The organism is Aquimarina macrocephali, assembly GCF_051627225.1.
GTDB classification, from domain to species: Bacteria; Bacteroidota; Bacteroidia; order Flavobacteriales; family Flavobacteriaceae; genus Aquimarina; species Aquimarina macrocephali.
In genome coordinates this window covers 4,498,814-4,614,156 of record NZ_CP151795.1, presented here as the reverse complement: position 1 = coordinate 4,614,156, position 115,343 = coordinate 4,498,814, and the positions used below count along the sequence as shown (strand labels likewise).

100 protein-coding genes (2 of these 100 running past the window's edge) are annotated in these 115,343 nt (G+C 31.9%); 35 read left to right on the top strand and 65 right to left on the bottom strand.

The features are described 5' to 3' along the window. On the top strand, positions 1–348 hold the 3' portion of the coding sequence (locus AAFU52_RS20490) for a prolyl oligopeptidase family serine peptidase (RefSeq protein ID WP_438423393.1). 2,094 nt of this gene lie to the left of the window's left edge; the window shows 348 of its 2,442 coding nt (coding positions 2,095–2,442); its start codon lies off the left edge, out of view; its stop codon occupies positions 346–348. Between the two features lie 63 nt (positions 349–411). On the opposite strand, the gene AAFU52_RS20485 is transcribed toward AAFU52_RS20490, so the two are convergent. The 4 genes from AAFU52_RS20485 to ychF all read right to left on the bottom strand — a co-directional run bounded on the left by AAFU52_RS20485 (position 412) and on the right by ychF (position 4,183). Beyond that, a complete protein-coding gene (locus tag AAFU52_RS20485) occupies positions 412–684 on the bottom strand; it encodes a response regulator (RefSeq protein ID WP_438426649.1) in 273 nt (90 codons plus the stop codon). A 23-nt stretch (positions 685–707) separates the two neighbouring features. After that, positions 708–1,913 carry a sensor histidine kinase gene (locus AAFU52_RS20480; RefSeq protein WP_438423392.1) on the bottom strand — a complete coding sequence of 402 codons (1,206 nt, stop codon included), beginning with the start codon at positions 1,911–1,913 and terminating at the stop codon, positions 708–710. Between the two features lie 166 nt (positions 1,914–2,079). Continuing rightward, the gene (locus tag AAFU52_RS20475) at positions 2,080–2,970 is read right to left on the bottom strand and encodes a DMT family transporter (protein ID WP_106793757.1); all 891 of its coding nucleotides are present in this window, start codon (positions 2,968–2,970) and stop codon (positions 2,080–2,082) included. A 118-nt stretch (positions 2,971–3,088) separates the two neighbouring features. Then, positions 3,089–4,183: a redox-regulated ATPase YchF gene (ychF, locus tag AAFU52_RS20470; protein WP_438423391.1), complete on the bottom strand. Its 1,095-nt coding sequence runs from the start codon at positions 4,181–4,183 to the stop codon at positions 3,089–3,091. 229 nt (positions 4,184–4,412) lie between these two features. On the opposite strand from ychF, the gene AAFU52_RS20465 reads away from it, so the two are divergent. The 4 genes from AAFU52_RS20465 to AAFU52_RS20450 all read left to right on the top strand — a co-directional run bounded on the left by AAFU52_RS20465 (position 4,413) and on the right by AAFU52_RS20450 (position 11,499). Further along, positions 4,413–4,934 (top strand): hypothetical protein, encoded by a 522-nt coding sequence (locus AAFU52_RS20465; protein WP_438423390.1) that lies wholly within the window; start codon positions 4,413–4,415, stop codon positions 4,932–4,934. A gap of 199 nt (positions 4,935–5,133) precedes the next feature. Next, positions 5,134–5,301, top strand: a complete 168-nt coding sequence (locus AAFU52_RS20460) for a hypothetical protein (protein ID WP_438423389.1) — start codon at positions 5,134–5,136, stop codon at positions 5,299–5,301. A 242-nt stretch (positions 5,302–5,543) separates the two neighbouring features. Further along, a complete protein-coding gene (locus AAFU52_RS20455; protein WP_438423388.1) occupies positions 5,544–8,165 on the top strand; it encodes a TonB-dependent receptor in 2,622 nt (873 codons plus the stop codon). Positions 8,166–8,529: 364 nt separating this feature from the next. Further along, positions 8,530–11,499 carry a TonB-dependent receptor gene (locus AAFU52_RS20450; RefSeq protein ID WP_438423387.1) on the top strand — a complete coding sequence of 990 codons (2,970 nt, stop codon included), beginning with the start codon at positions 8,530–8,532 and terminating at the stop codon, positions 11,497–11,499. 9 nt (positions 11,500–11,508) lie between these two features. Here the strand turns inward: AAFU52_RS20450 and AAFU52_RS20445 are convergent, their stop codons facing one another. Next, positions 11,509–11,727 carry a hypothetical protein gene (locus AAFU52_RS20445; RefSeq protein ID WP_438423386.1) on the bottom strand — a complete coding sequence of 73 codons (219 nt, stop codon included), beginning with the start codon at positions 11,725–11,727 and terminating at the stop codon, positions 11,509–11,511. Positions 11,728–11,758: 31 nt separating this feature from the next. On the opposite strand from AAFU52_RS20445, the gene AAFU52_RS20440 reads away from it, so the two are divergent. Together AAFU52_RS20440 and AAFU52_RS20435 are read left to right on the top strand one after the other, a co-directional pair. Beyond that, entirely contained in the window at positions 11,759–12,997 is a 1,239-nt protein-coding gene (locus AAFU52_RS20440) for a mechanosensitive ion channel family protein (RefSeq protein WP_438423385.1), read from the top strand. Positions 12,998–13,015: 18 nt separating this feature from the next. Further along, entirely contained in the window at positions 13,016–13,297 is a 282-nt protein-coding gene (locus AAFU52_RS20435) for a DUF3817 domain-containing protein (protein ID WP_024769217.1), read from the top strand. 63 nt (positions 13,298–13,360) lie between these two features. On the opposite strand, the gene AAFU52_RS20430 is transcribed toward AAFU52_RS20435, so the two are convergent. Further along, the gene (locus AAFU52_RS20430; protein ID WP_438423384.1) at positions 13,361–15,406 is read right to left on the bottom strand and encodes an HD family phosphohydrolase; all 2,046 of its coding nucleotides are present in this window, start codon (positions 15,404–15,406) and stop codon (positions 13,361–13,363) included. A gap of 289 nt (positions 15,407–15,695) precedes the next feature. Here AAFU52_RS20430 and AAFU52_RS20425 point away from each other — a divergent pair, with 289 nt between their 5' ends. Together AAFU52_RS20425 and AAFU52_RS20420 are read left to right on the top strand one after the other, a co-directional pair. Then, positions 15,696–16,874, top strand: coding sequence for an acetyl-CoA C-acyltransferase (locus tag AAFU52_RS20425; protein WP_024769215.1), 1,179 nt, complete (start codon positions 15,696–15,698; stop codon positions 16,872–16,874). 119 nt (positions 16,875–16,993) lie between these two features. Then, a complete protein-coding gene (locus AAFU52_RS20420) occupies positions 16,994–17,743 on the top strand; it encodes a C40 family peptidase (RefSeq protein WP_024769214.1) in 750 nt (249 codons plus the stop codon). 50 nt (positions 17,744–17,793) lie between these two features. On the opposite strand, the gene AAFU52_RS20415 is transcribed toward AAFU52_RS20420, so the two are convergent. Continuing rightward, positions 17,794–18,273, bottom strand: a complete 480-nt coding sequence (locus AAFU52_RS20415) for a hypothetical protein (protein ID WP_438423383.1) — start codon at positions 18,271–18,273, stop codon at positions 17,794–17,796. Positions 18,274–18,602: 329 nt separating this feature from the next. On the opposite strand from AAFU52_RS20415, the gene AAFU52_RS20410 reads away from it, so the two are divergent. The 4 genes from AAFU52_RS20410 (at position 18,603) to AAFU52_RS20395 (ending at position 21,986) form a co-directional block, all read left to right on the top strand. Beyond that, the gene (locus AAFU52_RS20410) at positions 18,603–19,130 is read left to right on the top strand and encodes a GNAT family N-acetyltransferase (RefSeq protein ID WP_394331054.1); all 528 of its coding nucleotides are present in this window, start codon (positions 18,603–18,605) and stop codon (positions 19,128–19,130) included. Between the two features lie 71 nt (positions 19,131–19,201). After that, positions 19,202–19,783 (top strand): TetR/AcrR family transcriptional regulator, encoded by a 582-nt coding sequence (locus AAFU52_RS20405; RefSeq protein ID WP_024769212.1) that lies wholly within the window; start codon positions 19,202–19,204, stop codon positions 19,781–19,783. A 65-nt stretch (positions 19,784–19,848) separates the two neighbouring features. Continuing rightward, positions 19,849–20,598 (top strand): SDR family NAD(P)-dependent oxidoreductase, encoded by a 750-nt coding sequence (locus tag AAFU52_RS20400; RefSeq protein WP_024769211.1) that lies wholly within the window; start codon positions 19,849–19,851, stop codon positions 20,596–20,598. Between the two features lie 635 nt (positions 20,599–21,233). Then, positions 21,234–21,986 (top strand): SDR family NAD(P)-dependent oxidoreductase, encoded by a 753-nt coding sequence (locus tag AAFU52_RS20395; RefSeq protein ID WP_024769210.1) that lies wholly within the window; start codon positions 21,234–21,236, stop codon positions 21,984–21,986. Between the two features lie 211 nt (positions 21,987–22,197). Here AAFU52_RS20395 and AAFU52_RS20390 read toward each other — a convergent pair whose 3' ends face one another. The 9 genes from AAFU52_RS20390 to AAFU52_RS20350 all read right to left on the bottom strand — a co-directional run bounded on the left by AAFU52_RS20390 (position 22,198) and on the right by AAFU52_RS20350 (position 30,165). After that, positions 22,198–22,875, bottom strand: coding sequence for a DUF2461 domain-containing protein (locus tag AAFU52_RS20390; RefSeq protein WP_024769209.1), 678 nt, complete (start codon positions 22,873–22,875; stop codon positions 22,198–22,200). A 156-nt stretch (positions 22,876–23,031) separates the two neighbouring features. Continuing rightward, positions 23,032–23,451, bottom strand: coding sequence for a CBS domain-containing protein (locus AAFU52_RS20385; RefSeq protein ID WP_024769208.1), 420 nt, complete (start codon positions 23,449–23,451; stop codon positions 23,032–23,034). A 154-nt stretch (positions 23,452–23,605) separates the two neighbouring features. Next, on the bottom strand, positions 23,606–23,839 hold the full coding sequence (locus AAFU52_RS20380) for a cytochrome C oxidase subunit IV family protein (RefSeq protein ID WP_024769207.1): 234 nt from the start codon (positions 23,837–23,839) through the stop codon (positions 23,606–23,608). Between the two features lie 55 nt (positions 23,840–23,894). Then, a complete protein-coding gene (locus AAFU52_RS20375) occupies positions 23,895–24,470 on the bottom strand; it encodes a cytochrome c oxidase subunit 3 (RefSeq protein ID WP_024769206.1) in 576 nt (191 codons plus the stop codon). A gap of 47 nt (positions 24,471–24,517) precedes the next feature. Next, the gene (locus AAFU52_RS20370) at positions 24,518–25,492 is read right to left on the bottom strand and encodes a DUF438 domain-containing protein (RefSeq protein WP_024769205.1); all 975 of its coding nucleotides are present in this window, start codon (positions 25,490–25,492) and stop codon (positions 24,518–24,520) included. Further along, positions 25,493–27,268 carry a nitric oxide reductase activation protein NorD gene (locus AAFU52_RS20365; RefSeq protein ID WP_438423382.1) on the bottom strand — a complete coding sequence of 592 codons (1,776 nt, stop codon included), beginning with the start codon at positions 27,266–27,268 and terminating at the stop codon, positions 25,493–25,495. A 74-nt stretch (positions 27,269–27,342) separates the two neighbouring features. After that, positions 27,343–28,179, bottom strand: a complete 837-nt coding sequence (locus tag AAFU52_RS20360) for a CbbQ/NirQ/NorQ/GpvN family protein (protein ID WP_316929922.1) — start codon at positions 28,177–28,179, stop codon at positions 27,343–27,345. A gap of 189 nt (positions 28,180–28,368) precedes the next feature. After that, a complete protein-coding gene (locus tag AAFU52_RS20355) occupies positions 28,369–29,709 on the bottom strand; it encodes a cbb3-type cytochrome c oxidase subunit I (protein ID WP_024769202.1) in 1,341 nt (446 codons plus the stop codon). A 21-nt stretch (positions 29,710–29,730) separates the two neighbouring features. Further along, a complete protein-coding gene (locus AAFU52_RS20350) occupies positions 29,731–30,165 on the bottom strand; it encodes a c-type cytochrome (protein WP_024769201.1) in 435 nt (144 codons plus the stop codon). Between the two features lie 285 nt (positions 30,166–30,450). Between AAFU52_RS20350 and epsC the strand changes: the two genes are divergently transcribed. The 6 genes from epsC to recQ all read left to right on the top strand — a co-directional run bounded on the left by epsC (position 30,451) and on the right by recQ (position 36,132). After that, the gene (epsC, locus tag AAFU52_RS20345; RefSeq protein ID WP_024769200.1) at positions 30,451–31,242 is read left to right on the top strand and encodes a serine O-acetyltransferase EpsC; all 792 of its coding nucleotides are present in this window, start codon (positions 30,451–30,453) and stop codon (positions 31,240–31,242) included. Then, positions 31,242–32,126, top strand: a complete 885-nt coding sequence (cysM, locus tag AAFU52_RS20340; protein ID WP_024769199.1) for a cysteine synthase CysM — start codon at positions 31,242–31,244, stop codon at positions 32,124–32,126. Before epsC ends, cysM begins: the two co-directional genes overlap by 1 nt. 281 nt (positions 32,127–32,407) lie before the next feature. Beyond that, entirely contained in the window at positions 32,408–32,746 is a 339-nt protein-coding gene (locus tag AAFU52_RS20335; protein WP_024769198.1) for a hypothetical protein, read from the top strand. 147 nt (positions 32,747–32,893) lie between these two features. Further along, positions 32,894–33,532 (top strand): class I SAM-dependent methyltransferase, encoded by a 639-nt coding sequence (locus AAFU52_RS20330; RefSeq protein ID WP_438423381.1) that lies wholly within the window; start codon positions 32,894–32,896, stop codon positions 33,530–33,532. Positions 33,533–33,563: 31 nt separating this feature from the next. Next, positions 33,564–33,971: a GNAT family N-acetyltransferase gene (locus AAFU52_RS20325; RefSeq protein WP_024769196.1), complete on the top strand. Its 408-nt coding sequence runs from the start codon at positions 33,564–33,566 to the stop codon at positions 33,969–33,971. A 40-nt stretch (positions 33,972–34,011) separates the two neighbouring features. Next, positions 34,012–36,132 carry a DNA helicase RecQ gene (gene recQ, locus AAFU52_RS20320; RefSeq protein ID WP_438423380.1) on the top strand — a complete coding sequence of 707 codons (2,121 nt, stop codon included), beginning with the start codon at positions 34,012–34,014 and terminating at the stop codon, positions 36,130–36,132. Positions 36,133–36,134: 2 nt separating this feature from the next. Here recQ and AAFU52_RS20315 read toward each other — a convergent pair whose 3' ends face one another. The 4 genes from AAFU52_RS20315 to AAFU52_RS20300 all read right to left on the bottom strand — a co-directional run bounded on the left by AAFU52_RS20315 (position 36,135) and on the right by AAFU52_RS20300 (position 39,571). Further along, on the bottom strand, positions 36,135–37,079 hold the full coding sequence (locus AAFU52_RS20315; protein WP_152538480.1) for a hypothetical protein: 945 nt from the start codon (positions 37,077–37,079) through the stop codon (positions 36,135–36,137). 248 nt (positions 37,080–37,327) lie between these two features. Further along, positions 37,328–38,128, bottom strand: coding sequence for a hypothetical protein (locus AAFU52_RS20310; protein WP_035090754.1), 801 nt, complete (start codon positions 38,126–38,128; stop codon positions 37,328–37,330). Positions 38,129–38,131: 3 nt separating this feature from the next. Next, a complete protein-coding gene (locus AAFU52_RS20305; RefSeq protein ID WP_438423379.1) occupies positions 38,132–38,779 on the bottom strand; it encodes an MOSC domain-containing protein in 648 nt (215 codons plus the stop codon). Between the two features lie 3 nt (positions 38,780–38,782). Then, complete coding sequence (locus tag AAFU52_RS20300) at positions 38,783–39,571, bottom strand: tRNA pseudouridine(38-40) synthase TruA (protein ID WP_438423378.1); 789 nt, start codon at positions 39,569–39,571, stop codon at positions 38,783–38,785. Positions 39,572–39,721: 150 nt separating this feature from the next. On the opposite strand from AAFU52_RS20300, the gene AAFU52_RS20295 reads away from it, so the two are divergent. The 3 genes from AAFU52_RS20295 to AAFU52_RS20285 all read left to right on the top strand — a co-directional run bounded on the left by AAFU52_RS20295 (position 39,722) and on the right by AAFU52_RS20285 (position 44,282). Next, a complete protein-coding gene (locus AAFU52_RS20295) occupies positions 39,722–40,099 on the top strand; it encodes a LysM peptidoglycan-binding domain-containing protein (RefSeq protein WP_024769190.1) in 378 nt (125 codons plus the stop codon). A gap of 293 nt (positions 40,100–40,392) precedes the next feature. Then, positions 40,393–43,716 carry a reprolysin-like metallopeptidase gene (locus AAFU52_RS20290; protein ID WP_438423377.1) on the top strand — a complete coding sequence of 1,108 codons (3,324 nt, stop codon included), beginning with the start codon at positions 40,393–40,395 and terminating at the stop codon, positions 43,714–43,716. Positions 43,717–43,913: 197 nt separating this feature from the next. Then, positions 43,914–44,282, top strand: a complete 369-nt coding sequence (locus tag AAFU52_RS20285) for a hypothetical protein (protein ID WP_024769188.1) — start codon at positions 43,914–43,916, stop codon at positions 44,280–44,282. Here AAFU52_RS20285 and cmk read toward each other — a convergent pair. Then, a complete protein-coding gene (gene cmk / locus AAFU52_RS20280) occupies positions 44,279–44,980 on the bottom strand; it encodes a (d)CMP kinase (protein WP_024769187.1) in 702 nt (233 codons plus the stop codon). The genes AAFU52_RS20285 and cmk overlap by 4 nt on opposite strands. A 312-nt stretch (positions 44,981–45,292) precedes the next feature. On the opposite strand from cmk, the gene AAFU52_RS20275 reads away from it, so the two are divergent. Next, entirely contained in the window at positions 45,293–46,333 is a 1,041-nt protein-coding gene (locus tag AAFU52_RS20275; protein ID WP_024769186.1) for a rod shape-determining protein, read from the top strand. A 73-nt stretch (positions 46,334–46,406) separates the two neighbouring features. Here the strand turns inward: AAFU52_RS20275 and lon are convergent, their stop codons facing one another. Then, on the bottom strand, positions 46,407–48,857 hold the full coding sequence (lon, locus tag AAFU52_RS20270) for an endopeptidase La (protein ID WP_024769185.1): 2,451 nt from the start codon (positions 48,855–48,857) through the stop codon (positions 46,407–46,409). Between the two features lie 222 nt (positions 48,858–49,079). Here lon and AAFU52_RS20265 point away from each other — a divergent pair, with 222 nt between their 5' ends. The 5 genes from AAFU52_RS20265 (at position 49,080) to AAFU52_RS20245 (ending at position 52,927) form a co-directional block, all read left to right on the top strand. Next, the gene (locus tag AAFU52_RS20265; protein ID WP_024769184.1) at positions 49,080–49,628 is read left to right on the top strand and encodes an RNA polymerase sigma factor; all 549 of its coding nucleotides are present in this window, start codon (positions 49,080–49,082) and stop codon (positions 49,626–49,628) included. After that, complete coding sequence (locus AAFU52_RS20260) at positions 49,625–50,185, top strand: hypothetical protein (RefSeq protein ID WP_438423376.1); 561 nt, start codon at positions 49,625–49,627, stop codon at positions 50,183–50,185. Before AAFU52_RS20265 ends, AAFU52_RS20260 begins: the two co-directional genes overlap by 4 nt. After that, entirely contained in the window at positions 50,166–51,257 is a 1,092-nt protein-coding gene (locus AAFU52_RS20255; RefSeq protein ID WP_438423375.1) for a hypothetical protein, read from the top strand. The genes AAFU52_RS20260 and AAFU52_RS20255 overlap by 20 nt, the downstream gene beginning before the upstream one ends. A 28-nt stretch (positions 51,258–51,285) precedes the next feature. Then, positions 51,286–52,020, top strand: coding sequence for a head GIN domain-containing protein (locus AAFU52_RS20250; RefSeq protein WP_024769181.1), 735 nt, complete (start codon positions 51,286–51,288; stop codon positions 52,018–52,020). Between the two features lie 169 nt (positions 52,021–52,189). Further along, on the top strand, positions 52,190–52,927 hold the full coding sequence (locus AAFU52_RS20245) for a tyrosine-protein phosphatase (RefSeq protein ID WP_024769180.1): 738 nt from the start codon (positions 52,190–52,192) through the stop codon (positions 52,925–52,927). Here AAFU52_RS20245 and AAFU52_RS20240 read toward each other — a convergent pair. The 4 genes from AAFU52_RS20240 to AAFU52_RS20225 all read right to left on the bottom strand — a co-directional run bounded on the left by AAFU52_RS20240 (position 52,924) and on the right by AAFU52_RS20225 (position 59,369). Further along, positions 52,924–55,284, bottom strand: coding sequence for a GumC family protein (locus AAFU52_RS20240; protein ID WP_438423374.1), 2,361 nt, complete (start codon positions 55,282–55,284; stop codon positions 52,924–52,926). The genes AAFU52_RS20245 and AAFU52_RS20240 overlap by 4 nt on opposite strands. Positions 55,285–55,291: 7 nt before the next feature. Continuing rightward, entirely contained in the window at positions 55,292–55,978 is a 687-nt protein-coding gene (locus tag AAFU52_RS20235; protein ID WP_438423373.1) for a polysaccharide biosynthesis/export family protein, read from the bottom strand. Between the two features lie 332 nt (positions 55,979–56,310). Further along, positions 56,311–58,239, bottom strand: a complete 1,929-nt coding sequence (locus AAFU52_RS20230) for a polysaccharide biosynthesis protein (protein WP_438423372.1) — start codon at positions 58,237–58,239, stop codon at positions 56,311–56,313. Further along, complete coding sequence (locus AAFU52_RS20225; protein WP_438423371.1) at positions 58,236–59,369, bottom strand: DegT/DnrJ/EryC1/StrS family aminotransferase; 1,134 nt, start codon at positions 59,367–59,369, stop codon at positions 58,236–58,238. Before AAFU52_RS20225 ends, AAFU52_RS20230 begins: the two co-directional genes overlap by 4 nt. 774 nt (positions 59,370–60,143) lie before the next feature. Here AAFU52_RS20225 and AAFU52_RS20220 point away from each other — a divergent pair. Both AAFU52_RS20220 and AAFU52_RS20215 read left to right on the top strand, forming a co-directional pair. Next, complete coding sequence (locus AAFU52_RS20220) at positions 60,144–61,502, top strand: MBOAT family O-acyltransferase (protein WP_438423370.1); 1,359 nt, start codon at positions 60,144–60,146, stop codon at positions 61,500–61,502. 54 nt (positions 61,503–61,556) lie between these two features. Continuing rightward, positions 61,557–62,528: a hypothetical protein gene (locus AAFU52_RS20215; RefSeq protein WP_438423369.1), complete on the top strand. Its 972-nt coding sequence runs from the start codon at positions 61,557–61,559 to the stop codon at positions 62,526–62,528. Here the strand turns inward: AAFU52_RS20215 and AAFU52_RS20210 are convergent. From AAFU52_RS20210 to AAFU52_RS20150, 13 genes are all read right to left on the bottom strand, one after another. Continuing rightward, complete coding sequence (locus AAFU52_RS20210) at positions 62,525–63,346, bottom strand: helix-turn-helix domain-containing protein (RefSeq protein ID WP_438423368.1); 822 nt, start codon at positions 63,344–63,346, stop codon at positions 62,525–62,527. The two genes, AAFU52_RS20215 and AAFU52_RS20210, sit on opposite strands and share 4 nt — an antisense overlap. Beyond that, a complete protein-coding gene (locus tag AAFU52_RS20205; protein ID WP_438423367.1) occupies positions 63,347–63,625 on the bottom strand; it encodes a putative quinol monooxygenase in 279 nt (92 codons plus the stop codon). Positions 63,626–63,678: 53 nt separating this feature from the next. After that, positions 63,679–64,854 (bottom strand): GNAT family N-acetyltransferase, encoded by a 1,176-nt coding sequence (locus tag AAFU52_RS20200; RefSeq protein WP_438423366.1) that lies wholly within the window; start codon positions 64,852–64,854, stop codon positions 63,679–63,681. Beyond that, complete coding sequence (locus AAFU52_RS20195) at positions 64,851–65,939, bottom strand: GNAT family N-acetyltransferase (protein WP_438423365.1); 1,089 nt, start codon at positions 65,937–65,939, stop codon at positions 64,851–64,853. The genes AAFU52_RS20200 and AAFU52_RS20195 overlap by 4 nt, the downstream gene beginning before the upstream one ends. A gap of 39 nt (positions 65,940–65,978) precedes the next feature. Beyond that, positions 65,979–68,213 (bottom strand): NeuD/PglB/VioB family sugar acetyltransferase, encoded by a 2,235-nt coding sequence (locus AAFU52_RS20190; RefSeq protein ID WP_438423364.1) that lies wholly within the window; start codon positions 68,211–68,213, stop codon positions 65,979–65,981. Positions 68,214–68,297: 84 nt separating this feature from the next. After that, the gene (locus tag AAFU52_RS20185; protein WP_438423363.1) at positions 68,298–68,903 is read right to left on the bottom strand and encodes a sugar transferase; all 606 of its coding nucleotides are present in this window, start codon (positions 68,901–68,903) and stop codon (positions 68,298–68,300) included. Between the two features lie 86 nt (positions 68,904–68,989). After that, positions 68,990–69,658 (bottom strand): acetyltransferase, encoded by a 669-nt coding sequence (locus AAFU52_RS20180; protein WP_438423362.1) that lies wholly within the window; start codon positions 69,656–69,658, stop codon positions 68,990–68,992. Positions 69,659–69,713: 55 nt separating this feature from the next. Further along, a complete protein-coding gene (locus AAFU52_RS20175; protein ID WP_074406514.1) occupies positions 69,714–69,953 on the bottom strand; it encodes an acyl carrier protein in 240 nt (79 codons plus the stop codon). Between the two features lie 10 nt (positions 69,954–69,963). Beyond that, on the bottom strand, positions 69,964–71,460 hold the full coding sequence (locus AAFU52_RS20170; protein WP_438423361.1) for an AMP-binding protein: 1,497 nt from the start codon (positions 71,458–71,460) through the stop codon (positions 69,964–69,966). Between the two features lie 150 nt (positions 71,461–71,610). Next, the gene (locus tag AAFU52_RS20165) at positions 71,611–72,708 is read right to left on the bottom strand and encodes a hypothetical protein (RefSeq protein ID WP_438423360.1); all 1,098 of its coding nucleotides are present in this window, start codon (positions 72,706–72,708) and stop codon (positions 71,611–71,613) included. 21 nt (positions 72,709–72,729) lie between these two features. Further along, on the bottom strand, positions 72,730–73,335 hold the full coding sequence (locus tag AAFU52_RS20160) for a sugar transferase (protein ID WP_438423359.1): 606 nt from the start codon (positions 73,333–73,335) through the stop codon (positions 72,730–72,732). Positions 73,336–73,705: 370 nt separating this feature from the next. Then, a complete protein-coding gene (locus AAFU52_RS20155) occupies positions 73,706–77,107 on the bottom strand; it encodes a CHAT domain-containing protein (protein ID WP_438423358.1) in 3,402 nt (1,133 codons plus the stop codon). Positions 77,108–77,183: 76 nt separating this feature from the next. Then, the gene (locus tag AAFU52_RS20150; protein ID WP_438423357.1) at positions 77,184–78,329 is read right to left on the bottom strand and encodes a glycosyltransferase family 4 protein; all 1,146 of its coding nucleotides are present in this window, start codon (positions 78,327–78,329) and stop codon (positions 77,184–77,186) included. Between the two features lie 413 nt (positions 78,330–78,742). Here AAFU52_RS20150 and AAFU52_RS20145 point away from each other — a divergent pair, with 413 nt between their 5' ends. Continuing rightward, positions 78,743–80,734 (top strand): right-handed parallel beta-helix repeat-containing protein, encoded by a 1,992-nt coding sequence (locus tag AAFU52_RS20145; protein ID WP_438423356.1) that lies wholly within the window; start codon positions 78,743–78,745, stop codon positions 80,732–80,734. Between the two features lie 53 nt (positions 80,735–80,787). Here the strand turns inward: AAFU52_RS20145 and AAFU52_RS20140 are convergent, their stop codons facing one another. The 26 genes from AAFU52_RS20140 to AAFU52_RS20015 all read right to left on the bottom strand — a co-directional run bounded on the left by AAFU52_RS20140 (position 80,788) and on the right by AAFU52_RS20015 (position 111,973). Then, positions 80,788–81,753 carry a hypothetical protein gene (locus AAFU52_RS20140; protein ID WP_438423355.1) on the bottom strand — a complete coding sequence of 322 codons (966 nt, stop codon included), beginning with the start codon at positions 81,751–81,753 and terminating at the stop codon, positions 80,788–80,790. 2 nt (positions 81,754–81,755) lie between these two features. Beyond that, positions 81,756–83,165 (bottom strand): MBOAT family O-acyltransferase, encoded by a 1,410-nt coding sequence (locus tag AAFU52_RS20135; protein WP_438423354.1) that lies wholly within the window; start codon positions 83,163–83,165, stop codon positions 81,756–81,758. 25 nt (positions 83,166–83,190) lie between these two features. Then, positions 83,191–84,120 carry a hypothetical protein gene (locus tag AAFU52_RS20130; RefSeq protein WP_438423353.1) on the bottom strand — a complete coding sequence of 310 codons (930 nt, stop codon included), beginning with the start codon at positions 84,118–84,120 and terminating at the stop codon, positions 83,191–83,193. A gap of 4 nt (positions 84,121–84,124) precedes the next feature. Continuing rightward, positions 84,125–85,471, bottom strand: a complete 1,347-nt coding sequence (locus AAFU52_RS20125) for an MBOAT family O-acyltransferase (protein WP_438423352.1) — start codon at positions 85,469–85,471, stop codon at positions 84,125–84,127. Positions 85,472–85,596: 125 nt separating this feature from the next. Continuing rightward, positions 85,597–86,538 carry a hypothetical protein gene (locus tag AAFU52_RS20120; protein WP_438423351.1) on the bottom strand — a complete coding sequence of 314 codons (942 nt, stop codon included), beginning with the start codon at positions 86,536–86,538 and terminating at the stop codon, positions 85,597–85,599. Positions 86,539–86,541: 3 nt separating this feature from the next. Then, complete coding sequence (locus AAFU52_RS20115; RefSeq protein WP_438423350.1) at positions 86,542–87,954, bottom strand: MBOAT family O-acyltransferase; 1,413 nt, start codon at positions 87,952–87,954, stop codon at positions 86,542–86,544. An 8-nt stretch (positions 87,955–87,962) separates the two neighbouring features. Next, entirely contained in the window at positions 87,963–89,351 is a 1,389-nt protein-coding gene (locus tag AAFU52_RS20110; RefSeq protein ID WP_438423349.1) for a phenylacetate--CoA ligase family protein, read from the bottom strand. 1 nt (position 89,352) lies between these two features. After that, positions 89,353–90,495, bottom strand: coding sequence for a glycosyltransferase family 1 protein (locus AAFU52_RS20105; protein WP_438423348.1), 1,143 nt, complete (start codon positions 90,493–90,495; stop codon positions 89,353–89,355). Beyond that, entirely contained in the window at positions 90,495–91,385 is an 891-nt protein-coding gene (locus tag AAFU52_RS20100) for a glycosyltransferase family 2 protein (protein WP_438423347.1), read from the bottom strand. The genes AAFU52_RS20105 and AAFU52_RS20100 overlap by 1 nt, the downstream gene beginning before the upstream one ends. Before the next feature lie 22 nt (positions 91,386–91,407). Further along, complete coding sequence (locus AAFU52_RS20095; protein WP_438423346.1) at positions 91,408–92,403, bottom strand: EpsG family protein; 996 nt, start codon at positions 92,401–92,403, stop codon at positions 91,408–91,410. 105 nt (positions 92,404–92,508) lie between these two features. Further along, the gene (locus AAFU52_RS20090; protein WP_438423345.1) at positions 92,509–93,429 is read right to left on the bottom strand and encodes a hypothetical protein; all 921 of its coding nucleotides are present in this window, start codon (positions 93,427–93,429) and stop codon (positions 92,509–92,511) included. A gap of 6 nt (positions 93,430–93,435) precedes the next feature. Next, positions 93,436–94,776 (bottom strand): MBOAT family O-acyltransferase, encoded by a 1,341-nt coding sequence (locus tag AAFU52_RS20085; protein ID WP_438423344.1) that lies wholly within the window; start codon positions 94,774–94,776, stop codon positions 93,436–93,438. Between the two features lie 115 nt (positions 94,777–94,891). Then, positions 94,892–95,131 (bottom strand): acyl carrier protein, encoded by a 240-nt coding sequence (locus AAFU52_RS20080; protein WP_106794570.1) that lies wholly within the window; start codon positions 95,129–95,131, stop codon positions 94,892–94,894. A 33-nt stretch (positions 95,132–95,164) separates the two neighbouring features. Then, a complete protein-coding gene (locus AAFU52_RS20075) occupies positions 95,165–96,646 on the bottom strand; it encodes an AMP-binding protein (protein ID WP_438423343.1) in 1,482 nt (493 codons plus the stop codon). A gap of 14 nt (positions 96,647–96,660) precedes the next feature. Further along, positions 96,661–98,148, bottom strand: a complete 1,488-nt coding sequence (locus AAFU52_RS20070; RefSeq protein WP_438423342.1) for an AMP-binding protein — start codon at positions 98,146–98,148, stop codon at positions 96,661–96,663. A gap of 44 nt (positions 98,149–98,192) precedes the next feature. Beyond that, a complete protein-coding gene (locus tag AAFU52_RS20065; RefSeq protein WP_438423341.1) occupies positions 98,193–98,765 on the bottom strand; it encodes a serine O-acetyltransferase in 573 nt (190 codons plus the stop codon). A gap of 29 nt (positions 98,766–98,794) precedes the next feature. Further along, positions 98,795–99,724 carry a hypothetical protein gene (locus tag AAFU52_RS20060; RefSeq protein WP_438423340.1) on the bottom strand — a complete coding sequence of 310 codons (930 nt, stop codon included), beginning with the start codon at positions 99,722–99,724 and terminating at the stop codon, positions 98,795–98,797. Positions 99,725–99,729: 5 nt separating this feature from the next. Next, positions 99,730–101,157 (bottom strand): MBOAT family O-acyltransferase, encoded by a 1,428-nt coding sequence (locus tag AAFU52_RS20055; protein ID WP_438423339.1) that lies wholly within the window; start codon positions 101,155–101,157, stop codon positions 99,730–99,732. 67 nt (positions 101,158–101,224) lie between these two features. Continuing rightward, on the bottom strand, positions 101,225–102,349 hold the full coding sequence (locus tag AAFU52_RS20050; RefSeq protein WP_438423338.1) for a glycosyltransferase family 4 protein: 1,125 nt from the start codon (positions 102,347–102,349) through the stop codon (positions 101,225–101,227). Next, positions 102,346–103,455 (bottom strand): glycosyltransferase family 4 protein, encoded by a 1,110-nt coding sequence (locus tag AAFU52_RS20045; protein ID WP_438423337.1) that lies wholly within the window; start codon positions 103,453–103,455, stop codon positions 102,346–102,348. Before AAFU52_RS20045 ends, AAFU52_RS20050 begins: the two co-directional genes overlap by 4 nt. 18 nt (positions 103,456–103,473) lie before the next feature. Then, positions 103,474–104,442 carry a polysaccharide pyruvyl transferase family protein gene (locus AAFU52_RS20040; RefSeq protein WP_438423336.1) on the bottom strand — a complete coding sequence of 323 codons (969 nt, stop codon included), beginning with the start codon at positions 104,440–104,442 and terminating at the stop codon, positions 103,474–103,476. A gap of 13 nt (positions 104,443–104,455) precedes the next feature. Then, positions 104,456–105,739: a hypothetical protein gene (locus tag AAFU52_RS20035; protein WP_438423335.1), complete on the bottom strand. Its 1,284-nt coding sequence runs from the start codon at positions 105,737–105,739 to the stop codon at positions 104,456–104,458. Between the two features lie 6 nt (positions 105,740–105,745). After that, positions 105,746–107,287, bottom strand: coding sequence for an oligosaccharide flippase family protein (locus AAFU52_RS20030; protein ID WP_438423333.1), 1,542 nt, complete (start codon positions 107,285–107,287; stop codon positions 105,746–105,748). Between the two features lie 52 nt (positions 107,288–107,339). Then, positions 107,340–108,623 (bottom strand): nucleotide sugar dehydrogenase, encoded by a 1,284-nt coding sequence (locus tag AAFU52_RS20025; protein WP_438423330.1) that lies wholly within the window; start codon positions 108,621–108,623, stop codon positions 107,340–107,342. 31 nt (positions 108,624–108,654) lie between these two features. Then, on the bottom strand, positions 108,655–109,653 hold the full coding sequence (locus tag AAFU52_RS20020; protein ID WP_024769143.1) for an SDR family oxidoreductase: 999 nt from the start codon (positions 109,651–109,653) through the stop codon (positions 108,655–108,657). Between the two features lie 313 nt (positions 109,654–109,966). Next, positions 109,967–111,973 carry an alpha-ketoacid dehydrogenase subunit alpha/beta gene (locus AAFU52_RS20015; RefSeq protein ID WP_438423326.1) on the bottom strand — a complete coding sequence of 669 codons (2,007 nt, stop codon included), beginning with the start codon at positions 111,971–111,973 and terminating at the stop codon, positions 109,967–109,969. Between the two features lie 256 nt (positions 111,974–112,229). On the opposite strand from AAFU52_RS20015, the gene AAFU52_RS20010 reads away from it, so the two are divergent. The 4 genes in view from AAFU52_RS20010 to AAFU52_RS19995 are tightly spaced (at most 15 nt apart) and all read left to right on the top strand, a layout consistent with a single transcriptional unit that may run on beyond the window. Beyond that, complete coding sequence (locus AAFU52_RS20010) at positions 112,230–113,180, top strand: isopenicillin N synthase family dioxygenase (RefSeq protein ID WP_024769141.1); 951 nt, start codon at positions 112,230–112,232, stop codon at positions 113,178–113,180. A gap of 8 nt (positions 113,181–113,188) precedes the next feature. Further along, positions 113,189–113,518 carry a translation initiation factor gene (locus tag AAFU52_RS20005; protein WP_024769140.1) on the top strand — a complete coding sequence of 110 codons (330 nt, stop codon included), beginning with the start codon at positions 113,189–113,191 and terminating at the stop codon, positions 113,516–113,518. A 15-nt stretch (positions 113,519–113,533) separates the two neighbouring features. Continuing rightward, complete coding sequence (locus AAFU52_RS20000) at positions 113,534–114,472, top strand: DUF1835 domain-containing protein (RefSeq protein WP_438423324.1); 939 nt, start codon at positions 113,534–113,536, stop codon at positions 114,470–114,472. Between the two features lies 1 nt (position 114,473). After that, a protein-coding gene (locus AAFU52_RS19995) for a nucleoside phosphorylase (RefSeq protein ID WP_438423323.1) crosses the window boundary here: on the top strand, positions 114,474–115,343 show its 5' portion. 9 nt of this gene lie beyond the right edge of the window; only the first 870 of its 879 coding nucleotides appear in the window; its start codon is at positions 114,474–114,476; its stop codon lies off the right edge, out of view.

Sequence of the window (115,343 nt, the reverse complement as noted above, 5' to 3'; positions counted from 1 at the left end):
AGAACACTTACTCCTTTTGGTTTTCAAAGTGAAGAACGAAGTTATTGGGAAGCCCCTGAAATATATTATACGATGTCTCCTTTTATGCATGCAGAGAAAATGAAAACCCCTCTTTTATTAATCCATGGAGAAGCTGATAATAATTCAGGAACTTATCCTCTTCAAAGTGAACGGTATTTTAATGCATTAAAAGGTTTGGGTGCTACAACAAGGTTAGTTATGTTACCTAAAGAAAGTCATGGGTATAGAGCGAAAGAATCCATATTACATTTGCTATGGGAACAAGATCAGTGGTTAGAGAAATATGTTAAAAACAGAAAAAAAGTTAAAACAGAAGGAACAAATTAGGAGTGTATAAAAAAGATAGATCTTTTGTACAAAAGATCTATCTTTTTTATACCATGAATAATCTTATGGCAGCAAATGCTTTGTTATAATATTTTTAAGATCATTCTTATTTAATGGTTTATTAATAATATCATTCATTCCTATTTCCATACATTCTTCTTGCACTTCACTTAACTCAGAAGCTGTAAGAGCAATAATAGGTGTGATCTGATTAAATTCTCGTATACGTCTGGTGGCTTCTGTTCCATTAAGATAGGGCATATTTAGATCCATCAGAATAAGATCAAAATCCTCTTTTTTAACCATTTGCAGTGCATTAAAGCCATTCTCTACAATAGTACAGTCATATCCAATTATATTTAAAAGGTTTTGGTAACGATTTGATTTATTTTGTTGTCCTCTGCGACCAATATTCGTCTATAAATAGTATTCATACTACCACTATTCAAATCTATTTCTTTCTCTTCTTTTTCATCTATGATTTCTAATTGTAAATCGAAATGAAACTTGGTCCCCCTACCTTCTTTACTATCCAGATAAATTTCGCTATCCATCATTTCTAAAAGGTTTTTAACAATAGATAAACCTAATCCCGTTCCTTCAGATTTATTAAACTCTCTACCAACCTGAGAAAACTTCTCGAATACAAACTCTTTTTTATCCTCTGGGATTCCTACACCATTATCTTCTACTTCATATCTAATTGTAATCATTTCATTCTCTAAAGAGAGGATTTTTATTCTAAGCCATATCTTGCCATTTTCGGTAAACTTTGATGAATTTCCGATCAGATTAATTAGAACTTCGGATATCTTAAGAGAATCAACATCTAATACATCGGGTAATTCATTTGGTATTTCTAAAACAAGTTCATTGTTTTTGTTTTTTGCCTGATACTCAAAAGAATATAATAAGTTCTGAGAAAGCTTAAGTAGATTTGTGGGAGTCTTTGTAAGTTTTTCATTATTAGACTCAATCTTGCTTATTTTCAATACCTTATTTATTAAATCCAAAAGGTAGTCTCCAGAAAACTTTAATGAATTAAGCAATTTTTTATGCTTTGGCAAAATATCTTTTTCTTCTAATAATAATGTGGTAATCCCTACCACTCCATAAAGAGGAGTTCTTAATTCATGACTTACAGTAGAAATAAATTGAGACTTTGTATTGGTAAGTTTTTCTGCTTCTGCCTTTGCCTCAATAAGCTGTTCATTTTTTTCTTTTAAGACATCACTACTTTTTTTTCTTACTCTATATTTCCAATAAAAGAAAAACAAAGCTATTAGCAGTAGAACAAGACCAACCAATAGCACATTAATAATAGTATCTTTTCTGGCTATTTCTGCCAAATACGCTTCTTTCTCATTGTATTCAGGATCTCTTTGATATCTATCTTCATCAAAGTTTATCTTTTTAACTTCTAATGATTTCGATTTTTCTTTACCTGATTTCTCTAGTGATGACACCTTGTTGCCATCAGTATTATAGTTTATTTGTCCGTAACCGACAATACCTATATATACAAAACAGTACAGTACTATTATTCTTAAACCCCCTTTACCCATAAATATTACAAATCTAATTTACGTTTCCAATATTTTCTTTGGAAAGTAATCCCCATCAACGTAAGTAAGCACCTACTAATTAGAGTGTTAAATTAATGAAAAAACATTAAAAAACGTTCAAAAATAACATTGAAACTTTTTATAGGTGAATAGATTTTACTTTGTTTCATTTTTTCTTTGAGATTACATATACTCCGAAAATCACTATTGCGGCTCCGATTACCTGGACTGTTGACAAATTTTCTCCTAAAACAAAATAAGCCAAAAGGATAGTAGATACAGGGCCCAGACTTGCTATAATCGAAAAATTAGATGCTCCAAGTTTGGCAATAGCTGCAGATACCAAATAAGAAGGTATAATTGTAGAAAAAACTGCCATGATTATACAAATAAGATATACTTCTAACGGATAGTTCATTATATTTTGTCTATCAAAAATCAAATATTGAATAATTATACATAAAGATGAAACTATCATAGCATATGAGGTAAAAGTTACTACTCCAAACTTAGGAATTAACCACCCACTCCCTACGAGGTAAATTGCATAAGTTAATGCGCTCAAGAAAATCAAAGATCCTCCTAAAACAATATGACTAGTTTCGATTTGAAGTTCTCCCCAAAACGTAACGATCACTCCTATATATGTTAGTAAAATAGCTAATAGTTGTTGCTTTGTAATTATACTCTTCAAAAAAATCCGGGAAATAATAATGACTAGTGTTGGATAAATAAAAAGAATTATTCGTTCTAACCCTGCTTTAATGTATTTCAATCCAAGGAAATCAAAATAACTTGCTAAATAATACCCAACAAACCCAAAAAACAAAATCCACAAGTAATCTATTCTTCTAATTTTATCTTTTTCTACAGGTTTTTTATACAAGGCTAATACAATGTATATAGGTAAAGAAAACAACATTCTAAACAGTAATAGATGTTCTGAGCTTATCTCAAATTTATATGCTAATTTGACTAATACTGCTTTTGCAGAGAATAAAACGATACCAATAATTGCCAGTGCAATTCCGTACGAGGATAACTTACTATTTTGCATCTTTCAAAAATAGCAGTATTGTTATTTTTGAAAAATCTAAAAACTTTCTAATTACGATACCCAACAAAAAACCTTTCTGGGAATACCAGAAAGGTTTTATAAATAAATAAAGTATTTTTTACACATTAAATAAGAAATGCATTACATCTCCATCATTCACGATATATGCCTTTCCTTCTACTCCAAGCTTTCCTGCTTCTCTTGCTTTGGATTCACTCCCATATTTTACAAAATCATCATATTTGATAACTTCTGCTCGTATAAAACCTTTCTCAAAATCGGTATGAATTACTCCTGCTGCTTGTGGTGCAGTAGCCCCCACATTAACCGTCCATGCTCTCACTTCCTTAACACCAGCTGTAAAATAAGTTTGCTGGTTTAACAACTTATATGCTGCGCGAATTAATACCGATGCGCCTGCTTCTTCTAATCCCATATCCTGCAAAAATAATTGACGCTCTTCATAATCATCCAATTCAGTAATATCAGCTTCAGTTCCAACAGCTAACACTATTACTTCTGCTTTTTCTGAAGCTACAGTTTCTTTTACCTTTTTCACATATTCGTTTCCGTCTACTGCAGACCCTTCATCAACATTACAAACATAAAGTACAGGCTTATCTGTTATAAACTGTGATGGTTTCACATATGCCGTATGATCGTCTTCAGAAACATCAATTGCTCTAACCGATACCCCGGCTTCTAATCCTTCTTTAAGTTTTAGTAAAATAGCTTCTTCTTTCTGGGCCTCTTTATTACCAGTTTTTGCAGCTCTTTTTACTTTATCCAGTTTTTTTTCTATGCTCTCCAGATCTTTAAGCTGCAATTCGATATCAATCGTTTCTTTATCTCTAATTGGGTCTATCGATCCATCTACATGAACAATATTATCATTATCAAAACAACGCAATACATGTATTATAGCATCTGTTTCTCTAATATTACCTAAAAACTGATTTCCTAATCCTTCTCCTTTACTCGCTCCTTTTACTAAACCTGCAATATCCACAATTTCCACCGTTGCGGGGATTACCCGTTCGGGCACTACTAATTCCTCTAGCTTCTCCAACCTATGGTCTGGTACATTCACCACACCAATATTTGGTTCTATGGTACAAAAAGGAAAATTAGCACTCTGTGCTTTTGCATTAGATAAACAATTAAACAATGTTGATTTTCCAACATTTGGTAACCCTACGATTCCTGCTTTCATGGTACGTATATTAATAATGGTTGGGATATTTTCTATAGTTCACTCCCAATTTTTAAGAGTGCAAAGATAATGCTATTCATATATAGTAAACAAGTACAGATTCATAAGATTATTTAATAAATAGTTTACAGCAAAAATTACCTGTCTAAACATTTATTCTCTTGATGCTGGTACTTAGATTTTAGCATATTTCTGTTTTTTTGTAAATTTATACCTAACAAACACACAAATGAAAACTTTAAAGACTCTAATTACAGCATTATTTATGTTTTGTACTGCTGTTAACCACGGGCAATCTGACGAAAAAAAAGACAAACAAAATTCTTCACAAGAAACAGTGACCAAAACGATTCGTATCAAAGGGCCTAATGGTGAAGAAAAAGTTATTAAAAAACAGGAAGTTATTACCAAAAAAGGTAAAATAAAGCTTAGTTCTGATGGTGAAAACGAGAATCAATCTGCTATTTATGAAGATGATGAAGTAGTAGTACAACAATTTGAAACTACTTCAGATATGGTGGGTTACACTAAAATTGCTGATGAGAAAGGTTTTATAGTAACTTTTTTAAATAAATCCGGAGATAAAGTTGCTAAAGTAAGGCCACTAAAGAACGGGTACTATATTGTAAACTCAGGAGGTAATGATAATTGTCTTGGGCGTTTTGATACAGATGAAAATTTTATTCTAGAAATGTATGATTCTAAAATAGACAAGGTAACTACAATTGTCTATAAATATCAAGCAAACTAAATATTTACTAATACTAATTAATAGTTAAAGCCGAGTTCTACAGGACTCGGCTTTTTTATGACATGTATCACATAAATTTTTTCTGTGTAAATCTCTATTTACAAATAATTTATGATGAATAATAGACTCCACTTTATTTGAAAAACCTAAATTTAAGTAATTATTCAAAATCATAGTATAAATCTTAAAACCAAAAATCATGTTACAAACTATTTTAAGTTTTAAAGGAGTTCAGAAACTTAACAGAAAACAACTTCAGGTTATTAAGGGTTCTGGATGGCCTAGAAATGAACAAGATTGTCTTGCCTGTGGTGGTGAATGGAGCGCTCCCTTGTGTGCATTACCATGGAATTCTCCGTGTGCATAACTAATGATAGTAACTCAAAATTTCGAGAATTAAGGGTGTAAAGATATTAAAGTAAATCTTTACACCCTTAATTTATGAATAACGACTATGTTTTTTGACTTTATAGGCATTTGACACTTCCTCTTTTTAACTGAAATCATCAATAAAATCAAGGATCTAATTAAAAAACACCTGACAGTTTATGCTAAATACCAACCTTTTAAATATATTTAAGGACACAATCACCTTAATAAACATTTTTTATGAAAAAAATCACACTCATTTTATTTTGCTTATTCACCAGTTGGTGTTTTAGTCAACAAGTAGTAACAGGAACAGTTACTGACTCTTCAGGATCTCCATTACCTTATGTAAATATTATAGAAAAAGGATCTGCAAAAGGTACAACAACAGACAGTCAAGGTAACTACTCAATTGCCATAGATGCAAATGCTATTCTTGTGTATAGCTATATCGGTTTTGAAGCACAAGAAATAGAAGTAGGAACACAAGAAAAAATTGATGTCACCCTTCTCGAAGGAGAAGCATTAAGTACTATTATTGTAGTGGGGTCAAGAAGCCCAAAAAGAACTGCAACCGATACTCCTGTAGCAATTGACATTATCGATATGCAAGATGTTATTACCAAAAGTGGTAAAATAGAAATTAATGAACTCTTGCAGTATGCTGCTCCTTCTTTTAATGCTAATAAACAATCTGGATCAGATGGTGCAGATCATATCGACCCAGCAACTTTACGTGGTCTTGGACCTGATCAAACTTTGGTTTTAATAAACGGGAAAAGAAGGCATTCTTCTTCTTTGATTAATGTTTTTGGAACTCGTGGAAGAGGGAACTCTGGAACAGATCTCAACGCTATTCCTGCATCTGCTATAAAAAGAATTGAAGTTTTAAGAGATGGTGCTGCTGCACAGTATGGGTCTGATGCTATTGCCGGTGTTATTAACATTGTTCTAAAAGATAATGTAAATAAATTAACAGGAAGTATCAGTTATGGTGCTTATAATGCAAATGCAAAAGGAGATTTTCCTGCGGGAACTCCTAATACCGACGGAAATCGCCTCGATACCGAAAATGATGGAAACATCATCGCTGATGATAAAAGTCTTGATGGAGGATCAGTAAAAATAACCGCTAACTATGGAGTAGAAATAGGAGAAGATGGTTATGCAAACTTTACTACAGAATATATTAGTAAAAACAAAACACTACGTCCCGGTTTTGATTTCAGGAGAGGTTTTGGAGAGGCTGCTATAGATGGTTTTAATTTCTTTGCTAATGCCGCAATTCCTATTTCCAAAAAAACTGAAATATATGCTTTTGGAGGAAGAAATTATCGTGATACCGATGCTTTTGCATTTACTCGTAATGATGGAGAACGTGTTGTACCCTCTATTTATTCAAACGGTTTTACACCAAGGATAACATCAAATATTATCGATAACTCTGTTTCTGCTGGTGTTAGAACCGAAACTGAAGGCGGTTGGAAAATTGATATTAATAATACCTGGGGTAAAAATAATTTTCATTATTTCATAAAAGGAACTTTAAATGCCTCGTTACAGGGCTCTTCACCAACCGATTTTGATGCTGGTGGACATAGCCTAAGTCAAAACACAACCAGTCTTGACCTTTCTAAATATTATCCAAACATTCTTAAAGGATTAAACATCGCTTTTGGTACAGAATACAGAATTGAAAATTTCGAAATTTTTGCTGGCGAGGAAGGATCTTATGCAACATATGATGTTAATGGTTTACCTATTACAGATCCAGGAAATCAAACGCAGCCTACAGATCCACTTTCTGGAGAATTGAGACCTGGTGGGTCACAGGGATTCCCTGGATATAGTCCTGCAAACGAAGTAGATCGTTCAAGATCTAACCTTTCTATATATGCAGATGCAGAATTAGATATTTCTGATAGTTTTTTATTAGGCGTTGCAGGAAGATTTGAAGAATATAGTGATTTTGGAAGTACTACTAATGGTAAATTAGCTTTTAGAATTAAAGCTACAGAAGGTGTTAATATTCGTGGATCTGTAAGTACAGGTTTTAGAGCTCCTTCTCTGGCTCAGATATACTACAACCTTAGATTTACTGATTTCCAGGGTGGAGTCGCAACAGAAACCTTATTATCTGCTAATAACAGTCCTGTAACTGCTTCTTTTGGGATTCAACAACTCGACGAAGAGACAGCATTAAACGGAGCCTTAGGAGCAACAGCTACTTTTGGTGGTTTTACAGCTACAGTAGATGGATATTATATTAATGTTAAAGATAGAATTGTATTAACAGGAACATTTGCTGCTCCTCAAATACCAAATGTAGCAGAAGCACAATTCTTTGCCAATGGTGTAGATACAGAAACTATTGGGCTAGATTTAATACTATCCTGGAAAGGAAACTTTGATTTTGGTAATATATCAGCAACACTAGCCGGAAACATTAATAATATGACTATTGAGGATATAAACAATGGAAGTTTAGACCAAGCTACCTTCTTTGGAGAAAGAGAAAAAGCTTTTTTATTGGCTTCTGCTCCAGAAAGCAAATTTTCTTTTAATGCCAATTACAGCAAAAATAAGTTTAATGCCGGGGTTGGTTTAACACATTTTAGTGAAATTGTTCTTATCGATTTCACAGATGCAGAAGATGTATACGGTGCTAAAATTACTGCAGACCTAAATGTAGGATACAAGCTAACCGATAACCTAAAGTTTACTATCGGAGGAAACAATATTTTTAATGAATATCCCGATCAACAAAATGATGGAGAAACAGAAGCTGGTGGATACTGGGATGCTGTTCAAATGGGATTTGGTGGATCTTATTACTATGCTAGATTAGATTTTAATTTCTAAAAAACACCAAAACATATATTAGAAGACCGCCTAAATATTTAGGCGGTTTTTTTATTTTATAAATACATTATAATTTTCATCTTCTTAATAACGATCTTGTATTATTTTCTTACATCGATTCATCGTTTTGGTATCCAAATACAACAATAAAACTTGGTTACCAGGCCTCTAAAATAGCCACTATTTACTAAATATTACAAATACAAATTCACAACACTTCCTGAGTAAAAAAAACATATTTTTTTATGACTTTTTCACATATTTTTTGAAAAATTCATAATACTTTATGTTAAATACTAGCATTTTTAAATATATTTAACCGACAATCATTTTAAACCAACATCATTTAAACACAAATTATTACATGAAAAAACTCGCATTTATTTTAATCGTACTATCCACAAGTCTGTGCTTTTCGCAACAGATAGTAACTGGAGTCGTCTCGGATGCAGATGGTTCTCCTTTACCTGGAGTAAATATTATTGAAAAAGGAACCAGTAATGGTTCTACAACCGATTTTGATGGTAAATACAGCATCGAAGTTAACCCTGAAGGTATTCTGGTTTTTAGCTATGTAGGCTTTAATTCTAAAGAAGTACCTGTAAATTCTCAAACAACCATTAATATCTCATTAAGTGGTGGAGCAGAACTTGAAGAGATTATTTTAGTTGGATCCAGAGCACTACCAAGAAGTAATACTACTTCTTCACTCCCTGTTGATGTATTGCCAGCAAAAGAATTAACTTCTACTGGTCAAATTACATTCGATAAAGCATTACAATATAAAATACCATCATTTAATACTGTGCAGACACCAGTTAATGATGCTACTTCATTATTAGATCCTTATGAGATTAGAAATATGGGACCTAGTAGAACCCTAATTCTTATCAATGGAAAACGTAAAAACCTGAGTGCTTTGCTGTATACTCAAACCTCTCCGGGAAGAGGTGAAACCGGTTCTGATATTTCTGCAATACCAACAGATGCAATAAAAAGAGTAGAAATATTAAGAGATGGTGCATCTGCACAATATGGTTCTGATGCCATTGCAGGTGTAATGAATATTATTCTAAAAGACAATCCCGAAGAAGGCTCTGTGACTATTAGATCAGGAATTACATCTGAAGGAGACGGAGAAACGATTGGAATTAGTTTAAATAATGGTAGTGCTATAGGAGAAGACAAAGGGTTCTTTAACTATACCGTAGATTTCTCTAAGGTAAGTCTTGCTAACAGACCAGGAACCGTAGATGCACAGGGAGAATTTGATGATTTCGTTTTCACAAATCCTGATAACTATAGTAGCTATTTAGATGCTGGAGGGCAAGCTTTAAACGGAGGAGCTACTCTAACAGGTCTTACAGCCGAACAAGCTCAGCAAGAATTTATTGATAACTACGTAGGTACTCCTAATCATACTACCAGACTTGCAGAAATCAATGCTGCAAATACACAAGGAAGAGCAGATGTTGATCAATTTTTGGCTCTCAAACCTGATGCAGGAAATATCAATGGATCACCAGAAACAGCAGCAGCAAAATTTTTGGTAAATGGTGGATATGATATAAATGAACATACACAGATCTATCTAAATGCAGCATATGTCTATAAAAAAATAAATAGCTTCGCTAATTACAGAACTCCATATTGGAGAACCGAAGCTGCTTTTCCTTACTTAGCTGATTTTTTCCCTGATGGACCAAATGGTCAGTATATTGGATATGTACCAACTTTTGAAGGAGATCTAAATGATTATAATGCAACTATTGGTTTTAAAACCATAAAAAATGGTTGGAATTATGACCTAAGTTATACTACTGGTGGAAACACACAAACCTATAAAGTAAATAATACACACAATCGTAATACTGTGTATTCTCCCTCTACATGGATTGATACAAATAACAATGGTTCTGTAGATCCTGGTGAACTCACACAAGGATCTGAGTTGTATAGAGAAAATAGTCCCATATCATTTGACCCTGGAGGAACTGGATTTAGACACAGTGTGGGAAATATTGATATTGCAAAGTTAATTACCGATAAAATAAGTATTGGTTTTGGAGCAGAATTTAGAACAGAAACTTTTGAAATTATTGAAGGAGATCTTGCCTCATATGATGGTGGTGGAGCCGATTCATTTGCTGGTAATAGCCCTGAAAATTCTGGAACTTTTAACCGTTATAATTTTGGTGGATATTTGGATATAGCGTATGATATTACCGAAGATTTTCTGGTTAATGGTACGGTTAGATTAGAAGACTATAGTGATTTTGGTGATGCTTTTGTATGGAAACTAAGTTCGCGCTACAAATTCTTAGAAGATAGATTAACATTAAGAGCATCTATCTCTACAGGATTTAGAGCACCAACACTTCATCAAATTTATACTCAAAAAGCGCAGTATAGTTTTGTTCCAGGAGCAGGAATTCAAGTTGGTGGATTAATAAATAATGTTTCTCCTCAAGCAAAATTATTAGATATTCCACAATTAGATGCAGAAGAATCTACAAATATAACTGTAGGTATCGGTGCCAAGATTAACAGTAACATAAACTTTACTATTGATTATTATAATATTCAGGTTGAAGACAGGATTGTACTAAGTACCGAAATTGGAAAAACCGCTACCGATGCTGTTGGTAATAGTATTGGTAATACAAGTCTAGATCAATTATTAAATAGCAATAACTTAAATGACTTAAGCTTTTTTGTTAATGCACTAGATACCAGAACTTCTGGTATAGATGTCGTTGCAAATTATAAAAACATAAATCTTGCTGGTGGTAATCTTGGGTTTAGTTTATCTGGTAATTACACAATAGAAAACGAAAGAGATGGGGATGTTAAGAACCCTGCAATTGTTGCTAGTGCAGGACAATCTGTAGTCAACCTAACTCAGGAAGCTTTATTCTTTACCTCTAGACCTAAAACAAAATGGATTTTGGGAACTAGTTATGATATCGGTAAATTTGGTTTTTCTATAAATAATACATATTTCGGAAAAACAGAATTCAGACAACAAGGTCTGGGTCCTAATTTAAAAACTGAGTTTATCCCAAAAATTGTTACGGATTTAGGGATTAACTTTAATGCAACAGATAAATTTACTGTTGCTGTGAATGTAAATAACCTATTAAACGTTTTACCAGAATGGGAGTTTAAATCTCTTAACGCTGCTGGTGATGTACTTATGAATGATCCTGCAGAATTAAAAACCCGTTCTAATTTAATCACTTTCAATCAAAGGTATTCTCAAATGACATATAATGGTTTTCATTTTAGTCAATTAGGAACTATGTTTAATGTATCGTTAAACTATAAATTATAGTAATTTAGATCAAATTATATTAGAATGGATTGTTTGAATACTATCTAAAAAAACATCCATTCTGTCATATTGAGCAGAGTCGAAATATACCAATAGTAAAAAATGATTGTCTATCGACTCTGCTTTAAATGGCAGAAAAACAAACTTTTCAAGTTTCCTTACTTCTTCTATTACCATAAAAAAAACAAAATCTTTCGTTTTATTTACTTTATCAAAAGCTAGAATCATATTTTTGCATGAATTTTAGTACCAGACATTAATGAAAGATTTAACTCGTTACTTCTACAACCTTCTTGTTTCAAAAGGTATTTCAGAAAATACAGCAGAATACTTAAACCTTCTTATAGGGATATGCATTCTGGTAGTTGTACTTTTTGTATTAGATTTTGTAATGAAAAAAGTGATAGTAGCCATCTTTAAAAGCTATGCTTCAAAATCTAAAAATACTTTCGACGATTATTTAGTCAAAAATAAAACTTTTGATTACCTGGCACATATAGTACCATTATCACTAACAGTATGGATTGTTCCTATGCTATTTATTGCTTTTCCTACAGCAGAAAAATACTTAGAAACCCTGTTTAATATCATGGTTATTGTATTGACAATATGGATTTTAAGAAGTATCCTTAGAACTTTTAGAGATTTTCTAAAATCTTTAGATTCTTTTAGAGATAAACCCATTGATAGCTATGTACAGGTATTTATGATATTTGTATGGTTTATAGGGGCTATTCTGGTATTTTCATCGATGACAGGAAAATCAATATGGACATTCTTAACAGCTCTCGGGGCAATGTCGGCAGTTATTCTTCTAATTTTTAAAGACACAATCCTAGGGTTTGTTGCAAGTATACAAGTAGCAGTAAATGATACCGTTAGAATTGGAGATTGGATCACTATGCAAAAATATGGAGCCGATGGAGACGTGATCGAAATTAATCTATCTTCAGTAAAAGTTCAGAATTTTGACAAAACTATCACTACAATACCAACATATTATCTTACATCGCAATCATTTAAAAACTGGCGGGGTATGATGAACTCTGGCGGAAGAAGAATTAAAAGAGCATTGCTAATCAAAACATCTAGCATTTCATTTTTATCCGAAGATGATCTCAATAAATTAAAAAAAATTGAACTTATTGAATCTTACCTCACTACCATTCAACAAGATATAGACTCTTATAACCAGAAATCTAAGATTGATAAAAGTGTATTGATGAATGGAAGAAATCTGACTAATATGGGGGTTTTTAGGATGTATGTAGAATTATATCTAGAAAATCATCCATTTATCAATAAAGAAATGACTATTATGAGTCGTCAACTACCTCCTTCTGCACAAGGAACGCCTTTAGAAATATATGCCTTTAGTAATAATAAAGTTTGGAAAAACTATGAGCAAATAATGGCAGATATTTTTGACCATTTATTATCCGCTATACCATATTTTAATCTAGAGGTATTCGAATTAAATTATACTTCAGAAAAATAACTTAACACCAATAATTTTATGATTACCAGTTTCAGACTAATAAGCTACCTTGAAGGTATTTCATACCTACTTATCCTCTTTGTAACCATGCCTTTAAAATATATTTTTGAATCTCCAGAACCTAATCAAATTATAGGAATGGCTCATGGGTTTCTTTTCCTAATTTATATTGTATTTGCATTTCTTGTAAAACCGGAAAAAAAGTGGAACATCAAAACGCTTATGATCGTTTTAGCTTGCTCTATTATCCCCTTCGGAACTTTTTGGATGGATCAAAAATACTTGAAGAAGACCGAGTAATTGACCATTGGAACTATAGTAATCGCTGCCGTGATATGCATAATCAGTATCTAGGTCTTAGGATTACTCTGGATACTCTATTCTAAGATGATAAATATTGGTTAGTTTACGTTTAAAAACTTTTTTTATCTGTTGGATTTCTTTAAAAGTAATATTGGCATTTAGAAACTGATTATCTTCCATTTGTTTACTTACAATTTTTTCTACAAAAGAATCAATTAAACTACTTGTTGGGTTTTTAAGACTTTTTGAAGCTGCTTCTACGCTATCACTCATCATCAAAATGGCAGTTTCTTTAGAAAATGGTCTTGGTCCGGGGTATCTGAAATCTTCAATGTTTACATTTTCATTAGTTTCTTTTTCTTTACTATAAAAGTAGTAAACGGTACTAGTACCATGGTGAGTTCTAATAAAATCGATGACACGATCAGGTAAGTTATTTTTTTTGGCTATCTCTATACCTCTTATCACATGGTCAATAATAATTTTTGCACTCTCTTTTGGAGATAATACATCATGTGCATTACCAGAGGCAGATTGATTTTCGGTAAAATATGTAGGGTTTGCCATCTTACCAATATCATGATACAACGCTCCTACCCTTACCAGCATTGCATTAGCTCCTATTTCATTAGCTGCAGCTTCTGCAATATTAGCCACATTAAGAGAATGGTGAAATGTTCCTGGTGCTTTATTAGACAATTCCTTAAGTAAAACCGAATTTGTATCACTAAGCTCTAATAGTGAAACATCAGAAATCAATCCAAAAATCTTTTCGTAAGCATAGATTAAAGGATGTACTATAAGAGTTGCAAACCCACTTATCACAAACAATCCAACAGTAATCCAGTCGATATTGCTTATACTACCTTCATGAATAATATGAAACGCAATATAAGCCAGAATATAAATTAATGTGATCTGACCTACAGAAATAAATAAATTAGCCCTCTTAAAAGATTCTGAAATTGTTAGTATTGTTACAATTCCGGCAATAATTTGCAAAAAAGTATATTCATAGCTATTAGGGACAACAAACCCTAGTATAAGCACCGTAATTACATGAGTAAACAATCCTAATCTCGAATCAAAAAATGCTTTAAGAACCAAAGGAAGAATACACAAAGGAACAACATAGATATAATCTGATCGATATTTAACCACCAACGTGGTTATCAATACCAAGAAAAGAACATTAAAGAAAATAAAAGTTACCTGAGTATTGTTTTCATATATATCTGATCGATATTTTTTAATAAACAATAGAAGCATCATAAGTGCCAATGAAACCAATAAGCAATACCCTAATACGATCCAATAGAAGTTTTTATCACTCCAAACTTGGGATTCATATTCTGCTTTTAACGAATTTAATATTTGCAGCTTATCTCCTTCTACTACCTCCCCTTTGGCTATAATCCTACTCCCTCTGGACACTCCTCCTCTTGTAGTAAGAACTTTCTCCAATTCAATCTCTAAAGTACTCTCTGTTAACCTATTATTCAATCTAACATTTGACTTTACCAAGTCATAAAAAAGAGCTACATAATCACTTTTAAACTTCGTATATTCACTCTTATCAATACGAGAATTAATTGTTTTGGTTAAAACATCAGAGGTTAGAATTTGGCCATATGTTATTGCTTCTGCTGTATTTCCTTTATTTAAAAAAATTTGCCTGTCATCATCATAAGAGTATTTTTCTTGTAAAACTCCATGCCTATATATATCATTTAGCAATATTCTACCAAAAAGTTTTGCCTGATCCCTGCTTCCGCTTTGATCAAGTACTTTTAAGTAATTAGAAAAAGCAGTATCGTAAGATTCTTTTGCAGTATTGGCAATTATAGTATCGTACTCAAAATAAGGAATTACATTATCATTAATTCGTTTTTTCTCTTCCTCGATTTCTGATTCGGTTTTTGCAATTGCAAAATCAAAAGGAGCATATAAATTCTCATATTGCCAGGGTTTACCTTTTGTGAATTCATATTTAAATATCCCTCCTTTAGGGAATAAATATACAATAAGCGCTGTAGTGCATATAAAAAGAAAAATCCTATAGATAGAGGATTGCCTTTTATATAATCTATTTAAAAATCTTTTCATGATATTGTCTTTTTTAATCAATTTCAATACACTGATTAAAAATTTAATACTTCTTATAACATCTTCATATAGTCATTCTCTCATTAAAAACTATCAGATAATAATTCACAAAAAAAGTGATTAACATTTATAATGTTCATTTTATAAGCAGTATTATTTAAATTACTCAAAAGTAGTAAAAAATAAGTCAGTACCATATTTGTATTCTTGTTAGTAACTTCGCTATGCATATCCTTTAAAAATCACTAAATTCGCAAAAATCAATACACACATTTTTAAAACATAAATAATGAGTAAAGAAGTAGTAATCGTATCTGCAGTACGCACACCAATTGGAAGTTTTATGGGTAGTCTGTCTACCGTTCCAGCTACTCAATTGGGAGCCACTGCAATCAAAGGTGCATTAGATAAAATAAATCTGGATCCTTCATTAGTTCAGGAGGTATTTATGGGTAATGCAGTTCAAGCCGGAAACGGGCAAGCTCCAGCCAGACAAGCTGCATTAGGAGCAGGTATCAAAGATACTGTTCCTTGTACAACTGTAAATAAAGTATGTTCTAGCGGTATGAAAGCTGTTATGCATGCTGCACAAACTATTGCTTTGGGTGATGCAGATATTGTAGTTGCCGGAGGAATGGAAAATATGAGTTTAATACCTCATTATGTGCGATTAAGAGCGGGACATAAATTTGGACCTCAGACTATGGAAGATGGTATGCAGAGAGATGGATTAGTAGATGCTTATGACCATAATGCAATGGGAGTTTGTGCAGATCTTTGTGCAACAGAACATAATTTTAGTAGAGAAGATCAGGATGCATTTGCTATCCAATCCTATGAACGTTCTGCAAAAGCTTGGGCAGATGGTAAATTTAATAATGAAGTAGTTCCTGTAGCAGTACCACAACGTCGTGGGGAACCAGTTATGATTACTGAAGATGAAGAGTATAAAAACGTAAAAATGGAAAAGATACCTACTTTACGCCCTGCTTTTTCTAAAGAAGGAACAGTTACTGCTGCAAATGCTTCTACAATTAATGACGGAGCCGGAGCGGTTGTTGTTATGAGTGCCGAAAAAGCTAAAGAACTTGGATTAGAACCTCTTGTAAAAATAAAAAGTTATGCTGATGCTGCGCAAGAACCAAAATGGTTTACTACTGCTCCTGCAAAAGCATTACCAAAAGCAATAGAAAAAGCAGGAATCGCTCTTGATGATGTAGATTTCTTTGAATTTAACGAAGCATTCTCTGTTGTTGGATTAGCTAATCAAAAAATCCTAGGACTTAATGATACTAATACCAATGTAAATGGTGGTGCCGTTTCCCTGGGACATCCTCTAGGATGTTCTGGAGTACGAATATTGATTACTCTAATCAATGTATTAGAACAAAATAACGCCAAGATCGGTGCTGCAGCTATCTGTAATGGTGGTGGTGGTGCATCGGCTATGGTAATCGAAAGAGTATAATTGTAAATCAGGAAATAAAAGTTAAGGGCAAGAACCTTCTACCCTTAACTTTGTTCTTCTGAATCTCAATGTAATTGTCTAATATCTGACGTTTATTCGTCTATTTTCTATAAAAATTCATGCAATACGGTATTTGTAATCTAAGTATTGTCCCATTACGTTTCGAGCCTCAGGATCCCAGTGAAATGGTTTCCCAAATATTGTATGGCGAACATTTTAAGGTGTTAGAAAAACGTAAAAAATGGAGTAAAGTTCGTTTGGCCTTTGATCATTATGAAGGCTGGGTTGATAACAAACAATACATAGAAATCACCGAAGAAGAGTATAACAAATTTGATGAACACCCCCTCTGCATGGTGGGAGATATGGTCGAATTTGTGAGTTGTGATGATAATCAACTAATGCCTATCCCTCTCGGAGCTTCTCTAAAAGCATTGGATTTTTTTAGCCATCAATATGAAGGGACCACAATTGTAGAAAAACAATCCAAAGAAAATATAGTGGATACCGCTTTTCTATTTCTTAATGCTCCATACCTGTGGGGTGGAAAAACAAATTTTGGTATTGATTGTAGCGGGTTTTCTCAAATGGTATATAAACTTAATGGTTATAAGTTGTTAAGAGATGCATCTCAACAAGCAACGCAAGGGGATCCACTAAGTTTTATTGAGGAAAGTGAACCTGGAGATCTGGCATTTTTTGATAATGAAGAAGGCGCAATTACTCACGTGGGTATCATAATGAAAGATAATTACATCATCCATGCTCATGGTAAAGTACGTGTAGATCGTATAGATCACACTGGGATTTATAACCCCGAAAAACGCACACATACTCATAAATTAAGAGTGATCAAACGTATTATCTAATTTAAAAAAACCGAAATGATAAGTCCACTTCGGTCTTTTAGCACTTCTAATTAATCGTCACAATCACAATCTTTATTTTCTAAGTCTCCAGAACTTAGTAATTGTAAATGCAGTAATTGATCTTGTTCAGAATGTGAGTCTAATTGTAGACCTCCCTTAGCAGGTATAGGAATGCAAATTTTAGTATTTACCAGTGTCACACATTTCCAACCCCAAATAGGTACTTTCACACATATTTCGACTTTGATCCGAAAACAGATTCTCCCTCCTTCAATACTCCAATCTGAAATACAAACTTTAAGTTTTGCAATAGATATTGGCTGAAACGAAAAGCATCCATTACCAGAAATAGCAAAACATTTTTCGTATCCCGCAATACTAGCGCAAAGTTTAATTCCTCCACTTGGAGTAACCGATACTCTTATACAAAATTTTACCCCGAGAAAAGATTTGCACTTCTCCCAATCTACTCTCGAATTGAAATCGGTATATACTTTACCATCTTCAAAAACTTCTAATTTATCACTCATTTTTTAAGGATTTAAAAATTAATAATTTAGTGTATGGAGATAAAATTGAGCAGTAATACAAATGATATCATTATAATAGTTATATATAATCAGCATATATTTATATATACTGATTATCAACAACAAAGGGTTTGTTAACAAAGTAAAATTGCAAATTATACAAAGGGGATAAAAGAGTCTAAATACTGGAAATAAAAAACAATGGTAATTACGTAGATATCAAAAAAAACACGTATAATTATAGTTCATCAAACAAATGTTATGACTTGTAAATGTATACCATTCTAAGAATGAGTATACGCACTATGTAACATTAATTTATAGTCAAAATGATGTTGAAAGAAATTCAAATCAAACCAGTACAGCCTAAGGATAGCCATAAATTACTGGATATCGGGCGTCAGACATTTTATGATGCTTTTGGACCTCCTCATAACACAGAAGAAAATATTAGTAGTTACCTTGATGAAAAATTCACTTTAGATAACATTGCAGAAGAGCTTCATAATCCAAAATCTAAATTTTACTTTGCATGGATTAATAACCAAGTTGCAGGATATATAAAAATAAACTCTGGTAATGCCCAAACAGAACCTGTAGAAGGCAGTGCCCTGGAAATAGAACGGATATATGTGGTAAAGGAGCATCAGGGGAAAAAAATTGGACAATTACTCTTTCAAAAGGTTTTACAAATAGCAAAAGAAAAGTCTATTGAGTTTATCTGGCTAGGAGTCTGGGAGAAAAACCTTGGAGCAATAAAGTTTTATAAAAGAAATGGTTTTAAAATCTTTGATACCCACCAATTTATGCTGGGAACAGATCTCCAAACGGATATGATGATGAAACTGGTTTTATAAATTTTATGATTTTTATAACAATATGCGTTGCAAATTTTAATTATTTTTGAAACGATCATTTCAATTAAACTATGCCAAAAGTAGAAACATTTGATAGAAACATAGTTTTGCAAAAAGCTACCGAAGTATTTCATAAAAAGGGATATAATGGCACTTCTATGCAAGATTTAGTAGATGCAACTTCTTTAAATCGATCAAGTATTTATAATTCTTTTGGAAGTAAATTGAATATGTTCATGGAAGTTCTTTCGCATTATCAATCTTTGTATGGAAACAGTTTTAGCCAAAAGCTAGCACAATCTTATAATGCCACCGAGGCTGTAGAAGCAATTTTTGATTTATACGTTTATGAAATTGTTAATGACAATGATCGTAAAGGTTGTTTGGTTACCAATTGTAAATCAGAAATGACAAACCAAGAGCCTTTGATCAAATCCTTTATGGAAAAAAACCAAGATCGAATGATTGCGATGCTCGAAGATATCGTGACCAAAGGACAAATGGAAAAGATTTTTAACCAGAACCAAACAGCCAGCCAATACGCACTTTACCTCTTTTCATCTATACAAGGACTTAGAATGACAGGAATACTAAACAAAAATGAAGAAGATTTAAGAAATCTCATTCGTATTATACTTAAAGTGCTATACTAATTTTTTTTAACCTATTTTGAAACGATTGTTTCAAATAAACTATTTATAAATACAAAAATAATACAATGAAAAAGTTACAAAACAAAGTAGCAGTTATTACGGGAGCCAACAGCGGAATAGGATTGGCAACAGCAAAACTGTATTTACAGGAAGGAGCCAAAGTGGTACTTTCGGGAAGACGCCAAGAGGCACTAGATGAAGTTGCAGAGAAACTTGAAGGTGATTTTATTACCGTAAAAGCTGATGTAGCCAATGCAGGAGATAATAAAAGATTAATTGAAGAAGCGACTATTAAGTACGGAAAAATTGATATTCTCTTTCTAAATGCCGGAATTGCACCAATAGCTCCTGCACATGAAATAACAGAAGAGCATTACGATACTCTATTTAATACTAATGTAAAAGGCCCAATATTAGCAACCAAAGAAGCTTTACCACATATAAATGATGGTGGAACTATATTGTTCACTAACTCTGTTGTTACTCAAAAAGGGTTTGATGGATTAGGTGTCTATTCTGCAACCAAAGGAGCATTACGAGCTTACCAGCGTGTTTTAACCTCTGAAGTAAAATCTAGAGGTATTCGTGTTAATTCTATTGCACCAGGGCCTATCGAAACACCACTTTATGATAAAATGGGATTGCCGGAAGATGTTGTAGAAGAAATGGGGAAAGGTTTTGCTCAACAAGTACCATTAGGCCGTTTTGGAACTTCTGAAGAAGTTGCAAAATCAGCTTTATTTCTAGCTTCGGAAGATGCATCCTTTATTAATGGTGTGGATTTAGAAATTGATGGTGGACTAAGCCAAATATAAAATACCTCTCAGTAAAAAAAGGCTGATTTCTATCAAAATCAGCCTTTTTAAATTTGCTTCAATTCTTTTTATAATTTTCTTAATATCACGAATCCACAAAGACTCTCAATATCAGTTTTTTGCATAACATTTTGATTATTTGTATATTATCATCTTAAAACCAATTAAATATATAAAAAATACCTGTTTTTTTTGCACAATCTCCAGACAAATCCCATCTGGTATATATTTCTTAAAACTACTATACTATGGGAGAGAAAAATGATACTCAAAAATGGCCCTATCAAACAGAATTGCGTAGGAATTTCTTCAAAAAAAAATTACCTGTTAGAACAAACAGGCATAACTATGTTCATCATAAAGTAATACTATTTCAGAATAGTAAGCCAACCTCAGGTTTATTCATTTGGATATATCACTTATTCTTCAATCCCAAGAATTTCTTAATACACAAACTTAATTCTAACAGTATACATCATTTACATAATTGCAATGATGTTTCCATTCGATAAAATAGTTCTAGTTCTACTTCCCCGGTAGAAATTCTATAAGGGAGTTATCGGATTGTCATATTTATCGTTTAACATATTCAAAATAATTGCCTCAGGTAAAATTTATTAACAAAAACAATTAGAATGAAAAAACTGCACAACAAAGTAGCCGTTATTACAGGAGCGAATAGCGGAATCGGGTTAGCAACGGCCAAGCTGTATTTACAAGAAGGTGCCAAAGTGGTACTCTCAGGAAGACGCCAGGAAGCATTGGATGAAGTTTCAGAAACTCTTGTAGGGGATTTTATAACCGTTACTGCAGATGTAGCCAAACCAGAAGATAATAAAAGATTAATTAAAGAAGCTATCGATAAATATGGTAAAATTGATATCCTATTTCTTAATGCGGGCGTTGTTTTACACCCTACTCCAACACACGAGATCACAGAAGAACATTATGAAGAGATCTTTAATATTAATGTGAAAGGTCCAATATTAGCTATTAAAGAGGCGTTACCACACATTAATGATGAAGGTACAATCCTTTTTAATAACTCTGTAGTAACACATCGAGCCTTTGATGGTCTGGCTATATATTCTGCTACCAAGGGTGCGTTACGTGCTTATCAAAGGGTTTTAACATCAGAAGTGAAATCCAGAAGTATTCGTGTTAATTCTATTTCTCCAGGACCTATTACTACTCCTATTTTTAGTAAAATGGGATTACCGAAAGATGTTTCAGAAGAAATGGGCAAAGGTTTTGCTAAACAAGTACCGTTAGGTCGTTTTGGGACCCCTGAAGAAATTGCTAAATCCGCATTATTTCTGGCATCAGATGATGCATCTTATATCAATGGTGTAGAATTGGAAGTCGATGGAGGAATGAGCCAGGTTTAGTTCCTGTTATATTTTTATTACAACATAAGTTAAAACGACAACATCAAATCAAGATCGAATAGCTCGTTGTTCACTGACAGGTATATCTGTGAGGTTTTTAAATTATTCTAAGATTTAAAAACCTCACAGAACTTTCCAATATTAATGGTAAAACTATTTTTAAAATATCAAGCTTAGACTATCATGATCAGATAATTGTTTCTATTATTCTTTAATCAATTAAAGAAACACCATTAAGGTCAGTAGTAAGCACATCACTCATGTAATCAAAAAATGGTCTTAATAGTTCATAATGATATACTACTTTATCCAAAAAATCAGGTGCAAAAACCTCAGCATCTGTAAAATTATGAGCAACAAAAAATGATTTATTTTTGATCAAATCAATATTGGGATGGTCTTTACTAAATCCTTTGGGAGCTGTTTTTACCTGGTTTGAAGAGTCAAAACCACTAAATGCTTTCTTAAAATCTGCATTTGATAATATATCACGAATCTCTTGATCATCCATTTCGAATTCTTTCCTAACACGCAATAAATCTGCTGATTCTGGACTAAAAAAACCTCCTGCCATAAGCGAATTACCAGGCTCTAGTCTTAGATAATAGCCTCCTCGTCTATGTGCTCCTGCTCTGCTAAAACTTACACTGCGATGTACATTATATGGCGTTTTATTCTTACTAAAACGAACATCTCTGTTAATTCTAAATACTTTAGTTTTTTCGATCTCATCTTTCTCACTTAATCGTTCAACTACAGATGCATAAAACGTTTTGAGTATTTTTTCATTACTCTGATATTGCTTCTTGTTTTCTGTCATCCAATCTCGATGATTGTTCTGTTTTAGGTCTTTTAAAAATTCAAATATTGTTTTTGGTATGGTACTCATAAAATATACTTTGATCTTAAAAATACTAAAATCTGTTTTCTCTATAGAAGTTTAACTAAATTTTATGGTATACGATAGATTAAAACCTTGAGTTATTTCAACAAAAATGGGAAGCTTATTACTTCCCATTCTTTACATTTCCTAAAAACCGAGTTACTAGAATTGGTCTATTAAATAATTTATCAAATCTGTCGTGGTTACTATACCGACTAATTTATCATTATCTACTACTGGTAGTGCATGAAATTCTTTTTTCGATAATATTTCTGCAACTTCCTTGATTGTAGTATTAGAGTTTACGCTAATTAGGTTTTTTGCCATTACCTGTTCTATAGTAAACATTTCATAAACTACAGTATCAACATCATGTTCTTCTACATCCACTGCATCGGCAAAGCTTATACGTAGTAAATCTGTATAACTTAACATACCAATAATAGCATCTCCACTAACCACAGGAATATGGCGGATATTATTTTCTTTAAATAGCATTTCCGCTGTTTCTAAACCATTAGTATGATTTAAGGTAATTACATCGGAAGTCATAATTTTGGAAACAGGTGTTCTTTTTTTCATTCTATTAGGTTTAAATTCTATACTAAAGATAGGATCAAACTCACAAAATAATTATGACAAATATCAGTTAATGTATCCAAAATTTGTTTAGAATTTTCAAAGTATCACTTATACGTATTCTAGTTCAATTTACAGTAGTCATACAGCAACACTTTCATATCATTAAAACAATGATGATCAATGCTATTGCATAACCTATTATAATAGATCTCCAGAAAATATGTGCTTTTTTTAAGTCCATAAAATAAAACGATACAGCGATAAATTTTAATGCAGAAAGTAGTAAAATTATAAAAGAGATATTTTTATTTATCACCCCAGAAATTATTCCCGAAATAACGGTTAGTAGTATTAAAAATATATAGGTAATAGTTATGCTTTTTTTCATGGGGATACCTTTTTAAATTAATGTATAACTCCTAAAATAGAAGTGCCGTTTTCTATCAAAAAAATAAATAAATGATAGGAAAAATTAATAACCATATTAGATCACACATATGCCAAAACGTAGCACTAGCCTCAACATCTTCTATATTTGTTTTCTCTTTTCTTAGTCCAAAGTAAACAGAGCCTAATATCACCAAACCAACAATAACATGTATGACATGAAATAACGTAAGTAACCAATAAAAGGTAAAAAACAAGTCATGATTAATGTCAAGACCCAAATTTATTTTTTCGTTGTATTCAAAGGTTTTTACTATTAAAAATAACATTCCAAACAGCATTGTTGCTAACAATAGTACTTTAGATTTTTGGAGGGTGTTGATTTTTAAATAATGAACGGAAATAGCCATACAAAAACCACTGGTAATTAAAAGAATAGTATTAATAATTCCGTAGACTGGATTTAACAGTAATCTTGATTCATGAAAAATTTCAGGTTCTTGTTTGCCACAGTATACCATTGCTATTATAGCCATTCCAAAAGTTATTAATTCTAAAAAAACAATGATCCACATAAGGATCCCTCCCGGTGGGTAGTATATATTTCTATAGTTAATAGGTTCTTGTTTCATTTATCTTTTTTAAACTTCCTTCACTGAATTGTTTATATCCATGTTTTTTAATCCCAATCTAACAATCGTTTTTCTCCTTTCAATTTTTGAATTTCGGTTACATCCTGAGACATTTCGATAACTCCTTTATAATTTTTGTGATTGTCTCTAATTGCAAAATATCGGATATGGATTACCTGGCCTCTGTAATTAAACCAGAATTCTGCCACATCTTTTGTTCCTGCTCTAAATTCGTCTACAATACGCAATACCATATCTACGCTTTTTGGAGGGTGACAAAAACGAACTTCTCTTCCTATAATTCCTTTGCTTCTTGGGAAAACACGATCCTCTCCCCGATTATAAAAAATAACTTTGTCGTTTTCATCTACATAAGTAATATCAACAGGTAAATAGCGAAGCAATAAGTTTACCTGATTTGGAGTCATATAGCCCTCATCATAATGAAAAGTGTCTTCTAGAGAAAATGGTAAATCACGTTCGGTAAAATCCTTGCTTGGATGAATATATTCTGATTCTATTGCGGGATATGGTTTTGGTTTTTGGAGTAACATCCACCCCATTTCTTCATCTCCTTCATAAAATTCTTCCCAGTCCGCTTCGGAAAGTATTTGCATAGCATTAGGAAATAGTCGCATATCTTCGATAATCAAAAGACGTTTTATACCCTCAATTAAATATGGAAGGTTTTCTGATATTTTAGAAGTATTTCTCTCTGCATTGTACGTATTCAATAATCTAATCTGGTCTCTTAAATTATCATGAAACGACCACATACCACGACTGGGACCATTCCAACCATGTTTTTCTAAGTAGGGAAATAATTGGTTTTCTTTTCGAGCAAATCGTTTTTCTATTGTAGTTAACTGATTGAATATATTAAAATACTTTTGAAAATCTTTTACCGCATCTGCTTCATATAATTCTGATAATAATTCCTGAATTAGTTCACTTTCCTGATAATACACTTTTACCGGGTGTCCCTCTGGTAATTTTTCTATTTCTGATAAAAAAGAGTTCATTTAATTTTGGTGTTTAATCTTCTCGTAGAGTTTTACTAATGATTGTAGTAGTTCTACTGGTGTTGTTAAAATCTGATAATGGTTTTGTCCAAACATTTGCGGCAAATAATATTTTGCCTGTGCTTCAATTGCCAAGGCATATGAATTTATTTGACGTTCATTGAGTTCTCGTAAGGCTTGTTTTATATCATTGATACCATATTTCCCTTCATATCTATCATAATCATTTGGCTTTCCATCAGAAATAAGAATAATCCATTTATTCTTAGTATTTCTTTTATCCAACAACGCTCCCGAATGTCGAAGTGCGGGCCCAATGCGAGTATATCCGCCAGGTTCTACAGCTCCTATTTTAAATTTTGCTTTACTCCAATGATCATCAAAACCCTTAATCGTTATGTAACTAGAATGATTTCTGGTTTTAGAATAGAAACAATTGATCGAGAAATCGATATTAAATTCATCTAATATTTCACCAAAAAGAATGGAAACTTGTTTTTCTACATCGATAACTCGATTACCGGCAGCATAACCATCGCTAGATAAACTAATGTCTAACAACAATAAAATAGATAGATCTTTTTCTTTTTTTTGTTTAGATAAATATATTTTCTCTGATGGAGTTATACCAGAATGTACATCGACAAACAAATCGGTTATGGCATCTAAATCAAACTCCTCTCCTTGTGTCTGTCTGCGTTGTTGTTGATATTTATTATTAACTGTTGTCAACATTTTTCTTAGACCAAGCAGTGTAGACCCATTTTTTGATATTGTTTTTTTATAATATCCAACATCAGTTTTTAGAATGGTTTTGGGATATACTTTACAAAAATTGTCTTTATACGTACGCTTTGCATAATTCCATTCATCATAAGGAATAAAATACCCTTTTTCATTTCTTTCGGCACTTTCTGCTATAGTTGTATTTTCAATGAAATCTGCCTGATAAACAGAATGTGCAGTGTCATCAACTCGCACAGTGTACTTCATATTCAAATCTTCTAAAGCATTAGCATGATCATCTATCTCATCATCTCCATCCATGTCTTTGAAATTCCCTCCAAATTCATCTGCCGTTTCCACCTTTTCAAACTGATGTTGCAAAACAGCATCTTCTACTTGTTTTTCATCTACTTGAATCGAAATTATTTCTTCTACAGCATTAGCTTTCAAGGTCGTTTTTGGCTGCTCTGGGTTGGCAGTTTTTATTTTTTCAGTAAAATTATTCAAAGTTTCATTAAGCATTTCTTCAGGAATATTGCGCATCCACTTTCCATAAATAAATGAATAATCTATTTGTGTGTCTTTTTTAGCTTTTCCTGCATAATACGCTATGAATTTTTGGAAATAATTCTCGGTGATCGGGAATTCTTCGAATAAGTGTTTTAGCACTTTTGATGAAGTATCTGAGGCTAGTATTCGGGATTCTTCTACTGAATGTTCTAAAGTATCATTCCAGTTCAAATCCAAGTTTTTTTGAGTAGCCAGGTATAATACTCTAAACAGATAAAAAGAAATATTTTCTTCGACTGTTAAAAATTCAGCATATTTTGAAGGCAGAAAGAAGTTATTATTTTTATAACCACCTTCTCTTTCTGCTTCATAAATTTCTATAGACTTACCTGTAATAGCTCTTGCAAAAATGGTCAAACGAGGTTTTATATCGTTTAACTTTACTGCATAAGTTAAATTTGCTTCTTTTTTCTTTCTGCGACGTTTGAAATAATGGGCAAATTTGGTAAAGATGTATTCATCTGGTTCAAACTCAAACATGATTTTAGTATTGATATGTTACATTTTGGTTTAGAGTAGCTAAACACTCATTACCAAACATTCTGCATTTTAAATTATATCATCAAATCACACAGATCTTTTAAAGCACTTATCACCTCTAGATCATCTGTGAGAGGTTCTACAATAGCTACATGTACTGCAAGACGTTTTGGTAATCCAGAATGGATTAATTTTGCTGCGTCAACCAGCAATCGTGTCGAAACGGTTTCGGTTAGACCTAACTCGGTTAAGTTTCTTATTTTGTTTGCAATGTTTACCAGCTTCTTGGCATCTGCCGGAAGAACATCTGTTTCATTTATCAAAATATCAGTTTCAATTTTGGCCTCTGGATAATCAAAAGATACAGCTACAAAACGTTGCCTGGTTGAAGGTTTTAACTCTTTAAACCCTCTTTGATATCCTGGATTAAAAGAAGCGACTAACATAAAATCGGGATGTGCTTTTATAGTTTCTCCTAACTTATCAACGAACAACTCTCTTCTATGATCTGTAAGTGAATGAATGGCAACAATCACATCTGGTCTTGCTTCTGCAATTTCGTCCAAATAAAGAATTGCTCCTTTTTTAACTGCGGTGGTTAATGGGCCATCCAGCCAGATGGTCTCGGCTCCTTTGATAATATACCTTCCGATTAAATCGGTAGAAGAGGTTTCTTCATGGCAACTAACTGTAATTAGGGGCTTACCCAATTGATATGTCATATACTCGATAAATCTTGATTTACCAGTACCTGTAGGCCCTTTTAATAAAAATGGGATTTTGCTTTTATAAGAATGTTCAAAAACTTCTATCTCTTTGGCAATGGGTTTATAAAAAGGGGGACTAATTGGTACTTCAGTAGTCATTTTGGATAGTGCTGTTTTGTTTCCGTTGGGAGCAATATGGTCCATAATTTTATTGTTTTTAAATTGAAAAAGGCCTAAAAAGTTATAAGTAGTGACAAATGAAGTCTATCAAACCATTTTATCACTTTAACATCAATAGTACATCTACATTATATGGGGAAAGGTAGATACATAAACACAACATGTTCTTTTTAGGCCTTATTCTGAATAAAGAAAACTATATTTTAATATCAATTAGACATCATCAGCCTCCATAGCTTCATCAGTAGGACGGCCATGTTTTATAAAATCAATTATATATAATATGATTCCAATGGTAAATAGTGTTGCACAAAGAATCAACACGACAAAATGAATGCTAATCTCGTTTTGTACAGCCATAAATTCCATTTTAAACTTACGTTCTAAATATACTTGAGCTACGCCAGCGACACCAAATGCAACTGTCATACCAATCATTCCTATATTTGATACCCAGAATGAAGCTCTTCCTCTTATGCTATTGTATAATTTCCTTCCTGTTAGATTTGGCAAAGAATAACTTATAATCGCAAGTACGATCATTGCATATGCTCCCCAAAAAGCAAGGTGACCATGCATAGCAGTAACGAGAGTTCCGTGAGTATATAAATTAGTTTGTGGTAATGTATGAGCGAAACCTAATAGCCCTGCTCCTACAAAAGATACAATCGCTGATCCTATAGTCCAGAATAACGCTATGGTGTTAGGGTGTTTTTTCTCTCCTTTTCGATACATATTTACTGCAAAAAGTGCCATTGCCAAAAAGGCTAAAGGCTCTAGAGCAGAAAATATACCTCCTACAATTAACCATATTTTATTAACTCCTATATAATAATAATGATGACCGGTACCTAAAACTCCTGATAAAAAAGTTAGACCCACAATAACATATAACCATTTTTCTATAACCTCTCTATCAACTCCGGTAAGCTTAATTAATAAGAAAGAAAGTATACCTCCCATAATAAGTTCCCAAACTCCTTCTACCCATAAATGTACAACCCACCAACGAAAGAACGAATCAGTCACCTGGCTATCGAATGGTAACATCCCGGGTAAATACAATAGAGCAGCGAACAATAACCCCATAGATAGTACTAATGATGTAGTAGTTCTACGTTTTCCTTTAAAGAGAGTCATGAGTATCAATCCTAAAAAGAGTAGTACATTAGCAACAACCAAGAAATCTAATTGCCTTGGTATTTCTAAAAATTTACGTCCCTCCCACCAATTAAAGTGGTATCCAACGATAGCAGTAACACCAACCAACGCAAGTGAAATTAATTGTACATAAGCCAATTTTACATTTACAAGTTCACGTTGGGCCTCTTCGGGAATAATATAATATGCTGCTCCCATGAAGCCGGATAATAACCAGACTACTAATAAATTTGTATGTACAGCTCTAGCTGTATTAAAGGGAATAAAATCATGTAATCCATCCAGGCCAATACGGGCAAAACCCATAATAAATCCATAGGTAATTTGTAAGACCAGTAGTAACATGGATAAAGCAAAGAACCAGTATGCTACTTTTTGCGATTTGTATTTCATCTATCTATATTTTTAAGTTATTTAGTTTTCATCTTTTGCTAATGGAGATACAACTCTATCAAAACCATTTAGATCAATATCATCAATCCAATCAAAAAAGGCGATAAGGTCTTTTGCTTCTTCTTCAGAGAAACCATAGGCTACCATCTTTCTGCCATTTGGCGCCCAGGGAACAGGAGTCATTAATACTGCTTTTACATACCCTTCTCCTCTTCTATCGAGGACCTTGGTTAGTTCTGGAGCATAATATCCTCCCTCTCCTAGAAGAGTATGACATCCCATACAATTGTTGGTTTCCCACAAGTGTTTTCCTCGCACCACTTGTTCTGTTATTTCAGAGTAATTTGATTGATCCTGATCCTCACTAAAAGAGTATATTGTCAATCCTATAAATGCTAAAAAAGTGACCAATGTTCCTCCCAGAAAGAAATTTCGTGCTTGTTTTTTAGATAACATAGTTGTTATTGATTTAAATTAGTATAAAAAGACCTTTTTATCTTTTATCGATGTAAAAATATATAAACACAAAGCTTTCAAATATGATTTAAATCATAAATCTATCCATAATGATTCATTAGTTGCATGTTATATGATTATAAAAGTTTAACTAAAAATTATAGAATACAAGTAATTATGACCTTCTAATGTTATTATTATTTTAAAAATGTAAGGATTTACGATTTATAGAGACTTTTATACCTTTTATTCTATATATTTACTAGAGTTTTCAAATAAACTGTAATGACTAAAGAGAGAGATCAAATTATCGCTAAGATAAAAGAGCTTAAAAAGAATCCAAATCTTAAACTTGAGCTAAAAGAAAAAACCGAATATTTTACGAAATTACTTTTCTATACATTATTCGATACAGATACAGAAGTAGCCAAAAATATAGATCGTCTTGAAAGAACTTTTGAACAGCTTGTAGATTTAGCTTGTTGGGAAACCGAGAAACCATGTAGCAAACTTTGGCAATCTTATCTAGAGAAGTTACCTGGTATATTAGAAAAACTAAACCTGGATGCTCAGGCCTTTATGAAAAGTGATCCGGCAGCAAACTCTATAGAAGAAATATATATGGCCTACCCGGGGTTTTATGCTATAGCAATCTATAGATTAAGCCATGAGCTTCTTAAGTTCGGTTTACCCCTTGTCCCCCGTTTAATGACAGAATATTCGCATCGATTAACAGGTACCGACATTAACCCAGGAGCAGAAATCGGAGAATCGTTTTTTATTGATCATGCAACAGGTATTGTTATCGGAGAAACAGTAATTATAAAAGATAATGTGAAGATATATCAAGGAGTAACTCTAGGCGGATTATATGTAGACAGAAAACTTCGTAATGTAAAACGTCATCCAACAGTAGAAAACAATGTAACCATCTATGCTAATGCAACTATATTAGGTGGAAGTACCGTTATTGGAGCTAATAGCACCATTGGGGGTAATGCATGGATTACCTCTTCGGTTCCCGAAAATTCGATTATTTCAAATACAGCAGAAATTAAGATCAAAAAAGTTATTTAATGTCACATACTATTTTAGACCTGATAGGAAACACTCCTTTGGTAAAGGCTTCTTCGCTAATCGACAATCCCAATATTACATTATATCTAAAACTAGAAGGCCATAATCCAGGAGGAAGTGTTAAAGATCGTGCCGCTTATAATATGATTCAATCTGCATTGGATCGTGGTGATATTGATCAAAACACTAGACTTATCGAAGCAACAAGTGGTAACACAGGAATTGCTTTGGCAATGATCGCAGGAATTTTTAAACTGGATATTGAATTGGTAATGCCCGAGAATTCTACCAAAGAACGAGTGCAGACCATGCGTGCATTTGGCGCAAAAGTAACACTTACCTCTGCAGATATAGGGATAGAAGGCTCAAGAGACTATGCAGAAGATAAAGTTAATAAAGAAGGGTACGTAATGCTTAATCAATTTGCTAATGATGATAATTGGCGCGCCCATTATAAAACTACCGGACCAGAAATCTGGAAAGATACTCAAGGTAAAATCACACATTTTGTATCCTCTATGGGAACTACAGGAACGATTATGGGAACATCTACTTACCTCAAAGAACAATCAAAAGATATACAAATTGTCGGAGTGCAACCTACCGACGAATCCAGAATTCCCGGAATACGCAAATGGCCAAAAGAATACCTTCCTAAGATTTTTAATCCAAATAAAGTAGATCAGGTTATCGAAGTAAGCCAGGAAGAAGCTACTATTATGGCAAAACGATTAGCAAAAGAAGAAGGCGTTTTCTCTGGTATGAGTAGTGGTGGTTCTGTTACCGCTGCTTTAAAATTAGCAAAAACTCTAAAAAGTGGAGTGCTGGTTGCTATTATCTGTGATCGTGGAGACCGATACCTAAGTTCTGATTTATTTGAGTAATGTCTATTTTTTCCCTTTTTAGTATACTTTGTAATTCTTCTTTTTTTATTTAAGTTTTTCTGATTTAGATGTATATCACTTCTGGTTTCTTTAGATTTCAAAAATGAGTAATCTGACTCAAAAAAATGAAATTTGGCATAATATTATATATACTTCTTTTTATTATTTTATAATGTTTAATGGATACAAAATAAAAATTGATAATTTTGATATATGCTCTGTTTCAAAAGTTTAATAATTCATGGATAATCCACTAATCATAAATGTAATAAAATTAAAAAATGAAGATTGATTTAAATAACAAAAAATTCAAGACTCAATCTAATACAAATAATGGAGAAGTATCAGATGAAACCATTTTCAGATATAGCCAAAATGAAAATATCATTTGGGCTAATTATGATGGTGGACAAATTATAAAGGGAAATTTGATAGGGAAATTGGTTAATGATCATCTCGAATTTGTGTATCAACATATAAATAAAGAATATGAGTTAATGACTGGAAAGTGTAAATCATACCCAGAATATATTGAAGATGGAAAAATAAAATTGAACGAATTTTGGCAATGGACATGTAAAGATTGTAGTTCTGGAAAATCTACTATAATCGAAATTTAATATAAAAATACTCATTATATATACTCTCCCAAATAAAGGATCATATAACATTTGAAGTTTTTCAGCAATTAATAGAAGAGCTTAAAAACGAAAAACACCAAATTATATCATAAATCATTCTTTATATACTTCTTAAAGAAGCAAAAAATGGATAGATATCAGGAAACATTTAGAACTTGGGATAAAGTAGCTCAAATTTATGAGAACAAATTTATGGATTTGGACCTGTATAATGATACCTATGATATATTCTGTGAATCCATCTCTAATGGTAACTCCAACATTCTTGAAATCGGTTGCGGACCAGGGAACATAACTCAATATCTTCTAGCCAAAAATCCTAATTTTAGGATAACGGCCATAGATAATTCGGAGAATATGATTAAACTGGCTAGAAAAAACAATCCAACCGCCGAAGTACTGGTGATGGATAGTCGGGAAATACATACTATCCCTAATAAATTTGATGCTATTATTTGCGGATTTTGTATCCCCTACTTATCACAATCAGATTGTTTAAAAATGATACTGGATTGCAATAAATTGCTCAATGATTCAGGAATACTTTATATAAGTTTTGTAGCTGGAAACCAAGACGACTCGGGGTATCTATCAGGAAGTAGTGGAGATAGGGTCTATTTTTACTATCATGAGTTAAAAAGTATTGAAGAAAGCCTAATGACTGCATCTTTCAAAATAAAAGAATCATTTCAAAAAAAATATAAAAAAGCAGATGATATCGAAGAAATTCATACCATACTTATTGCTGAAAAATTAAACGAATAACATTATATAATACTAGTACCGATAGAATTAGATGGAAATAAAAATTTCAGAAACAAAGAATATAGAACTAGAACAAATAATTGATTTATATAGAGCCAATGAATGGAGCTCGGCAGATAAGCCTAAAGAATTATATAATGCATTACTGAATTCTCATTCATTAGTTTCTGCCTGGAGCGGAGATCACCTGGTTGGATTAGGTAATGCAATATCTGATGGGTATTTAGTCGTGTATTATCCTCATTTACTTATTCATCCTGATTATCAGGGAAAAGGTATTGGAAAAATGATAGTAGATAAAATGCAGGAAAAATATGGCCATTTTCATATGCAAATGTTAACAGCAGATGGCAAAGCAATTGATTTTTATCAAAAAGTCGGATTCGTTAGAGCCGGTGAAACCGAACCTATGTGGATTTATAAAGGCGATGAGCATTAACTAATTTATTTCTCAAGCTATTTTTCTTTTCTTTGCAGTTATGCCAGATCAACAACTCGTTTTACATACTTTAAAAGAATATTTTGGGTATGATAGCTTTCGCCCATTACAACAGGATATCATTAACTCTGTTTTTGCCGGAGATGATAATCTTGTTATTATGCCTACAGGAGGTGGTAAATCAATATGTTACCAGCTACCTGCTTTATTGTTACCTGGAGTAACTCTGGTTATTTCTCCTCTAATTGCTTTAATGAAAGATCAGGTTGATGGTTTATTGGCAAACGGTATCAAAGCAGCTTTTATCAATAGTAGCCAGACTGAAACCGAGCAACAGGAAATTTATCAAAAATTATCGGATAAAGAAATTAAGTTACTATATATCGCTCCAGAGAGTTTATCGTTTTTAGAAGTGATATTTTCACAAATAGAAATTAGTTTAATTGCAATAGATGAAGCTCATTGTATTTCTGCCTGGGGTCATGATTTTAGGCCAGCATATACACAACTGGGATATCTTAAAAACAGGTTTCCTAAAACACCGGTTATTGCACTAACTGCTACAGCAGATAAAGCGACACGTCAAGATATTTGTGATCAGTTAAATATTTCGAAAGCCAAACAATATCTTGCTTCGTTCGATCGTAAAAATCTTAGCTTAGAAGTACGTCCTGGAAATAAAAGAATTGAACAAATCATTGATTTCCTCAAAGATAAACCTAATGATAGTGGGATTATCTATTGCTTAAGTAGAAAAACTACCGAAATGCTATCTGAAAAATTGCAAAATCAGGGATATAATGCAGAAGCATATCATGCAGGAATCGATCATCAAAAACGATCTTCTGTTCAGGAAGGTTTTATTAATGATACTGTTCAGATTGTTTGTGCTACAATCGCTTTTGGTATGGGTATAGATAAATCTAATGTGCGTTGGGTAATTCATTACAATTTGCCAAAAAATATTGAAGGGTATTATCAAGAAATTGGTCGTGCCGGTCGGGATAGTTTACCATCTTCTACTCTACTCTTTCATAGTTATGCAGATGTAGTACAATTACAAAAGTTTGCTAATATGTCTGGTAATCAAGAAGTACAATTAGCCAAACTAGATCGCATGAAGCAATATGCTGATTCCCTGAGTTGTCGACGTAAAATTTTACTTAGTTATTTCGGAGAATTAATCGAAGAAGATTGCGGTAATTGTGATGTATGTAAGAACCCTCCAACTTTTATCGATGGGACTATTATTGCTCAAAAAGCATTATCTACAGTAACCCGAATCAAAGAACAAGAACCTATTGGTACTGTGATTGATATATTACGAGGTGCACAAAATGCTGCAGTATATGATAAAGAATATCAAAATATCAAAACATATGGTATTGGTGGCGATATGGCATGGAGAGATTGGCAACAATACATCATACAATTAATCAATCTAGGATATTTGGAGATTGCTTTTCATCAAAATAACAAAATAAAACTCACTTCGCTTTCGCAAAAAGTACTATATGAAGGAGAAAAAGTGAGTCTTGCACATTTGCAAGAGTTTGAAAAAGCAAAACAAGCAAATGTCATAAAACAAGTGGATCAGGGAGCGGCACCTAATCTATTTGAGAAACTACGTCAACTACGACTAGAATTAGCAAAAGAAGCAGGTATTCCTGCCTATCAGATTTTTAGTGATGCAACCCTTAAAGAAATGGAGAAATTTCGTCCAATGAGTGATGAAGAATTTATGCAGATTAATGGAGTTGGACGACAAAAGATGCAAAACTACGGGTACCAATTCATCAAAGCTATTATTGATTTTTCGGCAGAAAAAACAAAAAAGAAAAGTACTAAAAAAGGGAATACACATTTAGAAACTTTAGCCTTGTACCAGCAAGGACTCTCTATAGAAGAAATAGCGCTGCAACGTCGACTGGCAGAATCTACCATCTTCTCACATATTATGAAACTATATGAAAATGGTGAAAATATTGATTTAAAGCAATTTGTAAATAAAGAAGATCTTAATACCGTAAAAAAGGCTAAAAAAGAATTGGACAATCCAGAAACCTTAAAACCATATTTTGAACATTTTGAAGGAGCTATAGATTACAATACTATCAAATTAGTATTAATAATTTTAGACGAAGAAAATTCGGACTCTTAATATTATTCTGTAGATCCTATAGTATTATGAAATAAATCTGCTAATCGTATTTCTAAATAATGAATTACTTCTTTTTGCGAAGTTTTATTTTTGTACATCTCAAATGTTTCTGCAATATTACGATCTTTTAATATCTTAAAATCATCAATGGAGTTTTGAAAATCTTCTAACTTTAAGTTCCAATCCAAGAGTGTTTTTAATAATTCTTTATGAGATGTATATTTTTTTTCTAAAACTACTAGTCTTTCTACATCTACAGAATCTTTAACTTTACTGCTATTTATTTTCCCGTATACCACATTATATTCTTCTTCTATAGAACGATCAAGTTGTTTTGCTTCTATTACTAATTTTAAATAAGCATCGTACAATCTTTCATTATAAAATTCTATAAATTTTAAATGATTGTCAATTTGCACGAGGTAATCAATAGCTATATCCTTATATACTTTACCGCCAGCATCTTCTCTGCTTATCAACTTTTCTTTTAATATTTCTAGTGTAGCTTCTTGCTGTTGTATCAGCCTCTCAAAACCTTCTCTTTTGGGCAGTGTTACTATTTGATTCGTAATTTCTTCTGGTAATCCAATAAAATGATACCTTCTATATTTGATTTCAATAGAATCACTTTCTATTTCTTTCTTTACTTCCTTTCTTATTTTTTTATTTTTTTCCTTTGTTTTTTTTTCAAAGGATTTTTCTTTCTTTTCCGCTATAGAATCTTCTTTTTTTGAAATACCTGGCTTTATTTCAACTTTATGTACTCCAGTAATTATATAATCATCATTGAGTATATATCTTAAAAACTTATAATCATTTGATTTCTCTGCATAATTATTAGTTAGACGAACACCTCGAACATATTTATCGTCTAAAAGTTTATCATCATTACTACAGGACAAGAAAATAGTGTAAATAAAAATTAGTATGTAAAATCCCCTTTTCAAAAGTATTGAGTTTGTGTTATTACCGTTTATAGTCTACCATAAAATAATTACAAAAATTGAAGCTTTGTAATGTATCATAATTTAAGACCTATGAAATAGCTAAATTAAAATATTAACAATATAGAGTAACCTCTATTACAAGATTTTGGGGCGTTAATAAAACTTAATTTTTTAAGAATCAACCCTATAGTAACTAAAATTTCATGAATTAATTGTGTTATACTGCCCAAAAAATAAAAGTAATACGACTAATCGCAGGAAGGAGAAATGATAACCTCAAATTTTTCATATCCCGAACTATAGTCAAACCCCGTATGTAATTCATGTACAGGAACACTTGAGGGATAAAATGTAATGGGTTCTATACAAATCATATTTGTCACTTCACTCCATAACATTATATGTCTAAAACCATTTGTTTTTAAATTAACAGCAAGGCTACCATTATTTGTGAGAGATATCTCTTTACAATCTTCTAATAAGAAGGCAGATGCTCCAGCTTCTAAAATAGTATGTAAAGAAATATTCTGACTTGCAGTTTTCATTATGATATTCTGGCTATAAATTTTAAATGCAGGGTGAAAGCCTAACATCAATGGCATATTCTTTTCTGATTTTATCTCAAAGATAATTTTTAAAGCCTCATTCGATAATTCAAAAGTTTTTATAAACTCAAAATCATATGGCCAATTAAGCCATTGTTGCGAAGATCTATTAGGATATTTATGATTAGACAACTGCGTATTTGCAACATATTTTTTTTGAAAACAAGCACTACTCTTCTCAATTGTTACAGGAAGATAGTCCATAACTCTTAAAATCCCGTGCTGATCCAGTTTTGCGTCTCCTTTTGGAGTTTGAACTGAAAACTGATTTTCTTTAGTCGAGCCAATCGTAGGAAACATTTCGATTTCTGTGTTTCCCCATCCTGTATCTCCTTTTTGATGCATTACCTCTATACCATCTACCAGATAACTTATTAATTCACCTTTATCAATAGTAACTATAGTTTTTTTATCAGGACTATACAATGTTGTCTTGTCTGGCATATGCTAGTAGGCTTTTATTTTCTTTCTGAAATATTTTTTATCGCTATTAGAAACCAAAGTGTCCATAAGAGCTTTTTTTGCAAGCTCTAGATGTGTGTTTTCATCATAATGAAATAGTAATGTATTTAATTCGGCAATAGATATTCCATCATCGTTTTCTTTTATTAGTTGTAACTCATCACCAACAGAAACAGGTCCTGGGTGGATTATTCGTACATACACTCCAGAAAGCAGCGAATCTATCATCTGTTTTAATACTGCATGATTGCCAAAACGAATACCTAGTTTGTAACAAGGTTGTCTTGGGCGTGAAACCTGTATTGTAGCTCCTCCAAGTTTATAAACAGATCCAATTTTTATGTTTTTTTCATCAAATCCTTCTACCGTAATATTCTCACCAAACATTCCATGATTCCATTCTAAATCAGGATATTTTGTTTTCCAATAGGGATAATGATCTGCCGAATATAAATAGCAAGCTTTATCAACTCCACCATGATATCTTCTATCTATAACATGATCATTTCGAACATCTTCTTTCTCTAAATATATAGGATCTTTGACTGGAAGCTTATAGATCCCTGTTTTTTCTTCTCTTCCTTTCCAATGTATACTGCGAGGAGTTGCAATATTAGTAGATAAAACTTTCATGATTTATGTTTTAAATTCAACCGAGTTTAATATTAATCCAGAACCGGGAACTATATGTTCTAATACAATTTCTTCTGCTTTAGGATCAAGTGTTTGTCTGATAAAATCAAGGGATATTTTTCCTTTTCCTAAATCCAATAATACTCCCATCATTAAGCGAATTTGGTTTCTTTTAAACCCTTCACCTTTTACTCGTAAAAGATAGCTTTCTTTTGGAAAAAAACTAGCAGTATACACTTCATTTTTTTTAATTTCACAATGTGTTATTTCGCCTTCCAAAATTGTATTTTCTGTGGGTCTGTGACAATATGATCTAAAATTATGTTTTCCTACAAATAGTATAGCTGCTTCTTGCATTAGATTTATATTAAGTTCTTCTGTAATATTATACATAAACGGAGCACAAAAAGGATGAAATTTCTCTCCAAAGGAGAATAAATATAAATATTCTTTGCTCTTCGGAGATTGAATAATATTAAACTGCTCGTTAGTTTCTTCAATCCCCAAAGCCTTAATATCCTGAGGAAGATTTTGATTAAATAAAGGATAAAAAACTTCGATATCCAAAGGTTGATGATCTACAAATAACTCAATATAGGTTTGATTAACCGACACTTTAGCATCTGTTCTTCCTGTTGCCAGAACTTTAAAATCTTTATGTTCCAGTACATAAGCGATTGTTCGTTCTACCATTCGCTGAAGAGTATTTACTGTAGGTTGTTTCTGCCAACCATGATATCTAAAACCAAGGTATTGCAACTGAATGATGTAATAATAACGTTTACGGAACATTGAATATAGTATTAAAAAGTGTCCGAATATAGATAAATTATGCATTTCAACGATAATTGATCAATTTTTAATCCTAAAATTATGTGAACACCATTCTATTATTTGTTATATTTGGGTAAAGCTAATTAATAATTTAAAATCAACTTAGTTATGGTGAAGTCAAAATATCAAAGTGTTCTGGATTTAGGACAAGAATTAAAAATCCAGGACGGTGATGTATCTGAAGAAAATGGAACTCTTAAGATAAAAGGTACTGCAAATACGCAGTATGAAAAAAATCAACTTTGGGATAAAATAAAAGAAATAGGTGGTAGTTCTCCTTCTGATATTATGGCGGATATCAAAGTTGCTGATACTTCTGTATATCATAGACATACAGTAAAAAGCGGTGAATCATTAAGCAAAATTGCAAAGCACTATTATGGTGATGCAATGAAATACAAGGCTATTTTTGAAGCAAATACAAATATTCTTAAAAACCCAGACGTTATTCACCCAGATCAGGAACTTGTTATTCCTAATTTATAATATCATATATTTAAAAATAAAAAAAGACCACTTAGTATAGTGGTCTTTTTTTATTTCAATATATAGCCTACCTACCTCTTTTGAGAATTCTTCTTTCAAAAAACAAACTTTTCTAAGTTTTGTGCATCAAAAGTCATTTATGAAATCATATTTATCATAAAAACCCACCCTAAAACCGTTATTGAATTACGTAAAAACCACAAATAATAACAAAATATTAACAAATCTTTAAACATTTAGCAAAAAATTAGATAATATTTCTACTTTTGCCGCTTAACTCAAACTCAACTTATATGAAAACGCGATTATTTTTATTCGTGAGCTTATTCATTGTAGGCCACGTATTCGCACAAGGTAATAACCCTTGGCAAAGAACTAGTTCTTCAAAAAGTCTTAATGTTATTAAGACAAAGACAGATTTACCATCAAACACTCTTTTTGATCTTAATATTGAAGTTCTGAAAAAAGCACTTCAGGATTCTCAATTGCGAGGAAAATCATCAAATGGTTCTACTGTTATAATGCAGTTTCCAAATGAGCAAGGTAAAATGGAATCTTTTAGAATAGTAGAGGCTCCTGTAATGCATCCTGATCTTGCAGCCAAATATCCTGAAATTAAATCGTATGCTGGTCAGGGGATCGATGACCCGACAGCTACAATCAGATTTAGTATTGCTCCTTCTGGATTGCAAAGTATGCGTCTATCTGGTAATTCTAAAACTGTATTTATAGAGCCATATACAACAAGTGGTTCTGTATATACTATTTATTCTAGAGATCAGAGATCAGGTACAATCGATAGATTGAATTGTTCTGTTGATGAGAATACTCCTAACTTTTCTAATAAAGGTAGGATTAATCAAAAAAATGCTGATGACGGTGTTTTAAGAACTTATAAATTAGCTGTTTCCACTACTGGAGAATATACTCAATTTCATGGAGGTACTAAGGCAGGTGCAATGGCTGCTATCAATGCTACTATGACTCGTGTAAACGGAATATATGAGACCGATTTTGGAGTTACAATGGTACTTATTGCTAACAACGACGCTGTTGTTTATACAGATGCAAATACTGATCCTTATACAGGAAGTTATAACAGTCAATTGCAATCTACATTAACCAGTGTAATCGGAGAAGCTAATTATGATATTGGTCATGTATTTGTTCTTGCTCCAAAAAATGGTAATGCAGGATGTATCGGATGTGTATGTGTAAATGGGAAAAAAGGAAGTGGTTTTTCTTCAAGAAATACACCTCAGGGAGATATTTATGATGTAGATTATGTAGCGCACGAAATGGGACATCAATTTGGTGGAAATCATACGTATACATTCCGTAGTGAAGGAACAAATGTACAAATGGAACCAGGAAGTGGTACTACTATAATGGGGTATGCAGGAATTACTGGTGCTACAGACGTACAACAGAATAGTGATCCTTATTTTCATGCAGCAACAATCCAGCAGATAACAAATTATGTAAAATCAACAAGTTGTCAGACCAATACTAATACAGGTAATGCTATTCCTACCGCAAATGCAGGAGCTGATTATACAGTTCCAAAAGGAACTGCATTTGTATTAACAGGTCAGGGTACTGATGCTAATAGTGGAGATGCACTTACTTACTGCTGGGAACAAATGGATAATCGTGTAGGAACATATCCTGGGCCAACTGTAACTTCTGGTGTTGCCTTCAGATCTTATACACCTACAGCATCTAATCAAAGATATTTTCCAAGACTAGAAACTATTAAAACTGGTGCTACCTCATGGAAATGGGAAGCTGTACCAGATGTAACGAGAGCTTTAAATTTCAGATTAACGGTTAGAGATAATAAAGCTGGTGGTGGTGCAAATAATAGTGATAATATGAAAGTTAATGTTACTGCTTCTGCAGGGCCTTTTGTTGTTAATGCTCCTAATACTAATGTTAGCTGGTCTGCAGGTTCTACGCAAACCGTAACCTGGAATGTTGCTGGTACAACTGGAAACGGAATTAATGCTGCCAATGTCGATATTTTATTATCTACAGATGGAGGAAATACCTATCCAACGGTTATCGCTACTGCAGTACCTAACGATGGTTCTCATAGTATAACAGTTCCAAATTCTCAAGGAACACAAAACAGAATCATGGTAAAAGGGTCAGGAAATATATTCTTTGATATTTCTAATGCTAACTTTGAAATTACTGGAGGAACCGGAGGAGATACACAAGCACCTACAACTCCTGCAAGTTTAGCTACCTCTAATGCAACACAAACTACTATTGATCTATCTTGGAGCGCTTCTACAGATAATGTTGGAGTAAGTGGATACGATGTATATCAAGGTAGTACAGTTATAGGAACAGCTACAACTACAACTTATCAAGCTACTGGGTTATCTGCTAATACATCATATTCTTTTAGAGTAAAAGCTAAAGATGCGGCAGGAAATCAATCTGGTTTTAGTAATACAGCAACAGCAACTACCCTACCAGGAAATACTGGTGGAGGATGTACAGGAGAGATTTCTTCTTTCCCATATGCTGAAGGATTCGAAAATACGCTTGGAGCATGGTCTCAAGCCACTGGTGATGATATTAACTGGACTATAGATTCTAATGGAACTCCATCAAATAATACCGGACCATCAAGTGCTGCAGAAGGTACATATTATGTATATACAGAAGCTTCTGGAAATGGTTCAGGATTCCCTAACAAAAGAGCAATATTAAACTCTCCTTGTTTTGATCTTAGTGCTGCATCTCAAGCAACATTTACTTTTCAATACCATATGTATGGTACTAGTATAGGAACATTAACACTAGAAGCAAGCACAGATAATGGATCTAACTGGACTTCTTTATGGACTAAATCTGGAAATCAAGGCAACTCTTGGAAATCAGCTAGTGTAGATTTAGCATCATATACTGGAGCTACAGTTAAATTAAGATTTAATGGAATCACCAGTACATCTTGGAGTGGTGATATCACTTTTGATGATGTTAAGCTAACTACAGGAACAGTTAATCCTTCTTGTACAGATGTAAACTTATCTATTACATTTGATAACTACCCAGAAGAAACAAGCTGGCAAATTACTAATAGTAGTAATCAAGTTGTAGCCTCTGGAGGAACATATGGTTCTCAGGCAGATGGTTCTACACTAACTCTTACAGAGTGTTTAGCTGCTGGTTCTTATACATTTACAATAAGTGATGTTTATGGAGATGGTATTTGCTGCCAATATGGTAATGGATCTTATTCACTAACAGCAGGTAGTACAACACTAGCATCTGGTGGTTCTTTTGGTAGTTCAGAAAATACTGCATTTACTATAGGTGGTACTGCTAGAGGTGTAACAGTAGACAGTTTTAATACTACAAAAGCTTCTCAGGTTTCTATAACACCAAACCCAGTAATAAGTGGTACTAATACAATCCTTAGAGTTACTTCTCCAACTGATAATATTTCAGTTACCATTTTTGATCTATTTGGAAGAAGTGTATACAAAAATGACAATGTAAGTAATAAATCATTTAATCCTGGAAATCTTGCCAATGGAGCATATTTGGTAAAGCTTAAAACTGATCACAAAACATCAGTTCATAAGCTAATTATGAACTAGTTATGAATTAATTTTAGTAATCAAAGCATGAATAAAAAGCCATTAAAAAATATTTTTAATGGCTTTTTTTCCATTTTAAGTAAGTTAAACGGGCAAAATCATGCATTTCATCGAAAAAATGACGATCTAAACAACACAAAACTTGTTTTTTTACGGTTTTACCGTACTTTTGTTTTCCAAATCGATAGAATATTTATATGAAAAAATTATTACTTTTAGTTTTCTTATTTATTTCATTACAAAATTACGCACAGTCCTTATCCAAAACAAGGATTATATATGAGCATAAAGATAAAATAGTAATGGATAACGGAAAGCAATACAAAATCCTGGTTAACAAACCATTTTATTCAGTTTCTGATACTACGATAAAAAAATATAAACAATATGCTAATCACCATCTTTTACGATTAAACCGTGTTCTTATTATTAGTAATGATGAGGAGTATATAGAATTAATCGAATGGGTAAAAGGAGACATGAAATTATATGAATCTCGTGAGATTTCTGATTTTAATCTAAAAGAAAATAATATTTCAGATTCTCTTGTTGCTCCAAAAAACTAAGTAGCCTCAATAACAGAAGTTTTAGCAAGTTGTAAAATTTGTTCAAATTGCTCTTTTAAAGTAAGGTTAGAATTATCAATCTTGATAGCATCTTCTGCTTTCTTAAGTGGTGAATCTTTTCTTGTACTATCTATATGGTCTCTATTAACAACATTTTTTAGAACATCTTCATAGGTAACATTTTCTCCTCTTTCTCTAAGTTCCAGAAATCTACGTTCTGCACGATCTTTTGCAGTTGCAGTCATAAATAGTTTAAGTTCGGCATCTGGAAAAACAACAGTTCCTATATCTCTTCCATCCATGACAATGCCTTTATCCATCCCCATTTTTTGTTGTTGCTCTACTAATTTTTTACGAACACTAGAAATAGCAGCAATTTTACTCACATATCTAGAAACGGTAAGTGTTCTGATTTCTCTTTCCACATTCTCTCCATTAAGCAAGATTTCTGCCAGGCCAGTTTCTGGATTTATCTTAAACCTAAGATCTATTGTAGAAAGATCTTTTTCTAATGCTTCATGATCAAAATGAAGTTCATCAATAATTTTTTTTCTCATAGCATATAAGGAAACTGCTCGATACATTGCCCCGGTATCTACATAAATATATCCTAATGCTTTGGCTAACTGTTTTGCGACAGTACTTTTTCCTGTAGAAGAATGTCCATCTATAGCTATTATTATCTTATTGTCTTCCAATTTGTGAGAAATGCTATTTGTATTAAAAATCAAAAATAAACCAAACTATTTGGAAAATACAGATTATCTAAAAAAAGTTATTATCAATGAAATGATTATATCTAATAAATTATTTATTAAAATATAGAGATTACTACGCTATAACAAAGGCATCTAATCATTTGACGTTATAAGAAATGATACTAAAACTTGTTTAGAAACACAATAATTACGTTTTATCGAAGTTATCTACCTTTAGACCCCTACTGCATGAATATAAGCTACTTTATTATACCTTAAATCAACACACATTAACCTAAGTATACACAAATCATGGGCTTTTTTGATTTTTTAAACGAAAAAATAGCAATAGATCTTGGCACCTCAAATACGCTTATTACCTATAAAGGAAAAATAGCAGTAAACAACTCTTCTATCATATCAATTCATCAAATTACCGGAAAAATTATTGCAGTAGGTAAAGAAGCAGGTATGATGCGTGGCAAAATTAACAAGAATATAAAAACAATATCTCCATTTAATAATGGTGTTATTTCTAATTTTGATGCAGCAGAGAAAATGCTAAAGACATTTATCAAAAAGTTATCAGTTTTTAATACTTCAGCTTTTGCTACTTCTTACAATATGATTATTGCTATTCCTTGCGGAAGTACCGAAGTTGAAATGCGGGCGGTACAAGAATCTGCAAAACGACTCAATGCAAAAAATATATTTCTAATACCAGAACCTATAGCCGCCGCAATAGGTGGTGGGATAGATGTTCTAGAACCTAAAGGAAATATGGTTGTAGATATAGGTGGAGGAACTACAGAAATTGCTGTGATCTCTTTGGGGAGAATAATTAGTGGCCAATCTGTAAAAATTGCTGGAAATGTTTTTAATGAGGATATTACTCAATATGTAAGAGAATCTCGAAATCTACATATAGGAGAGTCTATGGCAGAGAAAATAAAAATAAAAATTGGTTCTGCAATTGATACCTTAGCATCACCTCCAGAAAAAATGATGGTAGAAGGAAGAGACATTCTTACAGGAAAACCTAAACAAATACAATTATCACATAAAGAGATTAAAAAAAGTTTAGATAAGTCTATTATACAAATAGAAAATGCAATTATGGAAACACTTTCTGAAATTCCTCCAGAACTCTCTGCTGATATCTATAATTCTGGTATTTATTTAACAGGTGGTGGATCAATGCTAAGAGGGCTTGATAATCGATTATCTATAGCTACAGAACTTCCTGTACACCTAGGAGATCAACCACTAGAAACTGTTGTAAAAGGAAGCGACATTGTTTTAAAAAACCTGGAACTATATAAAGATGTCTTGATTAAAAAGAGAAGGTCATAAAATCACATAAAAAACAAAAGGCAGCGTTTAAAATCGCTGCCTTTTGTTTTTATAATTATATTAAATTATATTCTTATAATTTCTTTGCATTCTTAACCTTGGTATTGGTAATTGCAAGTTTTAATACATCTTCCATATCCTTAACATAATGAAATTTAAGCCCTTTTAAATATTCAGATTTAATTTCATTAATATCTCTCCTGTTATCTTCGCAAAGTAATATCTCTTTTATATGTGCTCTTTTTGCAGCAAGGATTTTTTCTTTAATTCCACCAACAGGTAATACTTTTCCTCTTAATGTAATCTCTCCTGTCATGGCAAGGCTTTTCTTAACCTTACGTTGTGTAAATAAAGAAACTAGAGATGTTAACATTGTAACTCCTGCGCTAGGACCATCTTTTGGAGTAGCTCCTTCTGGTACGTGTATGTGTACATTATAGGTTTCAAAAATATCTGGGTTAATACCTAATTCTACAGCATTGGCCTTAATATATTCCATAGCAATGGTAGCAGATTCTTTCATCACCTTCCCTAAATTCCCAGTAATAGTCAGACTACCTTTTCCTTTTGACAGAATAGATTCTATAAATAGAATATCTCCACCTACGCTTGTCCAAGCAAGTCCTGTTACTACACCTGCGACATCATTATTTTCATACTTATCACGTTCTAACTTTGGTGCTCCAAGAACTTCAATAATATCTTCATTACTAATTTTCACATTATACTCCTCCTCCATTGCTATATTCTTAGCAGCATAACGTACCATTTTAGCAATTTGCTTTTCTAGACCACGTACTCCAGATTCTCTGGTATATCCTTCAACTATTTTTTCTAGTTGCGCTTTCCCTATTTTTATATGGGATTTATCCAACCCGTGTTCTTCTAGCTGTTTTGGCAACAAATGTTGTTTGGCAATCTCTATTTTTTCTTCAATCGTATACCCAGTTACATTAATAATTTCCATACGATCTCTAAGTGCTGGCTGAATAGTTCCCAGACTGTTAGAAGTAGCGATAAACATTACTTTAGAGAGATCAAACCCCATTTCAAGGAAATTATCATGAAATTCAGAATTCTGCTCGGGGTCTAAAACCTCTAATAAAGCAGATGATGGATCGCCTTGATTACCTACTGATAATTTATCTATTTCGTCTAATACAAATACAGGATTACTGGTTCCTGCTTTTTTGAGACTTTGGATAATTCTACCTGGCATTGCTCCTATATACGTCTTTCGATGTCCTCTTATTTCTGCTTCATCACGCAATCCTCCTAATGAAATCCTTACATATTCTCTTCCCAGAGCCTCTGCTATAGATTTCCCCAATGAAGTTTTACCTACTCCAGGGGGGCCATATAGACATAATATCGGAGATTTCATATCATTACGCAGTTTTAATACTGCGAGGTATTCTATAATTCGACGTTTTACTTCATCCAAACCATAATGATCTCTATCCAAAATCTTCATAGCTCGTTTTAGATCAAACTTATCCGTACTAAATTCATTCCAGGGTAAATCCAGAAACAGGTCTAAATAATTACGTTGTATAGAATATTCTGCAACTTGAGGGTTCATACGTTGCATTTTGGACAATTCTTTATCAAAATGTTCTTTTATTTTTTCGTCCCATTTCTTATCCTTGCTACGCACACGCATTTCTTCGATTTCATCTTCATGCGAGACACCACCAAGTTCTTCTTGAATGGTTTTCATCTGTTGATGTAAGAAATACTCTCGCTGTTGCTGGCTCATGTCATGTTGAACCTTACTCTGAATGACATTTTTAAGTTCCAATTTCTGAAACTCTACATTCATATATTTTAATGTAGCTAAAGCTCTTTTCTTAAGGTCATTGATCTCTAGCAATTTCTGTTTCTCCTCTACAGGAAGATTTAAATTAGAAGACACAAAATTGATAAGAAAAGAATTACTTTCTATATTTTTAATAGCAAATGAAGCTTCAGAAGGTATCGTCGGACTTTCCTTTATGATTTCTAAAGCCAAATCTTTGATTGAATCGATTATAGCACTAAATTCTTTATTCTCTTTTGCCGGTCTTGCCTCAGGAACTTCTTTAACTTTAGCTTTAATATAAGGTTCTTCTTCTACAACTTCATCTATATGAAATCGTTTCTTTCCTTGTAGTATTACCGTAGTATTACCGTCAGGCATTTTTAAAACTCTTAAAATGCGAGCTACTACACCTACTCTATTAATATCTTTTAAAGATGGGTTTTCTATACCTTCTTCTTTCTGAGAAACTACCCCTATTGTTTTATTACCATTATTAGCTTCATTAAGAAGTTTAATAGATTTATCTCTTCCTGCAGTAATAGGAATAACAACTCCAGGAAATAGCACAGTATTTCTTAAAGGTAATATTGGTAATATTTCGGGTAAATCTTCTTTGTCTATTTCTTCTTCATCTTCTGGCGTCATTAAAGGAATTAATTCTGCATCTTCATCTATCCCCTGAAATGACAAACTGTCAAGTGTCGTAAATTTGGTTTTAGCCATAAGTATATATCAAAGTCATTTTGTCATCACGACAAAACAACATTTTTTTTTAGAATTTAATGAAACTGATTAAAAACCTTATAAAGCCCATTAAAACATGGCCTTTATTATAGATTCATTATTTACATTTCAATTGTTATGCCACAAGTTTTAAAAAAAAAATTAAAAAACTGTAACAAAGCAATGCAATATATATCTTTATGTTAAAGTAAATTATATTTTTTGTCACTAACCCAACTAAATACAGAGCAATTAATTGCGAAATGTCGCGAGCAAGATCAAAATGCGCAGCTCGAAACATACAATCGTTATTATAAAGCAATGTACAATACAGCATTGAGAATCATAAAGGACACAGCAGAAGCTGAAGATATTATGCAAGAAGCTTTTTTAACAGCTTTTACAAAACTATCAATGCTAGAAGATAATAATATGTTTGGGGCCTGGTTAAAAAGGATTGTTATTAATGCCAGTTTAACCGCAACACGTAAAAAAGATGTTCATCGTGAGGTAGCCCTAGAAACTGTTGAGTATGCTCTTACAGATAGCGACGGAATTGTAGAAGAAGATCTTGCTTCTGTAAAAGTAAATACAGTACTAAATACACTAACTCAACTTAAAGACAGCTATAGTACAGCATTATCACTACACCTTATAGAAGGTTACGATTATGAAGAAATCTGTCAGATTATGAATATATCATATTCTAATTGTCGTACGCTTATTTCGCGCGCAAAAGAAAGCTTACGAAAAAAATTACAATTTGTATGAATACCGATAAAATAGAAAAGTTATTTAAACGTATGCAAAATCAATTAGACATACATGAACCTTCTACTAATCACCAAGTACGGTTTTTAGAAAAGTTGCAGCAACAAAACAAAGTTGTACAGTTGCAACCTAAAAAGGTGAATTGGTATAAACCACTTGCAATAGCTGCTTCGATTGCTATAGTATTTGGGATGGCAGCAATGACTTTTATGTTTAATCCAAAAGAAGAAGTAGATCTGGCAAATGTTTCTCCTCAAATGGAGGAAACTCAAAGCTTTTTTACCTCTGCTATTCAATTGCAACTCGAAGAAATCGATAAAGTTTCTTCTATAGAAACCAAAGAATTGGTTTTGGATGCAATGAATCAATTAGAAAAACTGGAATCTGATTATGAAACACTTAAAAAAGATCTCTTTCATAGTGGAAACGATAAACGTGTAATTAGCGCTATGATTAAGAACTTCCAGAAACGTGCAAATTTATTAGACGAAGTACTTCAAAAAATTAACAGCATTAACGAATTTAAATTAACAGAAAATGAAAACTTTATACTATAATATAATCCTCTTATTGATGATTCCTGCTCTGGCATTGGCCAATAATGGAGATCTGAAAGGAAAATATACTAAAGAAAAAATACTAAAAAAGGACTTCTCGGTTAACGCAGATGCCTTATTAAAAATCAGTAACGATTATGGTAACCTGGACATTACTTCCTGGAACGAAAATCGAATCGTTATGGAAATCACTATTGAAGTAAGTGGAAATAGTGAAGAAAAAGTGATCAAAAAACTTGAATCTATTGATGTTGAGTTTGATTCTTCTTCTCAAATGGTTAGCGCCAAAACTACTTTTAATAAAAATAATAGTTCCTGGTGGGATAAATGGACTAGCGGATGGAATAACAATATGAATATGAAAATCAATTATACTGTAAAAGTTCCTGTAACCAATAGCGTAGATTTTAATAATGATTACGGAAGCATCACTCTGGATAAAATAAAAGGTAGCGCTAAAATCAACTGTGATTACGGTCAAATTATTATTGGAGAGTTACTAGGAGATAACAATTATATCAACATAGATTATACTAACAATAGTACTATCTCTTATATGAAAAATGGAAAAATCAATGCAGACTATTCTGATTTTGAAGTTGGAAATGGTGATAGTATTGATCTTAATGCAGATTATACACAATCAAAGTTTAAATCTATAAAAAACTTGAACTACAACTGCGATTATGGTGGGATTCGAATAGAAAATGGTGGTAAAATAATAGGGTATTCAGATTATGTTAACACAAAAATTGGAAGTATTTCTGAAGAACTAAGCATTGATTCTGATTACGGATCTATCGAAGTGCGTTCATTACAACCAACCTTCAAAAATGTAACAATTAAAACAGATTATACCAGCGTTAATATTGGATATGAAGATGGATGTACTTTTGATTTTGCAATTAAGACATCCTATGGCGGCATTAAACTAGATGAAAGTATAAACGTACAAAAGAAATACGTTAAGGATTCTAAAAAAGATTATCAAGGATATAGTGGCCAAGCTAATAGTGGGAAAGCAATTAATATTACCTCTAGCTATGGTGGAATCAAATTAAGAAAAAACTAAACAAACAAAACACTAATACATCAATAAAATGAGAACAGCAGCATTTATTATAGGACTTACATTATGTAGTATAACTTCTCTGCAAGCACAATGGTGGGGAAATGGAAAAAAAATTAACGGTAATGGTAATTCTGTTACCAAAAACAGAACTACATCAGATTATGATCAGGTAAAAGTAAAAGGAAGCCTGGATGTATCCTTAATATCAGGTACAGAAGGAAAGATCACAATCAAGGGAGAAAGCAACCTTATTGATTATATAGAAACCAAGGTCGAAGGAGATGCTCTAAAAGTTTATGTAAAAAAAGGGTATTACCTAAAACCTTCTATAGGAAAAAAACTAATTATTACAGTTCCTTTTAAAGATCTAACTCAAGTTACACTCTCAGGGTCAGGGGATGTATATAGCTCTGACCCAATTAAGGCCTCTGATTTTAAAACTGGAGTATCTGGGTCTGGTGATGTTAAACTTGTTGTAGATGCAGAAAACATATGGGGACAAGTATCTGGGTCTGGTGATCTGGCTTTAAAAGGAAGCACAGGCACTTTTAATGGAAATGTATCTGGATCTGGTGATCTTTCTGCATATGAGTTAAATGCAAAGAATGTAACAGCTACTGTATCTGGATCTGGCGATATCGAAGTAATGGCTACTACCTATTTAAAGGCTCGTGTATCTGGATCTGGTGACATATTCTATAAAGGAGACCCGCAAAAAGAAGATAAAAAAGTATCTGGATCAGGAGATATTACAAAAAGATAGTATTAAGATAACTATCAAATAAAGTAAACTGTTTAAGAATCTCTATTCTTAAACAGTTTTTTTATGAATAATAAATCTCTATTTTTACATTTTACTTGTTATAAAGCACTAATAATGTTATTATGACAGGTGTATTTTATTTTACGTTCACCCCAAAACAAAAATCAAATTGCGGTTCTTATCAAAAAAAGATATTCCTTTTAAAGAAATTGTACCCGATGGCTACATTGATATTCATTCACATTTGCTTCCGGGTATTGATGATGGAGTTAAGACAATTTATCAATCCGGCTATATCTTGGAACAATTTGAAAATTTTGGTTTTAAAAAAGCAATTACTACTCCCCATATAATGCAAGATATATGGCCAAATTCTTCGCAAACTATAACTAGTAATTTAGAAAAACTTAAAGAGGTTCTTCCTCCTCTTGGGATAACAAAAATAGAACTACAGGCAAGTGCAGAATATATGATGGACGATTTGTTTTATGAACGTATAAAAAATAATGACATTTTACCATTACACAAAAATTATATCCTGGTCGAAATGTCTACTTTTGCCCCTCCTATTAATCTAAGCGAAATCTTATTCGAAATCAAATTAGCAGGATATATTCCTATTTTGGCGCATCCAGAACGGTATTCTTTTTATCAAGATGATCTAAAAAAATATGATGAATTAAAAGAATCCGGTTTTCTATTTCAGGTTAACCTATTATCAATATCAGGATATTATGGTGAGCAAATAAAATCCTTTGCTAAAAAACTGATAGATCAAGGGTATATCGACTTTACCGGTACAGATGTACACAACTATCATCAATTAGAAGTCCTTGAAAAAGGATTTGATTATAAAGTTGCTAAAAAGATTACTTCGTTAATGAAAAACAATATCGAGTTTTCTTAATTCTTTTTACCATAACCGTATCCATAGTTATAACCAGTTTTATTACCAGCGGCATTAAGTAAAACTGCAATATTTGGTAAACGTTTTTCTCTATAGAAATTTTCTGGAACCTGTAATACTCTTTTATCAGAATAATTTTCTCTTACGATATAAATACTTAAATCAGCATGTTTTGCTATTAAAAGAGTATCGGTTACAAGACTAACAGGAGCAGTATCTACAACAATATAATCATAGTGCTCTTCTAAGTACTTAAACATTACATTCACTCTTTCCTGCATTAGAAGCTCTGCTGGGTTAGGCGGTATTGCTCCAGACGGTATAATATCAAATGAATCTTCTTTCTTATATTTATATATAATATCTTCTGGAGTTAACTCATCATTCATTATAAAATTAGTAAGTCCTTTAGAATCTTTCCCATTAGGCAACTCAAAAAACTGATGAAATTTAGGATCTCTTAAATCAGTACCTAAAAAAGCTACTTTCTTTCCTGAAATAGCTAAAGTTTTAGTCAAATTTGAAGAGATTAAAGTCTTTCCTTCTCCAGAAATAGTAGACGTAACAAAAATAACTTTCCCTTTAGTTTTATTAATCCCTGCCATTAGGAAATCTAAATTAGTTCTTAAGATCCTAAATGCCTCTGCTATTCCTGATCTATCATTTTGCGAAATCAAGATTTTATTTTTAGATTTCACCTTTGGTATAGATCCAATAATTGGCATAGAAAGTACTTTTTCAAGATCTTCTCTCGAACTTACTTTTACATTCAATAAATCTGAAGTATAAATAATAAGAAAAGGCAATATCAAACCAAGAAAGAAAGCTCCTGCATATATTGTTTTCTTATTTGGAGATACTGGATATGACCCCAATGTAGATGCTTTATCTATTACTCTGGCATTAGAAAGAGTAATATGGCTTTTTATCTCTGCTTCTTCTCTTTTTTGAAGTAGGTAAAGATATAATTGTTCTTTTATAGTCTGCTCCCGCTCAATAGCTCTAATATCTTTTTGTCGTGTTGGCGCACTATATATCTGACCTCCAAAATATTGATTTTGAGTATTTAAGCTTCGTAATTGACCGTTAAGTGAGTTTTTTAAGCTATTTAAACTTCCTATCAAAACTTGTCTTAATCCACCAATTTGCTGATCTATATTTACAACAACAGGATTCCTTATACTCGAAGTTTTTAACAAACGTTGTCTCTGAAGAATTAACCCATTATATCTTGATATTGTTGTAGCAACTGTTGGATCACTAAATCCTGAATTAGATTGTGGTACAAGATCAAACTTACCCTCTTGGCTAAGTACAAACTTTCGCATCGATTCTATAAAATAAAGCTGTGTATTTAATCGTGCTATTTCTTGAGAGTTTTTTGTATCTAAATCAGAGAATTGCTGGGCTTGAACTGCCACATCACTACTAGTCAATCCTCTACTAGATTGATAAGTTGCAGCTTGATCATCTACTTGAGTCAAATCTCCTGAAATAAGCTCTAAACGATCATTTATAAAATCTGCGGTTCTTGCCGAAGCTAGTTTTTTATTTTCTATGGTCGCCTTGTTGTATTCTTCTACAAGATCGTTAATAATATCTTTTGCTTTTTCCTTTACCGGGTCGTTTAATGACAATCTAACAATTGATGAGCCTTTACCTGGTATAATAGATAACCTGTTTCTATACGATTCTGCAACAAATTTTACTGGTGTTATTATAATTTTTATGATCTTACCACTATTAGCATCCATAGTATCCACACTTGGTGTAATAATAATATCTCCAACACTAGTAGTTATTGTTTTCCCAAAGGAGTGATCACTTAGTTTTTGATCTTTTTCATCTAAAAAAGAAAACGTGGTACCAGAATCAATTCGTACATGAAAGACCTTTGATTTTTTATGTACTATAGAATCATCTGATAAAAAGTTGATTTCAATAAGTGATTTTGGATAGTTCTCTACTTCTAAAATTCTTCCTTCACTAAAATATCGAACATTGAGTTTCAAATTATTAACCACATTGGTCAATAATGTTCTTGATTTAATAATCTGAATTTCATTCTCAATTTTATTCTGTCCATCATCTAATATCCCAAGATCTTTAAATGCAGATAATTCAGATTCACTCATACTTTCATCCTGAGAAATCGCAATGGTAGAAGAAACATTGTACTGAGGGATTGTATATCTTACTTTAACATACGCTAAAGAAACAAAAACAAAGACACTTAGCACAAACCAATACCAATGTCTAAGGTATTTTATAATCTGATCTCTAAGATTAAAACTAAATCCAGAAGACGAATCAAAATTAGTACCCTTTGTAGGAGTATTATTGGTATTAGAAATCATATGTTTATTATCTTATGACCAGAGTAACTACAGATAAAACAACACCAACTATACTGATAATTATACCAAGGGTGTTGTTACGTGTTTTGGATTCTTTTATTCTTGAGTCATTTGGCTCAACATAAAGAACATCATTTTGTGCTAAATAGTATACAGGAGATTCAAAAATTGATTTAGAAGTAAGGTCTACACGATGATATGTATTTACTCCTTCATTTTCTCTAATGATTATTACATTTTCTCTTCTTCCCTTAATCGTCATATCTCCTGCCAAACCAAGAGCTTCAATAATAGTAACTCTTTCATTAGGAATTGTATAAGACCCTGGTTTTGAAACTTCTCCCATAACAGTAATTTTAAAGTTTTTTAATCTTACACTTACTATAGGATCATTAATATATATTTTTAGTTTTTCTTTAATCACTTCTTTAGCTTCAATTCGAGTTAAGCCAGCAATCTTTAGCTCCCCTAAAACAGGAAAATCAATATTCCCTTCTTCATTTATCAAGTAAGTAGGTTCTCCTGTCCCTGCAGAGCTTGTATCTCCCCCACCGCTTTCTCCTAATGAAGAAGAGCCTTGCATTAGATTAAATGGCCTTACTGCATCCATATCTGCTGCTGAAACCATTATCCCAACGATATCATCAACTTTAAAAACAGAAGTAAAAGAATTTGTTGAAGAAATCTTCTCCAAATTTGCAGAATTTTGAAAATAAACCACATTCTCGGGTACTTTACAGGAAAAAACTGATATTAATACCGTAAATAATAACAAAAATCTACATCGCATATTTTAATACTTTATAAGTAAGCCTTTTAATAAGTTACAAAAATATAACTTTATTTAATTTAGCAATGAGATTTTGCTTTATCTATACTTTTTTCCTTTCATGTGTTCTAAAAGAACACCATAAAACATATAGGCAAGTCTATTCCCCTAGACAAGCCGATCTCTTTTTACTAAAAATGTTTTGAAGGTATTTTTTCCCTTACTATTATAATACCTCTATATTGTTGTATCAAGTACTATGCAAGAACTTTTTGCTTACCTCGAATACTTTTTTTGTTAATTTTATCGATACTCTCAAAAGTAGAATTGTTAGAAATAAATTCTGGAACAATCTCTTTTAATTTCCCTACAATTTGATGATCCTGACTCAATAAATTCATAATACAAAGGTCATCAATTTTATCTTTTATCAATATACAATCATCATCATCAAATCTACTTATCATTATTTTTTTATGATATGTTGGTAATGTATTTTCTGTATCAGCCAGAAGTTCTTCATATAATTTCTCTCCTGGTCTAAGGCCAGTTATTTTTATATCTATATCTTCTGGGTACCTAAGGCCCGATAATCGTATCATTTTCTTTGCCAGGTCAAAAATCTTCACAGATTCTCCCATATCAAAAATAAATATTTCACCTCCATTACCCATTGTTCCTGCTTCTATGACTAATTGAGAAGCTTCTGGTATGGTCATAAAGAAACGGGTTACATCTTTATGAGTAACTGTTAATGGTCCTCCTTTTTGGATTTGTTTTTTAAATAATGGAATAACAGATCCATTCGATCCCAATACATTTCCGAATCTAGTGGTAATGAATTTAGTTTTACTCTTACTGTTAATACATTTTATATACATTTCGGCAACTCTCTTAGTTGCCCCCATTACGTTTGTAGGGTTAACTGCTTTATCTGTAGACACAAAAACAAACTTATCTACACCAAACTCAGATGATAAGTCTGCTAGCTTTCTGGTTCCAAGTACATTAATTTTAATTGCCTCACAAGGATTATTTTCCATAAGAGGAACATGCTTATATGCTGCAGCATGAAAAACCATATTAGGTCTATATTTTTCGAATATAGTTTCTACTCTCTGATGATCTCTTATATCAGCAACAATAGGCGTAAAATTAGCTACTCCTTTACTTAACAACTCTTGTTGTAAATCATATAAAGGAGATTCTGCCTGATCAACCAAAACAAGATGTTTATAGTTATAAAATGAAGCTTGTCTTACTATTTCGCTTCCTATTGATCCAGCTGCTCCTGTTATCAAAATCACCTTATCATTAAGCTCTTGTGTAATATTTTGATTATCCATATTAATAGGAGCTCTTTCTAACAAGTCTTCTATTTGAATTTCTTTAATCTGAGAAACCTTTAATTTACCATCAATCCAATCATTTACTGCTGGTATTATTTTAACAGTAACTTGCAGTTTAAGTAAATTATCAGAAATTTCTGAGAGTCTTTTTTTACTTATATGTGGAATTGATACAACGATCTCCTTAATATTGTTCTTTGTAATAAAGCTTTGATCGATCATTCCCGAAGGATATACCTTAATCCCATTAATTGTTTTACCAATTTTTTGAGAATTATCATCAACAAAACCAACTACAGATAAGGATCTGTTAGAATCATTAGTAACCGCTGCAAGGGTTATTAACCCAGAATCTCCAGCCCCGTAAATCAATATTCTAGAAGTTTCTCCTATTTTTGACTTCACATAGTAGTAGCAATATTTAAATACCAAACGACTTGTAGTAAGTGTTATAATATTTAATAAATAGTGCACACAAATTATAGATACCGGAATATTCAATAATTCTGGCAATAGTGCTAACCTACTGGATGCCATAAAAAATCCCATTAAACTAATCAAGATAGTTACAGCAACAAACAGGTTATAAGCATCTCTCATTCCTGTATGTCTAACCACTCCTTTATAGGATCCTATCATTAAAAAACTTAAGGTAGATAAACCAGCTATAATTGGTAATTGGTATATTAAATTAGTGGTATCAAAATTTAGTGTGATTCCAAATCTAATGACGTACGCCAAAAAGAAATTAAAGATCGTAATTAACACATCAATTGATAAAACAAGCCATTTAGATGCGTGTTTATGCGAATTATTTATAAGGTAGCTCTTTATCATCTCAATACATTTTTAATTACTGATACAATTCTATATAAATCATCTTCTTCAAGATTAGACCCGCTGGGTAAGCAAAGGCCTCGATCAAATAGGTCATCAGAAATTCCATTGAGGTAAGCATCACAATCTGCAAATACAGCTTGTTGATGCATGGGCTTCCATAACGGTCTTGATTCTATGTTTTCTTCTGCTAATGATAACCGTATTCCTTCTCTTAGTTTATAAGAGCTGGTTTCTACACAGGTTAACCATCTATTAGAATGATATCCAGAAGGTTCTTCCAAAAATTTTATATCAGAGGAATCTTCAAGATTCTTTTTGTAAAATTCAAAATTACTACGTCTATTATTAACATGGGCATCTAAAACTTCCATCTGCCCTCTTCCTATACCTGCAGTAATATTGCTCATTCTGTAATTATATCCTATTTCAGAATGTTCATAATGAGGTGCATTGTCTCTGGCTTGAGTTGCCAAAAAAATGGCTTTATCTTTATATTCTTGTTTTTTAGAAACAAGTGATCCACCTCCAGAGGTAGTTATAATCTTATTCCCATTAAAAGAAAGGATTGCGATATCTCCAAAAGTCCCACAGTTAATTCCTTGATAAGAACTTCCTAAGGCTTCTGCACTATCTTCTAATATTGGAATTTTGTATTCTGAAGCAATATTGTGAATAGCATCTATATTATATGGCATTCCATATAAATGAACGGCAATAATTGCTTTAGGCTTTTTACCTTTTGCAATTCTGTCTTTTATTGCTATCTCTAATTGGTCTGGACATAGATTCCAGGTGCTTCTCTCGCTATCTACAAATACCGGTTTAGCTCCAAGATATACTATTGGATTTGCAGAAGCAGCAAATGTCATACTTTGGCATAACACCTCATCACCTACTGTAACACCAAGTAGTTTTAACCCAAGGTGTAATGCAGCTGTACCAGAGCTTAATGCTGCAGCATAAACATCTTCTCCAAGATAACTTTCAATATCACTTTCAAATCCATTAACGTTTGGACCCAAAGGTGCTACCCAGTTTGTGTCGAATGCTTCTTTTACAAATTTTTGCTCTGATCCACCCATATGCGGTGAAGAAAGCCATATTTTTTTTGAATCAATTATATTCATAATTTTCCCATTAATAATGAACAATAATTTCCTATTGACATAATAATTATATAACGCATATAATCACTAGTCAAATCTTTTTGATGACAATCTAAAAAACGCTGGAAGAAGGGGGGTAGAACTTCCTTTTTTGAACTTACTTTATATTTGTTTTCCAAGGCTAAAATAGTCTAGTTAAATCAATTAACAACTCAAAATCTAATTTTTTAGACAGAATACTAGAAAAAAACGTTCAATGACTCACGTTTGCCTAAATATCATCTCATAATACGGAAATCCCGTAAGAAAAGTATTATAGATATGTCATAAAACTACTTGTAATAAAAAACGAATTTAAATTCAAAATCCTATTTTATCACAAAATTAAACATAACACATCCTCTAAATTCATTTTTCATATTACTTTTTTGTAAACTATTTTGGGTAGTACAAGTATACCTTAATAATTAATTAATTTTATGGGTGTAACACCTATTTATGAATAGGGTCATTTCCCCTACTCCCCATTATTCTTTTTATCAAAAAGCCTATTGTTTTGCATGAATTAAAAAAATAACTTAACAAATATTTGATTTATAGAATTAAATACACAAAATTTATACCCTTCAAGAGCAATGAGATTTTTTCATAAAATTTCTTTGCATAATCCTTCCCCGAATTTTATAATTATATAAAGTATAGATGTTATTTAATTCTTTAGATTTTTTCATATTTCTGCCAGTCGTTTTTGTTCTCTACTGGTTTATTTTCTATAAAAAAATTCAAATTCAGAATTTGTTCATACTCATTGCCAGTTATATTTTTTATGGCTTATGGGATTGGAGGTTTCTATTTCTTATACTTGCAAGTACCCTTGTTGATTTTTTTATTGGTCAAACTATTTATACAAATGATTCTACTGTAAAAAGAAAAGCTTGGTTATGGGTAAGTGTTATTTTCAACATCGGCCTTTTAGGTTTCTTTAAATATTATAATTTCTTTATAGGGTCCTGGGTAGATTTTCTTTCTATTTTCGGATACGAACTTAAAAGCACATGGACATTACAGATTATTTTACCTGTAGGGATATCTTTTTATACGTTTCAAACAATGTCGTATTCATTAGATATCTATTATAAAAGATTAACACCTACCAAGAATTTTATTGCATTTGCCACATTTGTTAGTTTTTTCCCTCAATTGGTTGCCGGCCCTATAGAAAGGGCTTCTAATCTCTTATCACAAATCACTACTAAAAGAATTTTTAATTACACACAATGTACTGAAGGTCTAAGACTTATACTTTGGGGATTATTTAAAAAAGTGGTTATTGCAGATTCTATTGCTCCTATTGTAGATGATATCTTTCTTAATTATAGTGATTATTCTGCTTCTACTTTAATCCTTGGTGTATCTCTTTTTAGTTTTCAGGTTTATGGAGATTTTAGTGGGTATTCTGATATCGCTATAGGAACTGCCAAACTATTTGGAATAGAATTAATGTCTAACTTTAAGTTTCCTACATTTTCTAGAAACGTTGCAGAATATTGGCAGCGATGGCACGTTTCTTTATCCACCTGGTTTAGGCACTATGTATACATTCCTCTTGGCGGAAGCAGAGTGAGTAAACTTAAATCGGTGAGAAATATTATTATTATTTTCTTGGTGAGTGGCTTTTGGCATGGTGCAAACTGGACTTTTATCGTATGGGGAGCAATTCATGCAGCTTTATACATTCCTGTTTTTTTAATGGGGAGAAATCGCATTTACATGAATACAGTTGTGGCAGAAAATCGTTGGTTCCCCTCTTTAACAGAAATCTTACAAATTTTACTTACTTTTTCATTAGTTACATTCTCTAGAGTATTCTTTAGATCTGAGTCAATTACTGATGCTTTTGGATTTTTAGAACAGATGTATTCTAATTTTTCATATGAAACCTATCAACATCCATTAGGGTATCGTATGATAGATTATTTTATCTTGTTAAGCCTTTTTATTCTATATGAATTTAGAATCAGAAGAGATGAGCGCTCACCATTTAAATTTAAGTCAAGAATTGTGAGATTTGTCGCATATACTTTAGTAATTTTAGGAATGTTACTATTCTTTGATGACAATATAGACAGATCATTTATTTATTTTCAGTTTTAAATAAAAATAGATAATGACATCAAAAATAGCATTACGACATAACTTTAAAATCACATGAAAAAACTTATAATCAAAAGCATCTTATATGTTTTTCTAATACTAATTGTATTAGAAGGGTTAGTACGTGTTTTTCATTTAGGAAAAGATACTCCTACTCGATTTCTCGATGAACACAAAGTCGAAAAATGGAAGCCTAATCAAAATGGTTTTTCAGTTACCGGAAACAGAAGACAAAATTTCTCAGAATATCATATTAATACGACAGGGTATAATTCCTACAGAGAATTTACTCCAACAAAAGATAAAGTAGAAATAGCACTGGTTGGAGATTCATTTATAGAAGGGTTTCACCAAAACTACTACAACTCTATTGGTAAAAAGATTGAGAATGCTCTCCCAGAGATCGAAGTATATGAATATGGATATGCTGGGTATGACTTTGCAGATCAACTGCACCTTGTGCATTCGTATGCATCTCAATTCGACCTTATTGACCACATTATTTTAGGTATAAAATTCTCTAACGATTTAACTCGCGCAGAATACCAGGTCGTCAATAGTCGATTGGCTTTAGAATCGCCTATAAACAGAATGCTAAAAAAAAGTAAACTAATAGTATACTGCAAAAGTATTGGGATTTTGGATCCTCCTCAAGAACTAATGTACCGATTGATTAATGCTCTTAAACCTAAAAAAAAGACGGTTCTTAAAGATGATACTGAAATTTTAAAAATCAAAAATCAAAATGAAAGGAAGTATCTGGAAAATTTTAAAAGTTTGGTTTCTAAATATGGATATGATAAGAAACGATTTACACTTCTTTTAGATTCAAGAATAACAAGTCCTTTATTTTTATCGTATTTAGAAGAAAATAAATATAATTATATTGACTTCTCTACTTCTTTTGAAACCTCTGATCGTTCTACTACTTTAATCTATGACAGACACTGGAACAATCACGGTAGAGATGTCATAGCAAAGAATATTACTCAATATTTAAGAGATACTAATTTTATAAAGAATTAATATTTTCCTGGTGCTTTTATCGATTTATCATAAAAGTGATGATCATAATTCTTTGTTATAAAATAATCAGTAGGTTTTTCTCCGGCAAAAAATTGAAATTCATTAATAAAATGGCTTTGATCATAATAACCATGATCTAATGCAGTAGATAAATATTCAGGATTCCTGTTTAATAGTATTTTTTTTACGGTTGCTTCAAACCGTATGATTCGTTGAATTTTTTTTGGTGTAATCCCAAATTGGGACTTAAAATTTCTTTCAAACTGGCGATAACCCAAATTGGTATAAGCAGCTAATTCTTTTAAAGAAATTGAATTATACTGTTTATATAAAGAATACATAATAGTATCCCATTTATCATTTTGTTTATCATGGAAACCACACAAGCACTCAAGCAAAAAAGATTCTATACATTTAATTTTGTCATTAATAGTACGGCACTCATCTAGCTTCTCCAAAAAACCTCTACCACTAGATCCCCAAATATCCTGGACAGAAGCAAATTGATTATTTAACTCCAGATATGGGATTGAAGAAAAGTGACGAAAAGCTCCACTTTTAAATCGAACTGATATAAAAGAAACCTCACTGGACTCATCTATATGTAATATTGAATTTCTAGGACAAATAATATGTGCATTATCACATTTATGATTATTCATTAGAAGTGGTTCATGAGTATGAAACAACAATTCTAATCCAGCACCGGGTAAAATCGCAGGTAATTTAAATTCTCTCGAATGCTTTAATACATAAATTCGGTCGACATATTTTGACAAACTTTTATTGGGTCTATATGACGTTTTATTGATTAACAATTAGAAGACTTCTATTACTGGTTCTGATGTAAGTTGTGAAGACACAAGTGAAATAAACTCATTAAAATGATTAGAAGAATTATGCGCATCAACTGCATCCGTATTCGTATATTCTTCATAAAAAACGAATTCTGTAACCACCCCTATTTCTTGATATAAACGATAGGTCATACAACCTTCTTCTAAATTACTTTCCTGAACCATTTTTTTTGCATAAGTCAAAAATTGTTCAACACTTTCTTTCTGTACACTTAACCGTGCTATAATTGTTTTTTTCATATCACAAATATATACCGACTTAACATATCTGGATTGTAAAAAAACGACATCATTTAAGAAATATGCGAACCAGTTTCAAAAACTATTTTTTGCATCTTCGATTTCCCAATAATCAAATACGTGTTTTCTTCTTCTAGAACTTTTAATACACCCACATTTGATACATGTTCTATACTAGTATATAAAAAGTCAAACACAATTTTTCTTAAAAAACTATACTCGGCACTATTATAATCTACTGTAGGATATTGCTTATCATGGTCTACCTCTACTATAGGCAATGCTTTATACTCTAACTCCTGTGTGACAACAGTATTCTTTTTACGTTTTGCTTTATATTTTTTATACCGAACATAAGCTATTTTAAAAACAAACTCTTTAAAACTCACTTTTAAATATTCTGTAGAAGCACTAATAGCAGCAGAAATAGATTTTTTGGGATAGATAATTTGATGTTCAAAATTATAGATATGGTTGCACCACTCTCGCTTATAAGTAAGGTCTCCCATCCCCATCTCATAAGACTTATGATTATTTGCAATACACCAATCTAGTTTTTTATAAATCTCTACACTTCCTAAACTAAATTTCCCATAGTCAATATCATATGATGATATTGCGCTAAATAATCGTCCACAAAAATGGTGATTAAGTGATATCACTATTGGATTATCATTATCATAAACCACAAATAATGATGCTTTTTTTTGATTGATTAAAGAAAAATACATGCTTTTATAGTGATCCCATCGAATAAGGCTTTGGCTTACATCATTACGTTGTTTAAATCTTCTGATCAGCATTTTTTCTAAACAATCCATTAATACATCATATTCCTCCTCTTCTATTGCACCATAATATGTTTTGTATGAAATCTGAAAACACGACTCGAGTCTTTTCACTCTTCTTCTTATTCCTTTTGCATTACTTCTGAAACGATATTTTATATAAGCATCTGCACTAGCAAAACCATCCAGGAAAATAGCATAACCTTTAAAAAACTGATCAACTTTTTTTAGATTAAACACTTCTTTATTAAGTTCTGGTTTTAAGTAATCTGCTATAAAGAAAACTGAGTAAACTGTATCGGGATTATTTACTAGCTCATCATCATAATCCGGATTAATTAACTGCTCTTCGCTTTCTAAATAGTTAATCTTCGGAAATACTTTTGGTATCAATCCTTTTTCAAAAAGTTCAAAAAAATAATCTATCTGGACCTTTTTCATATACTTAATCTATAAAAAGGGAAAAAATAATCTTTTACATTTTCTTTATGAATCTGAGAATATTCTGCATTAGCAGATAAACATAACTCATCATAAACTTTTTCATTAATTATTTTTCTACCCGTGTGAAAAATCACATCTTCATCCTTTGGAAAAAGTGACTTTTTATGCTTATACAACCCGTCACCATCTTTCATACCTCCTCCTAAGACATAGTGTTTGATCTTATTCGTGATCGCCCACTCTATAATTTTTACTCTAAGAAAATCATTAGGTCTATAACTAAAATACTCTGCATTAGTTCCTCCAAGAAATGCAAAAATAGTATCCTTGTAGCCAATGATAAGCTCAATCGAAATTGGAATATCCTCATAATATGCAATTGCAATAGAGAAATTACCTAAATTTGATAATATTAGATTTTCAAAATAAACATTGGAGAAAAAATAAATACGATCAGCATTATTACGATTCATCGTATTTACATAAATATCATTAAAGATTTTAATGATATCTTTTGTTATTTCATTCTGATGAAATATTTTAAATTCTAAATTATGATTTACTGCCTTTCTGTAATTGTTTCTAACTTTAGGTAAAAATGCTACCCATTGATCGTCAAAATTCTCTAAAAGATGCCCTCTTACATTTGACAATGTATTAGTTAGACATCCCGAATATTTTTTATGATTTCCATTTAGGCTAAATCGAATGAACTCTGTTATTACATTATGATCCTTATACCATTGGTCAACATTGTTCCAAAATTGGGCAATATCTTCTTCTTCTAAAGTATCATTAAACAAAGGGCCACTATAGCCATACGGGCTTATAACATCAAAATACGGATATTTCTGATCTTTGACTTTTATTTCTCTAAAAACAAAAGGCATTAGAATAACAGGCTCGTTATTTTTTTCGAATAAAAAATATTTCAGCTTGTCAGGATCCTTCTCAAAATGTAACAAGTGCTCTGGAGAATAGTACACATTATTGTTCCATTTTTTCTGAAGGAGCGTCTTATATTCTATGATGTCTGAATTCTCATCAAGGTTTTTAATTAACAGTTTGTAATTTTGCTCCAATTGTAAAAATATTAGTTAGGTATGGTTGTTTATTAGCTATTATATCGGTTTTTCTTTTAACTCTGCATTTTTTAAAAAATAATCATTAATTTTTTCGGATAATACTTGTGACAGCCATATAATTCTACCACAATGCTCTACATGCCAAACAGCTTTGCCGTCAAATACATTTCCTGCCAGTAATGGTCCCACAATATGTAAATTATCAGAAGCTTCTAATTGCTCATTAACCTCAAATCCTATCTTAGAATCATTAGGTTTGCAATATCCTTTTTCCATTACATTTTTCAATAATTCTGGAATGTTTTGTTTAGCCAGATTTGTACTGCCCACACAGTTAATCACTATACTAATAGAATCTTCATAGGTTTTGTTTTTCCCAGATTGTGTATCTAAATATTCTAAGGAATATTCACCCGTTTTAGTTTTCTTAATATCACTAAATCGTCCAGCAATATGATCAAAACGATTTTCTTCTTTTAGCTCATCTACAGTTTTAGAATAATGAAAACCTGCACATCGTTGTCTTCTTCCTATTTCATTACCATAATAGCAAGCAAATTTTTTCAATTCTTCTGGATTCAATTTATTTAATAAAGCTCCAAAAGCTTTTGATATGATATCTACCGTAGATGCAGCTCCAAGATGAATTTGATCTGCATAATCCAAATCTTTAAAAGTTGCTTCTGCAATAATTTTTGCAGTTAGAGTCTTTTCATTTGCTAATGCCTGTAAATTAAAAGGGGTGTATTCTTTTTTTCGTTCTTCATCAATAACAGCATCTGGCAACAACCCCTGAGTTGAAAGAATTATAAACTTATGTATGCCAGATTTTATTTTTTCAACATCATTTAGCTTATACAGTAATTCCAGACCACTTGCATTCGCTCCTACAATAAGGACATTAACTTTTTTGTTCGATTTTTGTTCCAGAAAAGCATCTATCTTTCCCAAAACTCCCTCTAATTCAGAACTATATGGATCATTAACAAAAAGCAAATTATCTTCTTCGATAATGTTTTCATTTTTCCAAAGGTGATTAACTGGTAAAGAACCAACAGATAGGATAACTTTTTCAGAAAAAACAGTCTCTTTATTATCTAAAAATAATTTATACTCTTTTTCTTTCTTTTCTATATCTACTACTTCTGCGTTGATATAATTTACATCTACTACTCCTTTGTTCTTAAATTCTTCTAATCTATTCTTTACTTTTTCATTAATATACCATCCAAAAAAACGACGAGGAATAAAGAGATCTTCCCAGTCATTATTTTCTATTTTATCTGCATGTTTGACAATCCATTCTGCAGATAAAGTTCCTCCATCTTTTTTCAACTCATCTAATAGCCAATTTTTATTATTATTAAGCCATTTAATAAATTTCCCCAACTCTGGTTCTGGCAAAAAGTTTTTTAGGGATGTTATAAGATGTACCGAAAAACCAGATCTTGAGCCGTATGGTATCCCAGAGTGAAATTCTCGATATTTATCAATTATATTAATATTTATCTTTCTTTTTGTTTTATGGTTTTCTATAAGATCCAAAAAATGTAAAATAGTAAAGGATGATGAAATTCCTGAACCAATAAAAGTGATCTCTGACGATTTTGGTTTGTTATTAAGTTTCAAGTCTGTGAGTTTTGTTTTTATTATTTTACCTGGATTACCAACGACTGTAGAATAGTCAGGGACGTCTTTTAAGACTACGGCTCCTGCACCAATGGTGCACCATTTTCCTATTTTCACCTTTGGTATTACAACTGCACCAACTCCAACATGTGACCCCTCTCCTACCTCTACATGGCCACACAAAGCGGCTTTTGGTGAAATATGTGCAAAATTTCCTATAATATTATCGTGATCTATGCTTGCTGCTGTATTTATAATTACATGCTCTCCAATAACCGTATTGGGTTGAATTATCGCTCCTGCAAAAATAACAGTACCTTCTCCTATTTTTGCTGTTGAGGCTATAATCGCCGAATGATGTATTGCCTTCTCAAAATCACTTTTTAGAAAACCTGCAATCTCTGCTCTTTCTGCATTTATGCCTACAGCCACAATTACAGGATATCCCTTATGCGGAAATTCTTTTAGATTTTTTCTTGCCCCGGAAGTTACATTCTTAGACGCATAATGACGTCCAGATGGTTTATCATCAAAAGTTTCGGTCACTTCATAACCGTTCTCTTCTAGTACTTCTCGTATGACTTGAGAATGCCCGCCAGCTCCATAAATCCTTATTTTTTTAGGGTCGTCAGTTATTTTCATTTTACTCATTACTAAATTTAAGTTGATTTGTTGGTTGTGTAAATTATAGTGTTCTATAAGAACTTTTATAAAAGTTTTTTTTAATTAGTTATTTCCTTTCCAAGCAGGCATAATGGTATTTTGGTCTATGTTTACGCCTTCTTTCTTAATTACTTTCTTTATGGTTAAAAATAAAATTTTAATATCTAACATAAAACTTAGGTTTTCTACGTACCATACATCATATTCAAATTTCTGACTCCAGGATATTGTATTTCTACCTTTTACCTGTGCCCATCCAGTTATACCAGGCCTTACATCATGTCTTTTCTTTTGCGTCTCATTATACAAAGGTAAGTATTCAACCAAAAGAGGTCTTGGGCCCATTAAACTCATATCTCCCTTTAAAACATTAATAAGCTGTAAAATCTCATCTAATGAGTACTTTCTAATAAATGCTCCTGCTTTGGTTATACGAGAAACATTATGTACATCATCTTTATCCTCTGATCTTAAATCAGCCATTGTTTTAAATTTGATGATTTTAAAAAGCTGGCCATTTTTTCCTGGTCTCAATTGAAAAAAAAACGGCTTACCTCTATTAACCACAATTAATATTAGAACCAACACTGTTATAATGGGTGATAGCAATACTATACCAAAAAAAGAAAGCACAAAGTCTAATAATCGTTTTACATATGGGTTGTACATCTACTTTTTATACCTTTTATCAATTTAATTAACAATGCTATATATCTTCAAGTTTACCACTTTTTCTACACTTATGGTTTCTATTCTCAGGACTTAGACAAATAGTTTTCTCCTTTTGCAACAGTCCTTATTTCTTTCCCCGGAACACCATAAACCAGTTTAAAATCGTCTATATCGTTTAAAATTAAAGAACCTGCTCCAATAATACTATGTTTTCCAATGGTAATACCTTGAATAATATTTGCTCCTAAGGATATTGCGGTACATGTTCCTATACTAACATTTCCTCCTACAGTAACTCCTGGTGCTAAACTAGAAAAGTCTTGTATATAGCTATCATGATCAAAATTAGCATCAGTATTCATAATACAAAAATCCCCAATCCTTGCATGAGCATTAATGGTAACAGAAGCTAATATTATACTTCCCTTACCTACTACGGCACTTGGACTAATTATCGCCGACGGATGAATTACTGTAATAAACTCAAAATCCGGAGATAGTTTTTTTATTCTCGTCTGTACCAAAAACCTGGTCCAGTTATCTCCTATCGCTATAATCCCCTTATTAACACCTTGTTCGATAAGATCCTGAATATAATTTTCTGTCCCCAAAACTTCATAACCAAGTAGCTTTTCACCTTTTGGTTTAAACGTATCTATAAGGCCATGAATTTGATAATTTGCATTCAATTCTATGGTTTCTATAATCACCTTAGCATGACCCGACGCACCAATTATCAAGATTTTATCCATCCATATTTCTTTTACAAATTATTTCTCGGTATACCTACAACAGTACTTTATATACTTATAGTTCGGATTCTATGGTTCTGATTAGATCTCCAACATTATTCATATTCATCAAATCCATTAGTTTGAATTTAATACCAAAAGATTTTTCGACTTCTGAAATGATCATCATATGCGTTACAGATTCCCATCCATCAACATCATCCGCAGTAGTTTCATCAGCAAGCTGAAAATTATCATGCTCTAATACAGATACAAAAGCTTCTTTTACTTTTGATAAAATCTCTTCTTTACTCATTATTGATTATTTAATTTATGTCAAAATATGTTCTTAATTCTTTTCTATTAATTTTTCCGTTAATACTGTGCGGAAACTCTTTTATAAATCTCACATGACCCGGAATCATATAGTCCGGCATTTTTGTTTTCATATAATCGAATATTTCTTCAGTATCAAATTCTTCAGATTCTATGGCTAAGCATAGCTCTGCATTACCCAATGCATTGGTAATATCCAGAGCAACCATATTGACTTTTCTATCTGATTTTGTTTTTGCATGAAATTCAACTTCTGCCAGTTCTACCCGATATCCTCTAATTTTTACTTGAAAATCTGCTCTACCTACATATAAGAAATCTCCTTCTTCATCTTTAAAGCAAAGATCTCCAGTTTTATAGTAACGTTCTTTTCTTCCGTTTTCTTCTCTCACAAAAAAACTTTGAGCATTTCGTTCTTCATTTTTCCAATACCCCGGAGTTATTTGTGGACCTCCAAGAGATAGTTCTCCTGTTACATTTACAGGTACTTCTTCATTATTTTCATTTACCACAAGATACAACGTATCTTCTTGTGGTGTTCCTATAGCAATTATCCCATTATGAGCTTTTTGATGAGTTTCTTTATGGTATGGGTAAAAGCCACTATAAACGGTAAACTCTGTGGGGCCGTAGTAATTAAATATTTTACAATTAGGAAGACATTCACTCCATTCTTTGGCAATATCACTATGCAATGCTCCTCCACCAAAACTACAATATCGTACATCGGGAGCATTAATTTCGGGAAAATATGGTCTCAGATAATTTATGATCGATGGTACCATAGTAAGAACCGTAAGTTTCTGCTCCTTAATAAGTTTAAAAATATAAAAATACTTAATTGCTCCTTTTGGTATTGTATAAACACAAGAACCTGACAAAAAAGGAAATAAGTAAGTTACTACAGAAAAATCAAAAGTAAGTTCAAACATTTGCAAGCATCGATCCGAAGGAACCAGATTAAATTCTGGCTCAACATCAACTGCATTTACCAGCGCATTAACGTTATCAAAGGTAATAGGAACTCCTTTAGGAAGCCCTGTAGTACCCGAGGTAAATAATATATATGCTAATTGATCACCAGAAACATGTTTAGGTTTCAGGTTTATATCGGTATGATCCAATGCTCCAGAAGCAATAACTTTATAATCCTCATAAATTGAAGTTTTAGAAGAATCAATGACATATCGTGTCTCTGTTAATTCAAAAACTTTATGATTACGCTCAATTGGTGTTGATGGATTTACAGGAACGTATGCCTTCCCTTCGAGCCAAAGTGCAATAATACTTGCATAGGTCTGAAGATCATCATTGGTTACTAAACCAATTAGTTTTTCAGAATCTTCTACAGTATTTGCTATAGCATCTCTTATTTTAGATATTTCAATAGCAAAATCATGATATGTATAAAACGTATTGTTTATACATAAAGCATTACAATCAGAATGGCTTTCTATCGAATCTTGTAGTTTTTTTACAAATTTCACATGTTTAAATTTTAATAATTACCTAAAAACAAATCAATTATAAACTCAATAACATTTGTAATCACTTTACTCTTGACATTAAAAACTTTAAATACTTCCTTTTACAAAGTGTTATTTAAAAATTATTAATGTTCGTTTCATCCTTTTGATTTAATAAAAATGTCCGTCTCTATTCAACATATTTGAGTTTTCAAAATCGAGTTTGGTTTCATCATGAGCTAATCCCTTTTTTGTGACTCTATGTGTAAAAACAGTACTATATCGTTTTGTTATACAATCTGATAATTGAGTATCATCTGTAAAAATAAACTTAGTTCTCTTTTGGATAAAATTTTCTATCAGAGCATCTACACACAAATTATAATTTTCTTCTTCTTCTACCAAAAAGTATTTAACATTAAACTCATTATAATTTACCACATAAGATAAAAAACCAATAATTTTATTTTCTTTCATAATTTTCAGGTTATGAATATAGATATTATTGCTGGTTCCCGTTTGCAATGACTTATAAGGATGCTTTGTTGGTATTGGTGTCTGAGTATATTGATTAGCATTAATCTGCCAATTTATATACTCTTTTGTCTTATATATCAAGTCGTTTTTACAAAGTGGTTCGGCAAACTGCCATGTCATATCATCCAATTGATTGATATAATCATAAGAAAGCATTTTTGTTCTACTCTTAGCTTTTGGTCTATTAACAAGTCTTATTGCCGCTGCTGCCATAGCATCAATCTTATCTAAAACAAACTTGAATGATTTTAAAAATCGAAACCTTCCTATAAGCATAGATGCATCTAAACTAAAAAATATCGTATGCCTTAATCTTGATGCAATTACTGTAAAAGGTTGTTTCTCATAAAAGGTAGTGACATTTTCTGCATACGACTTGATAAGAATTTGTTTACCTGTAAGGTTTACAGCTTCATTGTAGATGTAAGTTCCTAACACAGTATCTTTATATTGTTTATCTACCCACCATGATATCATCCAATATACTTTGGTTTTCTCATCGGCACTGGTATTGAGTAGATCAGGAAACATAAAAACGAAAGAAATCATTTTTTCATCTTCATAACCAATAACGCCACAATAGTCATCCTCTTCTATTCTCGAATTTGATACTAACCATAATGCTTTACTTTTCGGTAATGGTGTAAGATTTCCTTTCCAATAGGTATTTTGATCTATACCTTCTCTTAGCATTTTTTTGGTTAAGGCTACTATTTTTAAATTTTTACTCATCTATTTTTCCCTAAAATAAAACTAGTTTTTACCGTTGAAATATTCTGATGTTTCTTCTTCAGACAGGTTCACATCTTTTTTTTGTATTACTTTTTTAAGTGTCAATCCTAGTATTTTAGCATCCAACACGAAGTTATAATGCTCTACATACCATACATCATACTCGAACTTTTTTTTCCAGGTAATTGAATTTCTTCCATTTACCTGTGCCCATCCAGTAATACCTGGTCTTACATCATGTCTCTTTTTTTGAACGTCGTTATACACAGGCAAATATTCTATTATTAATGGACGAGGTCCTATCAATGACATTTCTCCTATTAGCACATTAATTAATTGTGGAATTTCATCCAAAGAAGTTTTTCTAACAAATGCTCCTACTTTGGTTATTCTATCCTTATCTGGCAATAAATTTCCTTGCGCATCTTTTCTATCGTTCATGGTTTTAAACTTTATGATGCTAAAAATCTTTTCATTTTTACCTGGTCTTCTTTGAACGAAAAAAGGTTTACCCTGATTAGCGATAGCTAGAAAAAGAATCAATACTATAAAGACAGGTGAAATAAAGATCAGTAAAATTAGTGATACACTAAAATCAAGACTTCTTTTTATAAAAAACTTATACACCTTTTTAAAGTTTAGATGGCCATAAAAGGGACTCCATTATTTAATCCAACAAATGTATAAACCATTTGTTAAAAAGTGAAATAAAAGAATTACTATCTCCTTTACAATCATTAATATTAACAACCAAATGATATGATCCTAAGACGCATCCAGGACTATCATACAACACTAAAAATTGGGGGAATAAACAAACAACTATTATTTATACTACCAGGGAATGAAGCTAATAATTTGTCTGTGATTTTACATCTAAAATCGAGAGTAAATATACAATCAATATTTTAGTTTTCACCTCATTAAATTAACTTTTTTTAACAAGATATTGTTATTAAAATGAATCATCTTAGTTAGATATTTATTTTGTAAAAGGTCAAGAATAGACAAGTTTACCTCGTTTTTTTCTTCTCCACCAAAACATTATTAAAAACGAAATCATTAACACTCCTAATCCCAAAGTCCAATATATCCCTGTATTCATCTTAAAGGGAATTGGAGATGAGTCTCCAACAAGATAAAACCCTCCCCAATAAACAGGATTCATGCGATTTATATCACCTATGGCAAGGTAATCTAATTTGGCTTGTTGCAGTGCTTTAGCTTTGTTCATCCCCTCCTTAAGATTAGCATAAAAACTTTCCATTAATCTTGGAGTCGTTTGATCAGACACCTCCCAACTTGTTAACAACAAACTTTTGGTTCCTGCATATTGAAATGCATTACCCAAACTCATAATTCCTTCTCCACTTGCTATTTTTCCCGTACCTGTATTACAAGCACTCAACACAGTAAGTTCTGCAGGGATATCTAATGCAAATAACTCATGACTATAGAGCATATTATCTTCTATTGTATCATTACTTTTTGTAAAATGGAGTGTAGAATTCTCAGGATGTTCATTATCCACATGCCCATGTAATGCCAAGTGAAGAATATTATATTTATCTGCATTTTTTTTAAAATTTGCTTCTACAGCTTGTGAACCATAATAATACTTACCATCAATAATTTTAGATATTGCTTTTATTTCCTTTCGTGTACCAGGTAAATCATTGTCCATATTTCTTAGAGCTACTAGACTCATAGCACTTACCCCTTTAGCTTGTGTACTATCCGAAAAAGAAAAAGCAAGACACTCTTGTGCTACTTCAGATTGTAGATTACTATCAAAAGGTGTAAACAATAGATTTGCAGAATTAGCATAAGTAACAGCGTAATCTTTTAACAGATAAGGTAAAAGAGCTGGATTATTAGAGTCTTCTTTTCTAGTTAACAACAATTCAAAATTAAGATGCCATAGTGGTCCATCAGGAATAACAATTAGCTGATCGCCTACAAATTTACCTGAAACAGGAGCTATAAGTTTGTTATACAACGTATGTGCATTTTCTTTAAAAGTTACTGTGTTTTTTGAGATTATACTCTCGCGAAATTCTTCGACTCGCTCTGTAATCTTTGAAATTGGTAATTCTTGAAGTGAAATTGTTTTTTTAGACACTATAAATGCATAAGTGATACTATCTAATGTGAAAAATTCTAGCAATGTTGTTTTTTCATCAAGTCTCTGTTGAATATCACTAACAGTGATAATCTTGTTTTGATATTTCAGTTGGTAATATTTAGGATATTCTTTTTCCAACACTTTGGTTAATGAATCTTCTTTTCTATTAAGATTAAATAGTTCATTTTCAAACCCTTTAATTTTTATCGTATCCGTTATCTCATTAGAAAACTCTTTAACAATTTGTCCTTGATAAAATGCTCGATCAGTTTTAAGTTTTTTTCCTGTTTCAATTACTTCTAAGGGCAACCCAATAAAGTCTTTAGCATAAGAATCATTTAATAATTCTTTTAGTGTGTTTGCTTTACTTCTTTCAGAATAGTAAAAAGCTTTCTCCAAAGCCTTCATTTTTTGTGTTTCTCTGTATATTAACAAATGTGTTTTAATAGCATTTGTGTATATACGTTTTACTTGTTTAGCAAAAGCTACTTTGTCTTTATAATTTTGATAGGAACGTCTAATTTGATCTATAGTAAGGTTTGCATTATCATAAATGGCTACACTCTGATAAAGATATTTTAAATCTTTATATTTTTTGTATTGTGATTGCAGTACTTTTGCTTTTCCATTTAATGCTTCTAATAATTTTTGTAAGTTATAATATTGCTCAACGTCAAAATTCGTGTTATTTTTATTTTTAGTATTAGCGAACAATCCTTTATCATAATATATTATTGCTTTTTCATATTGCTGCTGTTCATAATAAACATCAGCAATATGAAGATACATTTCCGTAATAAGAGGATGCTCATTTCCATATTCATCCTGTAAATTCTTCAATCCTTTTTTATAATAATACAAAGCATCCTCATAACATATCATTTCACTGTAAACTAAACCAATACTTGCATATGACCTTGCAATGGTTAAATGATACTCACCAAATAAACTTTTATAAACATCTAATGATTTTTTATAATATTTCAAGGCATTTTCATTCTCTTTTTTACGACCATACAGATCTCCCATATATCCATATAATGTTCCAATATCATAGTGATTTTCTCCATATAAAGCTTTAGAAATTTGTGATGACTTAATGTAATACTCTAATGCTTTTTGGTCCTCTCCTTTACTAAAAAAGACACTTCCAATGTTTCTATATGCAGTCGCCATATCTCTATGTTTCACTTCAAAAAGTTCAAGAGTCATATTCAAACTCATATTAAAATACTGCAATGCTTTTTCATATTCTCCTTGGTCATGCAAAAGAATTCCTTTATTAAGATAAATTACCCTTTGTCCTCTCAAAAATTCTTTCTTATCAAAAATTGATAATGCTTTTTGATAACAATTTAATGCCTCTTCATATTGCATAATTTTAAAATAAGTTAGTCCCATATTAGCATACCCATAACCAGTATAAAGATGATCTTTTCCATCATTCTTAATAGTTAACATTAAAGATTTTTTATAATATTCAAGAGCTTGTTTATAATCCCCATTAATATCATATATAGCACCTATATTACCATAACTACTTCCAACTAAAACATCATTATGGCCTAATGTTTTTATATACATTGCTACTCCTTTTAGAAGATATTCTAATGCTCTTTCATATTTTGCAGTTTCATAAAATACAATTCCAATATTATTATACGACATTCCAATAGTTTTATCACCTTTTGGAAATAGATCCTGTCGCATATGTAATGCCTTTTGATGATATTGTATTGCCTTTTCATATTTTGCAGTTTGATAAAACACTATACCAATATTATGATATGATGTTGCCAATTCCGGATGGCCATCCGGAAATAACCTTTGTCGTATTTCTAATACTTTATTAAAGTAGAATAATGCTTTATTGAAATCTTTTTTTTTCCTGTAGTAAAACCCCATATTTTGATAAGCATCTGATTTTTGTTCATCATTTTTCACAAGGTATTTGTTACAAATTTTCAATGCTATTTTTGAGTTTTGTATTGATTTCTCTAATTTTTGATCTCCTCTTTGATTTTCTGATAGTTTATTATAACAATCAGCAACTTTTTTCCATACTTTCTCCTTTTTATAAATGAATAGTGCTTTTTCAAATTGTTGAATTGATTCCTCATATTTTTTGTTCATTAAAAGAGAATCTCCTTTTTTATAATATTGCGATGCTGATATAATATCATTTTCCGCTTGCCCATAAACAACATAAAATGGTGTTATAAAGAGAAAAACCCACAATGGAAAGTTCAAAAAAACTGAATGTAACTGTTTCATGATTTATATTATATGTTTATATACTTAATAACAAAAAAGAGAAAAGGTTACCATAAAAGATGGTATAGTTTTTTTACTACAATGCTCGATATTCTTCCAACAGCGCTTCCCATACTACTTTTCGTTCATATCGACTGGTGATTGATTCTCGTGCATTGGCGGCTAAGGTGTCGCGTTGTGTCTTATCCTCAACCAGCATTTTTAGATTCTGAAACAATAGTTCTGCATCTTTTACCGGGATGATCTTACCATTAACCCCATCTGTAACAATCTCATTACAACCATTAATATCAGTTACCACACTAGCTAATCCCATAGATGCTGCCTGCATCACTACATTAGGAAACCCTTCGCGATAACTAGGAAATGCTAATACATCAGAAATTGCAAAATAGGGTCGTACATCATTCTGCCAACCTACCATAATAATATTGGGGTTGGTATTTATCTCTTCTTCTGTTTCTGGCAATAATGGATCTAAATCCTTTTCATATGTACCTACCAGTACTAATTTTGCAGTAGCAGATTCGGCATTCAATTTCTTAAACGCATCAATAAGTTCGTGTATACCCTTATCTTTTACTAGCCTACCAACATATATAATTACAGTATCTGCGGGTTTAATACCAAGATTCTCAGACAATTTCAAGTTTTCTTCTTCAGAATAAAGTCCTGGATCAAAGAAAGAAGTATCTATTCCGTTAGAACTTCCATTGGCAATAACTTTTAACTTTTTTGGTGAGGTATATTTATTAGTTATAATAATATCATTAAGCCCTGAAGAATTTGGGTAAATTTTGGTAGCACAGGCATAAGTTGCTTTTTCTACTGTATCCAACAGTATTCTCTTTGCTCCTGTAGCTTCGAGCAATGGTAATCCGGCAATAGTATGTAAACGATGCGGAACTCCTGCCAATTTTGCTGCCAACATAGATAATGTTCCTGCCTTAGGCGTATGACTGTGAACTATCTGTGGTTTTTCTTTTTTAAAAACTTTATATAGCCTGTATACTGCTTTTAAATCCTTGATCGGAGTAATCTTACGGGTCATCTCTACAGGAATAACACGTACTTCTTCATTTTTTGACACCACATCTAATTGCCCCTCTCCTTTTCCTGATATTCCAATCATATCATAATATTGGGACATAAACTTTAGTTGTCCTTGTAATAATTTCCCTAATGATATAGGTACAGTAGTAACCCTAATTATTTTTTGCATTTTTTCCCCAGACTTAAAAGTACAACTAGTAAACTCATTCCCAATTTTGGTATTAAAAATAATGATGAGTTGATTCTAAAATATTTTCGGATACAAATATAGTTATATGCAAGTGTTTGAAAACTTTAAATTATGGTTTCTTTTATTTTTTAAATACCCAGTAAAATGACTAGTAAAAATGCTGTTGTTTTCTACGGGAAATCAACAAAAAAATTAAGGTTTAGGCTAGTAAAATCAAGTATTTTCGCTTTTTGAATAAAATTTAACATTTCCAAATAAAACTCACACAATTAATTTGCCAATCTTACGTTAATGCAGATAATAACTAACTCGAAAAACTAACAGCAAACTCAAAAAAATGGTAAATAACTTAAAAACAGAATAATAATTAACCTAAATAAATATCCCCCAAAATGAAAAAGTTGCCTTATTACCTACTTATTTTTATGAGCTGTATTGCTATTTCCTGTAGCAAAGAAAGTGTTGATGATGTTGCTCCAGTTGTTGGAGTCGAAACTCCTGATGAAGAACCTCCTACACCAGATACAATACCAAATGTAGTAACAACACCTTGTGATTTTGATTTATCTACCGTTGCTGCTAATTCTACAATTATATTTAATTGTGTTTTAGATCTTAAAGGAGAAACGATCACACTACCTACAAATGTTAAATTTGAATTTGACGGTGGTGATGTTAAAAATGGAAAACTAATTTTTGCCGGTGGTACAATTGCTGGTGAACTTTTAAGTTCTAGTATAGAAATCGAAGGAGATGTAAAACTTAAAGAACCTACCTTTAAATTTTTTGCTTCACGATGGGAAGATATTGTAGAAGGATCTACTACTTCTGAAAAAGCCTTAAAAAATAACGCAGAATTAGAACGATTACTAAATTTCACCAAAGCGTTAGGTGCTACGACTTTTGAGATCGGGAAATTTGATGCGTATTTTAATGTTACTACAGTAACCAGCACAACCAGTAACCAAAATTTTTATCCTTCACGAGAAGCTGTAAATATTCCTTCTGATTTTCATTTAAAAATGTCGGATAATACATTTTTAAGAGTTTTCCCAACAGATTGGGCAAAAGGAGGCCTTGTCCTTGCTTGTACAGAAGTATCTAACTCGATAATAAGTGGAGGTACAATAGTTGGTGACCGCGACACCCATATTTATAGTAATGGTTTTGCTACCAAAGAAGAAGGACAACATTTAGCTGGATTCTATTCTTCAGATAATATCGTAGTAGATGGAGTAAAATTTATTAATGGATCTTTTGGAGCCGTAAACATTGCCTCAATAGGATTTACTTTTCAGCCACACTATGATCCCACACATGATATCACTATCAAGAACTGTACTTTTGATAATAACCGAAGAATGAGTATGTCTATTACCGATGGATATAACTTTTTTATTGAAAATAACACCTTCTTAAATACTGGTTTAGATTCTGAACATATAAATGGTGGTGTTGTTGGATATGCCATTAATATTGAAGCTTTTCGATCAAGAGATGCTGATGGAAATCTTATTCTTTATGAAAAGGCCCATAATATTTTTATTCGTAATAATAAAGAGCGAGGAAGTAGAGTTGGTGGATTTACAATTTCTATTGGTGAAAATGTTACTATAGAAAATAACGATATGGAAAATAAGATCGTATATTCTGCAACTTCTGGTTCTAAAATTAGAAACAACACTTTTGTAGCAACCGAAAAATCAAAAACTACACCAGCAATACTAGCGGCTGGTACAGGAGAAACAGTATTTAACAATGAAATTTCTGGAAATAACATATCTGGTTATGGCGTTGCTATTGCGGCATACTATGGAGAAGTTAACATATTTGGTAATCAGATTATAAATAACAGTAGTGGTATACAGCTAAAGCAAATTGAGAAAAAGACCAATATCTACGGAAACTTGATCACCAGTACATCGGCTTCTAGTAGAGGTATCAGTATCCAATCTACATTTGCAAATAACGTTTCTATTCACTCGCACAATACTGCGACCAGTTATATAGATGTAAAAGCAAATCATTTATATTTTGTCGCTCTTAACCAAGAAGCAGGTCAAGAGAATTATGGTGTCGACATACGTGATAATACTTTCAAGTCTTCTGCTTCTGTAGTCTTTTCAAAAAGTAAAGGTGTTACCTACAATAACAATGCAACCAATGGGCCTGTATTGCTAGTAGATGCATCTAAGATTGATCTATCATCAAATGAGATCTCTTCTTCTGATTATCATGGCATTGCATTAAGTGGAGTTAATACTGCAATAAATACTAGTTTAAATAAGATTAGTTTTCCAGCAGGGACACGCTTTGAATGTATAAATATTGGTGCAACAACAAGTCCAAGTGAGGTTACTTTAGACAGAAACGATTGTAATTAATAACCTGAAAAAAATAACATAAAAAAACCACCTATGAAGGTGGTTTTTTTATGTTATTTTTTAAATATTGGTTTTAAAATCTCGGCCAATACTTTGTTTCCCTTCTCACTTAAATGACCATTGGCGACAAAATAGTTACTTAACTCATCAGGGAATTGAACAATATGTAAACGTATGTTATCAGAATCATTTTGATAATCGGTAATCTTATTAAGATGCATTCTCCCTAAATTATTAATAACTACAATATCTATAACCTGATCAAATTCTTGTTCTTCTATTTTCTTTACTATCCAATCCAGTTTTTTCTCATCAAAATCTAGTTCCTTCTTTTTCCCTTTGGCCGCCCCATAGTATTTAAACGTATTAAAAATTTTGAACATTAGAAGACTCTTACAAAACCTTTTAACTTTACTTGGCAAGGATAAATTATTCCCGAAACTATTATACTTAGCTTTATGAAATACAATGGAGTCCCCTTCTCTATACGGGTAATTTCTACCTGAGTCATTTTTAGGATTTCTTTTCCCAATATTAACTACTTCTCCAGGAGTCAATATAAAAACTATCTTTTTACAATCCAGTTTTTCGCTTTTCAGCAAATGTTCTAACAGAACTACCCCTTGTATAGGTGTCCACACTCCTCCTGATCCAGCATTATTAATAGTAATATCCAGTTCTTGTTCTATTATTTCAGAAAATCGGTCTTCTTTATTCATCCCAAAGCCTTCTACAAAAGAATTACCAACAACAAGAACACCATCATCACTAAACTCATCATCCCTAAAACCATTTGAGTTGATTTCGTTTACAATTCCTCCCCAAGGGTAATGCATCATTTGTTTAGCATTTTTTTGCCTGGTAACTCCATATAACGAATCCATATCATAATAAAGAGGAGGATCATTAAACCCTGTATAAGACAAAAATGTATCTGTTCCATTATAAAACAATCCTATGACTAGATTAAAAGCCTCTAAGATTATAACATATACTACTATTTTCTTTATGTACTTCATCCTTAAAATTGAAAATAAATAAATTCTGCTTGTACCTCTCTATTTAATGATCCCACAATTGCCAGTGCCATAAGAATCCACATGATAAAATGAATTTTCATTTGTTTATATCTCATAAAATCTAATACCAGTAATATGATAATAAGTATGATATCAGAAAACATGATAAAACTCAATCCATCCATCTTAAACGAATTAATTTTCATGATATAACTAATTGCATCCTGAATAGAATCTGCTCTAAAAAAAATCCAAGCAAGCGTAACTACAGCAAAAGTGAACAATACTTGTCCAAAATTTTTAGCGTATGATAACATTGTCATTTGTGTAGAACCATCTTCTAAATGCCTCCTATTTGTGCCCAATACAAATGAAGGTATAAATAGAAGTGCATGAATTCCTCCCCATACGATAAAAGTCCAGTTTGCTCCGTGCCAAAATCCACTTACCAAAAAGATGGCAAAAACATTCCTAATTCCTTTTAGCTTGCCCACCTTAGATCCACCTAGTGGAATATAGAGATAATCTCTAAACCAGGTAGATAATGAAATATGCCACTTTCGCCAAAACTCACCTATACTTCTTGAAAAATATGGGAAATTAAAATTTGTCATTAAATCAAATCCAAACAACCTTGCTGTACCAATAGCAATATCAGAATATCCACTAAAATCACAATAGATTTGAAACGCAAAGAATATAGCTCCCATGATCAAAGTACCGCCAGAAAAATCTGTGTAATTAGAAAATATATCATTTACTATTGGAGCAAAAGAATCGGCTATAACTACCTTTTTAAACATCCCCCATACGATAAGTTCTATTCCTTTTATACTCTGAATTTTATCGAATTTTCGTTTTTTCAGCATCTGAGGCAGTAAATTAGATGCTCTTTCTATCGGTCCTGCAACCAATTGGGGAAAAAATGATACAAAAGCCGCAAAGGCAACAAAATCCTTTGTCGGTTTCAATTTTTTGCGATAGATATCAATAGAATATGACATCGTTTGAAATGTATAAAAAGAAATACCAACTGGTAAAATCACTTTTAGCGTCCAGGTATTTTCAATTTGATAACCGACAGAAGCTAAAAGATCTACCCAGGATTCAATGAAAAAATTATAGTACTTAAAAAAACCAAGGAGTCCTAAATTAAATAACATACTTACCAGGAGCCATCTCTTTCTAGTTGATTTTTTATCAGAGTTATCAATAGTAAGCCCAATAAAATAATCTACCAAAGTACTTAATGCAATCAACGATAGAAATCGATAATCCCACCATCCATAAAACACATAACTGGCCACCAGTATCAGAAAATTCTGCAGTTTTAGTTTTTTATGTACTACAAACCAGTATAAAATAAATACAAGGGGTAAGAACAAGAAAAATTCTAAAGAGTTAAAAAGCATATCGTCTATCTATCGATTCTTAGTTTTATTTATACAGAGCATTGTTTAATATTTCTGAGAACACCTGAGCTCCTTTATCCGACAAGTGAACATCATCTTTCCAATATTCTATTTGATTATCATCGTTAAATAGATTAGAAAAATCATGATATTCGATATCCATAGTTTTGAATATCTCTATCATCTTTTTATTATCATTTTTACACTCATCGTTATAAAAAGGAGAGGTAATCAATACTAGTCTTTTATTATTATTTTCACAAAACGTCTTTATTTCTTTAAGGTAAGACTCATACAAAGGGTTTAATGTATAGGAGTCTAGGCATTTTTTCCTTTTTGGTTTTTTTAAAAAATTCTTAAAGATTTCTCTTTGAGTTTCATTTACATAAATCGGATCATAACCGTGATACTTTGTATGATCATATTTTGGTATAAAGAAATTCTTAAAAAGTCCTAATACTTTTCCATTATAAGCTTTGCTCCAATAAAAGTTTTGTATGGGATCGTAACTAAATACTTTATCGATCTCGTGTTTTATAATATCGCTCCTGTGATATCGTATTCGTAACGGACTTACATCGTCTCCAGAATAATTAGCTTTAAATATGTTTTTTGAATCCACATTAACGACAACAAGTTGTTTTTTATCCTTAGGTAACATCTTGATTAAGGTTGCACAAAAAGCTATTGACCTAGCATCGGCTCCCATATTAAAACCAGAGTGGGATAGTTTTTCTGGATTAATATGATGATTTGTTCTAGAGTTACCAAATGTCAAAATATCTACAGAATCTTTAACAATTAGAAAGTGGTTTAGTTTACCCACTGCCTGTCCTGATAAAATTTTATCACTTACAGTATTGAGAGCATAGTAAATAATTTTATCTGTTATATATGAAATCACTAATATATATACGATAAGTTTTAATGCAGATCTAAAATTAAGTCTATCCATACCGTTAGAATTGAAAGTATATAAAATTATTTGACGTTGAATAAAATAGATTAAGCAGCATTATAATTACCGTAGCCAAGGTTACTAATTTAAATGTGCTTAATTTTCCTCCTAAAGCTTCTAAATCTACTTTTTTAAGTCGAATATAAAGGTCAAAACCAATCCCCAATAATAACATTAAAACTGATATGGTTACATTATTAAAATCGCCAATAAATGGCATCAAAAAGTTAAAACTCATTATCTTTTTGATAATTGTTAGCGAAGAATCCAGATCTGGTGCTCTAAAAAACACCCATGATAATAAAACCACGATGAACGTATATATGTATCCTAAGAATCCTAAATTTTGATTTTTCTTCAATGAGAAAACAAACTTCTCTAATCCTAACGCAAGCCCATGAATACCTCCCCAAATCACAAAATTCCAAGAGCTACCATGCCATAGTCCTCCTAATAACATAGTTAACATCAAATTTCTGTAGGTTATCTTAATCCCTCTTCTGTTTCCGCCTAATGATATGTAGAGATAATCTCTTAACCAAAAGGATAATGACATATGCCATTTTCGCCAAAACTCAGTAATACTTTTAGAGAAATATGGTAGATTAAAATTCTGATTAAATTTAAATCCTAATAATTTTGCACTTCCAATAGCAATATCAGAATACCCTGCAAAATCATAATATATCTGAAAAGCATAAAAAAACGTAGCAAGCACTAATGTACTTGAATTATGAATCTCCGGATTATAATAAACAGCATCTACATAAGTTCCTATGTTATCTGCTATAACGATTTTTCTAAATAGACCAACCAAAATTTGAAAAATCCCTTCATTAAACCATTTATGTTTAAACTCTCTTTTGGTTTCTATCTGAGGAAGCAAATTTGAAGCTCTCTCGATTGGGCCTGCAACTAATTGAGGGAAAAAACTTATATAAGTTAAGAAAGAGATAATGTCTTTTGTTGGTTTAAATTGATCACGGTATATATCAATAGTATAACTTAATGTTTGAAAAGTATAAAACGAAATCCCAACCGGAAGAATAATATTTAATGTCAAATCATCTACTTCCCACCCAAAACCAAGCATCAAATTAGAAAAAGAATCAGCAAAAAAGTTATAATACTTAAATACTCCCAAAAGCCCTAGATTAGAACAAAGACTTACAAGAAGCCATTTTTTTCTTCCTGCATTGGTTTTTGAAGCCTCAATCTTTAATCCTGAAAAGTAGTCTACAAATGAGCTAAACAAAATTAGCGACAAAAACCTCCAGTCCCACCACGCATAAAATATATAACTAGATACTAGTAGTAAGATATTTTGATACTTATAGTTATTCTTCATTATCCAATACAGGATAAATACAACTGGAAAAAATAGAAGAAATTCTAATGAGTTAAAAAGCATATGTAATAATTCTAATATTCATAAATAAACTGTGTATTTAAGCGTGTTTTTGGTTATAAACTTTAATTATCAATCCATTTCATTCTTTTAATTTTATCGGCTAAAAGTTTCGTGAATATTTCTGCTCCATCATTATTTAAATGTGAGGTGTCATGAAATAATTTATATTGAGACACAAACTGTTCTGAATTAAAAAAATCAACAAGCGGAATATTTTCTTTTTTAGCAATTTCCTGTATCATAGTAAAGGAAATGTTTTTTGAGTTATCTACATATTGCAAAGTTGGTGAAGTAACAAAAACCAGATTCACTTTTTTACTTTTTGCCGTAGCTATCAAATCTCTAAGTACTTTTACAAAATTTTGATCTATTTTTTTATCTTCTTTGTTTAGCAATATTTCATCTGCAATATCAGAAGGTTTTACTTTTCCGAATAATGGGCGATAGCCTTTATAATCTATTTGAGGTGACGCATAATACCTTATTGCATGAACAATCGTAGAGTTGGTTTGATATGATCTAAAAAACAATTTAAAATCAACAAGTTTAGATTGTAAGCCTAATATTGGTTTAAGTTCTCTTCTATGATTGGCATAATAAGGATGTAAATCACTAAGCCTGTCATATGCTTCTTTTGATGTATACAAAAAGTCCTCATCAATATTTAGGATGATCAAATCTGGTGTGGTTCTTTTCAATATCATTTTTTGTAGTGCTGCGTGATACAATAATTGTTGTCCTTCGGCACCTGCATTATAACTTGATGTATTTAATTCCTCTTCAAAAACTTTAGGCACATAATGTCTATGCGCATGTGAACTTCCTAATACTAAAACTTTGGCATTTGTCTCGTTTATTGCATGTGTAGATCTAGCATATTTGCCCGTTTCCTGACTAAAAAATACTTGTTTTGAGATAGCTCCCAATACAAAGTCTGTAATCAGTAAAATGACAATAAACTTTACTAGTTTTATTAACGCTAATTTATATTCTTTTTTAATCATCTCTTAAAATTGAAAATAAATAAATTGACTCTTACCAAATACTCCAAAATACAAAATCATAAATACTACAACTGCATACCCTGTAAGTCTTACTACTTCATACTTATTTTTAGAAATAGAGAAAAGCGAATTAAAGTATTCTTTTTTGGTTTCTACACAAAGAAGAATTCCAATGGCCAGGATAGCATATAAAAGCGCTGCAATATCATCTCCACTACCGATATATAATCTCCCAGGAGTAGTAAAAATTGTCTTTATAATATAAAAAGCATTATCTATAGAATTAGCTCTAAAAAATATCCAGGCAAAATTGATCAAGACAAATGTTAGTAGCACATTAATGATCCCTCTCCTATTTTTTCTGTTCACCAAAACTTCTGCTATTAAATACAAACCGTTTAATGCTCCCCATGCAATAAAAGTCCAATTTGCACCATGCCATAAACCACTAATTAAAAAAGTAATAAAGAGGTTATAAAGCCAACGCATCTTCCCTACTCTGTTTCCTCCTAGAGGTATATACAAATAATCTCTAAACCATGTAGATAGTGATATATGCCATCTCGTCCAAAATTCACTTACAGAAGCTGCAAAATAAGGGCGTCTAAAATTTGTCATTAGATCAAAACCAAAAAGTTTTGAGGTTCCTATTGCTATTAATGAATATCCTGCAAAATCTCCGTATATCTGAAATGTAAATAAAACAGTTGCGACAATAAAACTTAAACCATCGTGATTTTCGATATTATTATATACCGCATCCACATAAATAGCTGCCCTATCTGCAATCACTAATTTTAGGAAAAATCCCCAAATCATAAGTTTAATTCCAGTAGAAAAATTCTGATAAGTAAACTTTCTTTTCTTCAAAAACTGTGGAACCAAATTGGTGGCTCTTTCTATTGGCCCAGCGACCAACTGAGGAAAAAATGATACAAAAGCCGCAAAAGCAATAAAATCATTGGTAGGCTTTAGCTTTTTTCTATAGATATCTATAGAATATGATAAGGTCTGAAAAGTATAAAACGAAATCCCAACCGGTAAAATCACTTTTAGTGTCCAGGTATTTTGAAATTCATATCCGACAGAAGCAGAAAGATCGATCCATGATTCTATAAAAAAATTATAGTATTTAAAAAATCCTAACAACCCCAAATTAAATAGCACACTTACCCAGAGCCATCTCTTTTGCGTTAATTTATCTTTGGATTGATATATTCGAAATCCAACAAAATAGTCTGTTAAAGTACTTAATGCTATTAGAGACAAAAATCGCCAATCCCACCATCCATAGAAAACATAACTTGCAATTAATAGTAAAACGTTCTGAAGCTTATGATTTTTATATACTACAAACCAATAGAGTACAAACACAATACATAGAAAAAGAAAAAACTCTAAAGAATTAAAAAGCATAGTTTCTACTAATTTTGAATTTTATCTTTGATATTGTTTTTAATCAGTCTAAACTTACCGCTTTTCTCTACAGGAATTGCATCAACATACCTTAGTTCTATTTCTATTTTGGTCCCCACTCGATCTCTTAAATTTTTCAAAAACACTTCTTCATATTTAGTATCAAATACCGTTTCATCTTTTTCTATCAGAACTAAAAGGTGCTCAATTTCATCTTGTTGGATTTGAAATTTTATGATCCCTTTTACTCCTTTAAGGGCATTTGATATATTTCCCAGATTGATTTTTCCTATTTCCTCAGAATAAATATAATCCGAAATACGACCAAGAACTTCTTTAACTAACGGATTGTTATTTCCGCAAGTGCATGCTCCTGTGCCAAGTTCAATCTGATCACCAATATCATATCGAATAAGCGGAGTACCATGAGTATTAAAAGAAGTTACTATTAATCTTCCCTTTTTACTTGGATTATTTTCCTCATCTAGTACTTCAAAAACACCACTCTGTAATTCTAAGTGTAATTTCTTATTCTTACATTCAAAAATAAATGGTGCTCCTTCTGATGAAGCGTATTGATTATATAAGTTTGTTTTAAAATATCCTTCTAAAACCTCTCGAATATCATCTGTTATAGTTTCTGCGGTAGGAAATATTGCTTTAATAGTATTCTCGGGGAAATCAATATTTTTAGCTAATCCATATTTTGCAATTTCATACATTGTAGAAGGAAACCCAACCATGTATAAAGGTTTATAGTGCATTAAATTCTTAAGGTAATATTCTAAATATTTACCATGAATATGGAAAGTAGAATAATATCTTACGTTATAAATATGATCCGTTTTCCAAAACCTTTTTTTATTAATATCCTTTTCACTCAAAAGGTTTTTACCACTAAACCACGCTGTTTTTTTTCCTAATTTGTATCCAAAACTACTTCTAAAGTCATCTAACAAAGCAAATCGTTCCTGAACATCATCATGGGTATAGAGTACTTCTAGGGATTTTCCTGTAGTTCCTCCTGTTTTAGATACAATTCCTTCACTTTTTTGAATTGTATAAATACCAGAATAATTACTCCGTAATGTTTCTTTATTAATTATTGGAAGTTTAGCAATATTGGTGATATCTTCTGAAGCAGTAATATCTCCTAATGTCTTGTTATAATATTCAGAATGTTTTTTTGCATATGTAACAAACTCACTATATCTATTTGCTTGTATGCTACTAAGCTGATCAACAGATAGGTTTCTGTTTTTAAAATAGTACTTTACAAAATGTTTGTATTTACCAGAATATCTTTTTCTGTATGCCAAAACATTATATAATGATACAATCCAATTTTGCATAAAATGGGGAGACTTTGCATAGATCTTTTCTTGTAAATTCCCCATATCACTTATGTGTTTGTTTCAGATAAAAATCCTGAAATATTTCAGTATTTTTTTGAATATCGTACCCTTTATTTTTTACTATATCAAAGTTATTAGCTTTCTCTTCTGATATCTTTTCTAAAATTTTATCTGCCCAGACCTCTGGTGAGATCGTAATCGGTAAAAATTCTATATCCTTGGTTAGATGTACTTCTCTTGTAATTCGATCAGAAGCAAAAACTTTGAGCCCTGCAGCCTGAGCTTCTATTAGAGTAACGGGAAGGCCTTCATAAAAAGAAGGGAAAACAAATACATCCAACATTTGATATAACTGTGGTATATCTGTTCTTACGCCTAAAAAACGTATTTTATCATCAATAGACAAACTTTTAGCTTCTTCTTCGATCTTAGCACGTAAAGGTCCGTCTCCAATAAAAACCAATACACTATCTTCTTTCTTTTGAACTAATTGATTAAAAATCTTCAAAATGTATGAATGATTTTTTTGACTCGTAAACCTTCCTACATGGCCAATAACCAATTTATTTTCTAGATCATGCTCCTTTTTATAAGTATCACTTACAATTGAATCATAGGCAAATGCTTTAGCATCAATTGCATTATTCATTATTGTAAAAGCTGTTTTTTCTTTGAAAAGCCATTTCCCGGCTTTTTCACCACAAGAGAAACTATGAGTAGAATACTTATGTATTTTTTTCTTTAATTGAAATTTGACGAGCTTTTTAAATGTTTCCTTAAGGCTTTCGCTATTTGATAATACATCTTTTAGTCTTATGGGTTCAATAGCAATATGTGCATGAGCAATTCTACAAGGTATATTAAACTCTTTTGCTATTTTAAGAGGAAAGCAACTAAATGTATTTAAATGCGAATGTACAATTGTATATTCTTTATGTTCTTCAAAAAACTTTCGTAGTTCATTATAATATGCGCCAGGAAAAAAAGGACTTATAGGATTCATTCTATATATTTTTCCTCCCAGGCTTTCTATTTCATCATCAAAAGCAGCTCTTTCCTTTCTGTGAACCAAAAAATCAAACTGAACTTTATTTTTATCTATACTACGATAATAGTTCATGATCATAGATTCTGCTCCTCCACGATTCATAACAGTAAAGACTTGTAAAACTCTGGTGGTAGCCATCAAAATTCGTTTTTGGTTTTATATCTTATATAAAGGTTAAGCAAAACCCCAAACGGAATTGCTAAAAATGTGATTAGTTTTTTTGGAGATTCTTTTAAAAAACCTCCATTTTTTATAAACATAGAACTTGAAACGTAGTGAATTGCATTTTTAAATTTGTCTTTAAAATTTTTCGCCAATTGCATTCTACTTTTTCTTGAAAAAGCAAAACCTCTGGGATGTCGTCGATATTGTTTTAGCATATTCATACTAGAACCATCAGCCATATATTCTACAACACAAAAAACCTCATTTACAGGTAGTAATTTATAATCCTGATCGATAAGTTGATATAGATACCCTAATGGTACAAATCGTTCGCCTTCATAGATAGGATATGATGGGTATTTTTTTACTACTTCGGTTCTATACACTAATTTTTTATCTCCCTTTACTCCATGAACATTATATATATCATACAATGTAGTTTCTTTTATATTTTGGGGTATTTTGGTTCCTATGATAGCACCACTTTCATCTGCATCTAATCCTACCAAACCAGCATATTCTGGTTTATCCTTAATGGTTTCCCATGAGTTGAGGATTTTTTCAACAGCATCATCTGCCATGCAATCATCACTATCGATACAAAGATTAAGAGTAGTTTCGATAAGTCGATATGCAGCATTATGTCCTCCATGCATTCCCAGGTTCTCCTGATAATGATATACAATATCTATTTTATTTTCTTTAATCCAGGATGCAACCAGTTCTTCTGTAGTATCTGTAGATCCATCATCTATAATAAGCCATACAAAATCTTGATTTGATTGTTTAATTAAGCTTTCATAGCATTTATGCAAACAATATGCTCGATTATACGTTGGTGTAAATACTGTAATAGTTTTCATGTGTGGTTAAAATTAGTTTTTGTTATCCCCAATATAAATAGTACATAAAATAAGTAAACGAAAAATACACCAACATTACCTTACCTAACATAAAATGATGATCCTTAAAAAAGTTTTGTTTAAGAAAAGGATAGATAATAATCACGGCCATCATAAACCATGATAAATAGGCAAATCTATTGGAGTAATTAGCTTTAATAACCAAAACCCAAAATCCATTGCAAATCAAATAGGTATTTAAGAGTTGATAATAGAGTTTATCTTCAAATTGTTTTTTATAAATAAAATACCATCCGGCTGCTATTGGAAATGCACTATGAAACAAAAAGTCCCAGCGAAAACCTGTACTGGCAAAAGTGCCCTCTGCTGCCTGAGAATTTAAATATCCAGATAGTCTGTCGTCTGCAAACCCTATACTACTAAAAAGCGATATCCAAACTCCACCCATTGCTAATGACAATGGAATACACATAAGCCACCCTTTGAGATACACTTTAGGGTTATTGTAAAAATATGTAGCTACAAATGCTAATACTGGCAAAAATAAAGTTTTATGAAAAGCAACAGCACAAAGAAAAAACACAGCCATCACTACTTTGTTTCTATGATAACTTACTCCCCATAAAAAAAGAGAACAGGCCGCTCCATTTCTCATACCATTTACCCCATAGGTCCAAAATGAATAGGAAACGATAAACATCATAAAAGCATAGTACCAATATTGATTAAAGAGTTGTTTAGAAATTCTGTATAAAGGAAATATGTATATAAAAGCGCATATAGTAAAAAAGGTATGAGCAGAAACCACATACGCTAAGGTTTTCATGAAAATATGCCATGAATAATCTGCTCCAAACATAATCTCTCCTCCATTTTGATAATGCTGAAATGATCGCATATAATTAATCATATCACCAAATAAGTATGTAATAGGTCTTTGTCCTATATACAGGATGATATAAGTAAGCAGAACATACCCCGTGATATTAATAAAAATCAAATTCTTTTTATCGTCCATTTTCAAAACTCTGGTGTGGAGTAGTGTAAATAGCACTAGAAAGAGTGATAGATTAATATAAATCTTGTAATATATCCCTATTGGTATCCAATCAAACATTGTACATCAATTCTTTTTGTTTAAGAATATTAACTTACATAAATTCTCTGTAAACTTTTTCCCTGCAAATTTATCTATATGGTGACCATCATAAGTTTCATAAACCATATCCATTTTATTAAAATCAAAATATGGAATATGATTAGTTTTTGATAAAGAATCTATCGTAGTATCAAATTTTGGATAATACTTTTCTTCATACCCTAAATATTCTTTACTTATAGGCATTCTTACCAAATAAACATCTCCATAACGGTCTAATTTTTTTATTAAAGTCACTAAGCTTTGTATTCGTATATCAGACACTTCAAAGTCCTCTTGATCTTTTAAGTATAAGGCGATTTGATTCTTTTTCCAATCTTCAAAAACCTGCTTATTCTTAGGTAGATTTGTTTCTTCTAGCCAACCATCTTTATGTAAAGTAGAGCTTTTTCTGAACATTCCTTTGAAATGAAAAAAAGAAAAATTCTTTACCAAATATTCATAATTTGGATTCATATTCACAAAGTTCATATTATGAGGAGGTTGATCAATCTCTCTAAATTCTCCTTCCTCATTGCTATAATCCTTGTGTGAGGTTAACATATCCGGAGTAATAGAAATAATAAAAATACCATTAGTTGATGTGGTATCTAATTTTTTAAAAATGCTTTTGTTATATGGTGGACCGATAAGAGCTTGAGCAATTGTAAAGCTATAGTTCAAAATCGGAAGATCGTATCCTTTATCCTTAAAATATGTATTTATAACACTTGGTTGGATTCCCTGTAAGCTTCGAGAATCCCCTATAATCATCGATTTGGCATTTGGGGTTGTAAACTTTTCATAAAAATAATCTACATTACCTCCAGAATTAACCAGAACAATAGTAACTATCCCCAAACATATGATAAAGAAAAGACCTAACTTAAGTAAAAGTAATTTCATGATTATTTAAAATTGAAAATATATAAATGTATCCGAACTTCTCCCGAAAAACAAGATAAGTAAAAAGATGAATATGTATGATGACCATCGAAGGTAAACATTATAATTGCTTATTTCGAAATCATGTTTCTTCTCACGGTTTGCCCATTCTATGAGCATAAAAAAACCAATCAAAGCAACTATCATTAAAGTATTAGCAGTAACATAGCTCGCAGGATACTTTATAATACTTGACGAAAAAATACCTTTGTAGTAATCCAATGCCACCGCAACACTATCTACCCTAAAAATCACATCTGTCATCATTACCAAAACAAATAGGCCTATCATTTTATAGATTTCTTTAAAAGACGGAAACCATTTTCCTTTTGCCATAATATCTGATGCATTCATGCTACCCGAATATACCAAAGGAACAAAATAAATTCCATGAAGTAATCCAAAAACGATAAATGTCCAATTAGCTCCATGCCAGAATCCTACCAAAATAAAAGTAGCTATAATCGAAATCACCAATCCTTTTTTATGAAGTCTTCTAAGCGTAAATGATAATGGTGTAAAAACATAATCCATCATCCATGTAGTCAAAGAAATATGCCATTTTTTCCAAAAACCACTAATATTGGTTGAAAAAAACGGAGTTGCAAAATTACGTGTTAATTGTAATCCAAATAATTTAGATATTCCTATTGCCATATTTGAATACCCTGAAAAATCTGCATATATCTGTATTGCATAGAAAAATGCACCTATTACCAATACACTTCCTGGTTTATCTTCGTAATTATTAAAAATAGGATTTGCAATAGCAGCACAATTTTCTGCTACTACCACTTTGGTGAATAATCCCCATAATATTTGTCTAAGTCCATCAACAGAGGTAGCATAGGAAAGCTCTCTTTTCTTTTTAATTTGTGGAATAAAACTTCCTGCTCTTTCTATAGGTCCCGATAATATTTTTGGGAAAAATGCTATAAAAACAGAAAAATCCAGCAGATCGTTACTTGGTTCGACCTCTTCATTATACACATCTAACAGATATCCTAATGTCTGAAAAGTAAAAAAACTAATCCCTAAGGGTAATAGGATAGAAAGCGTATTATAATCTAAATCAGTACCAAAAACATTTACTATTTTATAAAATCCTTCGTAGAAAAAATTAAAGTACTTAAAATATACCAGCAGACCGATATTAAATACCAATCCCAAATTTAAAAGCATTTTTTGTTTGCTTTCTTTTATAGTATTATGAATTTTTAATCCTAAATAGTAATTAATAAGAATACTTGCAATTAGCAAAAATAAAAACCTCCAATCTGCCCAGGCATAAAAAAATATGCTGGCCATCAGTAAAAGTATATTTTGAGATACTGCTGATCGTTTAAAAAGCAGCCAGTATAACACTAGTACAGGAATTAAAAAAACAACGAAATCGAATGAGTTAAAAATCACGTTTTCTAAATTAAATTTTACCTTGAATTACTGAGACAAGGGACCCCAAATTCTTTAATTTATTTAAATCTCTAAGTTTAAATTTAATATCAAATTGTTCTTCAATTTTTGTAATGATCATCATATGAGATAGTGAATCCCAACCATCAACATCTTGCGCCGTCAATTCATCATTAGTCTCAAAATTACTGTGTCCTAATACAGATACAAGTGCATCACTTATTTTTTCTTTAATCTCTGTGGTTTCCATAAATATGCTTTATGTATTTAGAATTATGTTTAGTTAAAATATTGTTGTTAATTCTTTTCTGTCGATTTTTCCATTAACATTAAGAGGAAAAGTTTCCATAAATTTTATCTGCGAAGGTATCATATAAGAAGGCATTTTTGCTTTCATATATTCAGAAAGTTCTGTAAGGTCAAATTTTTCTGACTCTATTACCAATCCAATTTCGGTACCTCCCACTTTATTAGTGTAAGCAACAGCTACTGCATTGATTTTATGTAATCCTTCTTTTGCGTAGAGTTCGACTTCAGAAAGCTCTACACGATATCCTCCTTGTACTTTTGCCTGAAAATCTATTCTTCCCAAAAACATGATATCTCCATCAGCATCTATATATGACAAATCCCCAGTTTTATAAAATCTAGTTTTTTCACCATTATATTCGGTATAGAAAAATGCTTCTTCATTTTTCTCTGGATTCATCCAGTATCCCGGTGTTAATAAGGAACCTGCGAGGCATAGCTCTCCTTTTGTACCCGTCTCAAGAATTTCATTAGATTCGTTTATAATTATGGTTTCAACCCCCTTCCATGGTTTTCCTATGGATACTACTCCATTATGTATTTTTTTAGAATTAGTATCATAAGTATACCCTGTACAAAGCATTGTGCTTTCTGTGGGACCATATACATTCATTATTTTAGTGTTTGGTAAGCGTTGCGCCCATTCTTCTGTGACATCTGCCGGTAAGCCTTCTCCACAAAACAAACTATATTTTAAATAAGGTGAATCTATCTCATCAAAATATGGCCTTAAATAATGTAATATTGAAGGAACCATTAATGCATATGATAATCTTTCGTCTTGAATTAATTCAAAAATATAGCTGAATTTTATTTCATCTTTTGGGATTGTGTATACTCTGGCTCCTTTAAGTACTGGAAGCATAAACGACATTACTGACACATCAAATGTTAAACCAAACATCTGTAAGCATCTATCATTTTCATCTAATTGAATTCCAAAATCAAAAAATGCATCACAAAAGGCAATAAGATTAGCAAATGCTATGGGAACACCTTTTGGTACCCCTGTAGTTCCAGAAGTAAATAAGATATACGCTATTGATTCATCTGGCACTAATTTTGGTTCTAAATCATCAGCACTTCCTGTTGCTAATGCCGAAGAAATAATATTGTATTCTGGATATACAACTACATCAGAAGAATCTACTATTGATCTTATGTTAGTCTGTTTGATGATATTATTGTTTCGTTCTTCGGGGCTTTCTGGATCAAGAGGAACATACGATTTTCCTTCAAACCATATTGCAAAAATTGCTGCATAAGTTTGTATATCATCATTTGCAATTAATCCAATATTCACTTCATCATCAGAGATTTTTTCCTGTATTATTTTTCTTATACCTGAAATTGACTCGGCTAAATCCTTATACGTATATTCTTTCTCATTAATGACAAAAGCTATGCGATCTGGATTTTTAGTAATTGATTGGCTAAGCGCTTGCTGCAAATTCATTTTTTTATTATTTGTTAACTAAATAATTCTTTTAATTTTTTTCTGTCTGTTTTTCCATTAGTGTTTAACGGAAAACTATCTATAAATCTAATTTGAGTTGGGATCATATACTGAGGTAATTTCGTTTTTAGCTCATCTAATAATTGATCTGTTTCAAATTTTTGAGATTCAATAACCAACCCAATTTCTGTAGTATTCATGTTATTAGCAAATGCTATAGCAACAACATTCATTTTATCCAGGCTTGTTTTTGAGTGAAATTCAATTTCAGATAATTCGACTCTAAATCCTTGGATTTTTGCCTGAAAATCTACTCTCCCCAAGTATAAAATATCGCCCTCTTCATCTACAGTACATAAATCTCCTGTTCGATAGAATCTTGTTTCTTTTCCATTATAATCTTTAAAGAAAAAAGCTTCTTTGTTTTTTTCTTCATTTTTCCAATACCCAGAAGTAAGTTGAACACCACTTAAACACAATTCTCCTTTTTCACCAGTCTTTACTTCATTATTATCACCATCTACAATAATCGTTGTAGTGTTAAACATATCTTTTCCAATAGTCAAAACGCCATTATGCGTTTTATTGGTTTCTTCTCTTTTATAGGTATAATCTGTACAAAATATGGTGCACTCTGTGGGGCCATATACATTGGCTATCGTTGCATTTGGTAAACATTTACTCCATTCTTCGGTAACATCAAGAGGTAAAGCCTCACCACAAAACAAACTGTATTTCATATCCGGACAATCTATTTCATCAAAATATGGTCTTAGATAATGTAATATTGAAGGAACCATTAAAGCAAAGGTTAACTTATAATCTTCCATGAGTTCAAAAATATAACTATACTTAATCTCATCTTTAGGAATAGTATAGGTACATGCACCTTTAAGTATTGGAGCCAAATATGATAATACTGATAAATCAAATGTCAATTCAAACATTTGCAAGCATCTGTCTGTATTGGTCAATTCATAATCAAGTTTCCAAAATGCTTCTGTAAAACCAGATAAATTGCTAAATGTTATAGGAACACCTTTTGGAGTACCCGTTGTTCCTGATGTAAAAAATATATATGCAAGATCTTCTCCTGATATATGATCTACAGGGCATAAGTTAATTTCTGAAGTAGGTAGTTCTTTTATTAATATTGTATTATAATCATTAAAAACCTTGTCTATTGAAGAATCTAAAATGGTTTTTATACCTGCCTGTTCAATCACAGTATGATTTCTATGCACCGGAAATTCTGGATTTAACGGGACATATGCTTTTCCTTCCATCCACAATGCAATTATAGATGCATACGTCTCAATATCATCGTTGGTTACTAATCCGATAATAACCTCTGTTTTTTCTACCGAAGTATGAATTGCCTGTCGGATATCAGAAACTACCTGAGCAAAATCCTTATAGCTATAATATTCGTTTCTAATACAGAAAGCATTACGATCATAATTATCTTCAATAGATTTTTGTATGTTAGAAATTAGGTTCATTCGGTTTTGTGTTTAAATTCTTCTACTATTTAGCACTACTATAGTTATACTCGTTTTCCATCTTTTTTTATAATTCGTGCTGGGTTTCCTACAACAACACAATTTTCAGGAACATCTTTTACTACTACAGCTCCAGCTCCAATTATGCTATTATTTCCGATTGTAATATCTCCTATAATGATTGCTCCCGTATTCACAGAAACATTATCTCCAATAGTTGGTCTTTTCCCTTCTACTTCTCCTACCGTTACCAAATGGTTTACATAAAAATTTTCTCCTATAGAATCGGCATTTAGAATTGTACAGTAAGGATGTCCTGTAAGTACTCCACCACCCAATTTGGTGGTAATATCAATTGTGAAATTAGATTGCTTTCTACAATAGATATTAAGCAAATGAGAAAAAACACTTCGGTTTCTAAAGTAAAACAACGTTCTAAAATCTGGAGAGTTTGTTAAAAACGTAAGTAATAGTGAATATTTTCCTTTTTGTATTTCTTTTGCTTCGGCCCATCTTTTTATATCTTGATCAATAACACTTTGGTTCTTACTAAATTTATACATTGCTAAATGTGGTAAGAGTAGTATTTTATATAAAAAAGAAAATAAAGATCTCATCTTAGTTGTACTTAAGTTAAATAATTCTTCTATTTATTTACCGATAAAATGGAGTCCGCAAGTGCCTTTGTAAACAGCTCTCCTCCTTTTTTATCAATATGGTGCCCATCATAATTGCTAAATTCCTTTAGTTTTGGATGTCTTGTAAAATTGAAATACCTAATATTATTTGATGTAGCAACCGAGTCTATGAAGCTATCAAATTCTGGGTAAAATTTATTTTCTATTTCTAAAATATCTACATCTATCGGGCTTCTTACAAAAAAAACATCCCCGTGTTCTTTTAAATCTTTTATTAAATCGTAGAAACTTTGTTTTCTAACGTTAGAAAGTTTGTAGTAATCCAAAAACTCTGTAATCATATCTTTTTGAACCTTTTTCCTGGAGTTAAAAGAGAATTCATCCTTGCTTAGTTCTTTTCTTTCCATCCACCCATCTTTATGAAGTAGGTAATTTGTTTTGAACACGTGCCTAAAGCTAAAAAGATTAAGGTTACGAAGTATATACTCATAATTAGGGTTTACATCAACATAAACCATATTATGAGGAGGCTGATCTTGTTCTCTAAACTCGCCTAAATCATCATTATAATCATCTCCAGAACAGAACATCCATGGAGTTAGACTAAGTATATATACTCCATTCTTAGTCTCTTTATCTAATTTACGTAAAATACTCTTCCTATAAGGAGGTCCCATAGGGGTTTGAGCAATGGTAAATGCATAATTATACATTGGCAATTCATAATCTGTATCACTTGATTTTATAGCTTCATTAAGGATTTCTGGTTGTATCCCTTGCATTGCTCTACTATCACCCAAAATCATAGATTTAGCCTTAGGTGTTGTAAACTTGTTATAAAAGTGATCTATATTTCCTCCATATTTTAGAAGTATTGCCGTTAGCACCACAAAACAAACAAACAAAAACAAACTTACTTTTTTTATATACTTTTTCATAGCGACTAAAATTGGAAGTAAATAAATGAAGTTGAAGACTTACCAAAGAACAAGATGATTAAAAATACAGCCATATATGAGCCCCATCTTATATAAACTGGTCTATTACCGATAGCCAATCCATGTTGTTCTTTTCTATTGATCCATTCGACTACTAATAAAATAACAATAACTGCTATCGAAATTTTATCTAAATTACCCCATGTATTTCCTTGAAAACTAAAAATTCTTTTGATATATAAAAATGCATCTTCTATAGAATCTGCTCTAAAAAACACTCTAATAAAACAAGTCACAATAAAAGTTTCAAACATGGCATAACCCTGTCGAAATGAAGGCAAAAAATTATTTGCCGCTACAATCTCCAGGTTACGTCGGTTCTTCTTGGATAACATTAAAGGAACATAATATAATGCATTAAGAAATCCCCAAAATATAAATGTCCAATTAGCACCATGCCAAAATCCACTAATAAGGTAAATGATAAAAACGTTACGGATTTTTTTATTGAGTCCTACTCTACTTCCTCCCAACGGAAAATACACATAGTCTTTAAACCAATTGGTAAGAGACATATGCCATCTTCTGTAAAACTCTGCTATATCCCTTGCAAAATATGGGAAAGCAAAATTTTGTTTCAAATCAAAACCAAATAATCTTGCACTCCCGATCGCTATATCAGAATACCCTGAAAAATCACCATACAACTGAAAAGCAAAGAAAATCATACCTACAAATAGTTCTCCGGAAGAACTCATTGAAGGATCCGCAAAAGCCTGATCTACAAAAACCGCACAGTTATCAGCAACAACAACCTTTTTAAAGAAACCCCAAAGCATTTGTCGCATTCCATCTGCCGCTTTATCATACTCAAAAGTTCTTTTCTTTTGAAACTGTGGCAGCAAATTAGTTGCTCGCTCTATTGGCCCGGCGACTAATTGAGGAAAGAAACTTACATAGGCAAAAAACTGAACGATTGAATTTGAAGGTTCTATTTTATCTCTATATACATCTATTGTGTAGCTAAGCGTTTGAAAGGTATAAAAACTAATACCCACTGGTAAAATAATATGTAACGTTGTGTAATCTGCATGAAATCCAACAACATTAAAAAGATCAACCAGAGAATCTGCAAAAAAGTTAAAGTACTTAAAAAACCCTAACAACCCAATATTCATTGCAAGGCTAATCCCTACAAAAATCTTTTTTGTATTCTTCTCCTGAGAAGCCTTTATCTTTTTTGCTACCCAAAAATCTATTAATGAACTAGCCGCTATTAAAAACAGAAAACGCCAATCCCAGCAACCGTAAAAGAAATAACTTATTACTAATAAATAAGTATTCTGAATTTTTAATGACTTTTTTGAAAGAAGCCAGTATATCGAAAAAACGATCGGTAAGAAAATTAGAAATATAACCGAGTTAAATATCATTTTTAAAAATTAATTATTTTGTTTTTTTAAATTTTTACTACGTTAATTGGGGTATAATTTTCTTTTTTTATTTATTACTTAATAATTCATTAAACATGTTATTCCATAATTTCATTACATTTTCAACACTATAATTTGAAGCGTTTTGTCGTGCATTTTTGCCCAGCTCTTCTAACTTCATTCTATTTTTCATAAGCTCAATTAATTGATTTGCAAATTCTATATTATTATATACCGGGATCAATACTCCGTTCTGAGTATTAACTATATTTCTAGGCCCATTAGGACAATCAAAAGAAATAATAGGTAAACCACAAGCTTGAGCTTCTAATAAAACTAAGGGAAAACATTCATTATGCGATGACATTGCAAAAATAGAGGATGCCAGCATTTTGCCTTTTACATCACTTGTTACTCCTTTTAGAATCAAATGGTTTTGTAAATTTTTAGTATTAATTTTGTCTTGTAACATTTTTACATAATCTGGTTCTCCATCACCGTAAATATGAAGTTCCCATCCGGGGTGCTCTTTGCTAACAATTTCCCATATATCAATTAGCATATCATAACCTTTTACTGATGCAATTCTACCAGCAGTAATCACAATATTATTGGATATGGCCGAAACTTTTTCTGGATAAAAAGTAAGAGGGTTAGGGATAACAACGGTATTATTTGAAGTATAATAAGTAGCCTCATCTTGATTAAGAATAACCAGTTTATCATATTTAGTCTCTACATAATCTGCAAACTTCAGAAAATACTTTTTTTGAAGATTTCTGGGATTTCTTCTATTCTCGAGTTCAATAAACTTAGAGTAATGAAACTCTTTTACTTTAGGAATATCCTTGTTAATAAAAGGTATAAAATAGGTATCTGTACTATGGCTACAGACCACAACAATATCTGGGTCTATTTTTTTAATTACAGATTTAGTCTTTTTAATATGCTTAGGTAGCTTTTTTAAATTAACCGGATGGAAATAGGATTTGTTTCTTTGGTAATTAATTCCCAGGTCTTTAAAAATAATATTATCATTAAACTCATAACATGGTTCTTTACCCTTTTGTTCTGTAGTAATGATATAAATTTCATTATCTGATATCGAAGCAAGATAGTTTGCTTTGATAGAAAGCACTCTTTCAATACCACCGTGTAAATACACCTGATCAATGATAAATACTATTTTCATTTAGATGTATTATTAGTTAAACTTGTAAATAACACATCCCATTCTGCTGTAATTTTTTCTGGTAAATATCGTTTTACAGCTTTTCGTGCACTTTTTCCCATCATAGTTCTGGATTCAGGACTCTCTACAAGAGATAAAATGCTTTTTGATAAACCATCAATATCACCATTCTCAACCAACAGTCCATTTTCTTTATCCGAAATAATATCGGATGGACCATATGGGCAATCAAAAGAAACACAAGGAACGCCATACGCCATAGCTTCTGTTAGCACCATTCCAAAACCTTCATATCTAGACGACATCACATATATAGAAGCTTCTTGATATTTCTCAGCTATATTTCGTACCGGAGCATAAAAATTAACTGTTTCTAATATTCCTAAATCACGTGCAAGCTCATCTAACCCTTCTTCTTTGCTTATAGTTCCGTAAATATCAAGAGTCCAATCCGGATATTTTTCTACTATTGGTTTCCAGCTTTTTAGCAGTCTGTCATATCCTTTTTGAAAGCTCTGTTTTCCTACGGCAATAGCTTTTTTGTTTTGTAAAGTACTTTGTTCATTTGGATAGAATGATAATGGATTTGGAATCACCTTAAGGTTTTTAAGGTTCCATTCTTTGAGGTTGCCTTTTGTTAAAACAATAAAATGGTCATAGAATTTACCTCCAAAATTCATTAATCCAAACTTTATCGAAGCTTTTATTTTGTGAAACAAGGATGGAGTACCTTTTTGTATTTCTACATTTTTGGAAACATGCCTTTCATATATCATCGGACAAGGTCTACCAAGAGCAATGGGTACTAAAAAACCTTTAAGTCCATCATCACATACTGCAATAACGTCTGGGTCTAGTTTTTTAATTATACTCCTTAACTTAGAAACATACTTATAAATATAAACCAATGGATTACCGCTAACCGTTATATTATGATACGTTAGTTTTGAACTAAAATCATAGAAGAGCGTATCTTCATCCTGATTTAAAGTCACAATATGTATATCATAGTTATATCGATCAGCTAGCATGCTGGCTTTTATAGAAAGTACTCTTTCTAATCCTCCAGGGCCATCTACTCGATTAACAATATATATAAGTTTCATATACAGTTAAATATTTTATTAGTTTAACTGATTTGTTACCTTTTCTTTTAAGGCATTGGCTAAATCATGATGTTTTTCAAGATTCTTTACCAAAGTATTCTTATCTATTTTTCCTTCTAAAGGAAAATTGGCCGTGTACTCACCTGTTTTACTATCGATATCAATTCTATTAAATAGTTCCAGAATACCATCAAATCGACAAGAATCTACAAAACTGTCAAATCCATTGACAAAGATTACAGGAGTTCCCATAGCAAGGCAAGGCAAGGCACAATGAATCCTTGAAGTGATCACTAGCTTTGCTTTGGCATATTTATTTAAAAGTTCTTCTGCCATACCAAATTTCTCTTCATCAGAATATGTATTGGATGGAGGTTCTTGATTGATAAATTCCGCAGAAGCCAGTACTTCTTCACTAATAAAATTCTTTAGGTGTTTATTCTTTTTCCCTAATTGAAATGCGGTACCATTAAGAATATTCTTTATTGTAATTTTGGTATTATAAAATATTTTCTCAGGTCTTGGATAGCTATAAAGAGGATCTACAATATAAATAGTATCATCTCTTTCCGAATCATCAACTTTGTATGAATCCAAGGTTAGTGTTAGGCAACCAGTAAAATGAGCATCTATACCTTTTGCTTTTAATGTATCTGCAGTAAATTGATCCCTACATCCGATAGGTTCGTGTTTTTTTAAGTATGCAATCCCTTTTTCGCTTAACATATGTGGAGCTGCAGTATTATTCATATGAAAAGAGACAAATACTGGGTCAATATTTTCTGATGGAACCCAATTATGAATATTATGAGTAAACCAACCATTCATAACAAGTTTAACTGGATCTCCCTTGTAATCGGCTAATCTTTCTCTATTCAAAAAAACATCAACTTGTGGTAAAAACTGTTTAGCAGCAAGACTTTGAATATTGTCTCCAACATTAAAAAACCGCTTATTTTCATCATATTTAAGTAGTCCGTATTTCATTAGTCAATATTTTTTAGTGCATTATTTTTTTATACAATCTTCTTAACCAGGGAAATTTATTTCGTATAATAAACTTGATCCTATGCTTTATTTTATTGGGATTATTAATTTTTTGTTCTAAGAGGTCGTCTATTTTCCCTTCTCTTATCTTATTAATTTGTATTGTTTCTTCTTTCTTATCATTAAAGACGTAAAAGTCATCTACTTTTTTTGCTTTTTCCATTAGTTCCCACCAGAAGTACTGAACTCCTTTACTGGCAGAACCTATTTTTAATACTTTATAAAACTCATCATATATCTTTTCATCTACATTAAAACCATAATCATTAGGGTTTTTCTCGTTTAAAATCAGGCCTAAGATTGTTCTAAAGCATTTCTCACAATTACTGCAATTAAATTCTGTTCTTAACTCAGAATAACATACTCTTAATTTAAACTTAGCATTAGTTTTAGTAGCAAACTCTGCTATCGAATCAACTTTGTCTTGCCTTTTTAGTTCGTATCCATCATGAAATACTTCAATACCTCCTCCCCATGTAATTTTATGATCAATTTCTGGTGTAGAGCCCCAATCAATATCAATATGATCTGTATATGAAGATGCGATATAAATCGCGTTATACTTTTTTATAAAAGAAATAGGGGCTACAGATCCTACAAGTGCCAAACCATGTTGTACTTTTCCCCACCACCCTATATCTTTTAATAGTAGCTCTACCTGATATGTATAAAAGTCACGTAGATTTGTTTCTATAAATTCTTTACTGTTATTATTTAGTAACGCTTCACTTTCTATAAAACTGGTAAAACCGTTCCACTGTGTTTTATCTTCAATAGTAATATCTGCACCATGAATAGTTACCAAATCTGGTTTTTTATCATAAATCCTTATATAGGTTGCATATGCATCTACTCCTCCACTAAATAACATTGCAGGTGTAGTTCCTTCAATATTATTTTTTATTAGTTTCCCTGCTATTAATTTTCCATTAAGAGTATATGACGAATCTCTCTTTGCAAATTCTTCTTTTATTATTTCTTGGGCATGGTAAAAATCTTCATCTACCTCATCTACTTCAATCGTAAATCCAGCAAACCATGCTATAGGAAGTATGTTTGATAAAAACGGGATCACTGCAATACTATCAGGAATATTACTTACATCTATTTGATAGCTTACATATAATGATTGATCTTCTACAAAAAACTTCTGAACCTGAGAATCAGCAACATAATCATAAACGATTTTCTTTCCTTCTTCTGAATAGGATATATTATGAAGTTTTACTTTTTCCATCGTAGTTTATTTTCGTTTTAATATTGAAGCAATAGGTTTGGTAAATAATTGTTTCTCATATTCTAATAATCCAAAAAAGTACATCATCACTACAAATACCATAGTATATGCACTTCCTTTTAGTATAAAATTTCCCCATCCATCACCTTGGATATAGTTTATAAAATACCCTATTAACACCACTACTAGTATAACTATGAGTGTTTTATTCAACAATTCTCTAAAAAACCGGAAGATATTTAAGCCAATTTTTTTCTGATAATAAAAATTCATCACATTTTGTACTACCAACCACCCTGCAACTAATCCAGAGATCATTCCTAATGCGCTATATTTTACTGCGAGAAACCCACCCAGTACTGTACCCAAAATCATAAACACAAGATATAGAATTGCTTTAAAGGATAATTTATTCTTAGCTTCTAGAATAGAATTCCCAAATGCTTGCAGCAATGGTAACGTATATCCTATCATAATTATCAATGCAATACTATATATCTCTCTACATTCTTCTGAATTATATTTACCGTCTGCTTCCAATTCTCCGCCTCCTACCCATAAATTAATAAATTGTTCTCCATACAGTATAAAAGCTCCTAAAACATACATTAATACAATAAAGGATAACCTACCTAATTTGATCATCATGTCGGTTAACTCTTCTCCTGTTGCATTCCTTACTGCCATTTGCGTTGCTCTGGGTAAAAAAACACTAGATATTGCAGTAGAAAAAGCTCCATAATATGTTCCCAGGGCGATTCCTATTCCATAAATACCTAAAACCTTCGGTACACTCATAGCTCCCAGCACCCAACTACCTGATTTCCACTGTAGCATTCCTACAATAGAAAACACAAAAATCCAACTAGAATATTTTAAAATTTGTTTGATAAACGCTTTAGAGAGCTGGTGTAATTTAAATCGTACATTAAGTTTTTTAAGCACATAATATGCAGATACTGATATTGTAAAAATATTAAATACAGAATCTACGATTACCAAAGATATTGCGCGACCTCCTAATAGAAGTACAGCTACTACCGTTATTGATCTTAAAAGATATCTGATAACACTAACAGATTCTGGAAACACGAATGCTTCATATCCTTTACAGATTCCGGTAAAAATCATTCCCGGGAGTTGAATTGCTAAATTAAAAATCAAAATAACAAACATTACTTTGGCAATTTTGAGTTCTTCGACACTAAACTTTGTAAAGTATGAGTCTATAAAGAAATAGAAAACAATCCCTAGAATAATAACGAGTAGAGAAATAACGAAATATAGAATTCCGATTGTTGCCAAAAAATTCTCTTCTCCTTTCCTATCTTTTTCTGCTCTATATTTAGCTATAAAGCGAACAACTGTATTAGTAAGACCAAAATCTAAAAGAGCAATGGTACCAATTAATGCTCCAATTGCATTAAATATACCATATTCATCTTTTCCCAAATAACTAACAATCAAAGGTGTAATCACAATACCAATAATATTAGTAAGGAAAATCTTTAGATACGTTAGGAATGCCCCTTTTTTTAGTTGGCTCAAAATGATTAGTCTTAAGTTGTTATTTTGTTATACTACCGTTTGGATTCCCCAATTATAATCTTCCGTGTACGTTTTCTTTCAGTATTCCCTTAACATCATATAGAACACCATTTGGTGAAAGCATAGATTTTAAATTTATATCTAAAAATTCTTTATGCGCAACTGTTAATACCACTGCATCATATTTTTCTTTTGGTAAATCAATTGTAGTTTCCAGGTTATATTCATGCATGACTTCGGCGGGGTTTGCCCATGGATCATATACAGTAACTTTGGTTCCAAAGTCGCCTAACTGTCTAATAACATCAACTGCTCGTGTATTACGTACATCGGGGCAATTTTCTTTAAATGTCACACCGAGCACTAATACTTTTGCTCCTTTTATATGAATATCGTGTTTCACCATAAGCTTAATTACTTCTGATGATACATATTGTCCCATACTATCATTTAATCTACGTCCAGCCAATATTATTTCTGGATGATATCCAAATTCTTGCGCACGTTGAGCCAGGTAATATGGATCAACACCAATACAATGGCCACCTACAAGTCCTGGTTTAAAAGGAAGAAAATTCCATTTAGTTCCAGCTGCTTCCAGCACATCATTGGTATCTATATCCATTAAGTTAAAGATTTTAGCCAACTCATTAACAAAAGCGATATTAATATCTCTTTGCGAGTTTTCGATAACTTTTGCTGCTTCTGCCACTTTTATTGTTGGAGCAAGGTGAGTTCCTGCTGTAATAATCGAAGCGTATAAATCATCTACTTTTTTCCCAATTTCAGGAGTGGATCCTGCTGTAACTTTCAGGATTTTTTCAACTGTATGTTTTTTATCTCCTGGATTGATTCGCTCTGGTGAGTATCCTGCAAAAAAGTCTTTATTAAATTTCAGTCCACTTATTCGTTCCAGTACAGGAACACATTCTTCTTCGGTAACTCCTGGATATACTGTAGATTCATAAATAACAATATCTCCTTTTTTTAATACCTTACCAACAGCTTCACTAGACTTATACAAAGGTGTAAGATCCGGTCTGTTATTTTTATCTACAGGGGTAGGCACCGTGATCACATAATAATTACAACCTTTTATATCTTCTATATCAGAAGAACAATAGAGTCCGTTTTCATCTAAATCGTTATTATCCTTCAATACCGATTTTAATAACTCATCTTCTACTTCTAAAGTAGAATCCGTTCCTGAACGTAATTCTTTGATTCTTTTTTCATTGATATCAAAACCTATTACCGGATATTTGGTTGCAAATAATCTGGCTAAAGGTAGTCCTACATATCCCAATCCAATGATGGCAATCTTAATATTTTGCATAGTTATTCTTTATTTACTAGAAATTTAGAGTCTATTTTAGATGCTTCCAGTACCACTTTACGGCTTCTTCTAATCCCGATTTAATATCAAATTTTGGAGCGTACCCCAAAAGTGTTTTTGCTTTATCAACAGATGCTAAAGAATGTGGTATATCTCCCTTACGTTCAGGCCCATACACAATATCTACATCTGCAATAGCAGCATCATATGTAGATAAGTATTCTTTTAATAAAACCGTTAATTCGTTTAGTGTTGTTCTCTCTCCGTAAGCTGTATTATATACGTTATTTATTGCTTCTTGATTATCAGAAACAATCGCCAATAAATTCATTTGGATTACATTATCAATATAAGTGAAATCTCTTGAGAATAAGCCATCTCCATTAATTACCGGGGATTCATATTTCATAAACTGCATTACAAATTTTGGAATAACAGCAGCATATGCTCCATTAGGATCTTGCTTGCGACCAAATACATTAAAGTATCGTAAACCTACTGTATCTAAATCATATGTCCTTTTAAAATTATCAGCATACAGTTCGTTAACGTATTTGGTTATAGCGTATGGTGATAATGGTTTCCCTATGTTTTCTTCTACTTTTGGTAAAGCTTCAGAATCACCATATGTCGAAGAGCTTGCGGCATAAATAAAACGTTTTACTCCTGCATCTCTAGAGGCTACCAGCATATTAAGAAATCCTCCAACATTAACGTCATTAGTAGTAATAGGGTCATTGATTGACCGTGGCACCGAGCCTAATGCAGCTTGATGTAATACAAAATCAACCGAATTACATGCTTTATGGCAATCATCAAGATTTCTAATATCTGCTTCAATAAAAGTAAAGTTAGAATTCTTTAGAAGTGGATCGATATTTTTCTGGTGTCCCGTTGCAAAATTGTCCAATCCGATCACAGTACTTCCAATTTCTAAAAGTGTTTCGCAAAGATTAGACCCTATAAATCCTGCTGCACCAGTCACTAGTATTTTTGAAGAACGAAGATGTTCTAGTTGTTTCGCGTTCATGAATTATATTTTAACCCCCTGTTTTTTAGTCCAAAAGACCATGCTTTTGCTTAGTCAGCGCGAAATTAAGATTTACTTATAGAACATACAACATATGTTAAAGGGGATTTTACCCCTATTTAAAATTTATAATATTTTGTTAACCTAAAAAGTCTCCAATTAACACAATACTCATTTTCAACTATCTATAAATCAAATAGTTAAAAACAAAACAGATTGTAAAATTTTAGCAACTAAAATTTTACAATCTGTTAAAAAAAATAAACGCAAGGTTATGTATAGTATCTATTGATAAATATAACTTGTATTAAAACTAGAATTCTAATAGCAATAACAATTCTTCTTCAAATCTGTTTTTACCTAAATATTGGGTTTCAAGATTAGTATCAAATGGAATTGGAGTTTGTAAACTTGCTACTCGTTTTACCGGTGCATCAAGAAATGTGAAGCAATTTTCCATAATTAATGCCGAAATATCCGAAGCTATACCTCCAAAAAGGGAATCTTCTTGCAAAATAATAACTTTGCCGGTTTTTTTCACTGATTGATATATAGCATCTGTATCCAAAGGTTGCAGTGTTCTTAAGTCAATAAGATCCGCATTGATCTGTGTATGTTTTTCTAACACATCCAATGCCCAATGCACACCCGCGCCATAACTTATGATAGTAATATCTTTTCCTTCTTTTAACATAGAAGCTTTACCCAATGGCAAATTATAATACCCTTCAGGAACTTCTTGACGAATACTTCTATACAGTGCTTTATGTTCAAAAAACAACACTGGATTAGGATCTTCTATTGCAGTAGTCAACAAGCCTTTTGCATCATACGGAAACGCTGGATATACAACTTTAAGTCCTGGTGTTTTGGTAAACCATGCTTCATTAGTCTGGCTATGAAACGGGCCTGCCGCGACACCTGCACCACATGGCATTCTAATTACAACATCTGCAGATTGGCTCCATCGATAATTTGATTTTGCCAACAGATTAACAATTGGATTAAATCCTGAAGACACAAAATCAGCAAATTGCATTTCGACAACAGCCTTATAATTATTAATAGACAGACCATATCCAGCTGAGACAATTCCTGATTCACAAATTGGAGTATTGCGTACTCGTTCTTTTCCAAATGCTTCTAAAAAACCATCTGTTATTTTAAAAACTCCACCGTATTCTGCTATATCCTGCCCCATGATCACAAGCTTATCATATCGGTGCATACTTTCTTTTAAACCATCAGAGATTGCATCAATCAACCTTAGTTCTTTTGTATTGGTATCAGGTTTTATTTCCTGATAATCAAATGATGTGTACACATCATTTAACTCTTTATCCAAATTAACATCAATCGCTTCTTCTGTATTTGCACGCTCCCAATTGGTTTCTATTTCAGTTTTTATAGTGGATTTTTTTTCAAGATCATCTTCTACAGAAATTAGTCCCTGATCAATCAGGTAGTTCTTATAGTTTTCTATAGGATCTTTAACACTCCAACGCTCCATTAATTCCTTAGGCACATATTTGGTTCCACTTGCTTCTTCATGCCCTCGCATTCTGAAAGTTTTAAATTCTAATAAAACCGGTCGTGGATTATTCCTTATACTATTAGCTAAATTACTAACCTTATCATATACTTCTAATATGTTATTTCCATCAATAATATGAGATTCCATACCATATCCCAAACCACGATCCGCCAGATGTTTACAATTATATTGCTCGCTGGTTGGAGTAGATAATCCATAACCATTATTTTCTATACAGAACAATACAGGTAAGTTCCATACCGAAGCAACATTAAGTGCTTCATGAAAATCTCCTTCGCTGGTTCCTCCTTCTCCTGTAAATACTGCAGTAACTTTATTGTTCTTTTTTAAGAGATTTCCCATAGCAATACCACACGCTATTCCCATCTGTGGGCCCAAGTGAGAAATCATACCAACAATATTATAATCCTGCGTTCCGAAGTGAAAAGAACGATCTCGTCCTTTGGTAAACCCATTTGCTTTTCCTTGCCATTGACTAAACAATCGGTATAAAGGAATTTCTCGTGTTGTAAACACTCCTAAATTGCGATGCATTGGCAATATATATTCTTCGCTTTCTAAAGCAGCTGTTACACCTATAGATATTGCTTCCTGTCCTATACCACTAAACCATTTAGATATTTTTCCTTGTCTTAACAACACAAGCATTTTCTCTTCAATAAGCCTTGGTTTAAGCATTTTGAGATATAATGAGATCAGCTGATCATCTTTGTATTTTTTTCGGTCAAAATGTAGTTCTATTTTTTCCTTTGAAATGTGCTCCATAGCAGAAAATTTGTGAAGTAAAAATACTTATTTTTACTTCACAACTCGCATCGCAATTATAATATTATTAAGTAGTTGTTAATTTACCCTAAACAATTCTACGAATTAGTTAAATTTACCATGAATTAAGGTTTATACGTTCTTAATTAACAAATTTGACCGATATTTTACAACAATAAATAAATTTGAAGTGCTATTAGGAGTTTTTGGTCAAATACACCTATTTTAGTGCTACTAATACACAAAGAATAGACTAATGAATAATATACCAAGCGTAGATTTGGCTGATTTTTTATCAAAAGATCCTTCGCGAAAACAAAAATTTGTCAACGAAATAGGAAAAGCCTATGAAGAAATAGGTTTTGTCGCATTGAAAAATCATTTTTTAAGTGACAAACTTGTAGAAAACTTATATCAGGAAATTAAAGATTTTTTCGCACTACCTACAGATACTAAAGAAAAATATGAAATTGAAGGATTAGGTGGACAAAGAGGGTATACCTCTTTTGGGAAGGAACATGCCAAAGGTAAAAAAGAAGGAGATCTTAAAGAGTTTTGGCATTTTGGACAAGAACCAGATACAGATGCTAAATTAATTGAAGAATATCCTGATAATGTTATTGTCAATGAGTTGAAAGACTTTAATGCTACAGGAATGGAAGCTTATAAAATGCTAGAAAAGACAGGGATATATGTACTTAGAGCATTAGCTATATACATAGGTCTTGATGAGCATTATTTTGATCATTGGGCAAGCAATGGTAATAGTATCTTGCGCCCTATCCACTATCCTCCTATTAAAGAAGAACCTAAAGGAGCTGTGAGAGCTGGTGCACATGGAGATATCAATCTGATTACGTTATTAATGGGAGCTTCTACAGGAGGACTACAAGTACAACATAGAGACGGACAATGGATTGATGCTCTTCCAAAAGAGGACGAACTAGTTATTAATGTTGGAGATATGCTAGAACGACACACCAATAATAAACTTCGATCTACAATACATCGAGTAGTAAATCCTCCTAAAGATCAATGGGGAAAACCAAGATATTCTATTCCTTTCTTTATGCACCCAAGAAGTGATATGAAGTTAAATTGCTTAGAAGAGTGTGTTACCAAGGATAATCCAAAACACTATGAGGATATTACGGCTGGAGAATTCTTGCATCAAAGGCTTGTAGAAATTGGATTAATAAAAAAATAGATTTCTTTATGGATTTACAAGATCAATTAAAAAATTTATTTCCTGATCACCAACCAGAAGAGGAAGAAAATGTGCAAGATCACCAAGATCAAATATGGATGCAGGATGATCCTATACTTTGTAAATATGAAAAACGAAAAGGAAAACCCATCACTATATTAGAGGGGTACACTGGTGCAGATGAAGATTTTAAAAAACTTGCTAAGGAACTAAAAACTCGTTTAAGTGTTGGTGGAAGTTTTAAAAATGATGCTATAATCATACAAGGTGATTATAGAAATCAAATTATGGAAATTCTTAAAGAAAAAGGATTTAAAGTAAAACGTGTTGGAGGATAATAATCAATAGCTATTTTGGGGAAAAACATATTACATATTACGAATGGGGATAGTCTAACTCAAAGAATGAAAGAGTTAGATCTTGTTACCGGAGAATTTATGACCTGGCGTGAAATGCTTTGCGAAGGGCCTACAGAAATTGAAGTAGAAGCAGAAGATTCTATTAAAAAGCGAGAAGCTTTTCTAAAAAAATACTACAGAATCGATTCTTCTGATTATGAAGAAAAATTTGTTTCACAACTCAAGAAAATAGATAATCTTACTAACTATACCGAAATCATATTATGGTTCGAATATGATTTATTCTGTCATATTAATATGATTGCAGCTATTAGTTTATTACTTCGTAAAGGTATTAAAGACATCCCTGTTTATTTGGTGTGTAGCGGTAGAATTGAGCACGAAAAAAAGCTATTTGGACTTTGTGAATTATCTGATAATCAATTAAAAGAACATTATAAAAACAAAGTTTTATTAACAACAGATGATCTTGAATTTGCTTCTCATATCTGGACTTTATACTGCGAATCAAAGCCGCAGAAAATGGCAGGGCAAATTAAGAGAGATTCTTCCTTTGAGTATATGTCTATATGCTTAAGAGCACATTTACAACGTTTTCCTAATATGTTAACGGGGCTTAATATTTTAGAACATAATATTCTGGAAATGGTAGATAATTACCACATCAAGAATATTAAACAACTCATGGGATATGCTTTGGAGTATCAAGGATATTATGGATATGGAGACATGCAAATGAAACGTGTTCTTGCTAGACTTTTTCAGTTTTTGGATCAAACAAAAGATAGACTTTTACTGTCCGAGAGAGGAAAACTAGCATTACAACACAAAAAAAACTTTTATAATACACAAATATTAGATTGGTATTATGGAGGTGTCAAAAAATACGATTACTTGTATAATAATGAAACACACACACTGTTAAAACTATAATATGGCTATAGCCGAATCAGAACTTATTCTTAATGAAGATGGTAGTATTTACCACCTAAATCTTAAACCAGAACATCTCTCCCAGAATATAATAACTGTTGGGGATCCTGATCGTGTTGAACAGATAACACAATATTTTGATACTATCGAATATAAAATTCGTAAACGAGAGTTTCATACACAAACAGGGACTTATAAAGGACACAGAATCACTGTAATTTCTACAGGTATTGGTACCGATAATATAGATATTGTATTTAATGAACTAGACGCCTTAGTAAATATTGATCTTATTACTCGTGAAAACAAAACAGAACACACTACGTTACAAATTGTTCGTATAGGAACTTCTGGATCAATACAACCAGATATTCCTATTGATAGTTTTGTGGTTTCAGAAATTGCGACTGGTTTTGATAGCCTTTTACATTTCTATAAAAGTGATCATGTGCAATTACCCGAAATCTCAATAGCTCTGGCAAAACATTTAAACCTAAATCAAAATAAATCAATGCCCTATACAGTAACCTATGATAAAAGCCTGGGAGAACATATGTTAAGTAGTATTGTAGCAAAAGGTCATACATTGACCAATGTTGGTTTTTATGGTCCACAAGGAAGAATTTTAAGATTATCACTACAAGATAATGAGCTCAATACAAAAATAGCTTCTTTTACTTATGAGAATAAAAAAATAACAAATTTAGAAATGGAAACTGCCGGTATGTACGGAATGGCAAAACTATTAGGACACAAAGCTGTATCTATGAATGCAATTGTGGCTAATCGTGCTACTGGAGAGTTTAGTCAAAACCCAAAAGAAACTGTAGATAAACTTATTAAATATACTTTAGATAAAATAGCAAGTTAT

What these genes read in the sequence shown, in the direction of transcription:
- AAFU52_RS20050 (WP_438423338.1), bottom strand. Translation starts at nt 102,349, where the DNA reads ATGAAAATAGTATTTATCATTGATCAGGTGTATTTACACGGTGGTATT.
- AAFU52_RS20370 (WP_024769205.1), bottom strand. Translation starts at nt 25,492, where the DNA reads ATGAACTCTTTTTTATCAGAAATAGAAAAATTACCAGAGGGACACCCG.
- AAFU52_RS20125 (WP_438423352.1), bottom strand. Translation starts at nt 85,471, where the DNA reads ATGAAGAATAACTATAAGTATCAAAATATCTTACTACTAGTATCTAGT.
- AAFU52_RS20060 (WP_438423340.1), bottom strand. Translation starts at nt 99,724, where the DNA reads ATGAAAAAGTATATAAAAAAAGTAAGTTTGTTTTTGTTTGTTTGTTTT.
- AAFU52_RS20225 (WP_438423371.1), bottom strand. Translation starts at nt 59,369, where the DNA reads ATGAATATAATTGATTCAAAAAAAATATGGCTTTCTTCACCGCATATG.
- AAFU52_RS20430 (WP_438423384.1), bottom strand. Translation starts at nt 15,406, where the DNA reads ATGAAAAGATTTTTAAATAGATTATATAAAAGGCAATCCTCTATCTAT.
- AAFU52_RS20105 (WP_438423348.1), bottom strand. Translation starts at nt 90,495, where the DNA reads ATGGCTACCACCAGAGTTTTACAAGTCTTTACTGTTATGAATCGTGGA.
- AAFU52_RS20115 (WP_438423350.1), bottom strand. Translation starts at nt 87,954, where the DNA reads ATGCTTTTTAATTCTTTAGAGTTTTTTCTTTTTCTATGTATTGTGTTT.
- epsC (WP_024769200.1), top strand. Translation starts at nt 30,451, where the DNA reads ATGACTAAAGAGAGAGATCAAATTATCGCTAAGATAAAAGAGCTTAAA.
- AAFU52_RS20475 (WP_106793757.1), bottom strand. Translation starts at nt 2,970, where the DNA reads ATGCAAAATAGTAAGTTATCCTCGTACGGAATTGCACTGGCAATTATT.
- AAFU52_RS20305 (WP_438423379.1), bottom strand. Translation starts at nt 38,779, where the DNA reads ATGAAAGTTTTATCTACTAATATTGCAACTCCTCGCAGTATACATTGG.
- AAFU52_RS20130 (WP_438423353.1), bottom strand. Translation starts at nt 84,120, where the DNA reads ATGGATAGACTTAATTTTAGATCTGCATTAAAACTTATCGTATATATA.
- AAFU52_RS20355 (WP_024769202.1), bottom strand. Translation starts at nt 29,709, where the DNA reads ATGAAATACAAATCGCAAAAAGTAGCATACTGGTTCTTTGCTTTATCC.
- AAFU52_RS20110 (WP_438423349.1), bottom strand. Translation starts at nt 89,351, where the DNA reads ATGGGGAATTTACAAGAAAAGATCTATGCAAAGTCTCCCCATTTTATG.
- lon (WP_024769185.1), bottom strand. Translation starts at nt 48,857, where the DNA reads ATGGCTAAAACCAAATTTACGACACTTGACAGTTTGTCATTTCAGGGG.
- AAFU52_RS20180 (WP_438423362.1), bottom strand. Translation starts at nt 69,658, where the DNA reads ATGGATAAAATCTTGATAATTGGTGCGTCGGGTCATGCTAAGGTGATT.
- cysM (WP_024769199.1), top strand. Translation starts at nt 31,242, where the DNA reads ATGTCACATACTATTTTAGACCTGATAGGAAACACTCCTTTGGTAAAG.
- AAFU52_RS20015 (WP_438423326.1), bottom strand. Translation starts at nt 111,973, where the DNA reads ATGGAGCACATTTCAAAGGAAAAAATAGAACTACATTTTGACCGAAAA.
- AAFU52_RS20145 (WP_438423356.1), top strand. Translation starts at nt 78,743, where the DNA reads ATGAAAAAGTTGCCTTATTACCTACTTATTTTTATGAGCTGTATTGCT.
- recQ (WP_438423380.1), top strand. Translation starts at nt 34,012, where the DNA reads ATGCCAGATCAACAACTCGTTTTACATACTTTAAAAGAATATTTTGGG.
- AAFU52_RS20330 (WP_438423381.1), top strand. Translation starts at nt 32,894, where the DNA reads ATGGATAGATATCAGGAAACATTTAGAACTTGGGATAAAGTAGCTCAA.
- AAFU52_RS20215 (WP_438423369.1), top strand. Translation starts at nt 61,557, where the DNA reads ATGAAAAAACTTATAATCAAAAGCATCTTATATGTTTTTCTAATACTA.
- AAFU52_RS20390 (WP_024769209.1), bottom strand. Translation starts at nt 22,875, where the DNA reads ATGAGTACCATACCAAAAACAATATTTGAATTTTTAAAAGACCTAAAA.
- AAFU52_RS20085 (WP_438423344.1), bottom strand. Translation starts at nt 94,776, where the DNA reads ATGGCCAGCATATTTTTTTATGCCTGGGCAGATTGGAGGTTTTTATTT.
- AAFU52_RS20095 (WP_438423346.1), bottom strand. Translation starts at nt 92,403, where the DNA reads ATGGACGATAAAAAGAATTTGATTTTTATTAATATCACGGGGTATGTT.
- AAFU52_RS20255 (WP_438423375.1), top strand. Translation starts at nt 50,166, where the DNA reads ATGAAAACTTTATACTATAATATAATCCTCTTATTGATGATTCCTGCT.
- AAFU52_RS20400 (WP_024769211.1), top strand. Translation starts at nt 19,849, where the DNA reads ATGAAAAAGTTACAAAACAAAGTAGCAGTTATTACGGGAGCCAACAGC.
- AAFU52_RS20395 (WP_024769210.1), top strand. Translation starts at nt 21,234, where the DNA reads ATGAAAAAACTGCACAACAAAGTAGCCGTTATTACAGGAGCGAATAGC.
- AAFU52_RS20190 (WP_438423364.1), bottom strand. Translation starts at nt 68,213, where the DNA reads ATGAAAATAACTGACGACCCTAAAAAAATAAGGATTTATGGAGCTGGC.
- AAFU52_RS20165 (WP_438423360.1), bottom strand. Translation starts at nt 72,708, where the DNA reads ATGAGTAAAAATTTAAAAATAGTAGCCTTAACCAAAAAAATGCTAAGA.
- AAFU52_RS20020 (WP_024769143.1), bottom strand. Translation starts at nt 109,653, where the DNA reads ATGAACGCGAAACAACTAGAACATCTTCGTTCTTCAAAAATACTAGTG.
- AAFU52_RS20045 (WP_438423337.1), bottom strand. Translation starts at nt 103,455, where the DNA reads ATGAAACTTATATATATTGTTAATCGAGTAGATGGCCCTGGAGGATTA.
- AAFU52_RS20275 (WP_024769186.1), top strand. Translation starts at nt 45,293, where the DNA reads ATGGGCTTTTTTGATTTTTTAAACGAAAAAATAGCAATAGATCTTGGC.
- AAFU52_RS20435 (WP_024769217.1), top strand. Translation starts at nt 13,016, where the DNA reads ATGATTACCAGTTTCAGACTAATAAGCTACCTTGAAGGTATTTCATAC.
- AAFU52_RS20455 (WP_438423388.1), top strand. Translation starts at nt 5,544, where the DNA reads ATGAAAAAAATCACACTCATTTTATTTTGCTTATTCACCAGTTGGTGT.
- AAFU52_RS20025 (WP_438423330.1), bottom strand. Translation starts at nt 108,623, where the DNA reads ATGCAAAATATTAAGATTGCCATCATTGGATTGGGATATGTAGGACTA.
- ychF (WP_438423391.1), bottom strand. Translation starts at nt 4,183, where the DNA reads ATGAAAGCAGGAATCGTAGGGTTACCAAATGTTGGAAAATCAACATTG.
- AAFU52_RS20350 (WP_024769201.1), bottom strand. Translation starts at nt 30,165, where the DNA reads ATGTTATCTAAAAAACAAGCACGAAATTTCTTTCTGGGAGGAACATTG.
- AAFU52_RS20405 (WP_024769212.1), top strand. Translation starts at nt 19,202, where the DNA reads ATGCCAAAAGTAGAAACATTTGATAGAAACATAGTTTTGCAAAAAGCT.
- AAFU52_RS20360 (WP_316929922.1), bottom strand. Translation starts at nt 28,179, where the DNA reads ATGGACCATATTGCTCCCAACGGAAACAAAACAGCACTATCCAAAATG.
- AAFU52_RS20440 (WP_438423385.1), top strand. Translation starts at nt 11,759, where the DNA reads ATGAAAGATTTAACTCGTTACTTCTACAACCTTCTTGTTTCAAAAGGT.
- AAFU52_RS20035 (WP_438423335.1), bottom strand. Translation starts at nt 105,739, where the DNA reads ATGGAAAAAGTAAAACTTCATAATATATCCTATTCAGAAGAAGGAAAG.
- AAFU52_RS20040 (WP_438423336.1), bottom strand. Translation starts at nt 104,442, where the DNA reads ATGAAATACGGACTACTTAAATATGATGAAAATAAGCGGTTTTTTAAT.
- AAFU52_RS20420 (WP_024769214.1), top strand. Translation starts at nt 16,994, where the DNA reads ATGCAATACGGTATTTGTAATCTAAGTATTGTCCCATTACGTTTCGAG.
- AAFU52_RS20200 (WP_438423366.1), bottom strand. Translation starts at nt 64,854, where the DNA reads ATGAAAAAGGTCCAGATAGATTATTTTTTTGAACTTTTTGAAAAAGGA.
- AAFU52_RS20250 (WP_024769181.1), top strand. Translation starts at nt 51,286, where the DNA reads ATGAGAACAGCAGCATTTATTATAGGACTTACATTATGTAGTATAACT.
- AAFU52_RS20465 (WP_438423390.1), top strand. Translation starts at nt 4,413, where the DNA reads ATGAAAACTTTAAAGACTCTAATTACAGCATTATTTATGTTTTGTACT.
- AAFU52_RS20090 (WP_438423345.1), bottom strand. Translation starts at nt 93,429, where the DNA reads ATGAAATTACTTTTACTTAAGTTAGGTCTTTTCTTTATCATATGTTTG.
- AAFU52_RS20005 (WP_024769140.1), top strand. Translation starts at nt 113,189, where the DNA reads ATGGATTTACAAGATCAATTAAAAAATTTATTTCCTGATCACCAACCA.
- AAFU52_RS20100 (WP_438423347.1), bottom strand. Translation starts at nt 91,385, where the DNA reads ATGAAAACTATTACAGTATTTACACCAACGTATAATCGAGCATATTGT.
- AAFU52_RS20070 (WP_438423342.1), bottom strand. Translation starts at nt 98,148, where the DNA reads ATGAACCTAATTTCTAACATACAAAAATCTATTGAAGATAATTATGAT.
- AAFU52_RS20230 (WP_438423372.1), bottom strand. Translation starts at nt 58,239, where the DNA reads ATGATAAAGAGCTACCTTATAAATAATTCGCATAAACACGCATCTAAA.
- AAFU52_RS20080 (WP_106794570.1), bottom strand. Translation starts at nt 95,131, where the DNA reads ATGGAAACCACAGAGATTAAAGAAAAAATAAGTGATGCACTTGTATCT.
- AAFU52_RS20380 (WP_024769207.1), bottom strand. Translation starts at nt 23,839, where the DNA reads ATGAAAAAAAGCATAACTATTACCTATATATTTTTAATACTACTAACC.
- AAFU52_RS20385 (WP_024769208.1), bottom strand. Translation starts at nt 23,451, where the DNA reads ATGAAAAAAAGAACACCTGTTTCCAAAATTATGACTTCCGATGTAATT.
- AAFU52_RS20140 (WP_438423355.1), bottom strand. Translation starts at nt 81,753, where the DNA reads ATGAAGTACATAAAGAAAATAGTAGTATATGTTATAATCTTAGAGGCT.
- AAFU52_RS20175 (WP_074406514.1), bottom strand. Translation starts at nt 69,953, where the DNA reads ATGAGTAAAGAAGAGATTTTATCAAAAGTAAAAGAAGCTTTTGTATCT.
- AAFU52_RS20290 (WP_438423377.1), top strand. Translation starts at nt 40,393, where the DNA reads ATGAAAACGCGATTATTTTTATTCGTGAGCTTATTCATTGTAGGCCAC.
- AAFU52_RS20450 (WP_438423387.1), top strand. Translation starts at nt 8,530, where the DNA reads ATGAAAAAACTCGCATTTATTTTAATCGTACTATCCACAAGTCTGTGC.
- AAFU52_RS20410 (WP_394331054.1), top strand. Translation starts at nt 18,603, where the DNA reads ATGATGTTGAAAGAAATTCAAATCAAACCAGTACAGCCTAAGGATAGC.
- AAFU52_RS20480 (WP_438423392.1), bottom strand. Translation starts at nt 1,913, where the DNA reads ATGGGTAAAGGGGGTTTAAGAATAATAGTACTGTACTGTTTTGTATAT.
- AAFU52_RS20460 (WP_438423389.1), top strand. Translation starts at nt 5,134, where the DNA reads ATGTTACAAACTATTTTAAGTTTTAAAGGAGTTCAGAAACTTAACAGA.
- AAFU52_RS20120 (WP_438423351.1), bottom strand. Translation starts at nt 86,538, where the DNA reads ATGATTAAAAAAGAATATAAATTAGCGTTAATAAAACTAGTAAAGTTT.
- AAFU52_RS20155 (WP_438423358.1), bottom strand. Translation starts at nt 77,107, where the DNA reads ATGAAACAGTTACATTCAGTTTTTTTGAACTTTCCATTGTGGGTTTTT.
- AAFU52_RS20185 (WP_438423363.1), bottom strand. Translation starts at nt 68,903, where the DNA reads ATGTACAACCCATATGTAAAACGATTATTAGACTTTGTGCTTTCTTTT.
- AAFU52_RS20335 (WP_024769198.1), top strand. Translation starts at nt 32,408, where the DNA reads ATGAAGATTGATTTAAATAACAAAAAATTCAAGACTCAATCTAATACA.
- AAFU52_RS20135 (WP_438423354.1), bottom strand. Translation starts at nt 83,165, where the DNA reads ATGCTTTTTAACTCTTTAGAATTTTTCTTGTTCTTACCCCTTGTATTT.
- AAFU52_RS20055 (WP_438423339.1), bottom strand. Translation starts at nt 101,157, where the DNA reads ATGATATTTAACTCGGTTATATTTCTAATTTTCTTACCGATCGTTTTT.
- AAFU52_RS20260 (WP_438423376.1), top strand. Translation starts at nt 49,625, where the DNA reads ATGAATACCGATAAAATAGAAAAGTTATTTAAACGTATGCAAAATCAA.
- AAFU52_RS20375 (WP_024769206.1), bottom strand. Translation starts at nt 24,470, where the DNA reads ATGAAACAAGAACCTATTAACTATAGAAATATATACTACCCACCGGGA.
- AAFU52_RS20415 (WP_438423383.1), bottom strand. Translation starts at nt 18,273, where the DNA reads ATGAGTGATAAATTAGAAGTTTTTGAAGATGGTAAAGTATATACCGAT.
- AAFU52_RS20325 (WP_024769196.1), top strand. Translation starts at nt 33,564, where the DNA reads ATGGAAATAAAAATTTCAGAAACAAAGAATATAGAACTAGAACAAATA.
- AAFU52_RS20310 (WP_035090754.1), bottom strand. Translation starts at nt 38,128, where the DNA reads ATGCCAGACAAGACAACATTGTATAGTCCTGATAAAAAAACTATAGTT.
- AAFU52_RS20240 (WP_438423374.1), bottom strand. Translation starts at nt 55,284, where the DNA reads ATGATTTCTAATACCAATAATACTCCTACAAAGGGTACTAATTTTGAT.
- AAFU52_RS20010 (WP_024769141.1), top strand. Translation starts at nt 112,230, where the DNA reads ATGAATAATATACCAAGCGTAGATTTGGCTGATTTTTTATCAAAAGAT.
- AAFU52_RS20445 (WP_438423386.1), bottom strand. Translation starts at nt 11,727, where the DNA reads ATGATTCTAGCTTTTGATAAAGTAAATAAAACGAAAGATTTTGTTTTT.
- AAFU52_RS20300 (WP_438423378.1), bottom strand. Translation starts at nt 39,571, where the DNA reads ATGTTCCGTAAACGTTATTATTACATCATTCAGTTGCAATACCTTGGT.
- AAFU52_RS20365 (WP_438423382.1), bottom strand. Translation starts at nt 27,268, where the DNA reads ATGTTTGAGTTTGAACCAGATGAATACATCTTTACCAAATTTGCCCAT.
- AAFU52_RS20295 (WP_024769190.1), top strand. Translation starts at nt 39,722, where the DNA reads ATGGTGAAGTCAAAATATCAAAGTGTTCTGGATTTAGGACAAGAATTA.
- AAFU52_RS20425 (WP_024769215.1), top strand. Translation starts at nt 15,696, where the DNA reads ATGAGTAAAGAAGTAGTAATCGTATCTGCAGTACGCACACCAATTGGA.
- AAFU52_RS20150 (WP_438423357.1), bottom strand. Translation starts at nt 78,329, where the DNA reads ATGCAAAAAATAATTAGGGTTACTACTGTACCTATATCATTAGGGAAA.
- AAFU52_RS20065 (WP_438423341.1), bottom strand. Translation starts at nt 98,765, where the DNA reads ATGAGATCTTTATTTTCTTTTTTATATAAAATACTACTCTTACCACAT.
- AAFU52_RS20075 (WP_438423343.1), bottom strand. Translation starts at nt 96,646, where the DNA reads ATGAATTTGCAGCAAGCGCTTAGCCAATCAATTACTAAAAATCCAGAT.
- AAFU52_RS20285 (WP_024769188.1), top strand. Translation starts at nt 43,914, where the DNA reads ATGAAAAAATTATTACTTTTAGTTTTCTTATTTATTTCATTACAAAAT.
- AAFU52_RS20205 (WP_438423367.1), bottom strand. Translation starts at nt 63,625, where the DNA reads ATGAAAAAAACAATTATAGCACGGTTAAGTGTACAGAAAGAAAGTGTT.